97 protein-coding genes and 1 pseudogene (1 of these 98 running past the window's edge) are annotated in these 115,343 nt (G+C 67.5%); 60 read left to right on the forward strand and 38 right to left on the reverse strand.

Annotated features, from left to right (window positions below; all coding sequences use genetic code 11):
- Positions 1-63: 63 nt before the first annotated feature.
- Entirely contained in the window at positions 64-786 is a 723-nt protein-coding gene (locus DPV79_RS23690; protein WP_113046629.1) for an LrgB family protein, read from the reverse strand.
- 13 nt (positions 787-799) lie between these two features.
- Complete coding sequence (locus DPV79_RS23695; protein ID WP_021162231.1) at positions 800-1,276, reverse strand: CidA/LrgA family protein; 477 nt, start codon at positions 1,274-1,276, stop codon at positions 800-802.
- Between the two features lie 140 nt (positions 1,277-1,416).
- On the opposite strand from DPV79_RS23695, the gene DPV79_RS23700 reads away from it, so the two are divergent.
- Complete coding sequence (locus DPV79_RS23700) at positions 1,417-2,343, forward strand: LysR family transcriptional regulator (protein WP_021162230.1); 927 nt, start codon at positions 1,417-1,419, stop codon at positions 2,341-2,343.
- 23 nt (positions 2,344-2,366) lie between these two features.
- On the opposite strand, the pseudogene DPV79_RS23705 reads toward DPV79_RS23700, so the two are convergent.
- The 3 genes and pseudogenes from DPV79_RS23705 to DPV79_RS23715 form a co-directional block, all read right to left on the reverse strand.
- Positions 2,367-2,753, reverse strand: a pseudogene (locus DPV79_RS23705) (type II toxin-antitoxin system VapC family toxin).
- A gap of 27 nt (positions 2,754-2,780) precedes the next feature.
- Entirely contained in the window at positions 2,781-4,343 is a 1,563-nt protein-coding gene (locus tag DPV79_RS23710) for a DHA2 family efflux MFS transporter permease subunit (protein ID WP_021162228.1), read from the reverse strand.
- A gap of 178 nt (positions 4,344-4,521) precedes the next feature.
- Positions 4,522-5,013, reverse strand: a complete 492-nt coding sequence (locus tag DPV79_RS23715) for a MarR family winged helix-turn-helix transcriptional regulator (protein ID WP_113046630.1) — start codon at positions 5,011-5,013, stop codon at positions 4,522-4,524.
- 174 nt (positions 5,014-5,187) lie between these two features.
- On the opposite strand from DPV79_RS23715, the gene DPV79_RS23720 reads away from it, so the two are divergent.
- Both DPV79_RS23720 and DPV79_RS23725 read left to right on the forward strand, forming a co-directional pair.
- On the forward strand, positions 5,188-5,472 hold the full coding sequence (locus tag DPV79_RS23720; RefSeq protein WP_048023998.1) for a hypothetical protein: 285 nt from the start codon (positions 5,188-5,190) through the stop codon (positions 5,470-5,472).
- Positions 5,473-5,757: 285 nt separating this feature from the next.
- Positions 5,758-7,329: an efflux transporter outer membrane subunit gene (locus DPV79_RS23725; RefSeq protein WP_113046631.1), complete on the forward strand. Its 1,572-nt coding sequence runs from the start codon at positions 5,758-5,760 to the stop codon at positions 7,327-7,329.
- Between the two features lie 22 nt (positions 7,330-7,351).
- Here the strand turns inward: DPV79_RS23725 and DPV79_RS23730 are convergent, their stop codons facing one another.
- From DPV79_RS23730 to gspG, 8 genes are read right to left on the reverse strand one after another with little or no spacing between them, the layout of a single operon-like run.
- On the reverse strand, positions 7,352-8,140 hold the full coding sequence (locus DPV79_RS23730) for a type II secretion system protein N (protein ID WP_113046632.1): 789 nt from the start codon (positions 8,138-8,140) through the stop codon (positions 7,352-7,354).
- 31 nt (positions 8,141-8,171) lie between these two features.
- A complete protein-coding gene (gspM, locus tag DPV79_RS23735; protein ID WP_021162223.1) occupies positions 8,172-8,678 on the reverse strand; it encodes a type II secretion system protein GspM in 507 nt (168 codons plus the stop codon).
- Positions 8,675-10,033 carry a type II secretion system protein GspL gene (gene gspL, locus DPV79_RS23740; RefSeq protein WP_059493849.1) on the reverse strand — a complete coding sequence of 453 codons (1,359 nt, stop codon included), beginning with the start codon at positions 10,031-10,033 and terminating at the stop codon, positions 8,675-8,677. The genes gspM and gspL overlap by 4 nt, the downstream gene beginning before the upstream one ends.
- A 26-nt stretch (positions 10,034-10,059) precedes the next feature.
- Positions 10,060-11,205: a type II secretion system minor pseudopilin GspK gene (gene gspK, locus DPV79_RS23745; protein WP_113046681.1), complete on the reverse strand. Its 1,146-nt coding sequence runs from the start codon at positions 11,203-11,205 to the stop codon at positions 10,060-10,062.
- A 2-nt stretch (positions 11,206-11,207) separates the two neighbouring features.
- Entirely contained in the window at positions 11,208-11,897 is a 690-nt protein-coding gene (locus tag DPV79_RS23750; RefSeq protein ID WP_081057200.1) for a PulJ/GspJ family protein, read from the reverse strand.
- Positions 11,875-12,309, reverse strand: a complete 435-nt coding sequence (gspI, locus tag DPV79_RS23755) for a type II secretion system minor pseudopilin GspI (RefSeq protein ID WP_059493991.1) — start codon at positions 12,307-12,309, stop codon at positions 11,875-11,877. The genes DPV79_RS23750 and gspI overlap by 23 nt, the downstream gene beginning before the upstream one ends.
- A 2-nt stretch (positions 12,310-12,311) precedes the next feature.
- Positions 12,312-12,881, reverse strand: coding sequence for a GspH/FimT family pseudopilin (locus tag DPV79_RS23760; RefSeq protein ID WP_060062249.1), 570 nt, complete (start codon positions 12,879-12,881; stop codon positions 12,312-12,314).
- A 39-nt stretch (positions 12,882-12,920) separates the two neighbouring features.
- Positions 12,921-13,373, reverse strand: coding sequence for a type II secretion system major pseudopilin GspG (gspG, locus tag DPV79_RS23765; RefSeq protein WP_011350483.1), 453 nt, complete (start codon positions 13,371-13,373; stop codon positions 12,921-12,923).
- 175 nt (positions 13,374-13,548) lie between these two features.
- Between gspG and DPV79_RS23770 the strand changes: the two genes are divergently transcribed.
- Entirely contained in the window at positions 13,549-13,959 is a 411-nt protein-coding gene (locus tag DPV79_RS23770) for a type II secretion system protein N (protein WP_027788737.1), read from the forward strand.
- 30 nt (positions 13,960-13,989) lie between these two features.
- Here DPV79_RS23770 and gspF read toward each other — a convergent pair whose 3' ends face one another.
- Genes gspF through gspD form a run of 3 tightly spaced genes read right to left on the reverse strand, consistent with a single transcriptional unit; the run spans position 13,990 to position 19,053 of the window.
- Entirely contained in the window at positions 13,990-15,207 is a 1,218-nt protein-coding gene (gene gspF / locus DPV79_RS23775) for a type II secretion system inner membrane protein GspF (RefSeq protein WP_021160406.1), read from the reverse strand.
- A gap of 4 nt (positions 15,208-15,211) precedes the next feature.
- Entirely contained in the window at positions 15,212-16,711 is a 1,500-nt protein-coding gene (gene gspE / locus DPV79_RS23780; protein ID WP_021160407.1) for a type II secretion system ATPase GspE, read from the reverse strand.
- Complete coding sequence (gspD, locus tag DPV79_RS23785; protein WP_113046633.1) at positions 16,708-19,053, reverse strand: type II secretion system secretin GspD; 2,346 nt, start codon at positions 19,051-19,053, stop codon at positions 16,708-16,710. The genes gspE and gspD overlap by 4 nt, the downstream gene beginning before the upstream one ends.
- A 367-nt stretch (positions 19,054-19,420) precedes the next feature.
- On the opposite strand from gspD, the gene DPV79_RS23790 reads away from it, so the two are divergent.
- Complete coding sequence (locus DPV79_RS23790) at positions 19,421-19,870, forward strand: lytic transglycosylase domain-containing protein (RefSeq protein WP_021160409.1); 450 nt, start codon at positions 19,421-19,423, stop codon at positions 19,868-19,870.
- 159 nt (positions 19,871-20,029) lie between these two features.
- On the forward strand, positions 20,030-21,343 hold the full coding sequence (locus DPV79_RS23795) for a GTP-binding protein (RefSeq protein WP_113046634.1): 1,314 nt from the start codon (positions 20,030-20,032) through the stop codon (positions 21,341-21,343).
- A 118-nt stretch (positions 21,344-21,461) separates the two neighbouring features.
- Here the strand turns inward: DPV79_RS23795 and DPV79_RS23800 are convergent, their stop codons facing one another.
- A complete protein-coding gene (locus DPV79_RS23800; RefSeq protein WP_006401505.1) occupies positions 21,462-21,740 on the reverse strand; it encodes an HU family DNA-binding protein in 279 nt (92 codons plus the stop codon).
- A gap of 388 nt (positions 21,741-22,128) precedes the next feature.
- On the opposite strand from DPV79_RS23800, the gene mnmC reads away from it, so the two are divergent.
- From mnmC to DPV79_RS23840, 7 genes are all read left to right on the forward strand, one after another.
- Positions 22,129-24,099: a bifunctional tRNA (5-methylaminomethyl-2-thiouridine)(34)-methyltransferase MnmC2/FAD-dependent 5-carboxymethylaminomethyl-2-thiouridine(34) oxidoreductase MnmC1 gene (mnmC, locus tag DPV79_RS23805; RefSeq protein WP_113046635.1), complete on the forward strand. Its 1,971-nt coding sequence runs from the start codon at positions 22,129-22,131 to the stop codon at positions 24,097-24,099.
- 671 nt (positions 24,100-24,770) lie between these two features.
- Positions 24,771-25,985 (forward strand): cation:proton antiporter, encoded by a 1,215-nt coding sequence (locus tag DPV79_RS23815; RefSeq protein WP_021160412.1) that lies wholly within the window; start codon positions 24,771-24,773, stop codon positions 25,983-25,985.
- A gap of 14 nt (positions 25,986-25,999) precedes the next feature.
- Positions 26,000-27,115 carry a YbdK family carboxylate-amine ligase gene (locus DPV79_RS23820; protein ID WP_021160413.1) on the forward strand — a complete coding sequence of 372 codons (1,116 nt, stop codon included), beginning with the start codon at positions 26,000-26,002 and terminating at the stop codon, positions 27,113-27,115.
- 508 nt (positions 27,116-27,623) lie between these two features.
- Complete coding sequence (locus DPV79_RS23825; RefSeq protein WP_027788730.1) at positions 27,624-28,262, forward strand: MarR family winged helix-turn-helix transcriptional regulator; 639 nt, start codon at positions 27,624-27,626, stop codon at positions 28,260-28,262.
- A 28-nt stretch (positions 28,263-28,290) separates the two neighbouring features.
- Entirely contained in the window at positions 28,291-29,001 is a 711-nt protein-coding gene (locus tag DPV79_RS23830; RefSeq protein ID WP_042975637.1) for a glutamine amidotransferase, read from the forward strand.
- Positions 29,002-29,216: 215 nt separating this feature from the next.
- On the forward strand, positions 29,217-30,329 hold the full coding sequence (locus DPV79_RS23835; protein WP_113046637.1) for an NADH:flavin oxidoreductase/NADH oxidase: 1,113 nt from the start codon (positions 29,217-29,219) through the stop codon (positions 30,327-30,329).
- A 179-nt stretch (positions 30,330-30,508) separates the two neighbouring features.
- Positions 30,509-31,039: an SET domain-containing protein gene (locus DPV79_RS23840; RefSeq protein WP_042975626.1), complete on the forward strand. Its 531-nt coding sequence runs from the start codon at positions 30,509-30,511 to the stop codon at positions 31,037-31,039.
- A 134-nt stretch (positions 31,040-31,173) separates the two neighbouring features.
- On the opposite strand, the gene DPV79_RS23845 is transcribed toward DPV79_RS23840, so the two are convergent.
- Positions 31,174-32,658, reverse strand: coding sequence for a sensor histidine kinase (locus DPV79_RS23845; RefSeq protein WP_042975628.1), 1,485 nt, complete (start codon positions 32,656-32,658; stop codon positions 31,174-31,176).
- A gap of 119 nt (positions 32,659-32,777) precedes the next feature.
- Complete coding sequence (locus tag DPV79_RS23850) at positions 32,778-33,470, reverse strand: response regulator (protein WP_006401494.1); 693 nt, start codon at positions 33,468-33,470, stop codon at positions 32,778-32,780.
- Between the two features lie 122 nt (positions 33,471-33,592).
- Between DPV79_RS23850 and DPV79_RS23855 the strand changes: the two genes are divergently transcribed.
- A complete protein-coding gene (locus tag DPV79_RS23855) occupies positions 33,593-33,823 on the forward strand; it encodes a DUF3717 domain-containing protein (RefSeq protein ID WP_021160419.1) in 231 nt (76 codons plus the stop codon).
- Positions 33,824-33,915: 92 nt separating this feature from the next.
- Here DPV79_RS23855 and DPV79_RS23860 read toward each other — a convergent pair whose 3' ends face one another.
- On the reverse strand, positions 33,916-34,293 hold the full coding sequence (locus DPV79_RS23860; protein WP_255221837.1) for a 4a-hydroxytetrahydrobiopterin dehydratase: 378 nt from the start codon (positions 34,291-34,293) through the stop codon (positions 33,916-33,918).
- 80 nt (positions 34,294-34,373) lie between these two features.
- Positions 34,374-35,267 (reverse strand): phenylalanine 4-monooxygenase, encoded by an 894-nt coding sequence (phhA, locus tag DPV79_RS23865; protein WP_059493994.1) that lies wholly within the window; start codon positions 35,265-35,267, stop codon positions 34,374-34,376.
- A 139-nt stretch (positions 35,268-35,406) separates the two neighbouring features.
- Here phhA and DPV79_RS23870 point away from each other — a divergent pair, with 139 nt between their 5' ends.
- Entirely contained in the window at positions 35,407-35,892 is a 486-nt protein-coding gene (locus DPV79_RS23870) for an Lrp/AsnC family transcriptional regulator (protein ID WP_006408082.1), read from the forward strand.
- Positions 35,893-36,011: 119 nt separating this feature from the next.
- Here DPV79_RS23870 and DPV79_RS23875 read toward each other — a convergent pair whose 3' ends face one another.
- Together DPV79_RS23875 and DPV79_RS23880 are read right to left on the reverse strand one after the other, a co-directional pair.
- Positions 36,012-36,545 (reverse strand): class IV adenylate cyclase, encoded by a 534-nt coding sequence (locus DPV79_RS23875; protein WP_048023987.1) that lies wholly within the window; start codon positions 36,543-36,545, stop codon positions 36,012-36,014.
- A gap of 170 nt (positions 36,546-36,715) precedes the next feature.
- Complete coding sequence (locus DPV79_RS23880) at positions 36,716-37,615, reverse strand: LysR family transcriptional regulator (RefSeq protein ID WP_042975630.1); 900 nt, start codon at positions 37,613-37,615, stop codon at positions 36,716-36,718.
- A 183-nt stretch (positions 37,616-37,798) separates the two neighbouring features.
- Between DPV79_RS23880 and DPV79_RS23885 the strand changes: the two genes are divergently transcribed.
- The 25 genes from DPV79_RS23885 (at position 37,799) to DPV79_RS24010 (ending at position 67,096) form a co-directional block, all read left to right on the forward strand.
- The gene (locus DPV79_RS23885; RefSeq protein ID WP_113046638.1) at positions 37,799-39,484 is read left to right on the forward strand and encodes a GMC family oxidoreductase; all 1,686 of its coding nucleotides are present in this window, start codon (positions 37,799-37,801) and stop codon (positions 39,482-39,484) included.
- Positions 39,485-39,930: 446 nt separating this feature from the next.
- Entirely contained in the window at positions 39,931-40,710 is a 780-nt protein-coding gene (locus DPV79_RS23890; protein ID WP_021160426.1) for an ABC transporter ATP-binding protein, read from the forward strand.
- Complete coding sequence (locus tag DPV79_RS23895; RefSeq protein WP_048023984.1) at positions 40,707-41,462, forward strand: ABC transporter ATP-binding protein; 756 nt, start codon at positions 40,707-40,709, stop codon at positions 41,460-41,462. Before DPV79_RS23890 ends, DPV79_RS23895 begins: the two co-directional genes overlap by 4 nt.
- A gap of 76 nt (positions 41,463-41,538) precedes the next feature.
- Entirely contained in the window at positions 41,539-42,738 is a 1,200-nt protein-coding gene (locus DPV79_RS23900) for an ABC transporter substrate-binding protein (protein ID WP_048023983.1), read from the forward strand.
- 130 nt (positions 42,739-42,868) lie between these two features.
- Entirely contained in the window at positions 42,869-43,753 is an 885-nt protein-coding gene (locus DPV79_RS23905) for a branched-chain amino acid ABC transporter permease (protein ID WP_021160429.1), read from the forward strand.
- Complete coding sequence (locus DPV79_RS23910; RefSeq protein ID WP_165843558.1) at positions 43,753-44,727, forward strand: branched-chain amino acid ABC transporter permease; 975 nt, start codon at positions 43,753-43,755, stop codon at positions 44,725-44,727. Before DPV79_RS23905 ends, DPV79_RS23910 begins: the two co-directional genes overlap by 1 nt.
- Before the next feature lie 1,128 nt (positions 44,728-45,855).
- Positions 45,856-47,013, forward strand: coding sequence for an ABC transporter substrate-binding protein (locus DPV79_RS23915; RefSeq protein ID WP_113046640.1), 1,158 nt, complete (start codon positions 45,856-45,858; stop codon positions 47,011-47,013).
- Positions 47,014-47,213: 200 nt separating this feature from the next.
- Positions 47,214-48,269 carry a branched-chain amino acid ABC transporter permease gene (locus tag DPV79_RS23920; protein ID WP_021160433.1) on the forward strand — a complete coding sequence of 352 codons (1,056 nt, stop codon included), beginning with the start codon at positions 47,214-47,216 and terminating at the stop codon, positions 48,267-48,269.
- 4 nt (positions 48,270-48,273) lie between these two features.
- Positions 48,274-50,058 carry a branched-chain amino acid ABC transporter ATP-binding protein/permease gene (locus DPV79_RS23925; RefSeq protein WP_113046641.1) on the forward strand — a complete coding sequence of 595 codons (1,785 nt, stop codon included), beginning with the start codon at positions 48,274-48,276 and terminating at the stop codon, positions 50,056-50,058.
- Positions 50,058-50,813 carry an ABC transporter ATP-binding protein gene (locus DPV79_RS23930; protein ID WP_059676013.1) on the forward strand — a complete coding sequence of 252 codons (756 nt, stop codon included), beginning with the start codon at positions 50,058-50,060 and terminating at the stop codon, positions 50,811-50,813. Before DPV79_RS23925 ends, DPV79_RS23930 begins: the two co-directional genes overlap by 1 nt.
- A 579-nt stretch (positions 50,814-51,392) precedes the next feature.
- Positions 51,393-53,363 carry a tRNA uridine-5-carboxymethylaminomethyl(34) synthesis enzyme MnmG gene (gene mnmG, locus DPV79_RS23935; RefSeq protein ID WP_059553961.1) on the forward strand — a complete coding sequence of 657 codons (1,971 nt, stop codon included), beginning with the start codon at positions 51,393-51,395 and terminating at the stop codon, positions 53,361-53,363.
- Positions 53,360-54,046: a 16S rRNA (guanine(527)-N(7))-methyltransferase RsmG gene (rsmG, locus tag DPV79_RS23940; RefSeq protein WP_048023976.1), complete on the forward strand. Its 687-nt coding sequence runs from the start codon at positions 53,360-53,362 to the stop codon at positions 54,044-54,046. The genes mnmG and rsmG overlap by 4 nt, the downstream gene beginning before the upstream one ends.
- Before the next feature lie 56 nt (positions 54,047-54,102).
- Positions 54,103-54,882, forward strand: a complete 780-nt coding sequence (locus tag DPV79_RS23945) for a ParA family protein (RefSeq protein ID WP_027788714.1) — start codon at positions 54,103-54,105, stop codon at positions 54,880-54,882.
- Between the two features lie 31 nt (positions 54,883-54,913).
- Positions 54,914-55,807, forward strand: coding sequence for a ParB/RepB/Spo0J family partition protein (locus tag DPV79_RS23950; protein WP_021160439.1), 894 nt, complete (start codon positions 54,914-54,916; stop codon positions 55,805-55,807).
- A 10-nt stretch (positions 55,808-55,817) separates the two neighbouring features.
- Entirely contained in the window at positions 55,818-56,948 is a 1,131-nt protein-coding gene (locus DPV79_RS23955) for an SLC13 family permease (RefSeq protein ID WP_048023974.1), read from the forward strand.
- Between the two features lie 569 nt (positions 56,949-57,517).
- A complete protein-coding gene (locus DPV79_RS23965) occupies positions 57,518-58,042 on the forward strand; it encodes an ATP synthase subunit I (protein WP_021160441.1) in 525 nt (174 codons plus the stop codon).
- 109 nt (positions 58,043-58,151) lie between these two features.
- Positions 58,152-59,003 (forward strand): F0F1 ATP synthase subunit A, encoded by an 852-nt coding sequence (gene atpB, locus DPV79_RS23970; protein WP_012492242.1) that lies wholly within the window; start codon positions 58,152-58,154, stop codon positions 59,001-59,003.
- A 75-nt stretch (positions 59,004-59,078) separates the two neighbouring features.
- On the forward strand, positions 59,079-59,351 hold the full coding sequence (gene atpE, locus DPV79_RS23975) for a F0F1 ATP synthase subunit C (protein ID WP_021160442.1): 273 nt from the start codon (positions 59,079-59,081) through the stop codon (positions 59,349-59,351).
- Positions 59,352-59,480: 129 nt separating this feature from the next.
- On the forward strand, positions 59,481-59,951 hold the full coding sequence (locus DPV79_RS23980) for a F0F1 ATP synthase subunit B (protein ID WP_021160443.1): 471 nt from the start codon (positions 59,481-59,483) through the stop codon (positions 59,949-59,951).
- Between the two features lie 2 nt (positions 59,952-59,953).
- Positions 59,954-60,493, forward strand: coding sequence for a F0F1 ATP synthase subunit delta (locus DPV79_RS23985; RefSeq protein WP_006482713.1), 540 nt, complete (start codon positions 59,954-59,956; stop codon positions 60,491-60,493).
- A 44-nt stretch (positions 60,494-60,537) separates the two neighbouring features.
- The gene (atpA, locus tag DPV79_RS23990; RefSeq protein WP_021160444.1) at positions 60,538-62,079 is read left to right on the forward strand and encodes a F0F1 ATP synthase subunit alpha; all 1,542 of its coding nucleotides are present in this window, start codon (positions 60,538-60,540) and stop codon (positions 62,077-62,079) included.
- Between the two features lie 119 nt (positions 62,080-62,198).
- Positions 62,199-63,074 (forward strand): F0F1 ATP synthase subunit gamma, encoded by an 876-nt coding sequence (gene atpG, locus DPV79_RS23995; protein ID WP_021160445.1) that lies wholly within the window; start codon positions 62,199-62,201, stop codon positions 63,072-63,074.
- 66 nt (positions 63,075-63,140) lie between these two features.
- Positions 63,141-64,535 (forward strand): F0F1 ATP synthase subunit beta, encoded by a 1,395-nt coding sequence (gene atpD, locus DPV79_RS24000; protein ID WP_021160446.1) that lies wholly within the window; start codon positions 63,141-63,143, stop codon positions 64,533-64,535.
- A gap of 153 nt (positions 64,536-64,688) precedes the next feature.
- Positions 64,689-65,114, forward strand: coding sequence for a F0F1 ATP synthase subunit epsilon (locus tag DPV79_RS24005; RefSeq protein ID WP_006477288.1), 426 nt, complete (start codon positions 64,689-64,691; stop codon positions 65,112-65,114).
- Positions 65,115-65,368: 254 nt separating this feature from the next.
- Positions 65,369-67,096: an AMP-binding protein gene (locus DPV79_RS24010; protein WP_113046642.1), complete on the forward strand. Its 1,728-nt coding sequence runs from the start codon at positions 65,369-65,371 to the stop codon at positions 67,094-67,096.
- Positions 67,097-67,839: 743 nt separating this feature from the next.
- On the opposite strand, the gene DPV79_RS24020 is transcribed toward DPV79_RS24010, so the two are convergent.
- Complete coding sequence (locus tag DPV79_RS24020) at positions 67,840-68,640, reverse strand: transporter substrate-binding domain-containing protein (RefSeq protein WP_027788707.1); 801 nt, start codon at positions 68,638-68,640, stop codon at positions 67,840-67,842.
- 149 nt (positions 68,641-68,789) lie between these two features.
- Here DPV79_RS24020 and hemE point away from each other — a divergent pair, with 149 nt between their 5' ends.
- From hemE to DPV79_RS24045, 4 genes are all read left to right on the forward strand, one after another.
- Positions 68,790-69,884 (forward strand): uroporphyrinogen decarboxylase, encoded by a 1,095-nt coding sequence (gene hemE, locus DPV79_RS24025; RefSeq protein WP_279636580.1) that lies wholly within the window; start codon positions 68,790-68,792, stop codon positions 69,882-69,884.
- 454 nt (positions 69,885-70,338) lie between these two features.
- The gene (locus tag DPV79_RS24030) at positions 70,339-72,600 is read left to right on the forward strand and encodes a primosomal protein N' (RefSeq protein ID WP_059493866.1); all 2,262 of its coding nucleotides are present in this window, start codon (positions 70,339-70,341) and stop codon (positions 72,598-72,600) included.
- A gap of 433 nt (positions 72,601-73,033) precedes the next feature.
- On the forward strand, positions 73,034-76,966 hold the full coding sequence (gene putA, locus DPV79_RS24040) for a trifunctional transcriptional regulator/proline dehydrogenase/L-glutamate gamma-semialdehyde dehydrogenase (protein ID WP_113046645.1): 3,933 nt from the start codon (positions 73,034-73,036) through the stop codon (positions 76,964-76,966).
- Between the two features lie 84 nt (positions 76,967-77,050).
- On the forward strand, positions 77,051-78,190 hold the full coding sequence (locus tag DPV79_RS24045; RefSeq protein WP_027788703.1) for a branched-chain amino acid ABC transporter substrate-binding protein: 1,140 nt from the start codon (positions 77,051-77,053) through the stop codon (positions 78,188-78,190).
- 146 nt (positions 78,191-78,336) lie between these two features.
- Here DPV79_RS24045 and DPV79_RS24050 read toward each other — a convergent pair whose 3' ends face one another.
- Together DPV79_RS24050 and DPV79_RS24055 are read right to left on the reverse strand one after the other, a co-directional pair.
- The gene (locus DPV79_RS24050; RefSeq protein WP_021164407.1) at positions 78,337-79,845 is read right to left on the reverse strand and encodes a class I adenylate-forming enzyme family protein; all 1,509 of its coding nucleotides are present in this window, start codon (positions 79,843-79,845) and stop codon (positions 78,337-78,339) included.
- 68 nt (positions 79,846-79,913) lie between these two features.
- Entirely contained in the window at positions 79,914-81,566 is a 1,653-nt protein-coding gene (locus DPV79_RS24055) for an acyl-CoA dehydrogenase family protein (RefSeq protein WP_113046646.1), read from the reverse strand.
- Between the two features lie 121 nt (positions 81,567-81,687).
- Between DPV79_RS24055 and DPV79_RS24060 the strand changes: the two genes are divergently transcribed.
- The 4 genes from DPV79_RS24060 (at position 81,688) to DPV79_RS24075 (ending at position 86,026) form a co-directional block, all read left to right on the forward strand.
- Entirely contained in the window at positions 81,688-82,356 is a 669-nt protein-coding gene (locus tag DPV79_RS24060; RefSeq protein ID WP_113046647.1) for a TetR/AcrR family transcriptional regulator, read from the forward strand.
- 210 nt (positions 82,357-82,566) lie between these two features.
- Positions 82,567-83,721 carry a pyridoxal phosphate-dependent aminotransferase gene (locus tag DPV79_RS24065; protein WP_027788697.1) on the forward strand — a complete coding sequence of 385 codons (1,155 nt, stop codon included), beginning with the start codon at positions 82,567-82,569 and terminating at the stop codon, positions 83,719-83,721.
- Positions 83,722-83,793: 72 nt separating this feature from the next.
- Positions 83,794-84,582 carry an ABC transporter substrate-binding protein gene (locus tag DPV79_RS24070; RefSeq protein ID WP_048026164.1) on the forward strand — a complete coding sequence of 263 codons (789 nt, stop codon included), beginning with the start codon at positions 83,794-83,796 and terminating at the stop codon, positions 84,580-84,582.
- A gap of 13 nt (positions 84,583-84,595) precedes the next feature.
- A complete protein-coding gene (locus DPV79_RS24075) occupies positions 84,596-86,026 on the forward strand; it encodes an FAD-binding oxidoreductase (protein ID WP_113046648.1) in 1,431 nt (476 codons plus the stop codon).
- Between the two features lie 45 nt (positions 86,027-86,071).
- Here the strand turns inward: DPV79_RS24075 and DPV79_RS24080 are convergent, their stop codons facing one another.
- Positions 86,072-86,644: a PadR family transcriptional regulator gene (locus DPV79_RS24080; RefSeq protein ID WP_021164267.1), complete on the reverse strand. Its 573-nt coding sequence runs from the start codon at positions 86,642-86,644 to the stop codon at positions 86,072-86,074.
- Positions 86,645-86,712: 68 nt separating this feature from the next.
- A complete protein-coding gene (gene cadR / locus DPV79_RS24085) occupies positions 86,713-87,144 on the reverse strand; it encodes a Cd(II)/Pb(II)-responsive transcriptional regulator (protein WP_014895515.1) in 432 nt (143 codons plus the stop codon).
- A gap of 92 nt (positions 87,145-87,236) precedes the next feature.
- Here cadR and DPV79_RS24090 point away from each other — a divergent pair, with 92 nt between their 5' ends.
- Positions 87,237-89,822: a heavy metal translocating P-type ATPase gene (locus tag DPV79_RS24090; RefSeq protein WP_113046649.1), complete on the forward strand. Its 2,586-nt coding sequence runs from the start codon at positions 87,237-87,239 to the stop codon at positions 89,820-89,822.
- A 10-nt stretch (positions 89,823-89,832) separates the two neighbouring features.
- Positions 89,833-90,225 (forward strand): zinc ribbon domain-containing protein, encoded by a 393-nt coding sequence (locus tag DPV79_RS24095; RefSeq protein ID WP_113046650.1) that lies wholly within the window; start codon positions 89,833-89,835, stop codon positions 90,223-90,225.
- 159 nt (positions 90,226-90,384) lie between these two features.
- On the opposite strand, the gene DPV79_RS24100 is transcribed toward DPV79_RS24095, so the two are convergent.
- The gene (locus DPV79_RS24100) at positions 90,385-91,263 is read right to left on the reverse strand and encodes an AraC family transcriptional regulator (protein ID WP_059490293.1); all 879 of its coding nucleotides are present in this window, start codon (positions 91,261-91,263) and stop codon (positions 90,385-90,387) included.
- 278 nt (positions 91,264-91,541) lie between these two features.
- Here DPV79_RS24100 and DPV79_RS24105 point away from each other — a divergent pair, with 278 nt between their 5' ends.
- The 4 genes from DPV79_RS24105 to eutC all read left to right on the forward strand — a co-directional run bounded on the left by DPV79_RS24105 (position 91,542) and on the right by eutC (position 96,949).
- On the forward strand, positions 91,542-93,005 hold the full coding sequence (locus DPV79_RS24105; RefSeq protein WP_059493883.1) for a mechanosensitive ion channel: 1,464 nt from the start codon (positions 91,542-91,544) through the stop codon (positions 93,003-93,005).
- Between the two features lie 247 nt (positions 93,006-93,252).
- Entirely contained in the window at positions 93,253-94,665 is a 1,413-nt protein-coding gene (eat, locus tag DPV79_RS24110; RefSeq protein ID WP_113046651.1) for an ethanolamine permease, read from the forward strand.
- 95 nt (positions 94,666-94,760) lie between these two features.
- The gene (locus tag DPV79_RS24115; protein WP_113046652.1) at positions 94,761-96,158 is read left to right on the forward strand and encodes an ethanolamine ammonia-lyase subunit EutB; all 1,398 of its coding nucleotides are present in this window, start codon (positions 94,761-94,763) and stop codon (positions 96,156-96,158) included.
- Positions 96,155-96,949, forward strand: coding sequence for an ethanolamine ammonia-lyase subunit EutC (eutC, locus tag DPV79_RS24120; RefSeq protein ID WP_021164100.1), 795 nt, complete (start codon positions 96,155-96,157; stop codon positions 96,947-96,949). Before DPV79_RS24115 ends, eutC begins: the two co-directional genes overlap by 4 nt.
- Positions 96,950-97,047: 98 nt before the next feature.
- Here eutC and DPV79_RS24125 read toward each other — a convergent pair whose 3' ends face one another.
- Complete coding sequence (locus tag DPV79_RS24125; RefSeq protein WP_021164099.1) at positions 97,048-97,932, reverse strand: LysR family transcriptional regulator; 885 nt, start codon at positions 97,930-97,932, stop codon at positions 97,048-97,050.
- 155 nt (positions 97,933-98,087) lie between these two features.
- Here DPV79_RS24125 and DPV79_RS24130 point away from each other — a divergent pair, with 155 nt between their 5' ends.
- The gene (locus DPV79_RS24130; RefSeq protein WP_113046682.1) at positions 98,088-99,701 is read left to right on the forward strand and encodes an MFS transporter; all 1,614 of its coding nucleotides are present in this window, start codon (positions 98,088-98,090) and stop codon (positions 99,699-99,701) included.
- Between the two features lie 108 nt (positions 99,702-99,809).
- On the opposite strand, the gene DPV79_RS24135 is transcribed toward DPV79_RS24130, so the two are convergent.
- A complete protein-coding gene (locus DPV79_RS24135) occupies positions 99,810-100,238 on the reverse strand; it encodes a pyridoxamine 5'-phosphate oxidase family protein (RefSeq protein WP_244321804.1) in 429 nt (142 codons plus the stop codon).
- 320 nt (positions 100,239-100,558) lie between these two features.
- On the opposite strand from DPV79_RS24135, the gene exaC reads away from it, so the two are divergent.
- The 3 genes from exaC to DPV79_RS24150 all read left to right on the forward strand — a co-directional run bounded on the left by exaC (position 100,559) and on the right by DPV79_RS24150 (position 104,227).
- Positions 100,559-102,085: an acetaldehyde dehydrogenase ExaC gene (gene exaC / locus DPV79_RS24140; RefSeq protein ID WP_113046654.1), complete on the forward strand. Its 1,527-nt coding sequence runs from the start codon at positions 100,559-100,561 to the stop codon at positions 102,083-102,085.
- Positions 102,086-102,444: 359 nt separating this feature from the next.
- Positions 102,445-102,990 (forward strand): hypothetical protein, encoded by a 546-nt coding sequence (locus tag DPV79_RS24145; protein ID WP_059816937.1) that lies wholly within the window; start codon positions 102,445-102,447, stop codon positions 102,988-102,990.
- A gap of 205 nt (positions 102,991-103,195) precedes the next feature.
- The gene (locus DPV79_RS24150; RefSeq protein WP_059678265.1) at positions 103,196-104,227 is read left to right on the forward strand and encodes a helix-turn-helix domain-containing protein; all 1,032 of its coding nucleotides are present in this window, start codon (positions 103,196-103,198) and stop codon (positions 104,225-104,227) included.
- 198 nt (positions 104,228-104,425) lie between these two features.
- Here DPV79_RS24150 and DPV79_RS24160 read toward each other — a convergent pair whose 3' ends face one another.
- The gene (locus DPV79_RS24160) at positions 104,426-105,538 is read right to left on the reverse strand and encodes a glycosyltransferase family protein (RefSeq protein WP_060054164.1); all 1,113 of its coding nucleotides are present in this window, start codon (positions 105,536-105,538) and stop codon (positions 104,426-104,428) included.
- Positions 105,535-107,238, reverse strand: coding sequence for a thiamine pyrophosphate-binding protein (locus DPV79_RS24165; protein ID WP_113046655.1), 1,704 nt, complete (start codon positions 107,236-107,238; stop codon positions 105,535-105,537). Before DPV79_RS24165 ends, DPV79_RS24160 begins: the two co-directional genes overlap by 4 nt.
- 413 nt (positions 107,239-107,651) lie before the next feature.
- On the opposite strand from DPV79_RS24165, the gene vapB reads away from it, so the two are divergent.
- Complete coding sequence (gene vapB, locus DPV79_RS24170; protein ID WP_059528333.1) at positions 107,652-107,888, forward strand: type II toxin-antitoxin system VapB family antitoxin; 237 nt, start codon at positions 107,652-107,654, stop codon at positions 107,886-107,888.
- Positions 107,888-108,289 carry a type II toxin-antitoxin system VapC family toxin gene (locus DPV79_RS24175; protein ID WP_113046656.1) on the forward strand — a complete coding sequence of 134 codons (402 nt, stop codon included), beginning with the start codon at positions 107,888-107,890 and terminating at the stop codon, positions 108,287-108,289. The genes vapB and DPV79_RS24175 overlap by 1 nt, the downstream gene beginning before the upstream one ends.
- Before the next feature lie 86 nt (positions 108,290-108,375).
- Here DPV79_RS24175 and DPV79_RS24180 read toward each other — a convergent pair whose 3' ends face one another.
- The 5 genes from DPV79_RS24180 to gcvT all read right to left on the reverse strand — a co-directional run.
- Positions 108,376-109,764, reverse strand: coding sequence for an L-serine ammonia-lyase (locus tag DPV79_RS24180; protein WP_021164187.1), 1,389 nt, complete (start codon positions 109,762-109,764; stop codon positions 108,376-108,378).
- A 30-nt stretch (positions 109,765-109,794) separates the two neighbouring features.
- Positions 109,795-110,931, reverse strand: coding sequence for an alginate lyase family protein (locus tag DPV79_RS24185; RefSeq protein ID WP_059490381.1), 1,137 nt, complete (start codon positions 110,929-110,931; stop codon positions 109,795-109,797).
- Positions 110,932-111,082: 151 nt separating this feature from the next.
- Entirely contained in the window at positions 111,083-114,010 is a 2,928-nt protein-coding gene (gcvP, locus tag DPV79_RS24190) for an aminomethyl-transferring glycine dehydrogenase (protein ID WP_113046657.1), read from the reverse strand.
- A 63-nt stretch (positions 114,011-114,073) separates the two neighbouring features.
- A complete protein-coding gene (gene gcvH / locus DPV79_RS24195) occupies positions 114,074-114,454 on the reverse strand; it encodes a glycine cleavage system protein GcvH (RefSeq protein WP_060062293.1) in 381 nt (126 codons plus the stop codon).
- A gap of 118 nt (positions 114,455-114,572) precedes the next feature.
- Positions 114,573-115,343, reverse strand: partial view of a glycine cleavage system aminomethyltransferase GcvT gene (gene gcvT / locus DPV79_RS24200; protein WP_048025217.1) — the 3' portion only. Its footprint extends 348 nt past the window's final position; the window shows 771 of its 1,119 coding nt (coding positions 349-1,119); its start codon lies beyond the right edge, outside the window; it ends in the stop codon at positions 114,573-114,575.

Here is a 115,343-nt window from a genome sequence, read left to right on the forward strand (position 1 = left end):
CCGTCAGGCGGGAAAGGCGAGGGGCGGTGGGGAGGGCGAGCCGTGGCGCCCGCCCGGACAACGTCAGATCGGCAACAGCGACAGCAGCGGCGCGATCAGCACCATCGCGACGCCCGCGATCATCATCGTGAGGCTCGACACGACGCCTTCCTCGCTGCCGATCTCGCGCGCCTTCGCGGTGCCCACGCCGTGGGCGGCCGCGCCGAACAGCGCACCGCGCGCGAGCCGCGTGCGCATCGGCACCAGCGCGAGCACGATCTCGCCGAGCAGCATCCCGCAGATGCCGGTCGCGATCACGAACAGGGCGGTGAGGTCCTTCGGCGCATGGATCTTGTCGGAGACGGCGAGCGCGAACGGGGTCGAGACCGAGCGCGTCATCAGCGAGCGCTGCAGCTCGGGCGACAGGTGCAGCAGCTTCGCGAGCAGCAGCGAGCCGCACACGCCCGCGCCGATCCCGACCGCGACGCCGACCGACAGCGACAGCCAGTGGCGGCGGATCAGGTCGCGATAGTCGTAGATCGGCACCGCGAACGCGATCGTCGCCGGGCCGAGCAGCCACATCAGCCAGCGCGTGTCGCGGAAGTAGACCGAATACGGGATGCCGGTCAGCAGCACGAGCAGCACCAGCACGCCCGGCACGAACACGAGCGGCGAGAACAGCAGCGTCTTCCTGTACGCGTAGAGCCGCTTCGACGCGAAATACAGCGCGACCGTCAGCACGAAGCAGCCGACCGAGATCGCGGTATTCACGTGGTCGGCGGACAAGTTCGACAGCAGCGGCAACATGGCAGGCTCCGGCTCAGTGGGCGGACACGGTGGCGAGGCGCGCGCGGCGGCGTTCGGCGAACACGCGCTGCGCGGCGAGCCGGCGCTCGAGCTTCGCGGCGAGGTCGACCGCGACGGCCACCGCGACCATCACGAACGCGGTGCCGGCGAGCATCACCAGCGCGATGCGCCAGCCGTCCTCGCGGAACAACCCGCCGTATTGCACGGCCGCGACGGCGGCCGGCACGAAGAACAGCAGCATGTCGGACAGCAGCCAGTTCGCGCCGTCCTTCACCCACGCAGGTGCGACGCGGCCCGAGAACAGCAGCACGAGGAGTACCGCGAGGCCGATCACGCCGGACGGAATCGGCAGCCCGATCCTGCGCACGGCCCAGTCGACCGCCATCCACAGCACGCCGAGCGCGGCGGCCTGCAGCACGATCCGGCCCGTGTGCGCAATGCTGCCCGAAGCGGCGGGGCGGGCGGCGGCAGTAGCGGTCGGCTTGGTCATGGCAGGCTCCATACAGATATTGCGTTGATGGGAGGAGTATAGGGTTTCCCCTAACCATAAATAAAATGACTTGTCTCTATCCTTATCATTCCAATTCGGAATTCTGATTGTGTTCGTTGCACCAATCTGGGGAGTGATCGATGGAATTGCGCGCACTGCGGTACTTCGTCGAGGTGGTTCGCCAGCAGAGCTTCACGGCGGCCGCCGACAGGCTGTTCGTGACCCAGCCGACCATCAGCAAGATGGTGAAGGCGCTGGAGGACGAGATCGGTTCGCCGCTGCTGCTGCGGGACGGTCGGCAGATGGTGCTGACCGACGCGGGGCGGATCGTGTTCCAGCGCGGCCAGGACGTGCTCGCCGCACAGGCGCAGCTGCAGTCGGAGCTGAACGATCTCGGCACGCTCGGGCGCGGCGAGCTGACGATCGGCATCCCGCCGCTCGGCGGCTCGCTGTTCACGCCGATCATCGCCGCGTACAAGCAGCGCTACCCGAACATCGAGCTGAAGCTGTTCGAGCAGGGCGCGCGGATGATCGAGGCCGCGCTGACGTCGGGTGAACTGGAACTCGGCGGGCTGCTGGAGCCGGTGGATCCCGGCATCTTCGAGCGGCTGCCGATGGTGCGTGCGCCGTTGTGGCTCGTCGCGCCGCGCGAGTCGCGCTGGGAGGATCACGCGGCCGTGCCGCTCGCGGATCTCGCGCGCGAGTCGTTCGTGTTCTACGCGGAAAGCCTCGCACTGCACGACGCGGTGCTGGACGCGTGCCGACAGGCCGGCTTCACGCCGTCGATCGTGAGCCGCAGCGGCCACTGGGATTTCATGGCCGCGCTCGTGCATGCGGGGGTCGGCATCGCGCTACTGCCCGAGCCGTATTGCCGGCGGCTCGACGCGGGCCAGTTCACGTGCCGGCCGATCGTCGAGCCGGAAATCACGTGGGCGATCGCGCTCGGCTGGCTGAAGAAGGGGTATCTGTCGCACGCGGCGCGCGCGTGGCTCGACGTCGCGCGGGCGACGCTGCCCATCGCGCCCGGCGACGATCTGGCGTTCGGCGGGTTGCGGGCGAGGGCGTGACGGCCGGGCGATGCCCGGCGCACTCAGACGTGCCTGATCGGGCCCGGATAGCGGGCGATGGTAGGGTTGTGCGTAAACAGCGTAATGCCTTCCGAGATCGCCTGCGCGACCAGGAGACGGTCAAACGGATCTCGATGGATCGACGGCAGTTGTTCGACTGCAAGTGCGTGTGCGCTCGTGATCGGCAATTCCATCTAGCCGACATCGAGGAGATTGCGACGGAGCACGTTTGGGTCCACCTGGAAATCGTCGCGATCCAGACCACGCTTGTTGACGATCTCCCAGAGGCTCGCGACGCTGAAAAGCGGTGTACAGGCGGGATCCTCGATGAGCGCACCGGCGCGGGCGGGCAGTTCGGCCGCACCGGCTGCCGCCCAAAGAAGCAGGTGTGTATCGAGCAGCAACTTCATGCGTCACCCTCGAACAGCTTGCCGATTTCAATGCCCCATCGCCGGCCCCGCCCCCTTCCTCGGCTTCGTGATCCACACGAGCGCCGCGAGCGCGCCGAACATGAAGGCCGACAACAGGAAGAAGTCGTTGGTCGCCATCATGAAGCCCTGCTGCGTGACGAGCTGGTTGAGCTGCGCGTTGGCCGTCTGGCCGACGATGCCGAGCTGCGACAGCGCGCCCTGGTAGTCGGTCGTGCTCTGCGCATACACGCTCACCGATTCCGACAGCCGCGCGTGGTGGTAGATCGCGTCGTTCTCCCAGAACGTCGAGCTGGCCGCGGTGCCGATCGCGCCCGACAGCGTGCGCAGGAAGTTCGACAGCCCCGACGCGCTCGCGAGCCGCTCGTCGGAGATGCTCGACAGCGTGATCGTCGTCATCGGCACGAAGAAGCACGCGACGCCGATCCCCTGCACGAGACGCGGCAGGATCACATGGTTGAACGGCACGTCGAGCGTAAACGTCGAGTTCCAGATCGACACGCCGGCGAACACGATGAACGCGAAGCTCGCGACCATCCGCAGGTCGAGCCGGTGCATGTTGCGGCCGATCAGCGGCGACAGCACGAGCGCGAGCAGCCCGACCGGCGCGGTCGCGAGGCCGGCCTTGCCCGCCGTGTAGCCCATCACCGTCTGCAGCCACAGCGGGAAGATCACGACCGAGCCGAAGAACGCCATGAAGCCGAACGAGATGATCATCGCGCCGAGCGCGAAGTTGCGGTCCTTGAAGAGCGACAGGTCGACCACCGGTTCCTTCTCGGTCGCCTCCCACACGAGCATGAACGCGAGCGACACGACCGCGATCAGCGCGAGCGCGACGATGAACGTCGAGTTGAACCAGTCGCGGTCCTTGCCGAGGTCGAGCATCATCTGCAGGCACGACACGCCGATCACGAGCAGCGCGAGGCCGATCGCGTCGATCCGCTGCTTCGTCGTCTTCGTCTCGCGGCCGCGCAGCAGGAAATACGCGCAGGTCGCCGAGAAGATGCCGATCGGCAGGTTGATATAGAAGATCCACGGCCACGTGTAGTTGTCGCTGATCCAGCCGCCCAGCAGCGGGCCGAAGATCGGCGCGACGATCACCGTCATCGCCCATAACCCGAGTGCGAGCCCGCGCTTCGCGGGCGGGTAGCTGCGCATCAGGATCGTCTGCGACAGCGGCACCATCGGCCCCGACACGAGGCCCTGCAGCAGCCGGAACGCGATCAGCGTCTCGAAGTTGGTCGCCAGGCCGCACAGCGCCGACGCGATCGTGAACGCGAGCACCGACAGCGTGAACAGCCGCACCTCGCCGACGCGCCGCGCGAGCCAGCCGGTAAGCGGCACCGCGATCGCGGACGCGACCGAGTACGACGAGATCACCCAGGTGCCTTCGCTCGTCGCGACGCCGAGGCTGCCCGAGATGGTCGGCACCGCGACGTTCGCGATCGACGTGTCGAGCACTTCCATGAAGGTGCCGAGCGCCAGCCCGACGGTGAGCAGCGCGAGGGCGCCGCCGGACAGCGGCGCGGGTTCGGCGGCGGGGGAGGCGGCGGATGCCGTGGTGGCGGACATCGAAATCTCCTAGACGCGGCGCGCGCGACGCGCCGGCACAACGCACGGGTGTGCGCCGCAGCGCAGCCCGGCCGGGTGGAACGGATAAAGGGAAAAGGGGAGCGCGTGCCCTGTCATCTTCTGCCCAGACAGATAAATAAGCGAACGCTTAACCTAGACATGGGGGCCTCCGCGCACATCAGCAGTCCGCTTCGTCGTCGGGTTTCGGGCAACCGGCGGTGCCGGGCCCGTTGGCGACGAAGCGTTGCAGCAGGCCGGTGAGCGTCGCAAGCTCGTCGGCCGAGAAACCGTCGAGCTGCGCGTTGAGCGCGGTCGCGATCAGCGACGGCAGCGCACGGGCAGCGTCGGCGCCGCGTTCGGTCAGCGTCAGCTCGATCATCCGGCGGTCCTGCTCGCTGCGCGAGCGGGCAATCAGCCCCTTGCGTTCGAGCCGGTCGAGCATTCGGGTCATCGAGCCGCTGTCGTACGACATCTTGCGGGACAGCTCGAACGGCGTACGCGCATAACCACGTGCCAGCAGCAGGATCACGCCGATCTGCTGCGCGGTGAGGTCGAGCGGCTCGAGCGCGCGATCCATCCGCTCGACGAGCGCCTGCTTCGCCTTCGACAGGTAATAGCCGAGGCTCGTTTCCAGCGTGATGTTCTCGGGATCGTAGAGGCCGCCGGTCATGCGATTGCGCGCGCAGCAATAGTGCGTTTCGGATTTGGACGCGCCCAGTATCTTGAAAATTGATTGCTTAGTCAATATTATTCGAGACTACCAGTTACGACGTGCATGTTGCACTGCCGGAGACTATGTTCTGACCGATTCGCCCGCGCTGCCGGGCACCCGAGGATGTTCGCGATGCTGTTCCTGAAAAATGCCGCCGGCGCACTGCGCCGCAACCTGACCGATACCGCTCACCATGTGTTTTCCGGGCCGCACCGCGGCTGGAAGATCGCGCTGTACGTGACGATGCTGGTGGTGCCGGGCGGCTCGCTCGCGGCGCTCGGGGTGGCATGGTTCGATCATCGCCGGCAGCGCAACGCGAAAGACGGTGCGCGCCGCACGGGCCAGCCGGCCGCGACGGAGCCGTCGACATGGCGGCCCGCCGCCGAACCGCTCCCGCTGCCCGCGCGCTGCCACTGACGGCACGCGCCTTCCGCCTGCCTTCCCGACTGTTTCGTCCGGGTTCCGTCCCGAACCCCGGCCGCGCCCCGCACGGCCGGCACCGCCCGCCCGTCTTCCGGCCAGCGAGCCGTAATGGCCGGTAAACCGGCCGCTCGCGCCGGTAACACATTCCTGTCGCCGCGCACCGTACCCTTTGGGCTGCGCAGCTATCCCGCCGTCAGTTACCATTTGTCCGCCAGCGGCACGACGACCGCATCGCGCGACGCCGCTCGCCGGACGTCACGCCCAGACAGGAAAATCACCATGCCGTACGCCTCCCTCCCGCGCGCCCTTCGCCCGCTGAGCGCCGCCGTCGCCGTCGCGACGGCCGTGCTGCTCGCCGGCTGCGCCGTCGGGCCCGACTATCACCGGCCCGACACGTCGATCCCCGCCGCATACAAGGAAGCGCCGGCCGGCTGGAAGGTCGCGCAACCCGCCGACCGCACCGATCGCGGCCCGTGGTGGACGGTCTACAACGATCCGCAGCTCGACGCGCTGATCGGCAAGCTCAACGCATCGAACCAGACCATCGTGCAATCGGCGGCCGCTTACCGGCAGGCGCGCGCGCTCGTCACCGAGGCGCGTGCCGCGTACTTCCCGACCGTCGGGCTGACCGCGTCGGGCTCGCGCGCCCGCACGCCGCGCACGTCGGTATCGTCGGGTTCGTCGTCGGGTTTCGGCAGCGGCTCGTCCGGTTCGATCAACAACAGCTACAGCGTCGGCCTCGACGCGAGCTGGGAACCCGACCTGTGGGGCAAGGTGAGCCGTACCGTCAGCGCGCAGCGCGCCGGCGAAGCGGCGGCCGCGGCCGATCTCGCGAACGCGCGGCTGTCGCAGCAGGCGCTGCTCGCGCAAACCTATTACCAGCTGCGCACGTCCGATGCGCTGCAGAAGCTGCTCGACGACACCGTGAAGTCGTACCAGCGGTCGCTGACGCTCACGCAGAACCAGTACGCGCAGGGCGTCGCCGCGCGCGCGGACGTGATCCAGGCGCAGACGCAACTGCAAAGCGCGCAGGCGGCGTCGATCGACAATGGCGTCGCACGCGCGCAGTACGAGCATGCGATCGCGACGCTGATCGGCGAACCGGCGTCGACCTTCTCGCTGCCGCCGAATCCGCTCGCGGCCGAGCCGCCCATCACGCCGGTCGACGTGCCGTCCGCGATCCTCGAGCGCCGGCCCGACATCGCGGCGGCCGAGCGCCGTGCGGCGGCTGCGAACGAGCAGATCGGCGTCGCGATCTCGGCGTTCTTCCCGACCCTGACGCTGTCGGCCACCGGCGGTTTCCAGAGCTCGGTGTGGTCGCAGCTGTTCACGCTGCCGGCGCGTTTCTGGACGGTCGGCCCGCAGCTCGCGGCCACGCTGTTCGACGCAGGGCTGCGCGCCGCGCAGACCGACGCCGCGCGTGCAACCTACGACCAGGACGTCGCCGCGTACCGCCTCGCGGTGCTCACCGCATTCCAGGACGTCGAGGACAACCTCGCGTCGCAACGCATCCTCGCGCAGGAAATCGACGTGCAGCGGCAGGCCGTCGACAGCGCCGAGCACGCGCTCGCGATCGTCACGAACCAGTACAAGGCCGGCACGGTCGCGTACCTGAACGTGCTGACCGCGCAGACCACCGCGTTCACCGCGCAGCAGAAGCTCGCGACGATCGCCGGCCAGCGGATGGTGTCGTCGGTCGGGCTCGTGAAGGCGCTCGGCGGCGGGTGGAACGTCGCGGAGATGGCGCGCGAGAACGGCGACATGGCGGCGCCCGCACCCGTGCCGGCGTCCGGTGCGGCCGCGCCGGCGGCCACCGCACCGTCGGTCGCCGCGCCGCTCGCGCAGAAGTAGGAAGGAAAGGGCGACGCGCGCGTCAGCGCTGCGCGTCGCCGAAGATCAGCGAAACCTCGTTGTTCCCGATCGGGTGGCCGAGCAGGTTCAGGAGCCCGGCGAGGTTCGCCTGCTGCTCGGGCGCCGAATGCGCGGTGCCGCGGAACGATCCCTGGCCGGGGCCGAAGTTGCCGTGGCCGTCGAGAAACAGCGGGCCCTGCGTCGTCGACAGGTCGAGATCGGCGCCGGCCCCCTTCGCCTGCAGCACCGCGCGGTACGAACCGAGCGGCTTCACGCGCGAGATGCGCGAACTCATCGAGTCGATCGTCACCGTCAGCTGGCCGAACGCGTTGTTGCCGATCAGGCGCCAGTCGCTCCAGCCGAGCCGCACGTCGCCTTGCAGGTCGAGCGTGTTGAACGGCGTGCCGAGCCCCGCGAGCAGCGACGCCGGCACGGCCATCGTGCCCGCCGACAACACCGCGCCGCGCCACGTCGCATCGAGCGTGACCGCATCCGGCATCGCGTCGGTCTGCCGCATGCGCATCTGCACGCGTCCGGTCAGGAGCGGCCAGAAGCCCGTGGTCCATTCGACCCGGCCCGGCAGCAGCGTCGCCGCGCTCTGGTCGGCCCCCGGCGCGAGCATCAGCGTGCCCGAACCGTGCCACAGCGACCCGTCCGGATCGACAAGATTCACGTGCCCGCCGGTCGCGCGCGCGAACTGCGGCGCGACCCACGCGGCCGGCGCGAGCGCGACGAGCGTCACCGCCGTCGCCAGTCCGCCCGCCAGTACCCACGGCAATGCGGTGGCGAGCCGCTTCATCCCCGGCCTCATCGGCCGACCGCCACTTGCGTCATCCACTGCGTCATTTCTGCGTAGACGGTTGCATCACGGCCGTCAGGTCGACCTGGCCGTCGTCCTTCAGCGCAGTGGCATGCGCCTCGCCGACCTGCACCTTGAACTGCCGGCGCGCATCGTCGAGCCACTGCGTCCACGCCGGGAACGACACGTTCTTCATCTGGATCTGCACGCCGTTGCCGACGATCTGTACCTGCGCACCCTGCATCCCGTGATCGGACAGCGAAGCGGTCAGCGCATCCTTCAGCGCGAGGCCGGTCGGTGCCACGCCTTGCGCGGCGGCCGCCAGCGACTTCGCCTCGTTCGCCTGCGCGGTCATCTGCGCGAGCTCGCGGCGCATCGTCGGCAGCTCGCGCTGGATCCGCGCGCGGCCTTCCTGCGCGGGCGACCACAGCACCGAATACGCGATCGCGACCGCCAGCACGGCGCCGCCCCAGCCGAGCAGCATTTTTTCGCGCGGCGAGCGCTCGCCCCAGAACTGGGCCAGCGTCTGGTTCAGTTGTTCCGTCTTCATGAGCGGCTCCGGATCGTCCATTTGCCCGTGTTGCTGTCGACTTCGCCGGACAGTCCGTTACGCGCGAGGCGCTGCGTGAAATCGGGATCGACCTTGACCTCCGGCTTGAAGCCGACGTCGAGCCGGCGGTCGTGATAGTCGAGCGACGCGATGCCGTTCAGTGGCAGCGCACCCATCGATCGCGACAGCCCGCTCGACAGCGCGAGGAAATCGTTCGGCGACAGCTCGCCGGCCGCCACGCGCAACTGGTCGAGCTGGCGCTGCATCTGGGCGGGCGGATCGAGCACCGTCGTCGTCTTCGGGAATGCGGACAGCAGCGTCTCGGTGATCTGCGCCGACAGCGCATCGCGTTCGCGCGACAGCTTCCACCAGTGCAGGTTCATCCCGATCACCGCCACGCCGAGCGTCGCCGCGGCGAGTGCGAGCGGCACGCGCAGGCGCTTCACCGTCGCGCGATCGAAGCGCCACGGCTGCGATTCGAATTCGAACTGGCACAGGTCGAACTTCTCGGTCAGCGCGCGCCGCGCGAACGCGTCGAACGACAGCGGCGCGGCACCCGGCAGCAGCGGGCCGTCGGCGCGGCCGACCGACGCGAGCCGCGGCTCCGCGCCCGGCTCGCCGAGTTCGTACAGTTCGACGTCGCCGCCGCCCGCGAGCGCGGCCAGCGTGCCGGCCGCGCGCGACGCGGGCGCCGCGAAGCCTTCGCCGAGCGCACCGCGCGCGACTGCGAGTTCGAGGCGCGGCGCACCGGCCGCGGCCGGCAGCGCGCCGGCCTCGACGAGCACCGGTTCGACCGCCGTCGCGAGGCCGAGCACCGCGGCCACCGTCGCCGGGCGGGCCGGCGGCGTGTCGACGGCGTCCGCGGCAACCGCCGCGACATCGACCTCGCCGTCGGCCGGCGCCGCGGGTGCGTGCGGCGCCGGCAGGCAGCGTGTCGCGGGCACCGCGCTCAGGTGCCGGTGGCCGGCCGCCGTGAACGCTTCGCAGATCGTGCGGAACCACGCGCGATCGACGACAGCCAGCACGCGGCGCCCGTCGGGCAGCGCGTCCGGATCGAGCGCGATGTGACACCCGAGCGGATCCTGGATCAGCTGATCCTCGACGATGTTGGGCAGCGCCTGGCGCAGCTTCGGGCCCTTGAGCGGCGGCACGGTCGCGGCCAGCAGCAGCACGTCGCGCGCGGCGACGATCAGCACCGTCGCATTCGCGCGCGGCAGCAGCGCCAGCGCGGCGCGGCCGGCGCGCTGCACGTGGCCGGCCTTGTCGACGAGCGTGAACGGCAGCTCGGGCCACTGCCATTCCTGCAACGGCACGGCAGGCTCGCGCGGCGGCAAAGAAACAATCAACGTGCTCACAAGAGCTCCTCTCCCGAATGGCGTCGTTATAGCTGGTCGCGAATGCGCACGACCCGTGTCGAGTGCGTGGTCGGATCACGATACACGAGCGAGGTGCGATCGACCTCCGCGCGTTCGTGCTGGATCCGGCCATGCACGATGAAATAGCTCGAATTGACGTCGACGAGGCTCGAGTCGAGCGTCACGTTCGGCGGCGCACCGGCGCCGCGCAGCGCGAGCTGCACATCGGCGACGTTGCGGAAAAACACGGTCTCGCGGCGCGACACGAGCGCCTGCGCGGACGACACGCTCATCCCCGGGATCAGTGCCGCGATCACCTCGGCCGGCGCGGTGTTCATGTTCACGGGCGTCGTGGTCGGCAGCACGGTGACGAACGGGCGCAGCCGCGCGACCATCTCGGGCGTCACGCCGTCGACGTCGAGCAGGCTGTCGACACCCGTCATCATCAGCGGCGCGGGCCCGCGGTCGCCGCCCGTCATGCCGGGATCGTCGGTGAAGCCGCCGCCGCCCTGCTGATCGGTCGCCACCGGCGCGGTGACCGGCGGCGCCGTGCCGCCGCCCGGCAGCGTGGGCATCTGGAAACGCGTCGCCGAATGCAGCAGGCCCGCGCGCACCTGCAGCGCGACGCGTTTCGCGAACGCGCCGTCGTAGCCGAGTGTCGTCAGCAGGCGCTGGAACGCCTGGACCTGCGTGACGTTCAACTGCAGCACGCCGGGCGCCGGCGACGCCACGAGGTTGCGCAGGTTGAACTTCGCCTGGGCGTCCTCGATCGAGCCGGAGATATAGGTGTCTTCGCCGCCGGTGTCGTTGGGCGCGCCGATCCGCCCGAGGAAGTCCGACAGTTTCGTCTTCGCGATCGGCACGCCCCAGATGCCGCCGAGGTACGTGATGCCGGGCGCCGTATCGCCTTCGGAGCGCAGGATCATCCGCGTCCAGTCGAGCGCGCCGCGCGCGACCCACTGCGCCTGCGCGATCTCGCGCTGGTTCTCGATGCGGCGGATCTGCACCTGCTGGCGCCACAGCATCCCCGAGACGAGGATCGCCGACAGCGCGACGACGAGCAGCGCGGTGATGATCGCCGCGCCGCGCTGGCGGCCGCGTGCCCGTGCGTGGCTGGCAGCACGCGCGGCAGCACGGGCGGCAGGCAATGAACGGGGAGGGCGCGCGCGCATCGTCATTCCCCGACGAGGAAGATGCGCGTGACCGGCACGCGCAGCGACGTCGCACCGATGCTGACCTGAAGCCCCGTCACCGCGCGCGTCGGCGGCGCGTTGCCGAGCTGCGGCACCTTGAGCGCATCGTTGTTCTGCGCGAGCGCGTCGTCGGCCGTCTGCAGGTTGGTGGTCCAGCCCACGCGCGGCACGTACAGCTTCGCGTCGATCGCGCCGACGCCGCCCATCAGCGCGACCCAGCTCCAGCCTTCGACGCTGCTGTCCTTCAGCATGCCGCGCAGCCGGTTCGCGTCGTCGATCGGCGGCGACGCGTAGCGCACGACCCGCCCGCCGGCGATCCGGTAACGGACCACCTGCAGCCGCGGCGCGACGCCCGGCACGTCGAGTTCGCGGACGATCTGCAGCGTGTTGCCGGCGACGCCGATCGCCGGCTGGCCGGCTTCGTCGTCGGTCGCGGCGAGCCGCGCGTCGATGCGCATCTGGTCGAACATCTGCGCGAATACGCGTTCGTCTTCCATCGCGGCCGCGACCTTGTCGCGACCGCGCATGATCTGGTCGAGCCCGCGCCACGCGAGGATCGCGACCACCGCGAGGATCGCGATCGCGATCATCAGCTCGATCAGCGTGAAGCCGCGGGCGGGGCGGGCGAACGGGCGTCGCATCGGCGCGTCAGAGCGGACGGCTGGTTTCATTCGCGACCACCGTCACCATCTGCGCGAGCACGCCGGCATGCCCGGGCGAGCTCACCGAAATCCGGACGCGCCGGAACACCGGGTTGGGCGTGGTGCTCACGCGCTGCGTGCAGACGAGCTGCACGTTGCCTTGCGAGCAGTCGAAACTCTGCTCGCCAATCTCCGGCCACGCATGCGTGAGCCGCATCTGCGCGAGCGCGTTGTCGGCGCTCCAGCCGGCGAGCAGCCGGCGATGAAGATCGGAGGCGTTGGTCGCCATCGTCCCGACCGCGCGGATCGACGCGGCGAGCGCGACCGCGATGATCGCGAGCGCGACCAGCACCTCGATCATCGTGAAACCGCGCCGCGCATGAAGTCCCGTCGGGGCATGGCGGTGCGATGAAGCAACGGGGGAGGGCAGGCGACGACGCATCGTCATTGCACCTCGTAGCGGCCGTTGCCGGTGCCGACGATCGTCGCGCTGCCGGCGGCCGAATGCAGCGTCACGCGCACCGGCGTGTCGATGCTCTCGGTGCCGAACACGACGCGGCTCGCGCGCGTGTCGGACCCCGGATAGTCGATGTCGGCGCCCGTGACGCCGCCGTCCCAGTCACGCGGGCGCAGCAGGTCGTCGCGCAGCGTGCGCCAGCCGTCGGGCGAGCTCACGTCGAAACGGAAACCGTGTTCGGTCGGCTGCCATGCGATCGGCCGGGCACGCACCTGCGCCTCGTCGCCGGCGGTCTCGAACAGCAGCGCGATGCGCTGCGCTTCCTCGCGCAGGTCGGTACGCGGATTGCGCGTGAGCGACAGCGACGCGAGCGACACGAGCAGGCCCGCGATCACGAGCACGACCAGCATTTCGAGCAGCGTGAAGCCGCGCGTGCGCCGCCGCCGCGCACCGTGCTTCGTCGGCCCGCCGTCGGCACGCGCCGGCACGGACGAAGCCGCGCCGCGACGCACACGGCGGTCGCGACCGCAGCGGGAGGTCGTGCGAATGGCGAGCATGAAGAACGGGAACGAAGCGTCGGGCCGGTCAGTGAGCGCTTATTGCCACGAACCGATGTCGGTATCGTTGCCTTCGCCGCCTTCCTTGCCGTCGGCACCGTAGCTGAACACGTCGATCTCGCCGTGCACGCCCGGGTTCAGGTACTTGTACCCGTTGCCCCACGGATCGTTCGGTAGGCGCTCGAGATAACCGCCGTCTTTCCAGTTGTTCGGGATCGGATCGGTGGACGGCTTCTGGATCAGGGCGTTCAGGCCCTGATCCTGCGTCGGGTAGCGGCCGTTGTCGAGACGGTACAGCTTGAGCGCCTGCATGATCGTGCCGATGTCCTGTTTCGCGGCGATGCGGCGCGCCTCGTCCGGGCGGCTCATGATCTTCGGCACGATCAGCGCCGCCAGGATCCCGAGGATCGCGACCACCACCATGATCTCGATCAGCGTGAAACCGCGCTGACGACGCACGGCCGCGTTGCGGCGAGTGATCCACGTTTGCATGACTGACTACCTCTTTCCAAAAAATGTCGTTGGTTGGGTGACGCGCCCGGTGCACCGGACGATTGCCTGACGGCAACCTTCCGGACCCGCGGGCGCGGAGCACGCATTGTAAGGCGCGCATTGCCGAGGGCTTTCACCCAACGCAAATTTCACATAGATCCGTACAATAGCGCGCATGAACGCGCTCTCGATCCGGATCCTCTCCCTAGCCCTCTTCGCGGGTTTGTGCGCGACGGCCACCTACTGGGTCGTCACGCTGTCAGCCCGTGAAGCGCCGCTGCCCGCCGCCGCCGCGCGGCTGCCGATCCGTACCGAGGACGCCGCGGCGCTCTTCGGCGGTCAGCTCGACAAGAATCCCGTGCAGGACATCCACCTGTTCGGCATCCTCTCGCTCGATCGCGGTGCCGCCGCGATCGTCGGCGTCGGCGGCGAACCGCCGCGCGCCGTGTCGCTCGGCGCGGAGGTCACGCCCGGCGCGAAGCTCGCCGAAGTCCGCCCCCGCTCGATCGTCGTCGACCGCAACGGCGCCCGCGCCGAAATCCAGCTGCCGGCGAACACGCCGTCCCCCGCGATCTACATGCGCTGAACGGTAGCGGCCTGATCGACTGTCGGGCCGTTACTGCACCATGTTGTTCAGCTCGATGATCGGCAGCATCACGGCCAGCACGATCACGAGCACGATCCCGCCCATCGCCAGGATCAGGAGCGGCTCGAGCAGGCTCGTCAGGAACATCGTGCGGCGCTCGAGCTCGCGCGCTTCGCCTTCGGCCGCGCGATCCAGCATCGTCGTCACGTCGCCCGTCGCTTCGCCGGAACGGATCAGGTGCACGAGCACCGGCGGAAACGTCTTCACGTTGTTCAGCGCGCGCGACAGCGCGGAGCCTTCGCGCACGCGCACGATCGCGTCGTCGATGTTCGCGCGCATCGCGCGGTTCGACAGCGTCTCGCCGGCCGCCTGCAACGCGCGCAGGATCGGCACGCCGGCTGCGGTCAGGATGCCGAGCGTGCTCGCGAACCGCACCGTGTTGTAGCCGCGCACGAGCTTGCCCGCGAGCGGCGCGGTCAGCACCCAGCGGTCGAAGCGCAGCCGCGGGCCGTCACGCGACAGCGTCGCCTTCACGAACCACACGACGAGCACGACCGCGATCAGGATCGCCCACCACCAGTGCCGCACGAAATCCGACAGCGCCATCATCACGATCGTCAGCACGGGCAGCTGCTGCTTCGTGCTCGCGAACACGTTGACGACCTGGGGCACGACATAGCTCAGCAGGAACGTGACGATGCCGAATGCGATCAGCGTGACGATCCCCGGATACGTGAACGCCAGCAGGATCTTCTGCTTCAGCGCGTTGCTTTGCTCGATGTAGTCGGCGAGGCGCGACAGCACGATGCCGAGCTTGCCGGTGTGCTCGCCGGCCGCGACGAGCGCGCGATAGATTTCGGGGAAGTCGCGCGGATGCTGGCCCAGCGCATTCGCAAGCGAATGGCCGCCGAGCACTTCCGCGCGGATCGCGGCCATCAGTTCGCGGATGTAGTCGCGCTCGGCCTGCTCGGTCAGCACGCCGAGCGCCTCGTCGAGCGGCAGCCCCGCGATCAGCAGGCTCGCGAGCTGGCGCGTGAGGATCGCCTGTTCGCGCTGCGACAGCTTGCGGCCGAACGCGAGCCGCTGCGACCGCGCCCCGCGCGTCGCGCTGGCGGCCGGCTCGACGACGAGCGGCGTCAGCCCCTGCGTACGCAGCTGGCCGCGCGCGGCACGCGCGCTGTCGGCGTCGATGACGCCCTTCTGCGCGCGTCCCGCCGAATCGATTGCTTCGAAACGGAATGCCGGCATCGCGCTATGCGCCTCCCGTCACGCGCAACACTTCCTCAAGCGACGTCGCGCCGGATGCGAGCCAGCGCTCGGCGTCGTCGCGCAGCGTGCGCATCCCTTCCGCACGACCGGCGGCGAGAATCTCCGCGTCGGCCGCGTTGCGGTGGATCAGCGAGCGGATCGACTCGTCGACCAGCAGCAGTTCGTACACCCCGCGCCGGCCCGCATAACCCGAATGCCCGCACTTGTCGCAGCCGACCGGATGCCACACGGTGCGGCCTTCTTCCTGGCGTTCTTCCTTGCAGACGGGGCAGAGCTGGCGCACGAGCCGCTGCGCGAGCACGCCGAGCAGCGACGACGCGAGCAGGTAGGGTTCGACGCCCATGTCGGTCAGACGCGTGACGGCCGATGCCGCATCGTTCGTGTGCAGCGTCGCGAGCACGAGGTGGCCCGTCAGCGACGCCTGCACCGCGATCTGCGCGGTTTCGAGGTCGCGGATCTCGCCGATCATGATCACGTCCGGATCCTGGCGCAGGATCGAACGCAGCGCCCGGGCGAAGGTCATCCCGATCCGCTCGTTCACCTGCGTCTGGCCGATGCCGCCGAGGTCGTATTCGATCGGGTCCTCGACGGTCATGATGTTGGTCGTCGCGGTTTCGAGCCGCGACATCGACGCATACAGCGTGGTCGTCTTGCCCGAACCGGTCGGGCCCGTGACGAGCACGATGCCGTGCGGGCGCGCGATCAGCTTGTCGAACTGGACGAGCGTGTCGCGGCCCATCCCGAGCGCTTCGAGGTTCAGCCGCTGCGCATCCTTTTCCAGCAGACGCAGCACCGCACGCTCGCCGTGGCCCGTCGGCAGCGTCGACACGCGCACGTCCACCGGCCGGCCGCCGACACGCAGCGTGATGCGGCCGTCCTGCGGCAGGCGCTTCTCCGCGATGTCGAGCTGCGCCATGATCTTGATCCGCGAGATCAGCGCACCGTGCAGCGCCTTCTTCGGCCGCACGACGTCACGCAGCGTGCCGTCGACGCGAAACCGCACGACGGAAGCGTTCTCGAACGGCTCGATGTGGATGTCCGATGCCTGTTCGCGCGCCGCTTGCGTGAGCAGCGCGTTGATCATTCGGATGATCGGCGCATCGTCTTCCGATTCGAGCAGATCCTCGACTTCGGGGATGTCCTGCATCAGCCGCGACAGGTCGACTTCGCCTTCGACCTCGCCGACCACCTGTGCGGCGCTGCCGTCCTGGCGCGCGTACGCGTGGTTGATCGCCTGCGCGAGCTCGTCGGCCGGCACGCGATGCACGGAGATCGAGCCGAAGTTGCGCGCGATCTCCGCGAGCGCGGCATCGCTCGTGCGTTCGCTGATCCACACCTCGAGCGTATCGTCGAGCTGGTGCGCGATCAGCACCTGGCCGCTCTTCGCGAAGCCGTACGGCAGCAGCCGCGCGGCGAGCGGCGACGGCGGCTGGCGGTCGCCCGGCGCGCCGTCGTGGGCGGAAGAGGCGTGCACGTCGCTCACTGCGACGCTCCCGGCGTGGCCGTCAGCGGCTGTTGCGGCACGGCCTGCTGCGGCACGCTCTGCGGCTGCGCGGGCGTCGCTTCCGGCAACGGCTGGGCCGGCACCGGCGCGACCTGGCGCTGCAGCTGCTGGCGACGCATCTTGTCGAGATCGAACAGGTTGCCCGCGGCCGTGCCGCCCTGGCTCGGGCCGATCGGCATCGGCGGGACGACCGGATCGTCCTTGTCGCGCATCACGTTGTTGTCCGACTTGTATGCGCCCGTCACGCCCTGGATGTAGTCGTAGCGATTGGCCGTCACTTCCTGCGCGGTACTGCGATCGGAGATGATCACCGGGCGCAGGAATACCATCAGGTTGGTTTTCTGGCGCAGCTTCGTTTCGGAACGGAACAGCTGGCCGATCCACGGGATGTCGCCGAGCAGCGGCACCTTGCTGTTCGACACCTGGTAGTTGTCCTGCATCAAGCCGCCGAGCACGATGATCTCGCCGTTGTCGGCCAGGATCGTCGACTGGATCGAGCGCTTCGTGAAGGTCGGGCCGGTCTGCGCGCTGGTCGTGCCGGCGACCACCGCCGAATCCTCGGTATAGAGCTGCAGCTTGAGGATCCCGCCGTCGGTGATCTGCGGCTTCACGTGCAGCGTCAGGCCGACGTCGCGACGGTCGTAGGTATTGAACGCGTTGTTCGTGTTGCCGCTCGTCAGGTTCGAATACGAACCCGTCGCGATCGGCACGTTCTGGCCGACGACGATCTTCGCTTCCTCGTTGTCGAGCGTGATCAGGTTCGGTGTCGACAGCACGTTCGCGTCGCTCACGCCCGCGAAATACTGCAGCAGTGCGCCGAGCCCCTGCACGCCGAACATGTTGTGCAGCCAGCCGATGTTGAGCCCCTGGCTCAGCGCCCCGAGATTGTTGACCAGCCCGCCGCCGGTGATGCCGCCGGCGGCGTTGGCCACGCCGCCCGCCGTCAGGTTGACGATGCTGTTGCCCAGACCGCCAGTGGGGTTCAGGTTCGTGCCGCCGAGAAACTGGCCGCTCGCGACCTGCCACTGGATACCGAGGTTGCCGGACGTATTCGAGTTCAGCTCGACGATCAGCGCTTCGATATAGACCTGCGCGCGCCGCGCGTCGAGCTGGTCGATCACCGAGCGCAGGTTCCGGTACACCGGATCCGACGCGGTGATGATCAGCGAGTTGGTCGCCGCGTCGGCCTGGATCATCCCACCCGGCTGATTGTCGTCGCCTTTGTCCTTGTCGCCGCCGAGCAGGCCGGCGCTGCCGAGACCGCCGCCGCTGCCCGACGAACCGCCGTACCCCGACGAGGACGACGAACCGCCGAGGCCGCCCGACGGCAGCGGCGGGGTGCCCGACGTGCCGGTCGAGAAGTTGCCGCTCGACGACGAGCCGCCGTTCTGGTTGAAGCTGTTCGCATCGTTGGACGATGCCGACGAGCCGCTGTCGCTGCCGCTCCCCTTGCCGAGCATGCCGCGCAGCGTCTTCGCCAGCTTCACCGCATCGGCATTGCGCAGCGGCACGACATGCATGTTGCCGGGCACCCCGCTCGGCGCGTCGAGCTGCTGTACGAGCCGCTTCGCGGCCGCGAGGCGCGATGCGCTCGACGCGCGCAGCAGCAGCGAGTTGGTGCGCGGGTCGGCCGTGACCGACACCTTCAGCGTCGCGTCGCTGTTGCCGATCGCGCCCGGGTCGAGCATTTTCTGCAGCTGCGCGGCGAGGTCGATCGCGTTCGCGTTGCGCAGCGGAACGACCTGCACCTGCGCGCCCGCGGCGCTGTCGACGCCGGCGATGATCTGCGCGATGCGCCGCACGTTGTCCGCGTAGTCGGTGACGACGATCGTGTTGTTCGCCGGGTATGCCGTCACCGTGTTGTTCGGCGAGATCAGCGGCCGCAGCACGGGCAGCAGGTTGTTCGCCGATTCGTTGTGCAGCTCGAACACCTGCGTGATCACCTGGTCGCCGCGCGCCTGCGGCGCGTTGCCGACGTAGGTCGGCACGCCCTGCAGCTTCGCGTCGGCCTCGGGCACGACCTTCAGCACGCCGTGATCCTGCACGAGCGCGAAGCCCTGCATCCGCAGCGCCGACTGCAATGTCTTCAGTGCCTGGTCTTCCGGCACCGGCCGTTCGGCCACGAGGTTGAGCTGCCCCTTCACGCGGGGGTCGACGATGATGGTCTTGCCGGTTGCGGCGCCGATCGCCTTGGCGACCTGGTCGATATCCGCATTCACGAAGTTGAGCGTGACCTGAGCGTAGGCGGCCTGCGAAACGATGATGCCGGCGACGATCAGGGTCGTGGCGACACGCCGCATAACGAAGCGATTTCTTGTCATGGATGAATGGGTCGATGCCGGCTCAGGCCACTTCCGGCGGTAGTGCTGGGATCCAAGTCCTAAAGAGGCGACATTAGCAGTTTTTCATGTCCGAAATATCACATTGACCCGAGGACTGTCTCACATACGACATGTATTCTGCGAGCCGTATGCAATATGTAATGTTCGGCGCTATGCTCTGCATCCCGGCCATCGCCCCCGTTTCACGATGAACCGACACGGAAATGCGGTATAACCGGGCTGCCGTATTCCTGTATGTCGCAAGCTGACGGACTGTCGGTATGATACGGGCGGCGCGTTTCTCATCGCACGAATAACAGGCACGGGTTTTCCCGACCTTCGCGCAATTTATTATCGATTCCGCACCATGAACAGACGGTTCGCCTCGATTGCGTTGATCGCCGCCGGCGCGTGTTTCGCCAGCGCGAACGCTCGCGCGGACTGTTTCGACGAGGCGGCAAGATATCAGCAGGTCAATCCGCTGATCCTGCGCGCGATCGCGTGGCAGGAGTCGCGCAACCGGCCCGGCGCGCTGAACAAGAACACGAACGGCTCGGTCGACTACGGCCTGATGCAGATCAATTCGATCCACCTGCCGACGCTGTCGCGCTACGGGATCGGCCGCGACACGCTGATGGAGCCGTGCAAGAACGTCTACATCGCCGCGTGGCATCTCAAGCAGAAGATGAACCGCTACGGCAACACGTGGCAGGCGGTCGGCGCCTATCATTCGGAAACACCGTCGCTGCGCGACAAGTACGCGCGGCAGATCGCCGCCATCCTGACGCAATGGAAGCTGTTGCCGCCCGTGCAGTGACGCAACGGCCCGTCGCGGCCTGACGCCGTACCGGCCGGCCGGCGCGCGTTTGATGCACAATGCGGATCTCACGCCGCAGTTTCGCCCGTCCGCGGGACGATCGCGCCCCGGAAGGGCGCCGCGGCCGCTTTTTCAATTTTTCCGTTGGTGCGTATCGCTATGAATCCGGCTATGAACCAGCCGTTGCCCGTCACCGTGCTGTCCGGTTTCCTCGGCGCCGGCAAGACCACGCTGCTCAACCACGTCCTCGCGAACCGCGCGGGCCTGAAAGTCGCCGTGATCGTCAACGATCTCGCAGCGGTCAACATCGACGCATCGCTCGTGCGCGACGCGCAGGCGCTGTCGCACGTCGAGGAACGCCTCGTCGAGATGTCGAACGGCTGCATCTGCTGCACGCTGCGCGACGACCTGCTCGTCGAGATCCGCAACCTCGCATCCGAAGGCCGCTTCGATGCGATCATGATCGAATCGACCGGTATCGCGGAGCCGATGCCGATCGCCGAAACCTTCACGTTCGTCGACGACGACGGCACGTCGCTGTCCGCGATCGCGCGGCTCGACACGCTCGTCACCGTGGTCGACGCGTACAACTTCCTCCGCGACTACGGCTCGGACGACGCGCTCGCAACCCGCGGCATCGCCGCCTCGGAAGAGGACGACCGCACGCTCGTCGAGCTGCTGATCGAGCAGATCGAATTCTGCGACGTGCTGGTGATCAACAAGGCCGACCTCGTCGGCGCCGACGAACTCGCACGCCTGCAGCACATCCTCGCGCGCCTCAACCCGCGCGCGCACCAGGTCGTGTCGACGTTCGGCAACGTACCGCTCGACGAGGTGCTGAACACGGGCCGTTTCGATTTCGACGAGGCCGCGAATGCGCCGGGCTGGCTCGCGTCGCTCGATCACGATCACACGCATTGCGACGACCCGGAATGCCATGACGAACATCATGCGCACGTGCACGGCGAAGCCGACGAATTCGGCATCGGCAATTTTGTTTACCGCGCGCGCCGGCCGTTTCATCCGGCACGGCTCTGGGCGCTGCTGCACCAGGAGTGGCCGGGCGTGCTGCGCAGCAAGGGCTTCTTCTGGCTCGCGACGCGCAACGACATCGCAGGCTCGCTGTCGCAGGCGGGCGGCGTATGCCGGCATGGCCCGGCGGGTCTGTGGTGGGCTGCGCAGGATCGCGCGGAATGGCCGGACGACGACGAACTGCTCGCGGAAATCCGCGCCGAATGGCACGGCGATCTCGACGATCGCGCGGTGGGCGATCGCCGGCAGGAACTCGTGCTGATCGGCATCGCGCTCGACGCGGATGCATGGCGCGAGAAACTCGATGCGTGCCTGCTGACCGATGCGGAATTCGCGCTCGGCGCGGCGGGATGGCACGCGTTCGACGATCCGTTCCCGGCGTGGGACATCGATTCGCACGACGACGACGATCACGGCGACACGCAGATCGTGCACGTGTAACGCGTTGTAAAAACAACCGTTAAATCTTGCAAGAGGGGCGCGGACTGTGGCGAAAATGCCGCGCGCGCCCAACAAAAAACCCGCCGAAAGGCGGGTTTTTCTTGGAACAGGCGCTGGATTAACGCTTGTTGACGGCGTCCTTGAACGCCTTGCCAGCCGTGAACTTGACCGTCTTGGCTGCCGGGATCTTGATGGTTTCGCCCGTCTTCGGGTTGCGGCCCGTACGTGCTGCGCGCTTGCCCGAACCGAAGCTGCCGAAGCCGATCAGCTGAACCGCATCACCCTTCGACACGGCCTTCTTGATGACTTCGAGCAGCGTGTCCAGCGTTTCGCCGGTTTGAGCCTTGCTGGCGCCGGTTTGGGCGGCGACGGCGTCGATCAGTTCCTGTTTGTTCATTAAGGTTCCTTTATCAGGTTAGGTTGACACGAACAGCGCGAACGCGCCGATTATACGTGCGCGAACCGTGCCGTCGAGAGTCAGACTCCGACGACACAGCGCCGAATCCTGGCCCGCGCGACGCGCCCTCCGGTATGCCGGCGGCCACCCCGCGGTACGGCGTTGCTATGATAGCGCAGCGCAAACCCAATAACGACAAGGGTTTCAAAGATTTTCATCGGTATTTCGCCGAATGAATCACGGACTGCCCATTTTTTGACCAGCGCCAACCGGACAGGATACGCAGCGCGGTCCGCCCGTGCGCCGCCCCGTTGGCTTTTTCCAACGGCCGGACGGACGGCCCCGCGCAATCCCTTGCCAGGCTTGGCTGCCACGTTTTTTGTTTCGCATGACCGACCGACTTGTTCCCGCCACGCTCGCCATCCGCGACGACGGCACGCTCGTGTCGCCCGAGTTCGGCGACATCTATCACAACGTCGCGGGCGCGCTCGCGCAGGCGAACTACGTGTCCGTCGCGGGCAACCGGCTGCCGACGCGCTGGCAAGGCCGCCGCACGTTCACGATCGTCGAGACGGGGTTCGGCACGGGCGCCAACTTCCTCGCGACCTGGGCCGCATGGCGCGAGGATCCCGCACGTTGCGAGCGGCTGCATTTCGTGTCGGTCGAGAAGCACCCGTTCTCGCGCGACGACTTGCGCAAGGCGCTTTCCCATATCGTTGCGAACACAACCATATCGGCCGAAGCCGCGATGCTTGCCGATGCGTGGCCGACGCTCGTGCCGGGTTTGCACCGGCTCGAATTCGACGACGGGCGGGTCGTGCTCACGCTTGCATTCGGCGACGCGCGCGAGATGCTGCCGAAACTCGTCGCACGTGCCGATGCGTTTTATCTGGACGGTTTTGCGCCGGCGAAAAACCCGGACATGTGGTCGGCCGACGTGTTCCGCGCGCTCGGACGCCTCGCTGCCGAAGGCGCGACCTTCTCGACGTATTCGAGTTCGGGCGTCGTGAAACAGGCGCTCACCGACGCGGGTTTCACGTATCGCAAGATCGACGGGTTTGCCGGCAAGTTCGTGATGCTCGTCGGCGAATACGCGCCGCGCTGGCGCGCGCGCCGGCACGAGCCGCCGCTCGCATTGCCCGTTGCGGCACGCCGCGCGATCGTGATCGGCGCGGGCCTGGCGGGCTGCGCGGTCGTCGAACGTCTCGCCGCGCGCGGCTGGGAGGTCACGCTGATCGAACGGCACGACCGGATCGCGAGCGAGGCGTCGGGCAATCCGGCCGGCGTGTTCCATCCGCTGATGACGCGCGACGACAACGTCGCGAGCCGGCTCACGCGCGGCGGCTTCCTGCACGCGATCGCACGCTGGCGCGCACTCGAACGCGCGGGCCATGCATTCGCGCGCAGCACGCACGGGATGATTCATCTCGCCGAATCGGCCGACGACTTCGCGCGGATGCGTGATGCTTTCGATGCGTTCGGCGCACCGTCCGACTACGTATCGCTGCTCGACGCCGATGCCGCGCGCGCCCATCTGAACCTGCCGGTCGCGCACGGCGGCCTGCTGTTTCCGCACGGCGGCGCCGTCTGGCCGGCCGGCCTTTGCGCGGCCCAGTGCGACGCGGCCGGCGAGCGCGTGCGCTTGCTCGCGTCCACCGCCGTGGCCCGACTCGAACGGCGGGGCGATACGTGGCATGCGCTCGACGATGCGGGCGGCACACTGGCCGAAGCGCCCGTCGTCGTGCTCGCGAATGCCGGCGATGCCGCGCGCCTCGCCGGGCTGCAGCATGTCGCGCTGCAACCGGTGCGTGGCCAGCTCACGTTGCTGCCCCCCGGCAGCACGGCACCGCTGCCGTGCCCGGCGATCGGCGACGGTTACGCGGTACCGCTCGACGACGGCACGCTGCTGATCGGCGCGACGTTCGAGCCCGACGACGTCGATCCCGCGATGCGCGCGGCCGGTCACGCGGAAAACCTCGAGCGCGTGCGCCATCTGCTGCCGGGCCTGATTGGCGACGTGCCGGACCCAGGCACGCTGCGCGGCCGCGTTGCGTTCCGCTGGGTCGTCGGCGATCGTCTGCCGCTCATCGGCCCGCTCGCGGACGAAGCAGGAGCCGTCGCCAAGGCACGCGCGCTGAGCGGTGCGCAGGCGCGCGACCTGCCGCGCATGCCCGGACTCTACGGCGCATTCGGTTTCGGTTCGCGCGGCCTCGTATGGGCCGCACTCGGCGCCGAACTGATCGCATCGCAACTCGAAGGTGAGCCGTGGCCGCTCGAACGCGAACTCGCCGATGCCGTCGATCCCGCACGCTTCCTGATCCGCGCATTGCGTGCGCGCCGCGTCAGCCAGGCCGGCTGACCAGCCACCCTGGCCGATCACAGTTTCCCGATTTTTTCGCGCAAGGTTATCCACTCGACGCTGTGGATAACCACGCGGAATCCGCGCGCACTTCGTGTGCAATCACAGTGGACGTAAACTGGGCAACTCGGCACAGCTGTGAAGCGGCCCAAAAGTTGCTCAATCGAAACTTCTGTGCACGAACAGCCTGTGCAACGGGTTATGGGCTCTCCAACACCTTGATCCGTCGACGTAAACCGAAGTTATCCACAGAACTGTGCGCGCCTTGTTAACTTCTACTACGTATATATACAGGTAAACCTTTGAAACCAAAGACCTGAGGTGCCGCACAGCGCCGCGAGTCGAGTCAATGGGTTCCAGACCGAAAAAGCTGTGGCACAATCGGTTTCCTTCGCGTTCATCCGGCCAGGCGCCGGACATGCTTCAATGGAACGGTCGGCACGATTTCGAATCTGAATCTTCGAGACTGCGCAGTCCGTTCACACACCAGGCCGACAATCCAGATCGGCAACCTGAGCGACTTTCCGCCCTGTGGCGGAACAGGCGGATCCCATGTCCCGCCGTCGTCGACACAACAATCACATTCGGGGCGATACCCAGCCGGCGCGCATCCATTTCTGACGCTTGATCCTGTGTCGCTGGCGGTCGCTTCCAAAGGAGAAGTCACCACGATGAAGTCGGCGTTCTCATTCCTGCCCAACTGGCCGCTTACGCCAGATGCCGTGTTCTGGGCCGGGCTCGCGCTGTTCGCGGCCGGCCTGTGCGGCGAGCTGTGCTATCGCGCATGGCGGCTGCCGCGCATCACCGGTTATGCGGTGATCGGTCTTATCGCCGGATCGTTCGGATTCGGCGTAATCGATGCAAGCACCGACGAAACCTCTCGGCTGCTGATCGACGTCGCGCTCGGCCTGTTGCTGTTCGAGCTCGGCAGCCGTCTCGACCTGCGCTGGATCCGGCGCAATCCGTGGCTCGTCGCGTCGAGCCTCGCCGAAGCCACGCTGACGTTCGTGCTGGTGCTGTTCGTGATGCTGGCGCTCGGCGTATCGGGGATGGTCGCGCTCGTGCTGTCGGCGATCGCGATCGCGACATCGCCATCGATGGTGATCCAGCTGAAGACCGAACTGCGCGCGGAAGGGCAGGTGTCGCAACGCCTGATCACGCTCACCGCGCTCAACAGCGTCTATGCGATCGTGCTGACCAAGCTCGTGACGAGCTGGCTCCACCAGGAAGCGTACGGCAACGTTTTCGCGACGATCCTGCAGCCGCTCTACCTGCTCGCCGGTTCGTTCATCGTCGCGTATCTCGTTGCGCGTTCGTGCAATTTCCTGTTCCGCCACATGACGTCGACGATGCGCGACGAGCATTCGTTCGTCGCGCTGTTCGGGCTCGTGATGCTCGCGATCGCGGTGGCCCAGGCACTGAAGCTGTCGACGCTGCTCACGCTGCTGCTCGCCGGCATCATCGTGAAGAACCTCGAGGCCCGCCCGCAGCTGTGGCCCGAGCATTTCGGCACGGCCGGCTGGCTGCTGACGGTGGTCCTGTTCGTGCTCACGCTCACGTCGTTCACGTGGGGCGACATCGCGCTCGGCGGGTTGCTCGCGATCGTGCTGATCGTCACGCGGCTCGTCGCGAAGCTGGCCGGTGTCGTCGCGTTCGCGAAACCGAGCGGCATCGGGATGAAGCAGGGCATCGCGCTCGGCATCGCGCTCACGCCGATGTCCGCGCTGTCGTACCTGCTCGTCGACGACACCTACCAGCTCTATCCGAATTTCGACCCGCACCTGCGCGCGATCGTGATGTGCACGATCGTGATCCTGCAGCTCGTCAGCCCGTTCATCGTCTACCGCTGCCTGTCGGCGGTCGGTGAGCGCAGCGACAGCAACTGATTCCGGAACCTGCCATGGCACTCGAAACCTTCGTCAATTCCGAGCCGTTCACGTTCGGCGTCGAACTGGAGATCCAGGTCGTCAACACGCACAACTACGACCTGACCAAAGCGGCATCCGACCTGATGCGCCTGATCCAGGGCGAGACCTTTCCGGGCAACATCACGCCGGAAATCACCGAGAGCATGATCGAGCTGTCGACCGGCATCTGCCATTCGCACGAGCAGGCGGTGAGCGAGCTGCACGCGATCCGCGACGTGCTCGTGAAGGCGGCCGACCAGCTCAACGTCGGGCTGGCCGGCGGCGGCACGCATGCGTTCCAGCAATGGAGCGACCGGCAGATCTACGATGCACCGCGCTTCCAGTACATCTCCGAACTGTACGGTTACCTGGCCAAACAGTTCACCGTGTTCGGCCAGCACGTGCACATCGGCTGCCCCGATCCCGACAGTGCGCTGTTCCTGCTGCACTCGATGTCGCGCTTCATTCCGCACTTCATCGCGCTGTCCGCGTCGTCGCCGTTCGTGCAGAACGTCGACACCGGCTTCCATTCGGCACGCCTGAATTCGGTGTTCGCGTTCCCGCTGTCGGGCCGCGCGCCGTTCGTGCTGACCTGGGACAGCTTCGAGGAGTACTTCACGAAGATGGTGAACACGGGTGTCGTCAACTCGATGAAGGACTTCTACTGGGACATCCGCCCGAAACCCGGCTACGGGACGATCGAGGTGCGCGTGATGGACACGCCGCTGTCGGTCGACCGCGCGGCGGCGATCGCCTGCTACATCCAGACGCTCGCGCGCTACCTGCTGACCGACCGGCCGCTGAAGCTGTCGGAGGACGACTACCTCGTCTACACGTTCAACCGTTTCGAGGCGTGCCGCTTCGGGCTCGAGGGCACCTGCGTGAATCCTCAGACGGGTGAGCGCCGTACCATTGCCGAAGACATCCTCGACACGCTCGACCGGATCGCGCCGCATGCGGCCGCGCTCGGTTCGCGCGCGGCGCTCGACGAGATCGGCGCACTGGCCCAGGCGCGCGTGAACGACGCCTCGTGGTTGAGAACCGTTTTCAAACAGGAAAAATCGCTCAACGAGACGGTCCGCCAGCAGTGCTTACGTTGGCGCGAGTGAAAAAATGTTTTGCAGATTACGGGGTCGACCGAGTCGCGATTCACTGAATGGCTGGCGGCCTCGATTGACGCCGAAATCGTTGCCGGTTGTCCTGAAAATCTGTGGATAACCCGATATTCCGCTGCAAAGTCAACGATCTGTACACGGGATAACCCGGTGGATCATAGCGGTCGGCCCGATGGCCGATCCGAACAGGAAAATGTCCCGACACCCCGCCGCGCGGGCGTTCGGCATTGCAGGCACAACGAAAAATTTTGGTTATCCAGTGATTTTCCACAGAATGAAGGGGATAACTTAGCTGTGCGATTTTCCGCTCTCGCTTAGAATGTCGGCTTTGCGGACACCGGAACGATGCGTGTCTTACCGGTCGCCGCGAACGCGACCGCCGCGTGTGCCCTCGCGACGGCCGTGCTGACGCACTCGCAAGAGCGTGTCTGTTTTGAGATAGACATTCGATCTCCACACTACGGCCGCTCGGCAAACCGGGCGGCGGCAAAGCGAAAAGACTATGAGCGAAGGCGTTTACGGGAATCAGGCTTCGGGACGTGTGACCCACAGCCTGCTGCGGTTGAGTACGGCCATGCGAAGCCAGGCATGGGATTGGGCGGAAGGCGCTGGCCTCACGCCGACGCAGGGCGAGATTCTCGTGCTGCTGCTGCAACGCAAGGGCCCGATGCGGCTCGGCGAGATCGCGCGCGAGACGCAGCTGACCGCGGCGACCACGAGCGATGCGGTCAGCACGCTCGAGACGAAGGGTCTCGTCGAGAAGCGCCGCGCGCTGGACGACGGCCGTGCACTGGCCGTGCGCCTGTCGGCCCGTGGCCGCACGGCTGCGAAGAAGGCGCTGCAATGGCCTGAATTCCTGACGAAAGCCGTCGGCAAGCTTGGCGCGGACGAGCAGGGCGCACTGTATCGCGCGCTGCTGAAGACGCTGCGCGAACTGCAGGTGGCCGGTGCGACGCCGCCGCAGCGCATGTGCCTGACGTGCGCCCACTTCCAGCCGGGCAAGCTGTCGAAGAAGACCGTGCATCACTGCGCGGCGCTCGACATCTCGATGTCCGACAGTGATCTGCGTCTCGACTGCTCGGTGCAGGAAGAAGCCGACGCGGCAACGCAGAAGAAGACCTGGAAGATTTTCGCCGGCTGACGTCCGTCGATCGACCGGGAGGCCGATGATGAACGCTGAAGTCGTGGCGATCCGCCACGTGCACTTCGAGGATCTCGGGAGCTTCGAGCAGGTGCTCGGCGAACGGGGGCGGCGAGTGCGCTACGTCGACGTCGGGTCATCGCGCTTCGAGGTGCTCGACGTACTCGAACCGTCGCTCCTCGTCGTGCTCGGCGGGCCGCTCAGCGTGTACGACGACGCGCAGTATCCGACGATCGCGCCGCTCGCGGCACTCGTGCGCACGCGCATCGACGCCGGGCTGCCGATCCTCGGCATCTGCCTGGGCGCGCAGTTCATCGCCCGGGCGCTCGGCGCGCGCGTCTACCCGGCCGCTCAGCACGAACTCGGCTGGGCGCCGCTGACGCTCACCGATGCCGGCCGCGCATCGCCGCTGCGCCATCTCGATGGCGCGGCGACGTCGATGCTGCACTGGCATGGCGACACGTTCGACCTGCCGGGCGGTGCGATTCATCTCGCGTCGACACCGGCCTGCCGCCACCAGGCATTTGCGTGGGGCCAGCACGTGCTGGCGCTGCAATGCCATCCGGAAATCCGCACCGACCGCTTCGAACCGTGGCTGATCGCCAACGCTGGCGAAATCGCGGCCACGCCCGGCATCGACGCGCGCCAGTTGCGCGCCGATACCGCGCAGCACGGCCCCGCGCTCGAGGCGGCCGCGCGACGGATGTTCGCGGAGTGGCTCGACGGCGTCGGACTCTGACGCGGCAAGCGGCGCCGCCGTTTGCCGCGAAGCGGTTGCCCGGCCCGCGTCCGTTGCAGGCCGGCGCATCGCCGTATGCGCGCGGTTTGCCGCGACGCCGGCAACCCGCTTCGAGCCGTACCTGACCATCCGCTTACTGCCGCATGCGCCGTCAGCACGCTTGCGGCCTGCGTGCTACGCTCGTTCGCTCTTTCCTTTCCTGGCGAGCGGCCTCCATGACTGCGCTGTTTTCCCCGTTCACGCTGCGCGGCGTGACTCTTCCGAACCGGATCGTGATCTCCCCGATGTGCCAGTATTCGGCCGAGCGCGGTGAAGCGACCGACTGGCACATGATTCACCTCGGCCATCTCGCGCTGTCGGGCGCGGGGCTGCTCTGCATCGAGGCGACCGCGGTGGAACCGGACGGGCGCATCACGCATGGCGACCTCGGCCTCTGGGACGACGTGACCGAAGCCGCGCTGAAGCCCGTGCTGGCCGCGATCCGCAAGCATTCGCCGATCCGCGTCGCGATGCAGTTGTCGCATGCGGGGCGCAAGGCGTCGAGCAACGTGCCGTGGCAGGGCGGTCAGCTCGTGCCGGTCGCCGACGGCGGCTGGTTGCCGCATGCACCGTCGGCGGTGCCGCACAAGGACGGCGAGACGCCGCCCCTCGCCCTCGATGCCGCCGGCCTGAACCGGATCCGTGAAGCGTTCGCGGCCTCGGCGAAGCGTGCCGCACGGCTCGGCATCGACGCGATCGAGGTGCATGCGGCACATGGCTACCTGCTGCACCAGTTCCTGTCGCCGCTCGCGAACCAGCGCACCGACGAATACGGCGGCTCGCTCGAAAACCGGTTGCGCTTTCCGCTCGAGATATTCGAGATCGTGCGCGCGGCGTTTCCGGAGGACCGGCCGGTCGGCGTGCGCGTGTCGGCCACCGACTGGGTCGAAGGCGGCTGGGAGCTCGACGATACGATTGCGTTCGCGCACGAACTGAAGCGCCGCGGCTGCGACTGGATCGACGTGTCGTCCGGCGGCGTGTCGCCGTTGCAGAAAATTCCGCTGTCGCCTGGTTACCAGGTGCCGTTCGCGCAGGCGGTGAAGCGTGCGGTCGGTATGCCGACGGTTGCCGTCGGGCTGATCAACGAGCCCGCGCATGCGAACCGGCTGATCGAGGCCGGCGATGCCGATTTCGTCGCGATGGCGCGTGCGATGCTGTACGACCCGCGCTGGCCGTGGCACGCGGCGGCCGAGCTCGGTGCGCAGGTGACGGCGCCGCCGCAGTACTGGCGTTCGCAGCCGCGCGAGCACAAGGCGTTGTTCGGCGACGTCGCTTTCGGCCAGCGTTGAGCATCGCACGCGCAATATTGCGTGTGATGTTGAACGAAGCAATCGTGAACGTGTAGGATGCGGGTGATTCGCCGCATGCCCCGACGCGGCACCGACCGGTGCCGCGTTTTCGTTTTGCGCGGCGCGAGGCCGCGATCGCGGCCGCCCCCATTCAAGTCGTTTTCACAAGGATTCGGTCGATGAGTTCACGCAGGATCGCGGTGCGCCGCTCGGGAGTACACGGCAAGGGCGTGTTCGCCGTGGCGCCGATCAAGGCCGGCGAGCGCGTAGTGGAATACAAGGGCGAACGAATTTCGTGGAAGGAAGCGCTGCGTCGCCATCCGCACGACCCGAGCGAACCGAACCATACGTTCTACTTCGCACTGGACGAGGGCGGGGTGATCGACGGCAAGATCGACGGCAACAGCGCGCGCTGGATCAACCACTCGTGCGCACCGAACTGCGAAGCCGAGGAAGTCAAAGGCCGCGTGTACATCCACGCGCTGCGCGACATCGGGCCGGAAGAGGAGCTGTTCTACGACTACGGCCTCGTGATCGACGCGAAGCTGACGAAGTCGCTCAAGCGTGAATACGCGTGCCATTGCGGCGCAACGTCGTGCCGCGGCACGCTGCTCGCGACGCCCGACGACGGCGGCAAGAAGAAAAAGAAGAAGGACAAGAAGGACGGCAAGTCCGAGTCCCGTTCGAAGGACAAGAAAAACAGGAAGTGACGCAGGCGGCGGCGCATCGTGCGTTGCCGTTGCCGTTTCAGCGCCCGGCTGCCGCATCATGCGGCTTGCTGCCGGGTTTTCCGCCTTCGTCATCCGGCGCGCGGCCCGGCCAGGGGCTGCCCGCCGCGAATCGCTCAGTGCGTCGACTCGGCGGCCGGGGTTTCGCTGGCCGGCTTGTCCGTGCGTGCAGCCAGCGGCACCCTCACCACGAAGCGCGAGCCGCCTTCCGACGCATCCTCGTACGATACGGTGCCGCCGTGCATCGCGATGATGTCGTGCACGATCGCGAGGCCGAGCCCGGCGCCCGTCTCGACGCCGTTGCCGTTTTGCGCATCGCCGCGGAAGAATCGCTTGAACAGGTCGGCCTGCTGGTTGGCGGGCACGCCGGGGCCGTTGTCCTCGACGACGATCTCGGCGGCCGGCTGGCCGCCCTCGAGCACGCCGCGCGCGACGTTCACCGTGATCCGCGCACCATCCGGCCGCGCGAGCGGCACGTACTTCAGCGCATTGTCGAGCAGGTTCGCGATCACCTCGCGCAACAGCACGGGGTTGCCGCGCACGACCAGCTTCTCGTCGTCACCCGGATCGTCGGTGCGCTGGAAGCCGAGGTCGACATGCGACGCGAGTGCGCGCGGCACCCATTCGGCGCCCGTCTCGAATGCCATCGCCGCGAGGTCGACATCGACGAACCGCGCGGCCTGTTCGCCCGGTTCCGCGCGAGCGAGCGACAGCAACTGGTTCGACAGTCGTACCGCGCGGTCGGCGGCCGCGCGCAGCTCGCGCACCGCGGCGAAGGTCTGGTGCGGGTCGCGTGCAACGGCCGCTTGCTCCGCGTGCAGCTTCACGGCCGTGAGCGGCGTGCGCAACTGGTGCGCGGCATCGGCGATGAACTTGCGCTGCGCGTCGAGCGCGGTTTTCAGGCGGCCGAGCAGGGCGTTCATCGCGCTCGTCAGCGGCCGGATTTCCAGCGGCACCTCGGTTTCGTCGACCGGTTCCAGCGACGTGTGGGTCTGCCGGTTCAGTGAATCGGCCAGATGCGTGAGCGGGCCGAGCTGCTGGTTGACGACGCGCCACACGATGCCCCAGCCCGCGAGCAGCAGCAGCAGCAGCGGCATCATGATCGCGACAAGGAATTCGGCCGCGATCCGGTAGCGGTGCCGCACCGGCTGCGCGACCTCGACGACCATCGGCTTGCCGCCTTCGACGTTGTCGACGCGCACCTGCGCGACCCGTACCGCGCGGTTGTCGTATTCGGCCTCGAACACGTATGCGTGATGCATGCGGCGCACGTTGATGCCCCGCAGCGGCAGCTTCGGATCGCCGGCGAGTTCCTGTTCGCCGTCGCTGATCCGGTAGATCAGCGCTTCGGCGGGATCGGAGAACATCGCCTGCGCGAGCGGCGGCACCGTGAACGGCGCGTCGGGGCCGGCGATCTGGATCTGTTTGGAAATGGCGGTCGCGAGATCGGCGAGCGAGCGGTCGATCACGTGCTGCGTGTATTGCCACGCGAGCCAGTAGGCGATCAGGCCGCTCATCAGTGCGAGCATCGACAACGGGGCGGCGAGGCGCCGAAGCAGCGAGCGGCGCAGGCTGGTGGTCACAGCCGGATCAGGTGACATTTCGACGGGCAAATGGATAAGCGCCGCTCACGGGGAGCGGCGCGGTCGTACGCCGGGCGGCGATGCGGGCAGGGTGGGCGCGCCGGCGGGCGAGGCCGGCCGGTGCGCCGCACCGCCGTTCAGACGCTCGCCGTCTGGCGGATTTCCTGCAGCAGGTAGCCGAAGCCGCGCACCGTGACGATTTCGACGCGGCACTGCTCGAGTTTCTTGCGCACGCGGTGCACGTAGACTTCGATCGCGGTGTCGCCGAGATCGCCGCCGAAGTGCGTGAGGTGATCCTGCAGCTGGGCCTTGCTGACGACGCGGCCGTGACGCAGCAGCAGCATTTCGAGCACCGCGAATTCACGCGGCGACAGTTCGAGCGGCTTGTCATCGTTGAAGATGCGGCGATCGACGCCCGACAGGCGGACGCCGCCGAGCGACACTTCCGGGCGCGGCATGTCGCTGTGCGGGCCGCTGCGGCGCATCACCGCGCGGATGCGCGCTTCGAGCTCGGCCGGCTCGAACGGCTTGAGCATGTAGTCGTCGGCGCCGGAGTTCAGGCCCTGGATCCGGTCGTTCAGCTCGTCGCGTGCGGTCAGCACGATGACGGGCGTGTGGCGGTTGGTCTGGCGGAAGCGCGTGAGCAGCGTCATCCCGTCGATGCCCGGCAGGCCGAGGTCGAGGATCACGAGTTCGTGGCGATTCTGTGCCAGCGCCTGTTCGGCAAAGATGCCGTCATGCACCATGTCGACGGTGAAGCCAGCCTGCTCGAGGCTGCTCTGGATACCGCGTGCGATGGGGCGGTCGTCTTCGATCAGAAGGAGTCGCATGAAGTTCGCTCAAGTACAATGGGTTGGCGGTTCAGGCACGCGGACAGCACGACGCCGTTTCCACAGGGGTGCCGCGACACCTGACATCAAGCATGGCGGCCAGCGAACGATTAAATCCAATCATGTCCGATATTTCGATCAACGACCTAGAAGCCGCGATCAATTTCTGGCGCGCCCGCTCGCCGTCGAGCGGCGACGAACTCAAACTCTGCGAAGAGGCCAGCGCGCTTTCCAAGCCGTATGCGCTGCTGATTGTACAGCGCCAAGGCGCGCTGCAACTGGAAGGTTTGGACCCCAAGGCACGGAATGCGTACGAGACTTACGTGCGCCTTAAGGATGGCTTGGAAAGCTGAAGGCTTTCGCTGACTACATCCTAGAAAACGTTCATCGAAATGAAAAGTTGACGCGCCGCGCATCGAAGGACGCGCGGCGGTAGAGGAAAGTGTCAGGCGGCCGGTTTCGCGTGCGCGCCGGCAAGGTCGATGAAAAGCGCCAGTTCGATGTCGCGTTCGGTCAGGCCGTCGGCGTCGTGGGTCGACAACGTGATGTCGACGCGGTTGTACACGTTGAACCATTCCGGATGGTGGTTCATTTCCTGCGCCTTGATCGCGACGCGCGTCATGAAGCCGAAGGCTTCGTTGAAATCGGCGAAGCGCAGGCTGCGCTGGATCGCGTCGCGGCCCGGTACGGCCGACCAGAGCGGCAGGCCTTCGAGCCGGGTCTTGCGTTCTTCTGATGTGAGCTTGTGGATCATCTTGCACCTCTCGTTCGGTAACGGCGCCCGCGCGCGGCTGCGCCGCGCGACGAAGCCGGCACCGGTCATTGTTTCATAGTTGTGGGACGGCCATCCGGCGACGGGCATCCGGGGCGGCCATCCGGAGACCATCGGCGCCCGCTCGCGGGTCACGCGTCGGCGTCGTCGGGCCAGCCTTCGCCGGTGCCGAGATGCAGCACGCGATCGGTATCGAGCACCGCGCCGGCCGCGAACTCGGGCAGCGCCGCCAGCCGGTCGGCCAGCGCGCGGCCGTCGACGTCGGCGAGCGCGAACAGCTGCGCGAAATCGTCGATCACGAAGTAGGTCTTCTGGAACGTGTCGATCCGGTACTTCGTGCGCATCACGCGCTCGAGGTCGAAGCCGAGCCGGTTCGGCGCCGCGCTTTCGAGGCTGTACAGGCTTTCGCCCTTGCTCGACACGATCCCGGCACCGTAGATCGACAGGCCGTTCGTGCCGCGCGGATCGCGGATCAACCCGAATTCCACCGTATACCAGTAGAGTCGCGCGAGCCGCGCCAGCGCCGCTTCGTCGTCGGCGACCGCGAGCGCGGTGCGGCCGTACGCCTGCATGTAGTCGGCGAACACCGGGTCGATCAGCAGCGGCACGTGGCCGAAGAGATCGTGGAAGCAGTCGGGTTCCTGCAGGTAGTCGAGCTGGTCGGGGCGGCGCATCCACCAGGTGACCGGGAAGCGCCGGTTCGCGAGATGCTCGAAGAACACGCGGTCGGGCACGAGGCCCGGCACGGCGACGATCTCCCAGCCCGTTGCCGGCTTCAGCTGGCGGTTCACGTCGGCGAACGACGGCACGCGATCGGCCGGCAGGTCGATCTTCCCGAGCCCCGCGACGAACGCGTCGCACGCGCGCCCGCGCAGCAGCGCCGACTGGCGTGCATAGAGCTGCTTCCACACCGCGTGGTCGACCTGGCCGTATCGCGCGAGCGGCTGGTCGATGGTGAAATCGGCGCGGGTTTCGAGGCCCGCATCGAACTGCTCCTGCAGTTTCGCGGTGACGACGGTGGACATGATCTGGCTCTGCACGTGGCGGTTGTGAACCATGCAAGTGTAGAGCGGGCTGCACGCGGAATGGGCGCAATATTGGCGTTGATTCGCACGATGATGCGATAATCGCGCATCAAATCAAGGATCAATGCGGAGAATGCTCATGCTGGAACTCGATCACTTCGATCTCGCGCTGCTGGACGTGCTGCAGCGCTTCGGCCGCGCGACGCATCAGCAGCTCGGCGAGGAGGTGCCGCTGTCGCCGTCGCAGATCGGCCGGCGGCTGCAGCGGCTCGAAGCGGCCGGCGTGATCGAAGGCTACCGCGTGATGCTCCGGCCCGAAAAGCTCGGGCTCGGCGTCACCGCGTTCACGAGTCTCAAGCTCAAGCACCACGGCGATTCGATCATCGAGCAGTTCCAGCAGCAGATCGACGTGCTGCCCGAAGTGCTCGAATGCCATGCGGTGGTGGGCGACGCGGACTACCTGCTGCGAATCGTCGCGCCCGACCTGAACGCGCTGTCGCAGTTCGTGATGAAGAAGCTGATGCGCGTGCCGGGCGTCGACAGCGTGCGCTCGAACATCGTGCTGACGACCTTCAAGCGCAACGGCGCGCTGCCGCTCGCGCACCTGGCGCCCGGCGCGGCCTGACACGGCGACAGGACGACAGGACGACAGGACGACAGGACGACAGGACGACAGGACGACAGGGCGGCGGGGCGTCAGGGTCGAAGGCGGCGCGGGTTGCGCCGCCCCGGCGCAGGGCCGGATCAGGCCGCTTCGGGCTGCGTGTCGGCGTTCAGCAGGTCGACGTATGCGACCGCGACGAGATCGTCCGGCGACACGCCGAGCTTCGCGAACACGGCGTGCGCTTCGGCTTCGCCGCCGGCTTCGTCGTCGTCGGGGCCGAGCACGACTTCCAGTTCGATGAAATCGCCGAGGCCGTCGACGCGGTCGAGATGGATGCGCGTGCGGCCCGCCAGGTACACGTGCCGTTCCTTCGTCACGATTCCGCGCGTGGTCAGCGCGGTGGCGAGCAGCGCGTGCATCGCGTCGGGGTTCGTCACCGGACTGCGCGTGTAGTACGACGCCTTCGGGCCGTCGCGGTCGTCGCGCTGGTAGAAGATCAGTTCGGCCGGCGTGCCGTCCTCGAAGCGGCGCAGCTTCAGCCGGCCGCGCGGCACGTCATAGAAGAAATCCTGCTGCCGATAGAAGAGCGGCGCTTCGGTCGCGAGTTTGGCCGCCTGTTCGCGCAGCTGGTCGAATTCGCGGGCGCGGGCTTTGATCTCGATGTTGCGGGCCATGCGGGTCTCCTTCAATCGGGGTCTCGCGGTGTGCGAACGCACAATCTAGCAAAAACGCGGAGACGGTGGCGTGACGGCGGGGGCGGGCTGCGGCGCGATGACGCGTGTCGTGCCCGGCAGCGGGGTGCCCGACGCCCGACGCCCGGCACGCGCACTTTCATCAGCGCCGCTCATATCGCCCATTGCGCTTCGATCAGCCGCAGCGCCGCCGCGATCGCCGGTTCGTCGCGCCGCTCGGCGAGCGTCACGAACGTCAGTTCGGTCGGCACCGTCACGCGTTCGACGATCGTCAGCGCATGCGCGTGCGCTTCGGCCAGCGCGGTCGAGTCGCGCGCGAGCGTCAATCCGATGCCCGATTTGACGAGATCGAGCATCGACTGCTCCTGGTCGACCTCGGCAACCTTGAGCGGCTGCGCTCCGGCGTCGGCGAAGCGCCGCGACAGCAGCCGGTGGTGCGCGGATGCCGGCGGCGTCCAGATCCACGGCAGCGTGGCCAGCGAGCGCCAGTCGTTCACGCGCTGTACGCGCTCCTTCCATCCGGCTGGCGCGAGCACGCGGTACTCGAACTGCGTGAGCGTGACGGTGTGGAACAGTGCGCCGTCGAGCGGATCGTCCTCGCCTGGCCGGCCGATGTAGTAGCCGACGTCGAGCGCCTGCGTGCGCACCTGTTCGATGACCCACCCCGACATCCCGTGCCGCAGCGCGGTTTCGATCTGCGGATGGGTCTCGACGAGCGCGCGCAGGAAGCCGCCGAGCCGCAGGAAGCCCGGATCGAGGATCGTGCCGATCCGCAGCCGGCCGCGCACCTCGTGCCGCAGCGCAGCAGCGGCGCGCTGTACGTCGGCGGCCGCGGCGAGCGCGCGTTCCGCATGCGGCAGCAGGGTCTGGCCGTCGCGCGTGAGCGCGAGCCCGCGCGACGTGCGCGTAAACAGCGTGACGCCGAGCGTTTCCTGCAGATGCTTGATCTGCAGGCTGACGGCCGGCTGCGTCAGGTGCAGCTGCACGGCGGCGCGTGTCAGGTTGCCTTCGCGTGCGACCGTCGCGAACGCACGGAGCAGGGTGAGATCCATCGTCGTGATATGAGCGCGGCTTATAACGCAGTTCAGCATAACTCATTGGATCGCCAGCCGGCGGCGGGAGTACGCTTCATCGGTCGTGTCGCGCGGCCGCCAGCGCGGGCCGCGACGCACTATGCTGAAAATGCGCGCGGCACCGCGCCGCGCGGCGCACAACAACGAAGAAGGGGACACGCCGTGAGTACTCCACGCACGCTCGAAGGCGAATTCGACTACGTGATCGTCGGCGCGGGCACCGCGGGCTGCGTGCTCGCGAATCGCCTGACCGAGGATCCCGACATCCGCGTGCTGCTGCTCGAAGCAGGCGGCAAGGACGACTATCACTGGATCCACATCCCGGTCGGCTACCTGTATTGCATCGGCAACCCGCGCACCGACTGGCTGTACAAGACCCAACCCGAAGCGGCGCTCAACGGCCGGGCACTGTCGTATCCGCGCGGCCGCGTGCTCGGCGGCTGCTCGTCGATCAACGGGATGATCTACATGCGCGGCCAGCGCGAGGATTACGACAGCTGGGCGCAGGAAACCGGCGACGCCGGCTGGTCGTGGGACAGCGTGCTGCCGATCTTCAAGCGCAGCGAGGATCACCATGCGGGCGCGAGCGACGCACACGGCGCGGGCGGTTACTGGCGTGTCGAGAAGCAGCGGCTGCGCTGGGAGATCCTCGAATCGTTCGCGCAGGCCGCGCAGCAGACGGGCATCCCGGCAACCGACGACTTCAACCGCGGCGACAATTCCGGGGTCGGTTATTTCGAGGTGAACCAGAAGCGCGGCGTGCGCTGGAATACGTCGAAGGCGTTCCTGCGGCCCGCGATGGCGCGCCCGAACCTGACCGTGATCACCGGCGCGCACGCGCAGCGCGTGATTTTCGACGGGCGGCGCGCGGTCGGCGTCGAATATCGCGGCGGCGGCACCGATTACGTTGCGCGGGCGCGCGCGGAGGTGCTGCTGACGTCCGGCGCCGTGAATTCGCCGCAGCTGCTCGAACTGTCGGGCATCGGCGACGGCCGGCGGCTGCAGGCGCTCGGCATCGACGTCGTGCAGGATCTGCCGGGCGTCGGCGAAAACCTGCAGGATCACCTGCAATTGCGGATGGCGTTTCGCGTCGAAGGCGTGCGCACGCTCAACACGCTGTCCGCGCACTGGTGGGGCAAGCTGATGATCGGCGCGGAATATGCGTTGCTGCAGCGCGGGCCGATGTCGATGGCGCCGTCGCAGCTCGGCGCATTCGCGAAATCCGATCCCGACGATCCGGCACTCACGCGCCCCGATCTCGAATACCACGTGCAGCCGCTGTCGCTTGAACGTTTCGGCGAGCCGCTGCACAGCTTCAATGCATTTACGGCGTCCGTGTGCCATCTGCGGCCGACGTCGCGCGGCAGCGTGCATGTCGCGAGCGCCGATCCGGGTGTCGCACCCGCAATCGCGCCGAACTATCTGTCGACCGACCACGATCGCCACGTCGCCGCGAACGCGTTGCGCCTCACGCGCCGGATCGCGTCCGCGCCGGCGCTCGCGCGTTATCGGCCCGAGGAAATCCTGCCCGGCACGCAATACCGCAGCGAAGCCGAGCTGATCGAAGCGGCGGGCGCCGTCGGCACGACGATCTTCCACCCGGTCGGCACCTGCCGGATGGGGCGGGCCGACGACGAGCGTGCGGTCGTCGACAGCCGGCTGCGTGTACGCGGGATCGCCGGGCTGCGGATCGTCGATGCGTCGGTGATGCCCTTCATTACATCGGGCAATACCAATTCGCCGACGCTGATGATCGCCGAGCGCGCGAGCGACATGATCCGTGCCGATCGCCGCGCGGCGCGCGAAGCGACGACGGTGCGAACGGAGCCCGCGGCGACGGCCGCGTGACGGAACGCTGACACGCACGACAGCGGGCCGTCATGATGACGCCCGCTGATTCGATATGCGAAACAAGCTGCCGGCGCCGATCGTGTCGATTGCGTCGCTTCACCGGCAAGATCCATGCAAGCCGTGCAGTCGCACGGCTTTCGTGTTGCGTGCCTGCTGCGCCGTGCGAAGAGGCAACGGTCGATGATGCACGTGTCAAAAAACGTGGCGAAAAACCGTGCACGGCCGCGTGCGACATGGCGGCCAGCCCTATAAGTGCAAATCCCGATGATTGCACTGCACCAACGGCGAGACAATGTGGCGCAGTGTGCATACGCGTCGGCGCGGGAGACCACCCTCGAGGCGTAACACGGCGCCCGGGGCAGCCTGCTCATCCGCTGACGTGTTTCGCGGCCGCTTCGCGCGAATCTTCCCGGTGCTTCGCCTGACTTCGTACGGAAGGGAACATGATTCTCGGCGACACGATTCTGGAAACACGCGGACTGACCAAGGAATTCAGGGGTTTCACGGCCGTCAACGGCGTGAACCTGCGTGTGCGTCGCGGTGCGATCCATGCGTTGATCGGACCGAACGGCGCGGGCAAGACGACCTGCTTCAACCTCCTCACCAAATTCCTGACACCGACGGCCGGCCAGATCGTCTTCAACGGGATCGACATCACCGACGAGCGGCCCGCGCAGGTTGCGCGGCGCGGCATCATCCGTTCGTTCCAGATCTCGGCCGTCTTTCCGCACCTGACCGCACTGCAGAACGTGCGCATCGGCCTGCAGCGCGCGCTCGGCACCGAATTCCATTTCTGGCGCAGCGAACGCACGCTCAAGCGGCTCGACGACCGTGCGATGGATCTGCTCACGCAGGTCGGCCTCACCGATTTCGCGCAGGTGCCGACCGTCGAACTCGCATACGGCCGCAAGCGCGCACTGGAGATCGCGACCACGCTCGCGATGGAGCCCGAGCTGATGCTGCTCGACGAGCCCACGCAAGGGATGGGCCACGAGGACGTCGATCGCGTGACCGCACTGATCAAGAAGGTCGCGAGCGGCCGCACGATCCTGATGGTCGAGCACAACATGAACGTGATCGCGGGCATCTCCGACACGATCACCGTCCTGCAACGCGGCGAGGTGCTGGCCGAAGGCTCGTATGCGGAAGTGTCGAAGAATCCGCTCGTCATCGAAGCCTACATGGGCAGCGCCGACGCGGCGCTCGCGGGGGCGCACGCATGAAGCACAGCGAACGGGAGGAACGCGAATTGAGCGGCGTCGAAAGCGGTACGCCCGCGCTGGAGATCACGGGCCTGGAGGCCTGGTACGGGGAATCCCACATATTGCACGGTGTCGACCTGACGGTGCATCGCGGCGAGGTCGTCACGCTGCTCGGCCGCAACGGCGCGGGCCGCACGACGACGCTGCGCGCGATCATGGGCCTCACGGGCCGCCGCAGCGGGTCGATCAAGGTCGCGGGCAACGAGACGATCGGCCTCGCGACACACCGCATCGCGCATTTCGGTGTCGGCTACTGCCCGGAGGAGCGCGGGATCTTCTCGAGCCTGTCGTGCGAGGAGAACCTGATGCTGCCGCCGCCGATCGGGCCGCGCGATCACGCGATGTCGATCGACGAGATCTACGCGATGTTCCCGAACCTCGCATCGCGCCGGCAGAGCCAGGGCACGCGGCTGTCCGGCGGCGAGCAGCAGATGCTCGCGGTCGCGCGGATCCTGCGCACCGGCGCGAACCTGCTGCTGCTCGACGAGATCTCCGAAGGCCTCGCGCCAGTGATCGTGCAGTCGCTGGCGCGAATGATCGTCGCGCTGAAGGCGCGCGGCTACACGATCGTGATGGTCGAACAGAATTTCCGCTTCGCGGCGCCGCTCGCCGACCGGTTCTACGTGATGGAGCACGGCAGCATCGTCGAACATTTCCAGGCGGCCGAACTGGAAAGCAAGATGCCGACCCTGCACGACCTGCTCGGGGTGTGACGCCGCCCCGTCTCTCTCGCCGCTAGCCGTGGCGGCCTCGAACAACCACAACGCATCAGAACAACAGGAGACGTCAATGAAAATGAAGACCCTCGCACACGCCTGTCTCGCGCTCGCGGCCGCCGCGTTCACCACCGGCGCCGCGCAGGCCGCGGATACCGTGAAGATCGGCTTCATCACCGACATGTCGGGGCTTTACGCGGATATCGACGGGCAGGGCGGCCTGGAGGCGATCCGCATGGCGGTCGCCGATTTCGGCGGCAAGGTGCTCGGCAAGCCGATCGAGGTCGTCTATGCCGATCACCAGAACAAGGCCGACATCGCCGCGTCGAAGGCGCGCGAATGGATGGACCGCGGCGGGCTCGACCTGCTGGTCGGCGGCACGAACTCGGCCACCGCGCTGTCGATGAACCAGGTCGCGGGCGAGAAGAAGAAGGTCTACATCAACATCGGCGCGGGCGCCGACACGCTGACGAACGAGCAGTGCACGCCGTACACGGTCCACTACGCATACGACACGATGGCGCTCGCGAAGGGCACCGGTTCGGCGGTGGTGAAGCAGGGCGGCAAGAGCTGGTTCTTCCTGACCGCCGACTACGCATTCGGCAAGGCGCTCGAGAAGAACACGTCGGATGTCGTGAAGGCGAACGGCGGCCAGGTGCTCGGCACGGTGCGTCACCCGCTGTCCGCGTCGGATTTCTCGTCGTTCCTGCTGCAGGCGCAGGCGTCGAAGGCGCAGATCCTCGGCCTCGCGAACGCGGGCGGCGACACGATCAACTCGATCAAGGCCGCGAAGGAGTTCGGCATCACGAAGACGATGAAGCTCGCCGCGCTGCTGATGTTCATCGACGACGTGCACAGCCTCGGCCTCGAGACGACGCAGGGCCTCGTGCTGACCGACAGCTGGTACTGGAACCGCGATGCGGCGTCGCGCCAGTGGGCGCAACGCTACTTCGGCAAGATGAAGAAGATGCCGTCGAGCCTGCAGGCGGCCGACTACTCGTCGGTGACGACCTACCTGAAGGCGGTCCAGGCCGCCGGCACGACCGATTCCGACAAGGTGATGGCCGAGCTGAAGAAGATCAAGATCAACGACTTCTACGCGAAGGGCTACATCCGCACGGACGGCAGCATGATCCACGACATGTACCTGATGGAAGTGAAGAAGCCTGCTGAATCGAAGGAGCCGTGGGATTACTACAAGGTGCTCGCGACGATTCCGGGCGAACAGGCGTTCGGGACCAAGCAGGAATCGCGCTGCGCGTTGTGGAAGTAAGCGGGGCTTGGCGGCGCGCGAGTTGCGCGCCGCACGGTGGCGGCCGCAGCGATGTGCCCCGCTGCGCCGCCCGCGTGCGTATCCCGGGAAGGTTGCGCGCGCAACGAAACTCATACTGACGGCTAAGTCGATGGAAATCTTTGGCATTCCGTTGCCGGCGATGCTGAGCCAGTTGCTGCTCGGGCTCGTCAACGGCTCGTTCTACGCGATCCTGAGCCTCGGGCTCGCGGTGATCTTCGGGCTGCTCAACGTGATCAACTTCGCGCACGGCGCGCTGTTCATGCTGGGCGCGATGCTCGCGTGGATGGGCCTGTCGTACTTCGGGCTGCCGTACTGGGCGATGCTCGTGATCGCGCCGCTGGTCGTCGGTGCGTTCGGGATCCTGATCGAACGCTCGATGCTGCGCTGGCTGTACAAGCTCGATCACCTGTACGGGCTGCTGCTCACGTTCGGGCTCACGCTGGTCGTCGAAGGCGTGTTCCGGTCGATCTACGGCTCGTCCGGCCAGCCGTACGACGTGCCGTCGCAGCTGTCCGGCGCCACCAACCTCGGCTTCATGTTCCTGCCGAACTACCGCGCGTGGGTGGTCGTCGCGTCGCTCGCGGTGTGTCTCGTGACCTGGTTCGTGATCGAGAAGACGCGCCTCGGCGCCTACCTGCGCGCGGGCACCGAGAACCCGAAGCTCGTCGAGGCATTCGGCGTGAACGTGCCGATGATGATCACGCTCACCTACGGCTTCGGCGTCGCGCTCGCGGCGTTCGCGGGCGTGCTGGCCGCGCCGGTGATCCAGGTGTCGCCGCTGATGGGCCAGCCGATGATCATCACCGTGTTCGCGGTGGTCGTGATCGGCGGGATGGGGTCGATCCTCGGCTCGATCGTCACGGGCCTGATGCTCGGCGTGATCGAGGGTTTCACGCGCGTGTTCTACCCCGAAGCGTCGGCCACCGTCGTGTTCGTGATCATGGCGATCGTGCTGCTGTTCCGCCCGGCGGGCCTCTTCGGCAAGGAAAAATGATGCAGAGAAAAGTGCTCTACGGCGTGCTGCTTGCCGCACTGCTCGCCGCGCCGTTCATCGGCGCGTACCCGGTGTTCGTGATGAAGGTGCTCACGTTCGCGCTGTTCGCGGCCGCATTCAACCTGCTGATCGGCTATACGGGGCTGCTGTCGTTCGGCCATGCGATGTTCCTCGCGACCGCCGGTTATGCGACCGGTTATTCGATGCAGACGCTCGGCTCCACGCCGGAACTCGGGGTGCTCGTCGGCACCGTCGCCGCGACGCTGCTCGGGCTCGTCGTCGGGCTGTTCGCGATCCGCCGGCAGGGCATCTACTTCGCGATGATCACGCTCGCGTTCGCGCAGATGGTCTATTTCATCTACCTGCAGGCGCCGTTCACGCACGGCGAAGACGGGTTGCAGGGCGTGCCGCGCGGCCACCTGTTCGGGCTGCTCGACCTGTCGAACGACGTCGCGCTGTACTACGTCGTGGTGGCGGTGGTCGTCGCCGCGTGCGCGTTCATCGTGCGGGTCGTGCATTCGCCGTTCGGCCAGGTGCTCGTCGCGATCAAGGAGAACGAGGCGCGCGCGATCTCGCTCGGCTACGACACCGATCGTTTCAAGCTGCTCGCGTTCATCCTGTCGGCAGGCATCGCGGGGCTGGCCGGCTCGCTGAAGGTGCTCGTGCTCGGCTTCGAGACGCTGTCGGACGCGTACTGGACGATGTCGGGCCTCGTCGTGCTGATGACGCTCGTCGGCGGCATGGGCACGCTGTTCGGGCCGCTGCTCGGCGCCGCGCTGATCGTCGCGCTCGAAGACCGGCTCGGCGACATCGGCGAATGGCTCGCGTCGACGACGGGCGTCGCGTGGTTCCATTCGCTCGGCGAATCGGCGACGATCGTCACGGGGCTGATCTTCATCGTATGCGTGCTCGCCTTCCGGCGCGGCATCGTCGGCGAGATGGTCGCGCGGATCAAGCCGCTCAGGGCCTCCTGAGCGCATGCCGCGCACGTCGCCGCGGGTTGATGCGAAGCACCATCCGGCATGCTCGTGAAGCGCGTCGCAGCGCGCTCGGGGCGGCACCGCGCGGCTGGCTGCTGCCCCATTTTCGTGCGGCGATGCACCATAGGGGTAAATGCTAAGTTGCCGTGGTGCTTAAGCCTCTTTAAGATTCACTTCAGTTCTGATGCACCGCGAAACGAATTTGCAGGTGGAGAACGAGGAGACAATCGAGGCACAAAGTGCCCGGACCCTAAAGCGCTGTTGGACGGAATCCAACAGCGCTTTTTCATTTGGTGCACGAATTTCCATCGACGGTGCAGGCGAATCGCGCTGCGTTCCGCGCGCCCGTGTTCTGCCTCGCGTCACTCGCGCGTCATCCCGTCCCCCGATTTCATCCATTCCTGCCGGTCGATCGCCGCCGGCGCGCAGCCGTGCGCATGCCGTCCGGGCTTACCCGGTTGGCGTGCGCAAAAAGCGTCCGTTACACTCAGCTTTCGCCGACCGTGCGGTCGGGAAAACGGTCGGCAGTTCTCCTACAAGCACAATGCAGAAGAGGGAGTGCGGTTGGATGAGAAGCGCGGGACGAAGGATCGGGGCGGGAGGGGCGGCTGGCGCCGCTTGTTCGGGGGCGGACGTGCACCGGTATGCCCGGGCTTTCACGAGCCGCCCTGCGGCCGGCATGTGCGTTCCGATGCAATCTGCCGGCACGATGGTGTGTCCGGTCGTTGCGTTCGCATCCGATGTGTCGTTCGCATTCGCATGAACGGCCGTTTTTCCGATCCTGCATCGCCCGCGCGTGGAGCCGTATCAGGCCCGGCCGGCCGACCTTCCGGCGATCGTTGCGCCCGCATCGATCACGTTTCGCGCAGCGCCGCTTTTCTCCGTTCCCTTCATCCTGACGACATTGCCGCCGCGCATCGTGGCGGCCGAACGATCGTTTCGGCACGCGCTGCGGCGCGTGCATGTGCGGTATCGGCGGGGCTCGATGGCGGCGCCGGCGTGTCACGGGAAAACGAGTGTAGGCGGGGCAAGGCGAGATAGTTAAATTATTAACTTGTTTGGAGACCGGGAGCCGCCCGAGCGACCCGTGGCTTTTTCGAGCAGCGTTTGGAGACGACATAAATGAAGATGAATCGATGGATGGAAGTTCTGCTTGCCGCGGGCCTCGTGTGCGCGGCCGCCACGGCGTCGGCGCAGGTGAAGATCGGCGTGACGCTGTCGGCCACCGGGCCGGCCGCGTCGCTCGGGATTCCGGAAAAGAACACGATCGCGCTGCTGCCGAAGGAAATCTCGGGCAAGAGCGTGCAGTACATCGTGCTCGACGACGCATCCGACACGAGCCGCGCGGTGCAGAACGTGCGCAAGCTGATCGACGAGGATCACGTCGACGCGATCATCGGTTCGTCCGTCACGCCGAACTCGCTCGCGATGCTCGATCCCGTGTCGCAGGGCAAGACGCCGACGATCTCGCTCGCGGCGAGCGCGCAGATCATCTCGCCGATGGACGCGAAGCGCGCCTGGATGTTCAAGGTGCCGCAGAACGACCAGCTGATGGCCGACGCGATCGCCGGCTACATGGCGAAGCACGGCGTGAAGACGGTCGGCTTCATCGGCTTCGCCGATGCATACGGCGACAGCTGGTACAACACGTTCAACGCGGCGGCCGCGAAGAACGGCCTGAAGGTCGTGTCGAACGAGCGCTTCAACCGTACCGACGCGTCGGTGATGGGGCAGGTGCTGAAGCTGATGGGCTCGAATCCCGACGCGGTGCTGATCGCCGGCTCGGGCACGCCGGCGGCGCTGCCGGCGAAGACGCTGAAGGAGCGCGGCTACAAGGGCAAGGTGTACCAGACGCACGGCGTCGCGAACAACGACTTCCTGCGTGTGTGCGGCAAGGACTGTGAAGGCGAGATCCTGCCGGCCGGCCCGGTGCTCGTGACCGACCAGCTGCCCGATTCGAATCCGGTGAAGAAACCGGCGCTCGGGTACAAGGCCGCATACGAGAAGGCCTACGGCGCGGGCTCGCTGGCGACGTTCGGCGGCCATGCGTGGGATGCGGGGCTGCTGCTGCAGCGTGCGATTCCGGAAGCGCTGAAGAAGGGCCAGCCGGGCACCGAGGCGTTCCGCGAAGCGCTGCGCGCGTCGCTCGAAAGCGTGAAGGACCTGCCCGTGTCGCACGGCGTGATCAACATGACGCCGACCGATCACAACGGCTTCGATACGCGTGCGCGCGTGATGGTGCAGATCGTCGACGGCAAGTGGAAGCTGCAGGCCGAGTAAGCATCACGTGAAACCGGCGTGCGCGGCGCGAACGGCGCCGTGCGTGCCGTCGGCAGGGGGCGGGGCCCGACGGGTCGCGCCCGTGCCGCCTGGAACCGCCGGGGCCCGTCGCCGGGTGCCTGCGCACCGGTCTTGCCGTCCGCGCGCCCCGGCCGTTTCCGTCTTTCGTTTCTCCGCAGCATTCTCGATACACGAAACGTATGGATCTCTCGATTGCAGCGATCCTCGCGCAAGACGGCATCACGACCGGCGCCATATATGCATTGCTGTCGCTGGCGCTCGTGCTGGTGTTTTCCGTCACGCGGGTGATCTTCATTCCCCAGGGCGAATTCGTCGCCTACGGTGCGCTGACGCTTGCCGCGTTGCAGGCGCAGAAATTTCCCGCCACCTGCTGGCTGTTGTTCGTGATGGGCATCGCGTGCTTCCTGCTCGAAGTCGGCGGCCTGATCCGGCATCGCGAACGGCGCCATCAGCTCGGCCGCACACTCGCGACACTCGGCAGCCGCTACATCCTGCTGCCGCTCGCGGTGTTCGCGATCACGCGCAGCTTTGCCGCGCAGCCGCTGCCGATGCTCGCGCAGATCGCGCTGACGCTTGCGATCGTCGTGCCGATGGGGCCGTTCGTCTACCGGCTCGTGTACCAGCCGATCGCCGAAGGCACGACGCTGCTGCTGCTGATCGTGTCGGTCGCCGTCCACTTCGCGATGGTCGGCCTCGGGCTCGTGATGTTCGGCGCGGAGGGTTCGCGCACCAACGGGTTCTCGGATGCGTCGCTCGCGATCGGCAGCATGACCGTGTCGGTGCAGAGCATCCTGGTCGTCGTGACGGCACTCGTGCTGATCGGCGCGCTCTACGTGTACTTCGGCCGCACGATCGCCGGCAAGGCGCTGCGCGCGACGTCGGTGAACCGGCTCGGCGCGCGGCTCGTCGGCATCGGCACGACCGAGGCAGGGCGGCTCGCGTTCACGTTCGCGGCGGGGCTCGGCGTGCTGTCCGGGATCCTCGTCGGCCCGCTGACGACGATCTACTACGACTCGGGCTTCCTGATCGGCCTGAAGGGCTTCGTCGGCGCGATCATCGGCGGCCTCGTCAGTTATCCGCTTGCTGCCGCCGGCTCGCTGCTCGTCGGCGTGCTCGAATCGTATTCGTCGTTCTGGGCGAGCGCGTACAAGGAGGTGATCGTGTTCACGCTGATCATTCCGGTGCTGCTGTGGCGGAGTTTCGCGACGCCGCACGCGGAAGAGGAAGAGGAGTGACACGATGACGACGATGGTACGCAACAAGACCTTCTGGGTGTTTCTCGTGGTGCTGTTCGCGCTGCCGGTGCTGCCTGGTGCGCTGCAGGTGCCCGAATACTGGATCACGCTGCTGAACTACATCGGCCTCTACGCGATCGTCGCGATCGGGCTCGTGCTGCTGACGGGCGTCGGCGGGATGACGAGCTTCGGGCAGGCCGCGTTCGTCGGCATCGGCGCCTATGCGACCGCTTTCCTGACGACGCGATACGGCGTGTCGCCGTGGCTCGCGTTGATCGTCGGCGTCGTACTGACGGCGCTCGTCGCGCTCGTGCTCGGCGCGGTCACGATGCGGCTGTCCGGCCACTTCCTGCCGCTCGGCACGATTGCGTGGGGCCTCGCGCTGTTCTACCTGTTCGGCAACCTCGAACTGCTCGGCAAGTACGACGGCATCAACGGGATTCCGGCGCTGAACCTGTTCGGCATCGAGCTTGGCAGCGGGCGCAGCCTGTATTTCCTGATCTGGGCCGTCGTGCTGGCCGCGATCGTGTCGGTGCAGAACCTGCTGAACAGCCGCCCGGGCCGTGCGATCCGCGCGCTGCGCGGCGGCGGCGTGATGGCCGAGGCGATGGGCGTGAATACCGCGTGGATGCGCGTCGTGATCTTCGTCTATGCGGCCGTGCTGGCGGCCGTATCGGGCTTCCTGTACGCGCACCTGCAGCGCGCGGTGAATCCGACGCCGTTCGGGCTGAACCACGGGATCGAGTTCCTGTTCATGGCCGTGGTCGGCGGCGTGTCGCACGTGTGGGGCGCGGTGCTCGGCGCGGCGATCCTGACCGTGCTGCAGGACTATCTGCAGACGCTGCTGCCGAAGCTGCTCGGCTCGGAAGGCAACTTCGAGATCATCGTGTTCGGCGTGCTGATGGTGCTGCTGCTGCAGTACGCGCGCCAGGGCGTGTGGCCGTTCGCCGCGAGGCTGTTCCCGCGCGGGCCGCGCGCGCATGTGCCCGAGCACGCCGATCCATTGCCGCAGCGCGCGAAGCCGACGGCCGGCGAGCCGCTGCTCGTCGTCGACAACGCGCGCAAGCAGTTCGGCGGGCTCGTGGCCGTCAACGACGTCAGCTTCGACGTGAAAGCGGGGCAGATCATCGGGCTGATCGGCCCGAACGGCGCCGGCAAGTCGACCACGTTCAACCTCGTGACGGGTGTGCTGAAGCCGACCGGCGGCACGATCACGTTCCGTGGCGAGCGTATCGACGGGCTCACATCGCGCCAGATCGTCCGCCGCGGCATCGGCCGGACGTTCCAGCACGTGAAGCTGTTGCCGGCGATGACGGTGCTCGAAAACGTCGCGATCGGTGCGCACCTGCGTGGCCGTACGGGCGTGTGGCGCAGCGTCGCGCGGCTCAATGCCCATGAGGAAGCGCAGCTGCTGGCTGAGGCCGCACGCCAGATCCGCCGCGTCGGGCTTGAAAAGCACATGTACGACGAAGCGGGCAGCCTTGCGCTGGGGCAGCAGCGGATTCTGGAAATCGCGCGGGCGCTGTGCTGCGATCCGACGCTGCTGCTGCTCGACGAGCCGGCCGCCGGGCTGCGTTACCAGGAGAAGCAGCAACTCGCCGATCTGCTGCGGCGGCTGAAGGCGGAAGGCATGAGCGTGTTGCTCGTGGAACACGACATGGATTTCGTGATGAATCTCACCGATCGTTTGGTGGTGATGGAGTTTGGCACGCGGATCGCGGAAGGACTGCCGCAGGACGTGCAGCAGGATCCGGCGGTGCTGGAAGCGTATCTGGGCGGGGTGGAGTGATGACGGACACGACGATGCCGATTCTCGAAGTGCGCGGGCTGGCAGTCCGATACGGGAAGGTGGAGGCGCTGCACGGCGCGGCGATCAAGGTTGGCGCGGGGCAGATCGTCAGCGTGATCGGCCCGAACGGCGCCGGCAAATCGACGCTGCTGAACGCGATCATGGGCGCGCTGCCGGTGACCGGGCATGCATCGGGTGCGGTCGTGTACCGCGGTCATGACGTCGGTGCATTGCCGGTCGAGCAGCGCGTCGCACGCGGGATGTGCCTCGTACCGGAGAAGCGTGAGCTGTTCAGCACGATGACGGTCGAAGACAACCTCGTATTGGGCGCGTATCGGCGCAAGCAGGCCGGTGAAGCGAACTTCCTCGACCAGCTCGATCACGTGTTCACCCTGTTTCCGCGGCTGAAGGAGCGCCGCAAGCAGGCGGCCGGCACGCTCTCCGGCGGCGAGCGGCAGATGCTTGCGGTTGGGCGCGCGCTGATGGGCAAGCCCGATCTGCTGATGCTCGACGAGCCCAGCCTCGGGCTGGCGCCGCTGATCGTGAAGGAGATTTTTCATATCATCAGCGCGTTGCGCGGTACGGGCGTGGCGACGCTGCTGATCGAGCAGAACGCACGTGCTGCCCTGCAGATCTCCGATTACGGGTATGTGCTGGAGACAGGCGAATTTGCGCTGGAAGGGCCGGCGGCCGAACTCGCGCAGAATCCACGCGTGATCGAAACGTACCTCGGGTTGGCGAAGAAAACGGCCTGATCGGTGGCGTGGTAGGCGGGAAACGGGCGGCGTGTTTCACGTGAAACACGCCGTTTTTGTTTTTGGGTGAGATGCGACCTCGACACACGACGGCTAGTAACCGGGGGATAAGTGCTACGGAAACAGTCGGAAGCTCTGTGCAAGCGGATGACGATCCGGATCATCGTTCGCGGGTGGCTGCTGCCTGTTCCACACACTGGGGATGTTGTGCCGGGTCACAGGGGATAAGTGTCGGGCGAGCCGTCCGAAATTCTGTGAGGGAGAGGGTGGGCGCGGTCGCACAGGGTGTTCCGTCCAGGTTGCCGCGCGGGACACAGGTATCGAACAGGTATGTGTTCCACGTGAAATTTCCCGGCAAGCGAATTTTTTTGCACAGGCCCAGCGATGTGCTGCCGGCGGGCCGGAAGCGTTGCCGGAGCGGGCTCTGCGCCACGGATTCCGCGTCTGAGCACAGAAAAATCGCCGAAATGCACAGACCCTACCATTCGGACGGCCTTCGGGTGAAAAGCGAACCCGCTATAATTCGGCCCATACATTTCTCAGATAGGTTCGTGCGCCGTCCTGCGTACGGAATCCACCATGCTTTTTCCCACAGAATTTGACGTCATCGTCGTCGGTGGCGGTCATGCCGGCACGGAAGCCGCGCTGGCGTCCGCCCGCATGGGCGCAAAGACATTACTGCTGACCCACAACATCGAAACGCTTGGGCAGATGAGCTGCAATCCGTCGATCGGCGGCATTGGCAAGGGCCATCTGGTCAAGGAAGTCGATGCGCTGGGCGGCGCAATGGCAGCCGCAACCGACGAGAGCGGTATTCAGTTCCGGATCCTCAATTCGTCGAAAGGGCCGGCCGTGCGCGCGACGCGTGCGCAGGCCGATCGCATCCTGTACAAGGCCGCGATTCGCCATCGGCTCGAGAATCAGCCGAACCTGTGGCTGTTCCAGCAGGCTGTCGACGACCTGATGGTCGAAGGCGACCGTGTGGTGGGCGCCGTCACGCAGATCGGCATCCGCTTCCGTGCGCGTGCGGTCGTGCTGACCGCCGGTACGTTCCTCGACGGCAAGATCCACGTCGGCCTGAACAACTACACAGGCGGCCGTGCGGGCGATCCGGCGGCCGTGTCGCTGTCGTCGCGCCTGAAGGAGCTGAAGCTGCCGCAGGGCCGCCTGAAGACCGGTACGCCGCCGCGTATCGATGGTCGTTCGATCGACTTCTCGCAGCTGGATGAACAGCCGGGCGATCTCGATCCGATCCCCGTTTTCTCGTTCCTGGGCCGTGCAGAGCAGCATCCACAGCAACTGCCGTGCTGGGTCACGCATACGAACGAGCGCACGCACGACATCATTCGTGGTGGCCTCGACCGTTCGCCTATGTATACAGGCGTGATCGAAGGCGTCGGGCCGCGCTATTGCCCGTCGATCGAGGACAAGATTCACCGGTTCGCTTCTAAGGAATCGCACCAGATCTTCCTGGAGCCGGAAGGGCTGACGACCAACGAGTTCTACCCGAACGGGATCTCGACGAGCCTGCCGTTCGACGTCCAGCTCGAGCTCGTGCACTCGATGCGCGGCCTCGAGAACGCGCATATCCTGCGCCCCGGCTACGCGATCGAGTACGACTACTTCGACCCGCGTGCGCTGAAGGCGTCGCTCGAAACGAAGGCGATCAACGGGCTGTTCTTTGCGGGACAGATCAACGGGACGACGGGCTATGAAGAAGCGGCCGCGCAGGGGCTGCTGGCCGGTCTCAACGCCGGCCGCTACGTGCAGGAGAAGGACGCATGGTGCCCGCGCCGCGACCAGGCCTACCTTGGCGTGCTGGTCGACGATCTCGTGACGCGCGGGGTGGCCGAGCCGTACCGGATGTTTACGAGCCGCGCCGAGTATCGCCTCAGCCTGCGTGAAGACAATGCCGACATGCGCTTGACCGAGATCGGCCGCGAACTGGGGCTCGTCGACGACGCGCGCTGGGATGCATTCAGCCGGAAGCGCGACGCTGTTTCACGTGAAACCGAACGCCTGAAGTCGACGTGGGTGACGCCTAAGACGTTGCCGCCGGAAGAGGCGACCGCGCTCCTCGGCAAGGCGATCGACCACGAATACAGCCTCGCTGAACTGCTGCGCCGTCCGGGTATCAGCTACGACGGTGTGTGCGGACTGAAGGGCGGCGAGTGCGGCCCCGCAGAGCCGCTGGCCGACGATCCGGTGCTGCTCGAGCAGATCAAGGAGCAGGTCGAGATCGGCATCAAGTATCAGGGCTACATCGAGCGGCAGGCATCGGAAATCGAACGCAACGATGCGAACGAGAACACGCGTCTGCCCGACGGTATCGATTACCGCGAAGTCCGCGGCCTGTCGTTCGAGGTGAGCCAGAAGCTCAACGAGTTCCGGCCGGAAACGATCGGGCAGGCGTCGCGCATCTCGGGTGTCACGCCGGCGGCAATCTCGCTGCTGATGGTGCACCTGAAGCGTCGCGGCCTGGGCCGTCGGAATGGCACGGCCGAAGCGGCCGCGGAGCAGGGGGACGGCGCCGTCCCGACGCAACAATGACGGCGCGTCGCGCGCCGGCGGTTAATCGGGACGTACTGGAACAGATGCTCGTCGAAGGCACGACGGCGCTCGACCTCACGCTGACGGATGCACAACGCAACCAGCTGCTCGACTACGTCGCGCTGCTCGGCAAGTGGAACGCGGTCTACAACCTGACCGCGATCCGCGACCCGAAGCAGATGCTGATCCAGCACATCCTCGATTCGCTTTCCATCGTTCCGCATCTGCGTGGCCGTGCATCGGCCCGCGTGCTCGACGTCGGCTCGGGCGGCGGGTTGCCCGGTATCGTGCTGGCGATCGTCGAGCCGGATTGGCAGATCACGCTGAACGATATCGTGCAGAAGAAGTCTGCATTCCAGACCCAGATGCGTGCGGAGCTGAAGCTCGCGAACCTGTCGGTGGTCACGGGGCGGGTCGAATCGCTGCAGCCGGGTGTCGAAGTGCCGGAAAAATTCGACATGATCGTCTCCCGCGCTTTCGCGGACCTGTCCGACTTCGTTAAACTTGCTCGTCACCTGGTTGCGCCGGGCGGATCGATCTGGGCAATGAAGGGTGTTCATCCGGACGACGAGATTGCACGGTTGCCGGAAGGCAGCCGCGTGAAGCAGACGATACGGCTGGCGGTGCCGCTGCTCGATGCCGAACGGCATCTGATCGAAGTGGCCGTCGACGAAGCGAATTGAAGGGCCGGCGCGCGATGGCGCGCCGTTTGTTTGAAGGTAAAGGGAACACACCAACGATGGCAAAGATCTTCTGCGTTGCGAACCAGAAGGGGGGCGTCGGCAAGACGACGACATCGGTCAATCTCGCCGCAAGCCTTGCAGCGCAGGAGCAACGAGTCCTGCTGATCGATCTCGACCCTCAGGGTAACGCGACGATGGGCAGCGGGATCGACAAGGCTGCTTGCGAAGCGACCGTGTACGAGGTGCTGGTCGACGGCGTGTCGGTGACCGACGCGCGCATCCGGCCGGACGGCGTCACCTATGACGTGCTGCCCGCGAACCGCGAGCTGTCCGGTGCCGAGATCGAACTGATCAGCATCGACAACCGCGAGCGCCGGCTGAAGGCCGCGCTCGAGCACGTGGCCGACGACTACGATTTCGTGCTGATCGATTGCCCGCCGACGCTGTCGCTGCTGACGCTGAACGGGCTGTGCGCGGCGCATGGCGTCGTGATCCCCATGCAGTGCGAGTACTTTGCACTGGAGGGGTTGTCTGACCTCGTCAACACGATCAAGCAGGTTCACGCGAACATGAACCGCGACCTGAAGATCATCGGCTTGCTGCGTGTGATGTTCGATCCGCGCATCACGCTGCAGCAGCAAGTCTCCGATCAACTGAAAGCGCACTTCGGCGACAAGGTGTTCGACGCGGTGATTCCGCGCAACGTGCGCCTGGCGGAAGCGCCGAGTTACGGGCTGCCGGGCGTCGTGTTCGACCGCAGCTCGCGCGGTGCGCAAGCGTATCTCCAGTTCGGTGCCGAGATGATCGACCGCGTTCGCGCGTTCGAGGTGTCGTGATCCGGACATGAGCGAAGCGAGGAAGAAAGACATGAACGCGGTACCAAAGAAGAAGGGCTTGGGACGTGGCCTCGAAGCGCTGCTCGGCGGCAGTGCCGATATCACCGAAGCGGTGAAGATCGAAGGGGCACCGAACACGCTCGCGCTCGGCAAGCTGCAGGCCGGCAAGTACCAGCCGCGGACGCGGATGGACGAAGGCAGCCTGCAGGAGCTCGCGGCGAGCATTCGCGCACAGGGCGTGATGCAGCCGATCCTGGTACGGCCCATTTCATCAGACAAATACGAGATCATCGCGGGCGAGCGCCGTTTCCGCGCGGCGCGCCTGGCGGGCCTCGATGAAGTGCCGGTGCTCGTGAAGGATGTGTCCGACCAGGCCGCCGCGGCGATGGCGCTGATCGAGAACATCCAGCGCGAGGATCTGAACCCGCTTGAAGAGGCGCACGGTATCCAGCGCCTGCTCGACGAGTTCGGTTTCACGCACGAACAGGCGGCCGAATCGGTCGGCCGTTCGCGCAGTGCGGTGTCGAACCTGCTGCGCCTGCTGAACCTGGCTTCGCCGGTGCAGACGATGCTGCTGGCCGGTGATCTCGACATGGGGCACGCGCGCGCGCTGCTCGCCGTCGATGCAGCCACGCAGATCACGCTCGCCCATCAGGTCGTCAACAAGCGCATGTCGGTGCGGGAGACCGAGAAACTCGTCTCGCACACGACGAAGGAAGCGCCGGCCGTGAAGGCGCGCGCGAAGGACGACGGCGGCCGCGATACGCGCCGTCTCGAGGAGGAGTTGTCCGACCTGCTCGCGTCGACGGTGAAGATCAAGCTCGGCCGCCGCGGGCGAGGGCAGGTCACGATCGACTTCGGCAACCTCGACGCGCTCGAGGGCATTCTCGTGCGGCTGCGCGGCAACGTCGCGACCGAAGAGTAACGCGGTGCCGATGGAGAAGACGGGCGCGCCGACTCCGCGCCGGTGGTTGGGATGGCTTGCGCAGGAGCCGGTGCTGTCGGTTCTCGTACTTGGCCTGATCGTGCTGCAATGGGTGCGTCCGCAACCATTTTCCGTGTTGGCCGGTCGTGTCGACTGGCAGACGGTCGCAACGCTGGCGGGCCTGCTGATGCTGACCAAGGCGCTCGAGTTGTCCGGCTGCCTGATGTGGCTCGCACACCGTATCGTGCATCACGTGCATTCCGAACGCGGGCTCGCGTTGTTGCTCGTGGGGTTCGCCGCGTTGTTGTCGATGTGGCTCACCAACGACGTCGCGCTGTTCGTCGTCGTGCCTTTGATGGTCTCGTTGCGTGCGCTGACGCCATTGCCGTTCCGGCGGCTCGTGATCGTCGTCGCGCTGGCGGTCAACGCGGGGTCCGTCGCGACGCCGCTCGGCAATCCCCAGAATCTTTTCCTGTGGCAATTGAGCGGCGTGTCGTTCGGCCGCTTCGTCGTCACGCTCGGGCCGCTCGCGATCGCGCTGATGGCGCTGCTGCTCGTGCTGACCGCATGCGCGTTTCGCGCAAAGCCGCTCGACTTGTCCGGTGATGCCACTGCGCTGCCCGTGCAACGCATGCACGCGCTGATCGCGGCGGCGCTGTTCGCCGCATTCGTGCTGCTCGCCGATGCGCATCATCCGCTGCCTGGTCTCGTCGGTGTCGCCATCGTGCTGCTCGCCGTCAAACGCGACGCAGTCCTGAAGATCGACTGGCTGCTGCTGCTGATCTTCGTACTGATGTTCGTCGTGCTGCGTACCGCGGCTGCGCTGCCCGTCGTGCACGACACGATTGCGAACGCGCAGCTCGATTCGCCGCTGCGCGTCTACGCGGCCGGCGCGCTGTTGTCACAGGTCATCAGCAATGTGCCGGCCGCGATCCTGTTGTCGGAATTCACGCATGACTGGCGTGCGCTCGCGTTCGGCGTATCGGTCGGCGGCTTCGGCTTCGCGATCGGCTCGCTTGCGAACCTGATCGCGGTGCGTCTCGCGAAGGAGCCGCGCATGTGGCTGCCGTTCCATCTGGTCTCGATTCCGTTCGCACTCGCCAGCGCGGCGGTCGGCGCGTGGCTGCTCGTTCATGGTTGAGTGACGCGGCTGCGCGCGGCACAGCCGTGCGATTCGGGTGGCGGGGCGGGTGCAGGGTATTCGCGCTGGTTGCGGGGCTGTTGATAAGTCCGGCAATTCACAGTCGATTCCCTGTGGTGGCATGACAACTGATTGGATGATCCGACGCGTCGACGTCGGCCCGGATTTCGTGCATCCGGTGCTGCTAGGTGGTCACAGGGTTTTGCCTGTCCGCTGCGTCGTGCCGGGCGCGAGCCCGGGGCCGCGTCACGGCGTGGATTCCGGACGGCGTTCGTGCCGTCCCGCCGGCACCCGCGTCGGGCCTCGTTTCCTTGCCATTTCCTCGTCGCCGGGTTTTTTCGAGCAAGAAATACCGGTGCAAAAAAGCGACCTTACAACTGTCATCGTACGTCGTCGAATCGCGTGTTTTTTCACATGATGAGGCGTCGTTTTACGCAGGTTTTTGTCGCGTCTAAAGCCTTGAATCACTTGCAACTATCGCTTACAATCGCCCGGATTTGTTAGCTAGGCACCCCTGAAAGCTTTCAGAAAGCTTGGGGCCGGGTTCAAGGATTTTGCGGAAGATTGCGATGGCGGGTCAGGCGCCGGACGACAGGCACGATGATCAGCGCACGCAACGCACCGCTTCGGCGGCCGGCGAGCGGCGCGAATCCGACGATGACTGGGACGCCGAGCAGCAAGATAACAACATCGTTCCGCTCACGCGGGCAGAAGCCGAAAAGCTGTTCGGCCCGAACGTGAGCAAGCCCTCGCGCGTGACCCCCTATAAGGTGGTATTCGCGCAAGTGGTTCTGTCCCTGGTTGCAACGCTGGCGTGGTGGCTGTTTTCGAAGTCGCCGGGCGCCGCTGCGCAATCCGCGTTTCTGGGCGGAGCGATCGGCTGGGTGCCCAGTGCGGTATTCGTGGCACGACTGAAGGCAGGTGGTTCGGCCACCGTGATGAGCTGGGTGATGGGCGAAGCCCTGAAGCTCGCTCTGACGATCGGGATGTTCACTGCAGTGGCGTTCGGCTGGGCCGGCGTGCACTGGGTGCCGTTCCTCGTCACATACCTCGTCGTGCTGAAGACGTACTGGATCGCGCTGGCCTGGCGGTAAGGAACAAGCAGCGTGCGGTTTCGACAACGAACCGCACCGGCCCGTTCCCGCAATAGCGTGTTGCGGAACGGGCAAAACGATTTTCGACAATTTGGGTGGCATTAACGATATGGCAGCTAGCGAAGGCACGCGCGGTCCGGATCCGTCCGAGTACATTGCGCACCACTTGCAGAATTTCTCCACCTCGCATCAGACGTCGATTTTCGACATCCACGTCTGGAATCTCGACACGCTGTTCTGGTCGATCGTTTGCGGCATCGTGACGATCGTCTTGCTGCGTCTGGCTGCCCGCAAGGCGACGTCGGGCGTGCCGGGCCGTTTCCAGTGCGCGATCGAGATGCTCGTCGAGATGGTCGAAGACCAATCGAAGGCCATCGTTCACGGCAATCGTACCTTCATCGCTCCGCTCGCGCTCACGGTGTTCGTGTGGGTCGCGCTGATGAACTCCCTCGACTTCCTCCCGGTCGACCTGCCGGGCCGCGTGATCGGCCTGCTCGGTCTGTCGGACGTGATTTCCCACCATCGCATCGTCCCGACGGCCGACCTGAACGGCACGCTCGGCATCGCGCTCGGCGTGTTCGTCCTGATGATCTACTACAGCATCAAGATCAAGGGCGCGGGCGGCTTTGTGCATGAGCTGCTGTCGGCACCGTTCGGCGCCCACCCGCTGCTGTGGATCCCTAACCTCGCGCTCAACATCGTCGAATATCTCGCCAAGACCGTCTCCCTCGGTATGCGGCTGTTCGGCAACATGTACGCGGGTGAGCTGTTGTTCCTGTTGATCGCCCTGCTCGGCAGCATGTGGAGCTTCGGTGGCGACGCAACGTTCCTCGGCTTCGTTGGCCACGTGATCGCGGGCAGCGTCTGGGCAATCTTCCACATCCTGATTGTTCTGTTGCAGGCATTCATTTTCATGATGCTGACGCTGGTGTATCTCGGCCAGGCGCACGACAAGCACTAAGCGCGGCGTGCAAAAAAGAGTTTCCGTTTTAGTTTTTTAAATCTCAGTTCCAAGTCTTTTCACAAAGGAGTGATCATGCAAGCTTACATCGCCAACATCCAGGGTCTGACCGCCATCGGTATCGGCATCATCATCGGCCTGGGTGCAATCGGCGCCTGTATCGGTATCGCGCTGATGGGTGGTAAGTACATCGAAGCCTGCGCACGTCAGCCGGAACTCATCAACCCGCTGCAAACGAAGATGTTCCTGCTGGCTGGTCTGATCGACGCGGCATTCCTGATCGGCGTGGGTGTTGCAATGCTGTTCGCGTTCGCGAACCCGCTCCTGTCGAAGCTCGTCGCAGGCTAAGGTTCCTCGGAAATATGCGTCCGGCGTGAGCCGGCGCAGGGCGGAACGGAGACTTGGGGCGCTGATCGAATGCAACTCGATGAGCGCCTTACCGTTTCATTTTTCCGGAATAGCAGATAAGGAAACACCGTGAATCTCAACGCAACTCTGTTTGCGCAAATGGTCGTGTTCCTGGTCCTCGCGTGGTTCACGATGAAGTTCGTGTGGCCGCCGTTGATCAACGCCCTCGACGAACGTTCGAAGAAGATCGCCGACGGCCTCGCCGCCGCCGAGAAGGGCAAGGCAGAACTCGACGCAGCGCACAAGCGCGTGGACCAGGAACTCGCGCAGGCCCGCAATGACGGCCAGCAGCGCATCGCCGACGCTGAAAAGCGTGCCCAGGCGGTCGCCGAGGAAATCAAGGCCAACGCCCAGGCTGAAGCCGCCCGCATCGTCGCCCAGGCGAAGGCGGAAGCAGAACAGCAAATCGTGAAGGCGCGCGAAGCGCTGCGTGGCGAAGTCGCTACGCTGGCCGTGAAGGGCGCCGAGCAGATCCTGAAGCGCGAAGTCGATCAAACGGCCCACGCCCAACTGCTGAATCAACTGAAAGCCGAGCTCTGATCATGGCCGAACTTGCAACCATCGCCCGCCCTTACGCAGAAGCGCTGTTCCGCGTGGCCGAGGGCGGTGACATCGCCGCCTGGTCCACGCTCGTGCAAGAGCTGGCCCAGGTTGCGCGTCTGCCGGAAGTGCTGTCGGTCGCGTCGAGCCCGAAGGTGACGCGCACGCAAGTAGCCGAGTTGCTGCTTGCTGCTGCGAAGTCGCCGCTCGCGGCCGGCGCCGAAGCGAAGAACTTCGTGCAGATGCTGGTCGACAATCATCGCATCGCGCTGCTGCCGGAAATTGCCGAGCAGTTCGAGGCGCTCAAGAACGAACGTGAAGGTGCAGCCGACGCCGAGATCGTGAGCGCGTTCCCGCTGAACGGCGCGGATCTCGACAGTCTCGTCTCGGGCCTCGAACGCAAGTTCAAGCGCAAGCTGAAACCGACGGTCGAAGTCGATTCGTCGCTGATCGGCGGCGTGCGCGTGACGGTCGGCGACGAAGTGCTCGACACCTCGGTTCGCGCGCGCCTCGCATCGATGCAGGCTGCCTTGACCGCCTGAGCGCCACGCCGGCACGCAACAGAATTGACTATCAGGAGCGAATAATGCAACTCAATCCCTCTGAGATCAGCGAGCTGATCAAGAGCCGGATCCAGGGCCTTGAAGCGAGCGCAGACGTTCGCAACCAGGGCACCGTGATCTCCGTGACCGACGGTATCGTGCGTATCCACGGCCTGTCGGACGTGATGCAGGGCGAAATGCTCGAGTTTCCGGGCAACACGTTCGGCCTCGCGCTGAACCTCGAGCGCGACTCGGTCGGCGCGGTGATTCTCGGCGAATACGAACACATCTCGGAAGGCGACATCGTCAAGACGACGGGCCGCATTCTCGAAGTCCCGGTTGGCCCGGAACTCGTCGGCCGCGTGGTCGATGCGCTCGGCAACCCGATCGACGGCAAGGGCCCGGTCAACGCGAAGCTGACCGACGCGATCGAAAAGATCGCCCCGGGCGTGATCTGGCGTAAGTCGGTGTCGCAGCCGGTGCAGACGGGCATCAAGTCGATCGACGCGATGGTGCCGATCGGCCGTGGCCAGCGTGAGCTGATCATCGGCGACCGTCAGTGCGGCAAGACCGCGGTGGCGCTCGACGCGATCATCAACCAGAAGGGCAAGGACCTGATCTGTATCTACGTCGCGATCGGCCAGAAGGCTTCGTCGATCATGAACGTGGTTCGCAAGCTCGAAGAAACGGGCGCGATGGAATACACGATCGTCGTCGCCGCTTCGGCTTCGGATTCGGCAGCGATGCAGTACCTCGCACCGTACGCCGGCTGCACGATGGGCGAATACTTCCGCGATCGCGGCCAGGACGCGCTGATCATCTATGACGACTTGACCAAGCAGGCTTGGGCATACCGTCAGATCTCGCTGCTGCTGCGCCGCCCGCCGGGCCGTGAAGCGTACCCGGGCGACGTGTTCTATCTCCACTCGCGTCTGCTCGAGCGTGCGGCTCGCGTGTCGGAAGAGTACGTCGAGAAGTTCACGAACGGCGAAGTGAAGGGCAAGAGCGGCTCGCTGACGGCACTGCCGGTCATCGAAACGCAGGCTGGCGACGTGACCGCGTTCGTTCCGACGAACGTGATCTCGATTACCGACGGCCAGATCTTCCTGGAAACCGACCTGTTCAACGCAGGCATCCGCCCGGCAATCAACGCCGGCGTGTCGGTGTCGCGAGTCGGTGGCGCCGCTCAGACGAAGGTCGTGAAGAAGCTGTCGGGCGGTATCCGTACCGACCTCGCGCAGTACCGTGAACTGGCGGCATTCGCGCAGTTCGCATCGGACCTCGACGAAGCGACCCGCAAGCAGCTCGAGCGCGGCCGCCGCGTGACGGAACTGCTGAAGCAGCCGCAGTACCAGCCGCTGCAGGTCTGGGAACTGGCCGTGTCGCTGTACGCCGCGAACAACGGCTACCTCGACGACCTCGACGTCAAGCAAGTGCTGTCGTTCGAGAAGGGCCTGCGCGAAAACCTGAAGACCAGCCACGCTGACCTCATCAAGCGCATCGAAGACACCAAGGATCTCTCGAAGGACGACGAAGGCGCACTGCGCTCGGCGATCGAATCCTTCAAGAAGTCCGGTGCCTATTGATCCGCGAGTGACACACTGAGGCCGCGCGGGTGCTGATGCGCCCGCGCCGCTTCGGTGAGCGATGCATGAGCCCCGAGTAAAGCGCTAAAGCGCTAACTCGGGGCGCAAAGGAGCAAGCTATGGCTGGAATGAAGGAAATTCGCGGGAAGATCAAGAGCGTGCAGAACACGCGCAAGATCACGAAGGCGATGGAGATGGTGGCCGCATCGAAGATGCGTCGCGCGCAGGAACGCATGCGCGCCGCTCGTCCTTATGCGGACAAGGTCCGTGCCATCGCCGCGCACATGAGCCGTGCGAACCCGGAGTACCGTCACCCGTTCATGGTGGCGAACGAAGGTGCGAACACGGCCGGCATCATTCTCGTTACGACGGACAAGGGTCTGTGCGGCGGTTTGAACACCAACGTGCTGCGTGCGACGGTTCAGAAGTTCAAGGAGCTGGAAGAGAAGGGCCAGAAGGTCGAAGCTACCGCGATCGGTAGCAAGGGCCTCGGGTTCCTGAACCGCTTCGGCGCGAAGGTGATGTCGCAGGTCGTGCACCTCGGCGACACCCCGCATCTGGACAAGCTGATCGGCGCCGTGAAGACGCAGCTCGATCTGTACTCGGAAGGCAAGCTGTCGGCGGTTTATATCGCTTACACGCGCTTCGTCAACACGATGAAGCAGGAAGCCGTGATCGAGCAGTTGCTGCCGCTGTCGTCGGAACACTTCGAAGCCGATGACGGTACGCCGGCCACGTCGTGGGACTACATCTACGAGCCGGACGCGCAGGCAGTCGTCGACGAACTGCTCGTGCGTTACGTCGAGGCGCTGGTGTACCAGGCCGTCGCGGAAAACATGGCGTCCGAGCAATCGGCGCGCATGGTCGCGATGAAGGCCGCGTCCGACAACGCGAAGACGGTGATCAGCGAACTGCAGCTCGTGTACAACAAGAGCCGCCAGGCCGCGATCACGAAAGAACTGTCGGAGATCGTCGGCGGCGCAGCCGCTGTTTAAGCGCGCGCCACGGACGACAACTGCGCCTTTGCGCGAGTAAAGAATCAGGTATTTAAAGGAAAAGCGATGAGTACTGCTGCTTTGGTAGAAGGCAAGATCGTACAGTGCATCGGCGCCGTTATCGACGTGGAATTCCCGCGCGACAGCATGCCGAAGATCTACGACGCGCTCATTCTCGATGGCTCGGAACTGACGCTCGAAGTCCAGCAACAGCTGGGTGACGGCGTGGTCCGTACCATTTGTCTGGGTGCATCCGACGGCCTGCGCCGCGGCCTGACCGTGAAGAACACGAGCAAGCCGATTTCGGTGCCGGTCGGCAAGCCGACCCTCGGTCGTATCATGGACGTCCTCGGCCGTCCGATCGACGAAGCCGGCCCGATCGAAAGCGAACATACGCGTTCGATCCACCAGAAGGCTCCGGCGTTCGACGAACTGTCGCCGTCGACCGAACTGCTCGAAACGGGTATCAAGGTCATCGACCTGATCTGCCCGTTCGCAAAGGGCGGCAAGGTTGGCCTGTTCGGTGGTGCAGGCGTGGGCAAGACCGTCAACATGATGGAGCTCATCAACAACATCGCGAAGGAACACGGCGGTTACTCCGTGTTCGCGGGCGTGGGCGAGCGTACCCGTGAAGGGAACGACTTCTACCACGAAATGAAGGACTCGAACGTTCTCGACAAGGTCGCGCTGGTGTACGGCCAGATGAACGAGCCGCCGGGCAACCGTCTGCGCGTCGCGCTGACCGGCCTGACGATGGCCGAGCACTTCCGTGACGAAGGCCTCGACGTGCTGTTCTTCGTCGACAACATCTACCGTTTCACGCTGGCCGGTACCGAAGTGTCGGCACTGCTCGGCCGTATGCCGTCGGCAGTGGGCTATCAGCCGACGCTGGCTGAAGAAATGGGCAAGCTGCAAGAGCGCATCACGTCGACCAAGAAGGGCTCGATTACGTCGGTCCAGGCCGTGTACGTCCCTGCGGACGACTTGACCGACCCGTCGCCGGCTACGACCTTCGGCCACCTGGACGCAACCGTCGTTCTGTCGCGTGACATCGCTTCGCTGGGTATCTACCCGGCGGTCGACCCGCTCGACTCGACGTCGCGCCAGATCGACCCGAACGTGATCGGTGAAGAGCACTACTCGATCACCCGTCGTGTTCAGCAGACGCTGCAGCGCTACAAGGAACTGCGCGACATCATCGCGATTCTGGGCATGGACGAACTGTCGCCGGAAGACAAGCTGTCGGTCGCACGCGCGCGTAAGATCCAGCGTTTCCTGTCGCAGCCGTTCCACGTCGCTGAAGTGTTCACGGGCTCGCCGGGCAAGTACGTGCCGCTGAAGGAAACGATCCGTGGCTTCAAGATGATCGTCGACGGCGAGTGCGACCACCTGCCGGAACAGGCGTTCTACATGGTCGGCACGATCGACGAAGCCTTCGAAAAGGCCAAGAAGATCTCGTAAGGGTCAGGCGTAACGCAGCGGGCGCCGCTACGTCCGTGAGGGATACCTTGATGGTATCCGTTCGCGGACAGGCGCTCACGTAATACGCTCAACCCGCCGTGCATGGGATCGGAGCCGGCGCTGAAGCGCTCGTTCCGATCGACAGGAGTCGATATGGCAACCATCAAAGTAGACGTCGTCAGCGCGGAAGAGCAGATCTTCTCGGGCGAGGCGAAATTCGTCGCGCTGCCGGGCGAAACGGGTGAGCTGGGCATTCTGCCGGGTCACACGCCGCTGATCACGCGGATTCGTCCGGGTGCGGTGCGCATCGAAGTCGAGGGCGGCAACGACGAATTCGTGTTCGTCGCGGGCGGCATTCTCGAAGTGCAGCCGGGTGCCGTGACGGTGCTCGCCGACACCGCGATCCGCGGCAAGGACCTCGACGCGGCGAAAGCCGAGGAAGCACGCAAGCGTGCCGAGGAAACGCTGCAGAACGCGAAGTCGGATCTCGACCTCGCGAAGGCGCAATCCGAGCTCGCGACCGCGATGGCGCAGCTCGAAGCGATCCAGCGTCTGGCGAAGATCCGCAGCCGGCACTGAGCCGCGCCGCGTATCCCGCGAAAGAAAGCAGCCTTCGGGCTGCTTTTTTTTCGCCCGTCGTTTTCATCTGTTTTTACGGGTCGGATCATACCGTCCGGTCGTGCTATTTCACCCGTCCGTCGCGATTCGATGTCAGAGTGTCGTCAGCCGCGCACGGCATCATCCGCTCAGAGGCTATCCGTCGCGACGTCGGCGGAGGAGACACGCGTGAGCCGCATGTCGGGCCGGTCAGACAAAAACAGACGGAGACATTCATGGCAGCAGACCTTGGCGTGGGGGCGCTGATCGCGCCCGAAAACGGATTGTCGTACGTGCGCGGCACGACCGACGTGCCGCTCTCCGAAGCGACGATCGGCCGGTTCCTGCTCGACACGGCCGGCCGCTTTCCCGATCGTCCGGCCGTCGTGTTCCGCGAGCAGCAGGTGCGCTGGACCTGGCGCGAGTTCGCGAACGAGGTCGACGTGCTGGCGGCCGGGCTGGCCTCGCTCGGCATCGTGAAGGGCGATCGCGTCGGCATCTGGTCGCCGAACCGCAGCGAATGGCTGCTCACGCAGTTCGCGACCGCGCGGATCGGCGCGGTGCTCGTCAACATCAATCCGGCCTACCGGCTCGCGGAGCTCGAATACGCGCTGAACAAGGTCGGCTGTAAAGCCGTGATCGCCGCCGAGCGCTTCAAGACGTCCGCGTACGTCGAGATGCTGCAGACCATCGCGCCGGAACTCGCGACCGCGACGCCGGGCGACCTGCATGCGGCGCGCGTGCCGAGCCTGCGCACGGTCGTGTCGATGGGCGACGTCGCGCCGGCCGGCATGTTCCGCTTCGCGGACGTGATGGCCCGCGGCCGCCAGGCCGTCGATCCCGCGCTGCTCGATGCGATCGGCGCGACGCTCTCGGCGACTGATCCGATCAACATCCAGTTCACGAGCGGCACGACGGGCAGCCCGAAGGGCGCGACGCTCACGCATCGCAACGTCCTCAACAACGGGCGCTCGATTGCGACCGCGATGCGGTTCACCGAGCAGGACACGCTGTGCATCCCGGTGCCGCTCTATCACTGCTTCGGGATGGTGCTCGCGGTGCTCGCGTGCGTGTCGAAGGGGGCGGCGATGGTGTTCCCGGGCGAAGCGTTCGACCCGGTCGCGACGCTCGCGGCGGTGGCCGAAGAGCGCTGCACCGCGCTGCACGGCGTGCCGACGATGTTCATCGCGGAGCTCGATCATCCGGCATTCGCGCAATTCGACCTGTCGACGCTGCGCACCGGGATCATGGCCGGCTCGCCGTGCCCGATCGAGACGATGAAGCGCGTCGTGTCGCAGATGCACCTGTCCGAAATCACGATCGCATACGGGATGACGGAGACGAGCCCCGTGTCGTTCCAGAGCTCGACCGATGATCCGCTCGAGAAGCGCACGACGACGGTCGGCCGCATCCAGCCGCATCTCGAAGTGAAGATCGTCGATCCGAGTGGCGATATCGTGCCGGTCGGCGCGACGGGCGAGCTGTGCACCAAGGGCTATTCGGTGATGCTCGGCTACTGGGACGACGACACGAAGACGCGCGAGGTGCTCGTGGACGGCTGGATGCATACGGGCGACCTCGCGACGCTCGACGCGGACGGTTACTGCAACATCGTCGGCCGGTTGAAGGACATGGTGATTCGCGGCGGCGAGAACGTCTATCCGCGCGAGATCGAGGAATTCCTGTTTCGGCATCCGAAGATTCAGAGCGCGCAGGTATTCGGCGTGCCCGATGCGAAGTACGGCGAGGAGCTGTGCGCGTGGATCGTGCTGCGCGCGGATGAGCAGATGACCGAGGACGACGTGCGTGCGTTCTGCAACGGGCAGATCGCGCACTACAAGATCCCGCGCTACATCCGCTTCGTCGACGAGCTGCCGATGACGGTGACGGGCAAGGTGCAGAAGTTCGTGATGCGCGACCGGATGATCGAGGAGCTGAAGCTCGACGTGCAGAAGACCGCTTAGCGCGGCAAGAAGAAGGGAAAATGCGCTGGAAGAACGCGGCGGCCTGCGGGCCGTTGCGTTTTCGATGGACGAAAAAAAGCGGGCTTATTAGCCCGCTAAAAACCACACGCTACGGGGTTAGCGCGAGGAGACCAAAGATGAAACCGAGTCCGGCGGGGGGCCGGAAACGACTCCAACAGGGATGCCCCTCGGAAGGGCTTCGGTACGTGACCGACTGGCTCGCAGCGCTTCGCGTCCGCTCACACTTGGCACACGAGACCGCATCCGTGTTGAAACCGTTGAGGCCATTGTGGGCGAATTAATGACCCCTCGCGGTAACAAAGTGTTTCAGGTTGTAACGCCCGCCAGATAAGGCTTTCCGGGATTTTTTGCTGTTTTTGAGGGCCCGAAAAAGGTCATTTTTACCCATATTTTCCGCAGCGTTTTCAGCGCGTGCGCACGATGCGTTTTTCATGCGTATCAGGCTCGACGAATTGCCGATTTGCACGCGAGAAAATGCGCGGTTCGGCAGATGCCGCGCATGACGATTCATTCGTCAGAAAGATTTTGAAACGTGATTGGCCGGCGCGGAAGTCGACCGTTCGGCCAGTTCGCCGGCATCGGGCCGATTTTGCCGGCGCCGGCGAGCTGCGTCGAAGTGTAACGGCGGCGATTCGGCCGCCGCCGTGCAGCGATTTTCGCGGGCGGCGGCCGCGGGGTCGGTGCCCGCTAAAGTCGCTGCGGGACGCCGCGTGCGAACCCGCTTACTTCAGCCATTTGTCCGAAATCGCCTGGTATTCGCCGGTCGACAGCGCGAGATGCAGCCACTGGTCGACGTACTGCTGGAACGCGACGTCGCCGCGCGGCACCATGTACGCCTTCTCGCCGAACTGGAACGGCTTGTCCGGATGCACCGAGCACAGGCCCGGATTCAGCTTTTGCTGCAGCAGCGTCTCGGACGCATCCGTCACCATCACGTCCGCCTTGCCCGCGAGGATTTGCTTGAAGATCGTTACGTTGTCCGGATAGACCGTGAGGTTCGCGTGCGTGAAATACTGCTTCGCGAAACGCTCGTTGGTGCCGCCCGGGTTCACGATCACGCGCGTTTCCGGCCGGTCGATCTGCGCGACGGTCTGGTATTTGTCGGCGTCCGCGCAGCGGACGATCGGCGTCTTGCCGTCCACGACGTACGGCTGCGTGAAGAACACGCGCTTCTGGCGCTCGAGCGTCGTCGAGACGCCGCCCACCGCGATGTCGCATTTCGCGACAAAGTCGCCGGTCAGGTTCGGCCAGCTCGTCTTCACGTAGTCGGTCTTCACGCCGAGCGATTTCGCGAGCGATTCGGCCATGTCGATGTCGATGCCCTCGAAGCGGCCGTCCGCACGGTAGTACGAATACGGTTTGTAGTCGCCCGTCGTGCAGACGCGCAGCGTGCCGCGCGCGAGCACGTCGTCGAGCCGCGAGCCGGCGCCCGGTGCGGCAGCGGCTGCGCCCGCCGCGGTCTGCGCGTGCGCGGCGGCGCAGCAAAACAACGCGGCGGCGGCGAGCGTGGCGAATGGTTTCATCGGTCTCCTCCTTCGTTTCGTTCGATATGAGCGTCCGATCATAACGGAGCCATCGCGCGCGTCATATGGCCGCCATCGCGCCGGCATGCGCAGCCTTGCGGCGGCTGTCCGGTAAAATGCCGCTTTGCCTTCGCACCGTCGCTCCTACCGTGGCCCATACCCTGCTCAACGACACCTTCCTGCGTGCGCTTCTGCGCGAGCCGACCGACTACACGCCGATCTGGCTGATGCGCCAGGCCGGCCGCTACCTGCCCGAATACAACGCGACGCGCGCACGCGCCGGCAGCTTCCTCGGTCTCGCGAAGAATCCCGAATACGCGACCGAAGTGACGCTGCAGCCGCTCGAGCGCTTTCCGCTCGACGCCGCGATCCTGTTCTCGGACATCCTGACGATTCCGGACGCGATGGGCCTCGGCCTCGACTTCCAGGTCGGCGAAGGGCCGAAGTTCGCGCATCCGGTGCGTACCGAGGCCGACGTCGCGAGGCTCGCGGTGCCGGACATCGAAGAGACGCTCGGCTACGTGACGGGCGCGGTGCGCGAGATTCGCCGCGCGCTCACCGACGGCCAGGGCCGCCAGCGCGTGCCGCTGATCGGCTTTTCGGGCAGCCCGTGGACACTCGCGTGCTACATGGTCGAAGGCGGCGGGTCGGACGATTTCCGCACCGTGAAGTCGATGGCGTATTCGCGCCCCGACCTGATGCACCGGATTCTCGACGTGAACGCGCAGGCCGTGGCTGCTTACCTGAACGCGCAGATCGAAGCGGGCGCGCAGGCCGTGATGATCTTCGATACGTGGGGCGGCGCGCTGGCGGACGGCGCGTACCAGCGCTTCTCGCTGGACTACATCCGCCGCGTGGTGGCGCAGCTCAAGCGCGAGCATGACGGCGAGCGCGTGCCGGTCATCACGTTCACGAAGGGCGGCGGGCTGTGGCTCGAGGAGATCGCGGCGACCGGCGTCGACGCGGTCGGGCTCGACTGGACGGTCAACCTCGGCGCCGCGCGCGAGCGCGTCGCGGGGCGTGTCGCGCTGCAGGGCAACCTCGACCCGACGATCCTGTTTGCACCGCCCGCCGCGGTGCGCGAGCAGGCGCGCGCGGTGCTCGACAGCTACGGCAACCATCCGGGCCATGTATTCAACCTCGGACACGGTATTTCGCAATTCACGTCGCCCGATCACGTCGCCGAACTCGTCGACGAGGTGCATAACCACAGCCGCGCGATCCGTAGCGGAGCCGCCGGCTGAACGCAAGCGCTGTCATGCTGCACTGCGGGGTGACAGCGTTTCGTTATTGGCGCTAAACAGGGCGCAACCCCGCACCGGTTGCCGATTCAGTGCTTGTCAAGACTTGACTTATACACATTTTCCTCGTTGCAGCGCGGTAGAGCCCTGTGTCGGTCAAATTGCCTCGCTATGGTTCGGTAATTTGAATAGCAGCCTTATGGAATAAGGCTCCGCGGGGCACCGCAACAAGCGGCGAAAATCAGCGGAAAGCGCGGCCCCGCGTGCGTTGCGGCCGGTGAGCGGCGAGTTCTCAACAAAGTTATCCACAGGCTGGGCAGGGTATACGGCGATTCCTAATGCGAATCCAAAACTTAGCGCCGAATCTGAAGTTTTACTTTAAGTCCGCCGCCACGATGCGGGCGCGGATGCCGGCCGCCCATCTCGATGCGGTGCGTGCCGCCGCCGGAGCGCCGCGATGAGCGGCACCTACCTGCGCGTCGCGCTCGACCATCCGCTCGCCACTCTGTTCGACTATCGCTGCGACGCGCAACCGGCGCCCGTGCCGGGCACGCTCGTGCAGGTGCCGTTCGGCAAGCGGCAGGCGGTCGGGCTCGTCTGCGAAGTGACGACTCACACCGACGTGCCGCCGTCCCGGCTGCGCGCGGTCGACGCGATCTGCACCGACCTGCCGCCGTTGTCGCCGGACTGGCTCGCACTCGTGTCGTTCGCCGCCGATTACTACCAGCGCGGGCGCGGCGAGGTCGCGCTGCCGGCGCTGCCGCAGGCGCTGCGCGATGCGGGGCGCTGGGGGCGGCTGCTCGCGCCCGAGGTGCGCTACCGGCCGACGGAGGCCGGCCGCGCGGCGCTGCCCGATGCGTTGCCCGCACGCGGGGCCGCGCTGCGGCGCCTCGCGCAGGCGCTGGTCGACACCGGCTCGCTCGCGCTGCCCGATGCACGCGCGCTGCACCCGAAGGCGGCCGCGACGCTCGACGACTGGGCGGCGCGCGGCTGGGTCGACGTCGAGGAGATCGGCTGGGCCGATGCGCCTGTGCCCAAAGCTGTGGATAACCTGTTGGCAGCCGGTGGACGAACTGTGCCGCCGGCGCTCACGGACCAGCAGGCCGAGGCGCTCGACGCGATCCGCGCCGCGCAGGGCTTTGCGCCGTTCCTGCTGCACGGCGTGACGGGCAGCGGCAAGACCGAGGTCTATCTGCACGCGCTCGCGTCGCTGCTCGACGCCCGGCCGGACGCGCAGGCGCTCGTGCTCGTCCCCGAAATCAACCTGACGCCGCAGTTCGAGGCCGCGTTTCGCGCGCGCTTCGCGGGTGCGCTCGCCGACGACGCGATCGTCACGCTGCACAGCGGGCTCGCCGAGGGCGAGCGGGCGCGCAACTGGCTCGCCGCGCATACGGGGCGAGCGCGGATCGTGCTCGGCACACGCCTCGCGGTGCTCGCGTCGATGCCGGCGCTCGCGCTGATCGTCGTCGACGAGGAGCACGAGCCCGCGTACAAGCAGCAGGAAGGGCTGCGCTATTCGGCACGCGATCTCGCCGTGTGGCGCGCGAAGCAGCTCGGCGTCACGGTCGTGCTCGGCTCGGCCACGCCGTCGCTCGAAAGCTGGTGGCAGGCGGAGCAGGGCCGCTACACGCGGCTCACGCTGTCGCGCCGCGCGGTGGCCGACGCGACGCTGCCGACCGTGCGGCTGATCGACCTCGAAGAGGAGCGGCGGCGCGGCCGCGCGTCGATGGGCGGGCTGTCGGGGCCGCTCGTCGCGGCGCTGAAGGCGCGGCTCGAACGCGGCGAGCAGAGTCTCGTGTTCCTGAACCGGCGCGGTTACGCGCCGCAGCTCGCGTGCGACGCATGCGGCTGGGTCGCGGGCTGCCCGCGCTGCAGCGCGTACGTCGTGCTGCACAAGCCCGAGCATGCGCTGCGCTGCCATCACTGCGGCTGGGAAGCCCGCATTCCGCGATCGTGCCCCGAGTGCGGGAACGTCGACATCGCGCCGCTCGGGCGCGGCACGCAACGCATCGAGGAGGCGCTCGCCGAGGCCGTGCCGGGCGCGCGCGTGCTGCGGATCGACGCGGACAGCACGCGCCGCAAGGGCAGTGCGCAGGCGCTTTTCTCCGATGTGCATGCGGGCGAGGTCGACATCCTCGTCGGCACGCAGATGATCGCGAAGGGGCACGACTTCCAGCGTGTGTCGCTCGTCGGCGTGCTCAATGCCGACACGGCGCTGTTCTCGCATGACTTCCGCGCGAGCGAACGGCTGTTCGCGCAACTGATGCAGGTGAGCGGCCGCGCGGGGCGCGCCGGGCTGCCGGGCGAGGTGCTCGTGCAGACGCGCTACCCGCGTCACGCGCTGTATCACGCGCTCGGGCGGCAGGACTACGTCGGCTTCGCGAATTCGACGCTCGGCGAGCGCCGCGACGCGCACCTGCCGCCGTTCGTCTACCAGGCGCTGCTGCGCGCCGAGGGGCGCACGCTCGACGCGGCGCTCGCATTCCTGCTGCAAGCCGCGGCCGCATTGCCGGGGTTGCCGGGCGCCGATCGCGTGACCGTGTACGACGCGGTGCCGATGACGATCGTCAAGGTCGCGAACGTCCACCGCGCGCAATTGCTGCTCGAAAGCGCGTCGCGGGCGGCGCTCCAGCATGCGCTGCGCGCGTGGCAGCCGGAGCTGCGCGCGCTGAAGGGCGTGCTGCGGTGGAGCGTCGAGGTCGATCCGCTGGATATCTGAGCGGCGCGCCATGCGGCCGTCGTGCGGCGTGCCGAGTGCCGAGTGCCGAGTGCCGAGTGCCGAGTGCCGAGCACCGCACACCACGTGCCGCTGCGTCGACGCCCGTGCCGTCGGGCAGCCCCGAACCGCCTCTTGCCGCACGGCCACCCCCGGGCGCCCCATCCACCGCCACCCCAGTGCAACCCGTTTTCGTCCGCCGCCACGCGCGGGGAAGGTTGCGCATACATGTCAAATCGGCCTGCTCAGGGAAAACACCGATCCCCCGACCACGGGCAACTCCTAGGTTGCAACCGCATAAGTGGCTGATTATATTGACTAACCCAAGGGTGCAACCCGTCTCGCAATTTGGTTGCACCTTTTTATTGCGTGCCGTAGGATTTCGCGCATCCTCTCACACCACATTGCCGGGCTCGCACCGGCGCACGAACCCACCATGGCAAGCACGACTCTCGGCGTCAAGGTCGACGACCTTCTCCGCTCGCGCCTCAAGGACGCAGCCGCGCGTCTCGAGCGCACTCCCCACTGGCTGATCAAGCAGGCGATCTTCGCGTATCTCGAGCGGATCGAGCACGGCCAGTTGCCGCCCGAGCTGTCGGGCCACAGCGGCGTCACGGAGCTCGCCGACGGCCAGGCTGCGGATGGCGACGACGACAACTCGCCGCATCCGTTCCTCGAATTCGCGCAGAACGTGCAGCCGCAATCGGTGCTGCGCGCGGCGATCACGGCCGCGTACCGCCGCCCCGAGCCGGAATGCGTGCCGTTCCTGCTCGGCCAGGCGCGCCTGCCCGCGAACCTGCAGGCGGACGTGCAGGCGCTCGCGACGAAGCTCGTCGAGGCGCTGCGCGAGAAGAGCTCGGGCGGCGGCGTCGAAGGGCTGATCCACGAATTCTCGCTGTCGAGCCAGGAAGGCGTCGCGCTGATGTGCCTCGCCGAGGCGCTGCTGCGCATTCCCGATCGCGCGACGCGCGATGCGCTGATCCGCGACAAGATCAGCAAGGGCGACTGGCGCTCGCACGTCGGCCACGCGCCGTCGCTGTTCGTGAACGCGGCGACCTGGGGGCTGATGATCACCGGCAAGCTCGTGACGACCAACAGCGAAGCGGGGCTGTCGTCGGCGCTCACGCGCCTGATCGGCCGCGGCGGCGAGCCGCTGATCCGCAAGGGCGTCGACATGGCGATGCGCCTGATGGGCGAGCAGTTCGTCACCGGCGAGACGATTTCCGAAGCGCTCGCGAACAGCCGCAAGTACGAAGCGCGCGGCTTCCGCTACTCGTACGACATGCTCGGCGAAGCGGCGACGACCGAAGAGGACGCGCAGCGCTACTACGCGTCGTACGAACAGGCGATCCACGCGATCGGCAAGGCGGCCGGCGGCCGCGGCATCTACGAAGGCCCGGGCATCTCGATCAAGCTGTCGGCGCTGCACGCGCGGTACTCGCGCTCGCAGCAGGACCGCACGATGAGCGAGCTGCTGCCGCGCGTGCGCGCGCTGGCGCTGCTCGCGCGCCGCTACGACATCGGCCTGAACATCGACGCGGAGGAAGCCGACCGTCTCGAGCTGTCGCTCGACCTGCTCGAGGCGCTGTGCTTCGATCCGGATCTCGCGGGCTGGAACGGCATCGGCTTCGTGGTGCAGGGCTACCAGAAGCGCTGCCCGTTCGTGATCGACTACCTGATCGATCTCGCGCGCCGCAGCCGTCACCGCCTGATGATCCGTCTGGTCAAGGGCGCGTACTGGGACACCGAGATCAAGCGTGCGCAGGTCGACGGCCTCGAAGGTTATCCGGTCTATACGCGCAAGATCTACACGGACGTGTCGTACCTCGCGTGCGCGAAGAAGCTGCTCGCCGCACCCGACGCCGTCTATCCGCAGTTCGCGACGCACAACGCGTACACGCTCGCCGCGATCTACCAGCTCGCGGGCCAGAACTACTACCCGGGCCAGTACGAATTCCAGTGCCTGCACGGGATGGGCGAGCCGCTGTACGAGGAGGTCACCGGCCGCGACAAGCTGAACCGCCCGTGCCGCGTGTACGCGCCGGTCGGCACGCATGAGACGCTGCTCGCGTACCTGGTGCGCCGCCTGCTCGAGAACGGCGCGAACACGTCATTCGTGAACCGCATCGCGGATAAATCGGTGTCGGTGAAGGAACTGGTCGCCGATCCGGTCGACGAAGCGTCGAAGGTCGTGCCGCTCGGCGCGCCGCACGCGAAGATCCCGCTGCCGCGCAACCTGTACGGCGACGAGCGTCCCAACTCGATGGGCCTCGACCTGTCGAACGAACACCGCCTCGCGTCGCTGTCGTCCGCGCTGCTCGCGAGCGCGCACTTCCCGTGGCGCGCGGCGCCGATGCTCGCCGACGACACGCTCGCCGACGCGCCGGCCCGCGACGTGCGCAACCCGGCCGACCAGCGCGACACCGTCGGCACCGTCAGCGAAGCGACGGCCGAACACGTGAGCGCGGCACTCGCGCATGCGGTGGCCGCCGCGCCGATCTGGCAGGCGACGCCGGTCGACGCACGCGCCGATTGCCTGGTGCGCGCGGCCGACCTGCTCGAAGCGCAGATGCACACGCTGATGGGCCTGATCGTGCGCGAAGCCGGCAAGTCGCTGCCGAACGCGATCGCCGAGATCCGCGAAGCGGTCGACTTCCTGCGCTACTACGCCGCGCAGATCCGCGACGAATTCTCGAACGACACGCACCGCCCGCTCGGTCCCGTGGTCTGCATCAGCCCGTGGAACTTCCCGCTCGCGATCTTCATGGGCCAGGTGGCCGCCGCGCTCGCGGCCGGCAACACGGTGCTCGCGAAGCCGGCCGAACAGACGCCGCTGATCGCCGCCCAGGCCGTGCGCCTGCTGCGCGAGGCCGGCGTGCCGGCCGGCGCGGTGCAGCTGCTGCCGGGCGACGGCGAGACCGTCGGTGCGGCGCTGGTCGCCGATCCGCGCACGCGTGCGGTGATGTTCACCGGTTCGACCGAAGTCGCGCGCCTGATCAACAAGACGCTGTCGGCGCGCCTCGACCCGGACGGCAAGCCGATCCCGCTGATCGCGGAAACGGGCGGCCAGAACGCGATGATCGTCGACTCGTCGGCGCTCGCGGAGCAGGTTGTCGCGGACGTGATGCAGTCGTCGTTCGACTCGGCCGGTCAACGGTGTTCGGCGCTGCGCGTTCTGTGTCTGCAGGACGATGTCGCGGACCGCACGCTGACGATGCTGAAGGGCGCGATGCACGAGCTGGCGCTCGGCAACCCCGACCGGCTGTCGACGGACGTCGGCCCGGTGATCGACGGTGAAGCGAAGCAGACGATCGACACGCACGTCGCGGCGATGAAGGAGAAGGGCCACGCGGTCACGCAGCTGCCGGCGCCGGAAGCCTGCGCGCACGGCACGTTCGTGCCCCCGACGCTGATCGAGATCGGCAGCATCGACGAGCTGAAGCGCGAAGTGTTCGGCCCCGTGCTGCACGTGGTGCGCTACCGCCGCAGCCAGCTCGACAAGCTGCTGGAGCAGATCCGCGCGACCGGCTACGGCCTGACGCTCGGCATCCACACGCGGATCGACGAGACGATCGCGCACGTGATCTCGAATGCGCACGTCGGCAACATCTACGTGAACCGCAACGTGATCGGCGCAGTGGTCGGCGTGCAGCCGTTCGGCGGCGAAGGGCTGTCGGGCACGGGCCCGAAGGCCGGCGGCGCGCTGTACCTGCAGCGCCTGCTCGCGACGCGTCCGTCGGGCCTGCCGCGTTCGCTCGCGCAGACGCTGATCGCGGACGGCGCGGTCGAAGGCGATGCGCGCGGCAACCCGGCGGCAGCGCTCACGACGCTGCGCGACTGGCTGATCGAGCAGCGCGAGCCGGCACTGGCCGCGCGTTGCGACGGTTACCTGGCGCAGGTGCCGGCCGGTGCGACTGCCGTGCTGACCGGCCCGACGGGCGAGCGAAACACGTATACACTCGGCCCGCGCGGCACGGTGCTGTGTGTCGCGGCGACGCCGGGCGGCGCGCGCGCGCAGTTCGCGGCGGTGCTGGCGACCGGCAACCGCGCGCTGTTCGCGGGCGCGGCCGGCGAGGCGCTGGTCGCCGCGCTGCCGGCGTCGCTGAAGGCGCATGCGACCGTGCGCAAGCAGGCCGATACGCCGTTCGACGCGGTGCTGTTCGAAGGCGACAGCGACGAACTGCAGACGCTCGTGAAGGACGTCGCGCAGCGGCCGGGCCCGATCGTGTCGGTGCAGGGCGTGTCGGTGGGCGCGTTCGAGAACGGCGATGCGGAAGATTACGCGCTGGAACGGCTGCTGACGGAGCGCTCGGTGAGCGTGAACACGGCCGCGGCGGGCGGCAATGCGAATTTGATGACGATCGGCTGATCATCCTTGCCGTTCGGATCAAACAAAGGAAGCGGCCAGGCGATCCCGAAGCCGCTCCATTTACCCTGGTACCAAGGAGATGCTATGCAACACACGATGAAAAAGGTGGCAGGCGCGACGTTCGTCGCGGTCATGTCGCTGGCGGGGACGGCCCATGCGGATGACGTGAAGATCGGTTACGCAGGGCCGATGACGGGCGCGCAGGCGCACTACGGCAAGGATATGCAGAACGGGATCGTGCTCGCGATCGAGGATTTCAACGCGACGAGCCCGAAGATCGGCGGCAAGCCGGTGAAGTTCGCACTCGACACGCAGGACGACCAGGCTGACCCGCGCACCGGCACGACGGTCGCGCAGAAGCTCGTCGACGACGGCATCAAGGGCATGCTCGGCCACTTCAACTCGGGCACGACGATTCCGGCCTCGCGCATCTACGCGAACGCGGGCATTCCGCAGATCGCGATGGCGACCGCACCGGAATACACGCAGCAGGGTTACAAGACGACCTTCCGCATGATGACGTCCGACACGCAGCAGGGCTCGGTGGCCGGCACGTTCGCGTCGAAGGATCTCGGCATGAAGAAGATCGCGATCGTCGACGACCGCACGGCCTACGGCCAGGGTCTCGCCGACCAGTTCGAGAAGGCCGCGAAGGCCGGCGGTGCGACGATCGTCGACCGTGAATTCACGAACGACAAGGCGGTGGACTTCAAGGCGATCCTGACCAAGCTGAAGGCGGCGAAGCCGGATCTCGTCTACTACGGCGGCGCGGATTCGCAGGCTGCACCGATGGTCAAGCAGATGAAGACGCTCGGCATCACCGCCCCGCTGATGAGCGGCGAAATGGTGAAGACGCCGACGTTCCTGAAGATCGCGGGCAACGCGGCCGACGGCACGATCGCTTCGCTGGCAGGCCTGCCGCTCGAAGAAATGCCGGGCGGCAAGACGTACGCCGACAAGTACAAGAAGCGCTTCGGCGAAGACGTGCAGACCTACTCGCCGTATGCGTACGACGGCGCGATGGCGCTGTTCAACGCGATGAAGAAGGCCGATTCGACCGATCCGGCGAAGTACCTGCCGGTGCTCGCGAAGACCGACATGGCCGGCGTGACGTCGACGCACGTCGCGTATGACGCGAAGGGCGACCTGAAGAACGGCGGCATCACGATGTACAAGGTCGAGAAGGGCGAGTGGAAGCCGCTGAAGAGCATCGGCGGCAAGTAAGCAGCCTGATGTGACGCGCGGGCGGCGTTGCAATGCGTCGTCCCGCGCCTCATGCGAAAAAGCCACCTGGCCGTCGGGCCGGGTGGCTTTTTCTTTTTTCCGCGGAGGGCAAGCGGCTACAAGCGAATTTAAGCGGCTATATGCGCCTATTCGCGACGCACACGCAGCAGGAACTTCTGCAGCTTGCCCGTAGGCGTGCGCGGCAGCGCCTGCACGAACGTGAACTCACGCGGAATCTTGTACGCGGCGAGCCGCTCGCCGCAGAACGCGCGCAGCGCGTCCGCGTCGGGCACCGTGCCCGCGCGCGGCACGACGTGCGCGACGACCGTCTCGCCCCAGTCGGGATGCGGGACACCGACGACGGCCGCCTCGGCGATGTCCGGATGCGCGCCGAGCACGTCCTCCACTTCCTTCGAATAAACGTTCTCGCCGCCCGTCACGATCATGTCCTTCAGCCGGTCGACGATGAACAGGTAGCCATCCTGATCGATTCGCGCGATGTCGCCGGTGCGATACCAGCCGTGCGGCGCGAACGCGGCGCGGGTCGCGGCCGCATCGTCGAGATAGCCGAGCATCATGCTGTCGGTCTTCAGCCAGATCTCGCCGGTCTCGCCCGGCTGCGCGTCGATGCCGTCCATCCGCACGACGCGCAGGTCGACGCCCGGGCCGCCGTGGCGGCCGATCGAACCGGCCTTCGCGATCTGCTCGTCCGGATACAGCGTCGTGCCGGCCGGGCCCGCTTCCGTCATGCCGTACACCTGGAAGAACGCGTCGCTGCGATACGCGCGCGCGAGCCGTTCGGCCTGCGCGGCGCCGATCGGGCCGCCGCCGTACAGCCATGCGCGCACGCTCGACAGGTCGAACGCCGCGAAACCGTCGATCGTGTCGAGCGGCAGCAGGTACGATACCGGCGCGCCGAAATACAGCGTCACGCGCTCGCGCTCGACGGTTTGCAGGAACCGCAGCGGATGGTATTCGCGCAGCAGCACGACGGTGCCGCCCGCATACAGCGTGCCGCCGAACCAGTTGTTGAGCGGCGACGAATGCCAGATCGGCATCGCCATCAGCGTGCGCTCGTTGCGGCCGATGCCGGTCGCGAGGGCCGCCTGCATCGCGGCGAGCGTCACGGTGCGGTGGCTGTGCACGCAGCCTTTCGGGTGGCCGGTCGTGCCGGACGTATAGAGGATCTGCGCGATGTCGCCGTCGGCCGGCTCGATGCCCGCGAGGCCGTCCATCGTCGCGCACAGCGTGTCGAAGCACGGCACGCCGTCGAGCTCGCCTTCGGTCACGAGCCGTCGCGCGGGATGCACGATGCGCTCGACCACCGGCGCGAGCGTCACGTCGAACAGCAGCGCCTTGCTGCGGCTGTGTTCGAGCACGTAGTCGACTTCCGGCGCCTGCAGCTTGTGGTTGATCGGCACGAACGTCGCGCCGAGCCGCCACGCGCCGAACATCAGGTCGACGAAGGCCGGCGTGTTGAAGCACATCGCGGCGACACGGTCGCCGGCCGCGACGCCGAGCGCGCTCAGCACGGCCGCCGCGCGGTGCGAGCGCTCGCGCGCGGCGGCATAGGTGATCGTCGCGGATTCGCTGACGAGGAACGGTTTGTCGGGCGTCGCGCGGGCGGCGCGGTCGAGGGCGGCGACGAGGTTCATCGGGGCTCCGGGCGGGCGAACGAAGGCGAGCGGGGGCGAACGGGGGAACCGGGCCGGACGAACGGGCGTCAGGCCGGGTACGCGCGCTGCAGCAGCGCGGCGACGTCGATCGCGTGCGGGTCGAAGCCGCCCGCGACGCGGCCCCAGTCGGGCGCGGCAAGCCGTGTCGCGACGAACGCGTCGGCGACGGCCGCCGGCGCGTCGCGGCGCAGCAGGCACGCCTGCGCGACGAGCGCGAGGCGCTGCGCGAACACGCGGCCCGACGCCTCGAGCGTGTCGGCCGGTGCGTCGAGCATCGCGCGCAGCGCGTCGAGCGCCGCGCGGATGCGCGGTTCGCCCGCGCCGAGATCGGCGAGTTCGGTGAACAGCGCGGCAGCCGCGTCGGGTTCACGCGACACCGCGCGCAGCACGTCGAGGCACATCACGTTGCCCGAGCCTTCCCAGATCGAGTTGACGGGCGCCTCGCGGAACAGCCGCGCGATCGGGCCGTCGTCGACATAGCCGTTGCCGCCGAACACTTCCATCACCTCCCCGGTCAGCTCGACCGCGCGCTTGCACACCCAGAATTTCGCGGCGGGCGTGACGATGCGCTTCCAGGCGCGTTCGCGCGGCGAGTCGTCGCGCTCGAACGCGTCGGCCAGGCGCATCGCCAGCACGAGCGCGGCTTCGCTTTCGAGCGCGAGATCGGCCAGCACGGTGCGCATCAGCGGCTGTTCGGCGAGCGCGCGGCCGAATGCATGGCGCTGGCGCGTGTACGCGATCGCCTGCACGACGCCCTGGCGCAGCATCGCCGCACTGCCGAGCACGCAGTTCAGCCGCGTGTAGGTGGCCATCTCGATGATGGTCGGAATGCCGCGGCCTTCGTCGCCGAGCATGATGCCCCACGCGTCGTTCAGCTCGATCTCGCTGCTCGAGTTGCTGCGGTTGCCGACCTTGTCCTTCAGCCGCTGGATCTCGACCGCGTTCTTCGTGCCGTCCGGCCGCCAGCGCGGCACGTAGAAGCACGACGGACCGCCGCCTTCGGTCTGCGCGACGACGAGGTGCGCGTCGCACATCGGCGCGGAGAAGAACCACTTGTGGCCGCGCAGCCGGTATTCGCCGCCGCGCCCGCCCGCGCCGACGGCGGTCGCGAGCGTCGTGTTCGCGCGCACGTCGGAGCCGCCCTGTTTCTCGGTCATGCCCATGCCGAACCAGATCGAGCGCTTGTCGGCGACCGGCACGTCGCGCGGATCGTAGTCGTCGCTGTAGAGCTTGTCGCGCAGCAGCGCCCACAGCGCGGGCTCCTTCTGCAGCACGGGGATCGCGGCCTGCGTCATCGTCGCCGGGCACAGCGTGCCGGCCTCGATCTGGCCATGCAGGTAGAAGCCGGCCGCGGTCGCGGCCCAGCGGCCGCGGCGCGACTCGCGGAACGCGAGCGACACGAAGCCTTCCTGGCGGTACCGGCCGAGCAGCGCGTGCCACGCCGGGTGAAAGTCGACGCGGTCGATGCGCCGGCCGCGCCGGTCGAACGTGTTCAGTTCCGGCGTGTGACGGTTCGCTTCGTCGGCAAGCCGCGCGGTGTCGGCGCTGCCGAGCCACGCGCCGTATGCGTCGAGCCGCGGCACGGCCCAGTCGGCGCCCGCGCGGGTGAGCGCGTCGCGCAGCGCGATGTCCGTCGTGAAGAGGTTATAGTCGACCAGTTCGTCGAACTGGTTCGTGACGGCGTGAGTCGATTCGGTCATCGAGGTTGTCTCCGGTCTCATGCTTCGCGGGCGGCCGGCGTCATGCCGCACGGATGACGCTTCGGCGCCGGTTCCGGCCCCCGGTAAAACGCATGCCCTGCTGATTTCCAGAGTAGCAAATATGCCGCCGCGACATGTTCAGGTTCCGGCGCCGCCCGGCCAGCCGGCGGCGCAACCCGCGCCCGCGTTGCGCCGCCGGCCGCGCCAGTCGCGCGCGCAGGCGAGTTCCGACGCGCTGCAGCAGGCGTTCGTTCAGCTTTTGCTCGAACGCGGCTACGCGAAAGCGACGATCCGCGAGATCGCGGCCGTCGCGGGCGTCAGCATCGGCACCTTCTACGAGTATTTCGGCGACAAGCAGAGCCTCGCGGCGCTCTGCATCCATCGACACGTGCTGGCGCTGGCCGACCGGCTGCGCGACGCGGTGGCGCGGCTGCGCGGTGCGCCGCGGGCCGAACTCGCCGCCGCGCTGGTCGACCTGCAGGTCGACGCGATCGGCGCCGACGCGGCGCTGTGGGGCGCGCTCTTCGCGCTGGAGCGGCAGGTGTCGCCGCTCGCCGCCTACCGCCGGCATTACGACGCGTACGTCGCGCTGTGGCGCGACGCGCTCTCGCACGCGGCCGATCCGCCGCCGGCCGCGCGGCTCGACGGGATCGCGCGGATGGCGCACACGCTCTGCTACGGCGGGCTCTCGCAGGCGCTGCTGACGCTCGGGCCCGCGTTCGACATCGCCGCGCTGCGCGATGAACTGCGGGCCGTGCTGCTCGCCTATCTGGCGGCGGCCGGCCGGTAGCATCCCTTCAGGGAAATGCCTGATTCGCATGTCGGCCGGGCAGGCGAGCCTTGCCGCCGTGTACTTCTCTCCATGGGCCATGAGAAAAATGCATGGCCGCCATGACGAACTTTCGTTTGTCCGCCGATATTGGCTCGGGCTAAATCATGCGGCAGATGCAGGCCGCGCGCGTCGCGCGGGGCCGCCCGAAGGACATCAGAAGGAGGAGTCATGCGAAGCGCCACCGCGCCCCGTTCGAAACTGCCCGACGTCGGGACGACGATCTTCACGGTGATCGGCCAGCTGGCCGCCCGGCACGATGCGTTGAACCTGTCGCAGGGGGCGCCGAATTTCGCGCCCGATCCGGCGCTCGTCGAAGGCGTCGCGCGCGCGATGCGCGACGGGCACAACCAGTACGCACCGATGGCCGGCGTGATGGCGCTGCGCGAGCGGCTCGCGGAAAAGACCGAGGCGCTGTACGGCGCGCGCTACGACCCGGCCACCGAGATCACGGTGATCGCGAGTGCGAGCGAGGGGCTGTACGCGGCGATCAGCGCGCTCGTGCATCCGGGCGACGAGGTGATCTACTTCGAGCCGTCGTTCGACAGCTATGCGCCGATCGTGCGGCTGCAGGGCGCGACGCCTGTCGCGATCAAGCTGTCGCCGGAGCACTTCCGCGTGAACTGGGATGAAGTGGCGGCCGCGATCACGCCGCGCACGCGGATGATCATCGTCAACACGCCGCACAACCCGACCGCGACCGTGTTCTCGGCCGACGATCTCGAGCGGCTCGCGCAGCTCACGCGCGACACGGGCATCGTCGTGCTGTCCGACGAAGTCTACGAGCACGTCGTGTTCGACGGCGCGCAGCACCAGAGCGTCGCGCGCCACCGCGAGCTGGCCGAGCGCAGCGTGATCGTGTCGTCGTTCGGCAAGTCGTTCCACGTGACCGGCTGGCGGGTCGGCCATTGCCTCGCGCCGGCCGAACTGATGGACGAGATCCGCAAGGTGCACCAGTTCATGGTGTTCTCGGCCGATACGCCGATGCAGATCGCGTTCGCGGAGATCCTCGCGCGGCCGGACAGTTATCTCGGCCTGTCGGCGTTCTACGAGGCCAAGCGCGACCTGCTCGCGCGCGAGCTGGCCGATTCGCGTTTCGAGTTGCTGCCGAGCGAGGGCTCGTTCTTCATGCTCGCGCGTTTCCGGCACTTCTCGGACGAAAGCGACAGCGATTTCGTGCTGCGCCTGATCCGCGACGCGCGCGTCGCGACGATTCCGCTGTCGGCGTTCTACACCGACGGCACCGACGCCGGCGTGATCCGGCTCAGCTTTTCGAAGGACGACGCGACGCTGGTCGAAGGCGCGCGGCGGCTGCGTTCGCTGTAACCCCCCGTACGGCATCCGGCCACGGGCATCCGGCGACGGGTACGTCGCATCGACCAGACACAGGAGATCACGATGAAGCACACGGCCACCCTGAAACTCGCGTTCGCACTCGCGTGCGCCATCGGTTCCGGCGCGGCGCTCGCCGATGCGCAGACGCTGCGCTTCGGCCTCGAGGCGCAATACCCGCCGTTCGAATCGAAAGCGCCGAACGGCGACCTGCAGGGCTTCGACATCGACGTCGGCAACGCCGTCTGCCAGACGGCGAAACTGTCGTGCAAATGGGTCGAGACGTCGTTCGACGGCCTGATTCCCGCGCTGAAGGGCCGCAAGTTCGACGCGATCAACTCGGCGATGAATGCGACCGAGCAGCGGCGCCAGGCGATCGACTTCACGACGATCATCTATCGCGTGCCGACCCAGCTGATCGCGCGCACCGGCAGCGGCCTGCTGCCGACGCCGGAATCGCTGAAGGGCAAGCGGGTCGGCGTGCTGCAGGCGTCGATCCAGGAAACCTTCGCGAAGGCGCACTGGGAGCCGGCCGGCGTCGCGGTCGTCGCGTACCAGGACCAGAACCAGGCGTATGCGGATCTGGTCGCGGGCCGTCTCGACGCGACGCTCGTGCTCGCACCGTCCGGCCAGCGCGGCTTCCTGTCGCGTCCGGACGGCAACGGTTTTTCGTTCGTCGGCCAGCCCGTGCACGACGACCGGATCCTCGGCAGCGGCATCGCCTTCGGGCTGCGCAAGGGCGACAGCGCGCTGAAGGCGAAACTCGATGCGGCGATCGACAAGCTGAAGGCGGACGGCACGGTGAAGTCGCTCGGCCTGAAGTATTTCGGCGATATCGACATTTCGGCGAAGTAAGCGGGGCTGCGCGATGCAGAACCGGAACACGACCGCCGCGGGCGGCGAACCGGCGGGCACCCCGCTGTCGGGTGACGCGCTCGAAGCCGTGCTCGTCGCCGAACTGGGCGATGCGCTCGTCACGCGCGCGGCCGACATCGATCCGCGTCATTTCACCGCCTACAACGAGCCGGCCGGCGCGCGGCCGCGCGCGCTGGTGCGTCCGCGCAGTGTCGACGACGTGTCGCGCACGCTCGCGCTGTGCGCGCGGCTCGGCCAGGCGGTCGTGCCGCAGGGGGGCCTGACGGGGCTCGCGCGCGGCGCGGTCGCGCTCGGCGGCGAGGTCGTGCTGTCGATGGAACGCTTCACGGGCGTCGACGCGCTCGACGCGGCGGCCGGCACGATGACCGTGCGCGCCGGGACGCCGCTGCAGACGGTGCAGGAAGCCGCGGAAGCGGCGGGTTTCACGTTCGGTGTCGATCTCGGCGCACGCGGCTCGTGCCAGATCGGTGGGATGCTCGCGACCAACGCGGGCGGCACGCGCGCGATCCGCTACGGGATGATGCGCGAGCAGGTGCTCGGGCTCGAGGCCGTGCTCGCGGACGGCACGGTCGTGTCGTCGATGAACCGGATGCTGAAGAACAACGCGGGCTACGACCTGAAGCAGCTGTTCATCGGCAGTGAGGGGACGCTCGGCGTCGTCACGCGTGCGGTGCTGCGGCTGCATCCGTTGCTCGCCGCGCCGGCCACGGCGCTCTGCCGCGTGCGCGACTACGACGCGGTCATCGCGCTGTGGAATCGCGTGCGCACGCTGCCGGAGGTCGTCAGTTTCGAGGCGATGTGGCCGGCGTTCTACGACTACGTTGCGCGCCGCACGCCGGGCGTCTCGGCGCCGTTTGTCGGCGACGACGGCTTCGCGGTGCTGATCGAATGCGCGACGAGCGCACCGGGCGGCGATGCGCACCAGGCGCTGGAAACCGGCCTCGCGGCCGGGATCGAGGCCGGGCTCGTGGAGGATGCGGTGCTCGCGACGTCGGAGCGGCAGGCGCGGGACTTATGGACGCTGCGCGAAGGCCTCGCGATCGACGCGCTGCCGCATCTGGTCAACTTCGACGTGAGTTTGCCGACCGGCGAACTCGGCGTGTTCGCCGAACGCTGCGAAGCGGCGCTGCGCATGCAATGGCCGGATGCCGTGTGCCTGTTCTTCGGGCATGTCGGCGACGGCAACGTGCATATCGGCGTGTCGCTGGCCGGGATAAGCGATGCGGACGCCGATGCGCTCGATCACTGCGTGTACGCGGTGGTGCGGGACATGGGCGGTTCGGTGTCGGCCGAGCACGGGATCGGCGTGCTCAAGCGGCCCTATCTCGCGCACACGCGCAGCGACGCGGAAATCGGGCTGATGCGACGCCTGAAGGCCGCGCTCGATCCGGGCGGCATCCTGAATCCCGGCAAGGTGCTTTGACGGCGGCATTGCCTGCCGCCGCCGGGCGCCCGTCTGCGTGATTCGTCAGCCGTCCACCCAGCGCAGCGCGCCGATCTTCAGGTGTTCGACGACGCTGCGCGCCCATCCGAGCTCGGCATTGAGCAGCACGAGCGCATGTTCGTTCTGCAGCAGGAACAGGCGCGGCACCTGGTCGGCCTGCGCGGCGTTGCGCAGCGTTTCGAGGCGCTCGCGCTCGGCGTCGAGCCGGGCGATCCGAAGCTCGAGCTGGTGGCGGGCATCTTCGGCGTCGAGCAGCGGCAGGAATGCGAGGCCGGCGCCGAACGCCGGGAATTCGCGCGCGGGCTCCGCGAGCAGCGCATGCAGCCATGCCTGCCCGGCCGTGTGCCCGGCCTCGGTCAGCGCATACAGCGTGCGCTCGGGAAACGCGCCATCGCGCTCGGTGTCGTGAACGGCGATCAGCCCGTCGCGCAGCAGCCGGTCGATCGTCTGGTAGAGGCTCGTGCGCTGCCGGACGTTGACGACTTCGTCGTACCCGCGGGCCTTCAGTTGCTGCAGCATCCCGTACGGATGCATCGGCGTTTCGGTGAGCGTCGCGAGGACGGCCAGCGCGAGCGGGGACGGGCGACTAGCGGACATGAATAGTTATCACATATCTAGTAAGAATATAACTATTCTCGACGAAACTATCATATTTCACAAGGGTTTCAGCCGAGGTGCGAGCGTTTCGCGGCCGGTGCGACGGTTTCCATCGTCGCGAGACCGTGCACGATGCCGCAATCCTCGACCGAATGCTCGCCGACGCATTGCCGGCGCAATTCGGTGAGCTGGTCGCGCAGATGCGTGAGTTCCGCGAGGCGCGCATCGACGTGGCCGATGTGTTCGTCGAGCAGCGCATTGATCGAATCGCAGGGATCGGCCGGCGTGTCGGTGAGCTGCAGCAGCGCGCGGATTTCGTCGTGGGCCATGTCGAGTGCGCGGCAGTTGCGGATGAAGCGCAGCCGTTCGACATGCACGTCGGTGTAGTTGCGGTAGTTCGAGTCGGTGCGCTCCGCATCCGGCATCAGCCCCTCTTTTTCGTAGAAACGGATCGTCTCGGGTGTGCAGCGGGCCGCCTTGGCCAGTTCGCCGATCTTCATTGTCTTTCTCCCGTGCAAGGGTTGACCTTGTAGTGGCTTCAGGGTGTTAACTCTACTCCGTCAAGCCATTGAAAGCCATTGAGGAGGTTGTCATGACCGATGCCCAGCGTACCCACGACCCACGACACCGTCATGCCGGCGGCGCCGATGCGTGCTGCGCCGATTCGCGCGACACGCAGACGGCGACCGTCGTCGACGCGGTGCCTGCGGCCGGCGAGCGCGCGCACGGCCACGACCATGATCACGGCGATCACGGCGACGCGCATCGGCACGGCGCGGCGTGCACGCATGACCACGGCGCGCACGACCATTCGGGTCATGGCCACGATCATGCGGAAGGCAACGGCCATGTACACGGCGACGCGTGCTCTCACGACCACGGCAAGCACGACCATGCCGGTCACGACCACGACCACGACCACGACCACGACCACGACCACGACCACGACCACGACCACGACCACGCGGCCGGCGACTGCTGCGCGCCTGCCGCGCTGACGCTCGCGCCGCTGCCGGTCGCGCAGGCGACCGCGTCGGGCCACGTGCGCTCCGCGTTCCGGATCATGCAGATGGACTGCCCGACCGAGGAAACGCTGATCCGCAAGAAGCTCGGCGGGATGCAGCAGGTCTCGGCGCTCGAATTCAACCTGATGCAGCGGATGCTGAGCGTCGAGCACGTGCCCGGCGCGCAGCCGGCGATCGAAAGCGCGATCCGCTCGCTCGGCATGACGCCGGAAGCCGCGTCGGCCGACGCACCGGCCGCGCCCGCCGCGCCGCCGCCCGCGAAGCCGTGGTGGCCGCTGGCGCTGGCCGGCGTCGCCGCGATCGCATCCGAGGGCGCGACGTGGGCCGGGCTGCCGGTGTGGCTCGCGGCGGCGCTCGCGCTCGCCGCGGTACTCGCGTGCGGGCTCACCACGTACAAGAAGGGCTGGATCGCGATCCGCAACGGCAACCTGAACATCAACGCGCTGATGAGCATCGCGGTGACGGGGGCGATGGCGATCGGCCAGTGGCCCGAAGCCGCGATGGTGATGGTGCTGTTCACGATTGCCGAGCTGATCGAGGCGAAGTCGCTCGACCGCGCGCGCAATGCGATCCAGGGCCTGATGCAGCTCGCGCCGGACACCGCGACCGTGCAGAACGCCGACGGCTCGTGGCGCACGATCGAGGCCGCGCAGGTGGCGCTCGGCGCGGTCGTGCGCGTGAAGCCGGGCGAGCGGATCGGGCTGGACGGCGAGGTCGTCGCCGGCCGCTCGACGGTGAACCAGGCGCCGATCACCGGCGAGAGCCTGCCCGTCGAAAAGGCGGCCGGCGACGCCGTGTACGCGGGCACGATCAACGAATCGGGTTCGTTCGAATACCGCGTGACGGCGGTGGCGGCCAACTCGACGCTCGCGCGGATCATCCACGCGGTCGAGGAGGCGCAGGGCGCGAAGGCGCCGACGCAGCGCTTCGTCGACCAGTTCGCGCGTATCTACACGCCGATCGTGTTCGCGGTCGCGCTGCTGGTGGCGGTGGTGCCGCCGCTCGTGATGGGTGGTGCGTGGCACGACTGGATCTACCGTGCGCTGGTGCTGCTCGTGATCGCTTGCCCGTGCGCGCTGGTGATCTCGACGCCGGTGACGATCGTGTCGGGGCTCGCGGCCGCGGCGCGACGCGGGATTCTCGTGAAGGGCGGCGTCTATCTGGAAGAAGGGCGCAAGCTCGCCTGGCTCGCGCTCGACAAGACCGGCACGATCACGCACGGCAAGCCGGTGCAGACCGACTTCGACCTGCATGCGACCGATGCCGATGCGGTGCGGGTGCGGCACCTCGGTGCGAGCCTCGCGGCCCGCTCCGATCACCCGGTGTCGCAGGCGATCGCCGCCGCGGCCCGTGACGCCGGCGCGACGGCCTTCGCCGATGTGCAGGACTTCGAAGCGATCGTCGGGCGCGGAGTGCGCGGCACGATCGACGGCACGCGCTACTGGCTCGGCAACCACCGGCTCGTCGAGGAGCTCGAGCGCTGCTCGACGGCGCTCGAAGCGAAGCTCGATGCGCTCGAGCGGCAGGGCAAGAGCGTCGTGGTGCTGGTCGACGAAGCGCGCGTGCTCGGCATCTTCGCGGTGGCCGACACGATCAAGGACACGAGCCGTGAAGCGATCGCCGATCTGCACGCGCTCGGCATCCGCACCGCGATGCTGACGGGCGACAACCCGCATACCGCGCAGGCGATCGCGAAGCAGGCCGGCATCGACGACGCGCGCGGCAACCAGTTGCCGGAAGACAAGCTCGCGGCGGTCGAGGAGCTGTCGGCCGGCGGCGCGGGCGCGGTCGGGATGGTCGGCGACGGGATCAACGACGCACCGGCGCTCGCACGTGCCGACATCGGCTTCGCGATGGGGGCGATGGGCACCGATACGGCGATCGAGACGGCCGACGTCGCGCTGATGGACGACGACCTGCGCAAGATTCCCGCGTTCGTGCGGCTGTCGCGCGCGACGCATCGCGTCCTGGTGCAGAACATCGGCTTCGCGCTCGGCGTGAAGGTCGTGTTCCTCGGCCTCACGGTCGCGGGGCTCGGCACGATGTGGATGGCGGTCTTTGCCGACGCGGGCGCCAGCCTGATCGTCGTGGCCAACGGCTTGCGGCTGCTGTCGTCCTCCGGGGCGTTCGGCGGTACGCAGGCCACGCGTTGAGGAGCGGGCGATGAGCTTTCTGAAGCGAATCCTGGGCGGCCACGGCGGTGGCCACGGCAGCGGCCACGGCAGCGGCCACGGCAATGGCGGCCACGGCGGCGGAGGCGGGCATCACGGCGGGCAGCGCCGGGACGCACACGGCGGCCACGATGCGCGCGGCCGCGATCGCCACGGCTGGGGCTGGCAGGCGCCGGCCGACACCAGTGGCGGGCGAGGCGGCCAGGGCGGCAACGTGCCGCTGAGCCAGCTCGCGTGCGCCGGCTGCGGCGCGCTCAATGGGGCCGATGCGCGCTTCTGCGCGCAGTGTGGCGCGGCGCAACGCGGCAAGGCCTGCAGCCGCTGCCATGCGGCGCTGGCGGCCGACGCGCGGTTCTGTCCCGGCTGCGGGACGCAGGCGGCTTGAAGAGGTCCGCGCGCTCGTGCCGGCTGCGCAAAAGCACCGGCCGGCGCGCTTCGTTCGACGGCCGGCGCACCAGCCTGCCCGATATCGTCCCGGGCCAGCTCGCGCCGGCAATATCGTCGCGGTCCGTCCAGATACACGGCTCCACGACGTACCTTTTGCTCAGCGTAGCGGCAGATGAATTTCGGTACGCAGGTCGGCCGGCGCCGCATCCATCGGCGTGTTGAGGTACAGCTCGAACGGCGGCGCGTCGGCGGCTTCGCGGCCCGAATGACGCAGCCAGTCGCCGTAGAGCCACTGGTAGGCCGTCTTCAGGTCCGCGTACGGCCCCGTGTGCAGCAGCACCGCGTATTCGCCGCCCGCGACCGTCGCGCGTTCGACCGGCGGCACGGGCTCGACGTCCGGCGCGCCGTCGGCCGGCATGAAACACGCCTTCGCGCGCAGCTGCGCTTCGGGCGTCGTGTCCGGATCGTCGTAGAAAATGCCGATCATCTTCGCGCCCGGGCCGATCAGCCCGTGCTGCCCGACCCAGGCGCCGATCCGCCCGAACGCGTCGCCGACCTTCATGTACGCGCCCGTGTGCGCCACCGCGTAGCCACGCAGTTCCGGCAGCCGCCGGATTTCGACTTCATGCTTGAACATGTCTTCCTCTCCTCTCTGTAGTGGATAGATGGGCCGGTGGCTGCCCGTGCGCCGGTGCTGCGCGGGCGGCACACCGTATGCGTCGCGAAACGCCCGCGCGAACGCGTGCGTCGAACCGTAGCCCGCGCGCCGCGCGATCTCGTCGATCGGACGCGCCGTGCACACGAGATCCTCGGATGCGCGCACGATCCGCATCCGCCGCACCGTCAGCACGATCGATTCGCCGTACAGCGCGCGATAGACGCGCTGCCAGTGATACGGCGACAGGCACGCGACTTCGGCGAGCCGGTTCAGGTCGAGCGGGCCGTCGAGGTGCGCGCGGATGTATTCGTGGACGCGCGCCACGCTTGCCGCGTAGCGGGCCCAGGCAGGCTGGTCGGGTTTCGTTTCGACGGTCATCGGCGTATCCGGGCAGGAACCGACGCCACGGTAGCACGGTGCGAATTGATAAATCTTGCGGAAATACGCAGGCGCGCCGACCCGTCAGGCCCTTTTTCATTTTGACGAAATGGGGTCTTGCCCCTCTGCGATCTATGACTAAAGTTAAAGACGGTGAAATCGGGTGATCGCGTCATTTTTCTCGGGTAAGTTGCTCCGTCGGGGCAGCACGCTTTTCGAAGTACGCAGGTAGTTCGTCGATGTCCAATCGCAACACCACGTTTTCGGGAGAAGAAGAAATGGATGCTTCCAGCTTCATCACGTCGCTGCAGACCACGCTAGGGGGGTATCTGCCGAAGATTGCCGGCGCGATCGGCATCCTGGTGATCGGCTGGCTGATCGCCGTCGCGGTGCGGGCCGGCGCGATGCGTCTGCTCGGCGCGCTGAAGGTCGACCAGCGGATCAGCGAAAGCACCGGCCAGGGCGCATGCGTCGAGCGCATCATCGCCGGCGGCCTGTTCTGGCTCGTGCTGCTGGTCACCGCGGTGGGCATCTTCAACGTGCTCAACCTGTATGCGGTCTCCAACCCGTTCTCGCTGCTCGTCACCCACATCGTCAACTACCTGCCGAACCTGATCGGCGGCGCGGCGCTGACGCTGATCGCGTGGCTCATCGCGTCGCTGCTGCGCAGCCTCGCGAACCGCGCGCTGAAGGCGAGCAAGATCGACGACAAATTGTCCGAAGGCGCCGGCTTGCAGCCGATGAGCGGTTATCTCGGCGACGTGCTGTTCTGGCTCGTGATCCTGATGTTCCTGCCGGCGATCCTCGCGTCGTTCGCGCTGTCGGGGCTGCTGACGCCCGTGCAGGGGATGGTCGACAAGCTGCTCGCGATCGTGCCGAACCTGTTCGCGGCCGCGGTGATCGGCATCGTCGGCTGGATCGTCGCGCGCGTGCTGCGCGGCCTCGTGACGAACCTGCTCGTCGCCGCCGGTGCCGACCGCCTCACGCAGCGTCTCGACAGCCCGACGCCCGTGCGCGTGTCGAGCCTGATCGGCACGGTCGTCTACGTGTTCGTGTTCGTGCCGACGCTGATCTCCGCGCTCGACGCGCTGAAGATCGACGCGATCTCGGTGCCGGCCACCAACATGCTGAACCAGTTCCTCGGCGCGGTGCCGGACATCGTCGCGGCGATCGTGATCGTGCTGGTGACGTTCTACTTCGCGCGCTTCGTCGCGTCGCTCGCGCAGAAGCTGCTGGAAGCCGCGGGCGCCGACGGGCTCCCGGCCGTGCTCGGCGTCGAACGCGTGTTCTCGGGGATGCTGCAGCCGTCGGTGCTGGTGGCGCGGCTGATCGTGTTCTTCGCGATGCTGTTCGCGTCGGTCGAAGCGGCGAACAGGCTCGGCTTCTCGCAGGTGCGCGACGTCGTCACGTTGTTCATCGAATTCGGCGGCCACGTGCTGATGGGCGGCGTGATCCTCGTGATCGGCGTGTGGCTCGCCAGCCTCGCGCGCCGCGTCATCGAGCAGGCCGACCGCGAGCACAGCGTGCTGTTCGCGCGCATCGCGCAATTCGCGATCCTCGGCCTCGTGTTCGCGATGGGGCTGCGCGCGATGGGCATCGCGAACGAGATCGTGCAGCTCGCGTTCGGCCTCGTGCTGGGTGCGATCGCGGTGGCGGTGGCGCTGTCGTTCGGCCTCGGCGGCCGCGAAGCGGCCGGCAAGCTGCTCGACCGCTGGTTCAACCAGCGCGGCGGCGGGCAATAAGTCTTTCGCGTCGATCGTCCGTCCGGCCGCTGCGTGCGGCCGGCGGCGGCGGTCGCAGCGGGGCGGGCCCGGCATCGGTGCCTTTCGCGCAGCGGGAGGCCACACAAGCCCGGAACAGGCGTTTCCGTCAGCGAAATGTCAGCCGCGATCTTTGCCGAATTTCGATAACACGTCGTTTAATGACTCTCTAGCATCGATTCTCAGTCGCGCAGGCCGCCAGGCCCGGCGCATTTGAGGAGAGAGTCCGATGAAAGCAGAGTCGAATGGCCGGCCCGCCGCCGGCGCCAAGTCGTCCGGCCAGCCCGCGCTGCAGCAGACGCTCGGGACCTGGCAACTGTGGGGCATCGCGGTCGGCCTCGTGATCTCCGGCGAATACTTCGGCTGGAGTTACGGCTGGGCGAGCGCCGGCACGCTGGGTTTCGTCGTCACCGCGCTGTTCGTCGCGGCGATGTACACGACCTTCATTTTCAGTTTCACCGAGCTGACGACGTCGATCCCGCACGCGGGCGGCCCGTTCGCGTATGCGCGCCGCGCGTTCGGCCCGACCGGCGGTTATCTCGCCGGCGCGGCGACGCTCGTCGAATTCGTGTTCGCGCCGCCCGCGATCGCGCTCGCGATCGGTGCGTACCTGCACGTGCAGTTTCCGGGCCTCGAGCCCAAGCATGCGGCGATGGGCGCGTATCTCGTGTTCATGGCGCTGAACATCGTCGGCGTGCAGATCGCGGCGACCTTCGAGCTCGTCGTCACGCTGCTCGCGATCTTCGAGCTGCTGGTGTTCATGGGCGTCGTGTCGCCGGGCTTCGCGTGGAGCAACTTCATGAAGGGCGGCTGGTCGGGCGCCGATCATTTCAGCATGGGCGCGTTCCACGGGATGTTCGCGGCGATCCCGTTCGCGATCTGGTTCTTCCTCGCGATCGAAGGCGTCGCGATGGCCGCCGAAGAGGCGAAGAACCCGAAGCGCTCGATTCCGATCGCGTACGTCGCGGGGATCCTGACCCTCGTGGCACTCGCAATCGGCGTGATGGTGTTCGCCGGCGGCGCGGGCGACTGGACCAAGCTCGCGAACATCAACGACCCGCTGCCGCAGGCGATGAAGTACATCGTCGGCGCGAACAGCGGCTGGATGCACATGCTCGTGTGGCTCGGGCTGTTCGGCCTCGTCGCGTCGTTCCACGGGATCATCCTCGGTTATTCGCGCCAGATCTTCGCGCTGGCCCGCGAAGGTTACCTGCCGGAGTGGCTCGGCAAGGTACATCCGCGCTTCAAGACCCCGCACCGCGCGATTCTCGCGGGCGGCGTGGTCGGCATCGCGGCGATCTACAGCGACGAGCTGATCCAGTTCGGCGGGCAGACGCTGACCGCGAATATCGTGACGATGTCGGTATTCGGCGCGATCGTGATGTATATCGTGAGCATGGCGTCGCTGTTCAAGCTGCGCCACACGCAGCCGAACATGGCGCGGCCGTTCCGCGCGCCGCTGTACCCGATCTTCCCGGCCTTCGCGATCCTGGCGGCGCTCGTCTGCCTCGCTACGATGGTGTATTTCAACGGGCTGGTCGCGCAGGTGTTCGTCGGCTTCCTCGCGGTCGGCTACGCGTACTTCCTCGCGACGCGTTCGCAGCGCGAGAGCGCGCCGGGCGACGCGCTGGTGGAGGAGTGAGCAGGTGAAGGTGAACGGCCGTTCCTGACGGCATCCGGCGCGCCCCGTCGAACGGGCGCGCCGTCGGCTTTTGGCAAGGCAAGGAGACTCGCACGATGTCCTATACGGAGACGATCGGCCCGCGCACGTACCGTTTCGCGGACCTGAAGACGCTGCTCGCGAAGGCGAGCCCGCTGCGTTCCGGCGACCAGCTCGCCGGTGTCGCGGCGGCGAGCGAGGAGGAGCGCGTGGCCGCGAAGATCGCGCTCGCGGGTGTGCCGCTGAAGGCGTTCCTGAACGAGGCGGTGATCCCGTATGAAGACGACGAGGTCACGCGCCTGATCGTCGACGATCACGATGCGGCGGCGTTCGCGGAAATCTCGCATCTCACCGTCGGCGATTTCCGCAACTGGCTGCTGTCGCCCGCCGCCGACGGCGCGGCGCTCGAACGGATCGCGCCGGGCCTCACGCCCGAGATGGTCGCCGCCGTGTCGAAGCTGATGCGCAACCAGGACCTGATCGCCGCGGCGAGAAAGCGCCGCGTCGTCACGCACTTTCGCAACACGGTCGGGCTGCCGGGCCGGATGTCGGTGCGGCTGCAGCCGAACCACCCGACCGACGACGTGAAGGGGATCGCCGCGTCGATGCTCGACGGGCTGATGTATGGCTGCGGCGACGCGATGATCGGCATCAACCCGGCCACCGACAGCCTCGCGGCGATCGTGAAGCTGCTCGCGATGATCGACGCGTTCCGCGAGCGCTACGGCGTGCCGACGCAGTCGTGCGTGCTCACGCACGTGACCAACACGATCGCGGCGGTCGAGAAGGGCGCGCCGGTCGATCTGGTGTTCCAGTCGATCGCGGGCACCGAGAAGGCGAACGCGAGCTTCGGCATCTCGCTCGCGCTGCTCGGCGAGGCGCGCGAGGCCGCGCTGTCGCTCAAGCGCGGCACCGTCGGCAACAATCTCATGTACTTCGAGACGGGCCAGGGCAGCGCGTTGTCGGCGAACGCGCATTTCGGCGTCGACCAGCAGACCTGCGAGGTGCGCGCGTATGCGGTGGCGCGCAAGTTCGAGCCGTTCCTCGTGAACACGGTGGTCGGCTTCATCGGGCCCGAATACCTGTACGACGGCAAGCAGATCATCCGCGCGGGGCTCGAGGATCACTTCTGCGGGAAGCTGCTCGGCGTGCCGATGGGCTGCGACATCTGCTACACGAACCACGCGGAAGCCGACCAGGACGACATGGACACGCTGCTGACGCTGCTGGGCGCGGCCGGCATCAACTTCATCATGGGGATTCCGGGCGCGGACGACGTGATGCTGAACTACCAGAGCACGTCGTTCCACGACCAGCTCTACGTGCGCGAGGTGCTCGGCCTGCGCCGCGCGCCGGAATTCGAGGAGTGGCTGGAGACGATGGAGATCGCCGACGCGCACGGTGCATTGCGCGCCGCGAGCTCACGCGTGCCGCTGCTCGCGGGCGCGAACGACTGGATGGGGATTTCGGCATGAGCGACGCCGTCGAAAAGAATCCGTGGGGCCAGCTGAAGTCGTTCACGAACGCGCGAATCGCGCTCGGCCGTGCGGGCAACAGCCTGCCGACCGCGCCGCTGCTGGCCTTCAACCTGTCGCACGCGCAGGCGCGCGACGCGGTGCACCAGCCGCTCGACTCGGACGCGCTGCGGCGCGAGATCGAGGCGGCCGGCCTGCTGCCGACGCTCGGCGTGCAGAGCGCCGCGCCGGACCGCGACCATTATCTGCGCCGGCCCGATCTCGGCCGCAAGCTGTCGGACGACAGCCGCGGGCTGCTCGCCGGTTACGGCGCGGCGCTCGACGACGCGCCCGATGTCGTGTTCGTGGTCGGCGACGGGCTCTCGGCGTTCGCGGCCGCGAAGCAGGCGCTGCCGCTGCTGCAGGCGGTGCGGCCGCGGCTCGACGCGGACGGCTGGCGGATCGGCCCGGTGGTGGTCGCGACGCAGGCGCGCGTCGCCCTCGGCGACGAGATCGGCGAGCTGCTACGCGCGAAGGTCGTGGCGATGCTGATCGGCGAACGGCCGGGGCTCAGCTCGCCGGACAGCCTCGGCGTGTACCTGACGTGGGCGCCGAAGGTCGGCTGCCACGACGCGCTGCGCAACTGCATCTCGAACGTGCGGCCCGAAGGGCTGCCGTACGCGGCGGCCGCGCACAAGCTGCATTACCTGATGACGCACGCGCGCAGGCTCCAGCTGACGGGCGTCGGGCTGAAGGACGACAGCGATGCGCTGTTGCCGCAGGCGGAAGCGGAGCGGATCGGGGCGGACTGAAAACGGTCGCACGCGGGCCGCTCCCGCATCGCGGTGTGCGTGCCGTTCGAGCGGCATGAGCGGCATGAGGGGCGGCTGTCGAGGCGCCTGCTACCCGGCTACCTGAACAGCCGCTCGCACAGAAAATCGACGAACACGCGCAGTTTCGGCGACAACTGCCGGCTCGACGGCCACACGATCGAGAACTGCCCCGGCGCGATCCGGTAGTCGTCGAGCACGGTGACGAGCGTGCCGTGTTCGAGCGCGTCGCGCGCGAGGAAGTCGGGCATGTAGCCGATGCCGAGCCCCGCGAGCACGGTGCCGCGCAGGGCTTCCATGTTGTTGCAGGTCAGTGCGGTGCGCAGCTTCGCCGGCGTGCCGTCGGCGGCCGCGAGCGCCCAGTCCTGCAGCTTGCCGGTGGTCGGGAAGCAGTAGCGCACGCATTCGTGCGCTTCGAGATCGCGCGGCGTGCGCGGCGTGCCGGCCCGCGCGAGATACGCGGGCGTCGCGCACAGCACGAACGCAAACGGGCCGAGCCGCCGTGACATCAGGCTCGAATCGGACAGCGGGCCGCTGCGGATCGCCGCATCGAAGCCGCCTTCGACGACATCCACCATCCGGTCGTTGAAATCGAGATCGAGCTCGACGTCCGGGTAGCGCTGCCGGAACTCGGGCAGCACCGGCAGCAGGAACCGGTAGCCGATCACCGGCAGGCTCACGCGCAGCCTGCCGCGCGGGCGCTGCGCCGACGCGGTCACGGTCGCTTCCGCGTCGCGGAAATCCTCGAGGATCCGCTGGCAACGTTCGTAGAAATGCCGCCCCTCTTCGGTGAGGGTGACGCGGCGGGTCGTGCGGTTGAACAGGCGCACGCCCAGCGACTGTTCGAGTTTCGCGATCGTCTTGCCGACCGCCGACGCCGAGATGCCGAGCGCGCGGCCGGCCGCGACGAAGCTCAGCGCTTCGGCGGTGCGGACGAACGCGACGATGCCGGACAGGTTTTCCATCGAATCGAAGCACGCACGACGACGCGCGCTGTGAAGTGAATTGCGGAATTCTAGTCCGGTATATGCGGAACTTCGCGTGGTTTTTCTTCGATTGAATCGGATTTATCGTCTGTCGCTCTGACGGCGCATCCGCGCCGGCCTTTTGAGGAGCGATGATGGATCAGCCTTTTTCAGCCGCATCGACGCAGTCGGCACGCCGGCGCGCGTGGGTGCTGGCCGCCGTCTGCATGGCCGCCGTCGCGCTGCCGTTGTCGTTTTCGGGCGGCGCGGTCGCGACGCCCGCGATCGGCCGCGACCTGCACGGCGGCACGGTCGCGATGAACTGGATCACCAACGCGTTCATGCTCGCGTTCGGCAGCTGCCTGATGGCGGCGGGCGCGCTGGCCGACCAGTTCGGCCGCAAGCGCCTGTTCGCGATCGGCGTCGGCGGCTTCACGCTGATGTCGGTCGCGCTCGCGTTCGCGCCGTCGATGCTCGCGGTCGACCTGCTGCGCGCCGCGCAGGGGCTCGCGGCGGCCGCGGCGCTCGCGGGCGGCACGGCCGCGCTCGCGCAGGAGTTCGACGGCGCGGCGCGCACGCGCGCATTCAGCCTGCTCGGCACGACCTTCGGCATCGGGCTCGCGTTCGGGCCCGTGCTGGCCGGCGCGCTGATCGGGCACGGCGGCTGGCGCACGATCTTCGTGACGAGCGCGGTGGCCGGCGGGCTGTCGCTCGGCTTCGGGCTGCCGCGCATGCACGAGTCGCGCGACCCGCACGCGACAGGGCTCGACTGGCCCGGTACGGCCGCGTTCACAGCCGCGCTGACGCTGTTCACGTTCGGCGTGATCGAAGCCCCCGCACGCGGATGGTCGAACGCGCTCGTGATCGCGCTGCTGGCCGGCGCGGCGCTCGGCGCCTGCGCGTTCGTCGCGATCGAGACGCGGGTCGCGCGGCCGATGCTCGACCTGTCGCTGTTCCGGATCGCGCGTTTCGTCGGCGTGCAGGTGCTGCCGGTGTCGACCTGCTGCTGCTACATCGTGCTGCTCGTCGTGCTGCCGCTGCGCTTCATCGGTATCGACGGCTTCAGCGAGATCGACGCCGGCTGGCTGATGCTCGCGATTTCCGCGCCGATGCTGGTCGTGCCGCTGGTCGCGGCGACGCTCACGCGCTGGCTGACGGCCGGCGTGATCTCGGGGCTCGGGCTGCTGATCGCGGCGGCCGGGCTCGTGTGGCTGGACGTCGCGCTGCGCGGCGGCGCGGGGCCGGCGGCGATCGCGCCGATGCTCGCGATCGGCGTCGGGGCCGGCATGCCGTGGGGGCTGATGGACGGGCTGTCGGTGAGCGTCGTGCCGAAGGAGCGCGCGGGGATGGCGACGGGCATCTTCAGCACGACGCGCGTGGCCGGCGAAGGGATCGCGCTCGCGATCGTCGGCGCGGTACTGGCCGCACTCGCGCAGACGGGGCTGCGACAGGCGGCGGGCGCAGCCGGCACGCCCGACGCGACGCTGCGTGCGGCCGCGCGGCTCGCGACCGGCGATCTCGCGGGCGCGGCGGCTGCGTTGCCGGGTGTCGGCCATGCGGTGCTGCTCGCGAGTTACGCGCATGCATTCGACCGGTTGCTGATCGGGCTGGCGGTCGTCACCGTGCTGTGTGCGGTGGTGGTGTTCGTGTTTCTCGGCGGGCGGCGGGTGGCTGTCGAAGCGGGCGACGGCACCGAAGGGCACGCCCATGCCGACGCGCCGGTGCGCAGCCGGATCGATGCGGCCTGCACGGAAACGCACGGGCGTTGAGCGGCGTATCGCCATGCACGGGCGTTTCGGCCACGACAGCCGGAGCGCCGCGTCGTTTCATCGTCGTTTGCGTCGCGAGTCGACGATTCGTTCAGCGCATCGCGTGAATCACGCCAGCACCAGCGGCGGCAGCGCCGCATCGGCGCGCGCCTGCGCCCGTTCCACGTCAACCACCACATAGCGCCGCGCGTCCGGCCACAGGTGAGCGCGGCCTGGCGCATCCTCGTCGATCGTCGCGCGGCCCTGCACGAGCCAGGTCGTCTGCCGCACGAAATCGACGAACAGCAGCGCGACGGCCGGATTCACGAGCAGGTTGCCGATCGTGTTGAACAGGTTGTTGCCCGCGAAGTCGGGCAGCACGAGCGTGCGGCGGTCGGGGATGTCGACGAGCGGCTCGAACGAGCCGTCGGCGCGCGGCTGGCGGCCGCGGTACGAGCAGTCGCTGTTGCCGCCTTCGTCGGCGGTCGCGACGATCAGGAACGCCTGCTCGCGGATGAACGCGATGGCGTCGTCGGTCAGGGGGCCGCGGTCGTCCATGGTGTCGGTCGGCGCACTCGCCGTTGCGTGGGAATGCGCGATGCGCACGCAAGCGACATGCCACGCGTCGCGGCCGGCGTGCGCCTGCACGCGCGCCCGCGCACTGTGGAAATTTCGCACACCGGCCCGGCTGCTGCGCAATCGCGCTGTTCAGAATGGGTACACCCGCCGTGCTGCATGGGTGAACACGGCACGGTGCGCACGCGGGCCGGCCGTGGTCGCCGTGCTTCCGTCCCGTTTGGCACGCATGTTGCGTAAACGGATGCAGCGCGATCCAACCGGCGCTGTACGCACACAAGCACGATGAACAGGAGACATGTATGAACCCGTTTGACCTGAAGCAACTGGGCCTCGACGTCGAATACCCGTACCGTCAGCAATACGACAACTACATCGGCGGCAAGTGGGTTCCGCCGGTGAAAGGCGAGTATTTCGAGAACGTGTCGCCGATCAACGGCCAGCCGTTCTGCCGCATTCCGCGCTCGGGCGCCGACGACATCGAGCTGGCGCTCGACGCCGCGCATGCCGCGCGCCGCAAGTGGGGCAAGACGTCCGTGGCCGAGCGCGCGAACCTGCTGCTCGCCGCCGCCGACCGGATGGAAAAGAACCTGAAGCTGCTGGCCGTGGCCGAGACGATCGACAACGGCAAGCCGCTGCGCGAGACGATGGCGGCCGACCTGCCGCTCGCGATCGACCACTTCCGCTACTTCGCGGGCTGTATCCGCGCGCAGGAAGGCGGCATCTCCGAGATCGACGACAACACCGTCGCGTACCACTTCCACGAGCCGCTCGGTGTCGTCGGCCAGATCATCCCGTGGAACTTCCCGCTGCTGATGGCCGCATGGAAGCTCGCGCCGGCGCTCGCGGCCGGCTGCTGCGTCGTGATTAAGCCGGCCGAGCAGACGCCCGCGTCCGTGCTCGTGCTGATGGAACTGATCGGCGACCTGTTCCCGGCCGGCACGATCAACATCGTGAACGGCTTCGGCAAGGAAGCGGGCGAAGCGCTCGCGACCAGCAAGCGGATCGCGAAGATCGCGTTCACGGGCTCGACGCCGGTCGGCAAGCACATCCTGCGCGCGGCGGCCGACAGCCTGATCCCGTCGACGGTCGAACTGGGCGGCAAGAGCCCGAACATCTTCTTCGCCGACGTGCTCGACCAGGACGACGCGTTCCTCGACAAGGCGCTCGAAGGGCTCGCGATGTTCGCGCTGAACCAGGGCGAGGTGTGCACGTGCCCGTCGCGGATCCTGATCCAGGAATCGATCTACGAGAAGTTCATCGAGAAGGCGATCGCGCGCGTCGAGCGCATCAAGGCCGGCCACCCGCTCGACCTGCAGACGATGATCGGCGCGCAGGCGTCGCAGCAGCAGCTCGACAAGATCCTGTCGTACATCGACATCGGCCGCGGCGAAGGCGCGCAATGCCTGACGGGCGGCGAACGCACGGCGCCGGCTGCCGGCCTCGACACGGGCTACTACGTGAAGCCGACGATGCTGCTCGGCAACAACAAGATGCGCGTGTTCCAGGAAGAGATCTTCGGGCCGGTCGCGTCGGTGATGACGTTCAAGGACGAGCAGGAAGCGATCGAACTCGCGAACGACACGTTCTACGGGCTCGGCGCGGGTGTGTGGACGCGCAACGGCACGCGGGCGTACCGGATGGGCCGCGAGGTCGAGGCCGGCCGCGTGTGGACCAACTGCTACCACCTGTACCCCGCGCACGCGGCGTTCGGCGGCTACAAGCAGTCGGGGATCGGCCGCGAGACGCACAAGATGGCGCTGTCGAACTATCAGCAGACGAAGTGCCTGCTGGTCAGCTACCAGGCCGAGGCGCTCGGGTTCTTCTGACCGGGGCGTCGACGCAGTGGCGGAGCGCCGGGATCGGCCGGCCGGCAGGGCAGCGCCGGCCGGGACGATCGCCGGGGTTCGTTGGCGGGGCGCGTGGCGCGCGGGCTGCGTTCAACGTTCGATGGTCGGGTGACGTTTGCCCGTCCGTCGGGCGTTGCGCACGCGGGTGCGATGCGGCGGCTATCGGCTATCGGCGGGTGGCCGTCGTCCCATCCGGTCACCCGGCACTTCGCCATTTTCGACTTCGACATCCGACCCCCGGTGTCGGCCGAGCATCGTCGCGGCCGGCGCCGGAAACGATACCGGCCGTCGTGTCGTCGCTGCGGCACGGCGCGCCGATGCGTGTAACGAAAACCAGCATGGCTGAACTGCCCCGATCCTTTCCGCGTCACCCCGTGTTCCATGCGGGCGAACTCGACGCGCAGCACCGCTTCGGCGTGGCCGACGAAGCCGAGCGGATGAGCGACGTGGTGACGACACGCGTGAGCATCGGCGTGCGGCAGTTCGTCGAATCTCAGCCGTTCATGTTCATCGCCACTGCGGGCGGCTCGCGCACATCCGTGACCTGCGACATCGTGCCGGGCATGCGCGACGCGAACGGCGATCTGCTGCCGGTCGTCCGCGTGATCGACACGAAGACGCTGCGGTTCGCGTTGCCTGCCGCCCCCGGCGACGGTGGCCGGATCGATGCGGCGGCATGCGACGGCTGCGGCGTCGGGTTGCTGTTCGTCGACTTCGTGCGCGGCATCCGCTACCGGATCAACGGTCGCGCGACGCTGCGCGCCGATTTGCCCGAAGCGGACGCGGCGCCCTGGCCGGCCGGAAGCGCGATCGTCGAGCTGGCGGTCGCGCAGGCGTATGGCAATTGCGGCACGCGGGTCGTGCGGCTGAAGCCGGCCGGGTAGCCGGGATTCGGCGGCCGGCGGCGGTCGAGATGCGCGGTCGTCGCGCGGATCGCACCGGCGGCGTGCGCGGCACGCCGCCTTCGGGTGCGCCCGGATGGCGCGCAACGGCCGGACAACGTGGAATGACGGGCCGTTCGCCGAACCGCGCGGTTCGGCACGGGACTTGCGTGACAGACGCGGTTCCGGGCAGGTGAGGGAGGACACGATGGACCAACACGTGGCGTGTAGCGAAGAACCGACGGCCGAAGACACGCGGCGCAACGCGCAGGGCGACGACGCGCTGGCCGGGCAGGCGGTCGTCAGCGTCGCGCATGACGCCGACGAGCAGGCGCGCAACCTGATCGGCTGGCGGCAGACCTACGACCAGCTCGCGGCCGGCCGTTTCGTCGGCACGCTGACCGAGCTGCCGCTCGACACGATGAAACTGTTTCGGGAATCGACGAGCCACCTGCTGCGCCAGGCGTGCGAGGTGCGCGGCGATGCGTACTGGTTCGGCATCCCGCTCGAGAGCGACGGCACCGCGCGCGTCGATGCGTGCCGCATCGGGCCCGGCGCGCTCGCGTTCCGGCCCGGCAACGTCGAATTCGAACTGGTGACGCCCGCGCAGTTCTCGATCTACGGCATCGTCGTGCGCGGCGACGTGCTGCGCCGTTATGCGGAGGAGGTCGAGCACCGTGCGCTCGACGAGCGGCTGTTCACGCAGCGCGTGATGCAGGTCGGCGATGCGCGGCTCGCGCGCCTGTGCGCGCTGCTCGGCCGCCGGCTCGACGGGGCGGTGGCGATGGCCGGCCCGCTGGCCGATGCGCAGCGCGACGACCTGCAGGCCGAGGTGCTGGCCGCGCTGTTCGACGTGTGCGCGCAACCGGCCGACGACGACGCCGGCCGCGCGCCGTCGATGCGCCGCTGGATCGTCGAACAGGCACGCGACTACGTGCTCGCGCACCGCACGCGCCCGGTCGGCGTGCCCGAACTGTGCGAGCAGTTGCACGTGAGCCGGCGCACGCTGCAGTACTGCTTCCAGGACGTGCTCGGCATGGCGCCCGCCACCTACCTGCGCACGCTGCGGCTGAACGGCGCGCGGCGCGACCTGTGCGGCCGCGCGGCCGGTTCGGTGCAGGACGTTGCGGAGGCGTGGGGCTTCTGGCATCTCAGCCAGTTCGCGACCGATTACCGGCGACTGTTCGGCAAGCGGCCGTCGGAGACGCTGCGCGATCGCGCGGTGATGGTGGCGGGGTGAGCGCGGGGCGGTAGTCGGGGTGAGCCTGGCTCGGGCTCACGCTCGGACTCGGACTCAGGCTCAGGCTCAGGCTCAGGCTCAGGCTCAGGCTCAGGCTCAGGCTCAGGCTCAGGCTCAGGCTCAGGCTCAGGCTCAGGCTCAGGCTCAGGCTCAGGCGGTGCGGGCACGCTATCGCGCTTTCGGCCACGCAGCGGATGCTCATGTCCGGTTTTCCTGATCAGCGGTCGCCGCGGCTTTGCGCGGCGCGGGCCAGGCCAGCGCGTCCCAGTCGATCGCCCGGTAAGCGGCCTCGACCGCCGCGAGATCGGCCGGCCGCTCGCTGCGATGCAGCCCGTGCAATTCGGCCGGCACGTCGAGCGCGACCGGCACGCAATGCGGATAGTCGCGTACGCGCAGCGCCGGCTCGATCGTTGTAAAGCACGCGAGCGTCGGCACGTCGAAACCGTCGGCAAGGTGCAGCGCGGCCGTGTCGGGCGCGAACAGCAGGCTGGCGCCCTTGACCCATGCGATGAACCGGGCCGTATCGCCTGCCGCATCGGCGCTCACGTCGACATACGCGGGATGCGCGACCGGCCCGAACCCCGCCACCGGCAAGCCGTAGCGCCGGGCCAGCTGTTCGACGAACGTTGCCCGGAGGGCAGGCGGCACGCTGCGCAACGCGGTGCTCGCGTTCGGACAGAACAGCACGTACGGGCGCTGCCATTGCGCAGGCAACGCGGGCAACGGCAGCCGCGCGAGCCAGCGGTTGCGCCTGGCCGATGCCGGCACCGAGGCAGGTTCCACGCCGAGCGCGTCGAGGAAGAAATCGATCATCGGCAACCGCGCGAACGCGGGCCAGTACAGGTGATTGCCGACGTCGATGCACGGCGCGTCCGCCGGCAGCGCGTCGGCGGGGTACGGCAGCGCGCGCGACGGCGCGACGATGTCGGCCGCGAGCGCGTACAGCGCATCGACGTAGCGCGGCGCGCGGGCGGGCCGGTACAGCGTGAAGCCCAGGCCCGGATGCGCTGCGCGCAGCGCGGCGAGGGCGGTGAGCCCGATCACCGAATCGCCGAGCGTGACCCCCATCCCGTTGATCACATGCACCTGCCGTGCGCGGCCATAGTCGAGCCGAAACGGCCGGTGCGCCGCGTGCAGCAGGCCGCGCGCGGGCGCGGCCGCCACGTGGCCGGCGGCACGCGCGTCGCCGTGCTCGAGGTCGTAAGGCGCGACGAGCGTGCCGTCCGGTGCGAGCAGCGTGCCGGGGAGCGCCAGCGCGTCGTCGTGCGACAGCGCGGCGGCAGGGGGCGCGGCGTGCGTGCTCACCGTCATCCGCCGCGCGCGCGGCGGCCCTGTTCGCGGATCTGTTCGAGGGTCGCGGCCGGCGTGCTGGCGTCCTGCGGGATGCGGATCTCGATCAGCGCAGGCAGCCCGCAGGTCAGCGCGCGTTCGAGCGCGGGCGCGAAATCGGCGGTGCGCTCGACGGTCTCGCCATGCGCGCCGAATGCGCGCGCATACGCGGCGAAATCGGGATTCGTGAGCCCCGTGCCGTGCACGCGGCCCGGGTAGTTGCGCTCCTGATGCATGCGGATCGTGCCGAAATGGCCGTTGTTGACGACGATTGCCACGATGTTCAGCCCGTACTGCATCGCGGTCGCGAGCTCGTTGCCGGCCATCATGAAGCAGCCGTCTCCCGCGAGCGCGACGACGGCGCGCGACGGGTACAACGACTTCGCGGCGAGCGCGGCCGGCAGCCCGTAGCCCATCGCGCCGCTCGTCGGCGCGAGCTGCGAGCGGAAGTGCCGGTACGCGAAGTGGCGATGCAGCCAGATCGCATAATTGCCGGCGCCGTTGGTGAGGATCGCGTCGTGCGGCAGGCGCTCGCGCAACTGCACCATCACGTCGCCGAGCTGGACGTCGCCGGGCATCGGCAGCGGCGCATGCCATTCGCGATACGCGCGATGCGCGTCGGCGGCGCTGCCGGCCCACGCGGGATGCTCGGGCGGCTCGAGCGCGGCGAGCGGCGCGGCGATCTCGGGCATCCCGGACACGATCGGCAGGTCGGCCGCATACACGCGGCCGAGCTCGTCCGCGCCCTGGTGCACGTGAACCAGCGTCTGGCGTGTCTTCGGGATGTCGAGCAGCGTGTAGCCGCCGGTCGTCGCTTCGCCGAGGCGCGGCCCGATCACGAGCAGCAGGTCGGCGTCGCGGATGCGCTTCGCGAGCGCGGGGTTGACCCCGAGCCCGACGTCGCCCGCATAGTTCGGGTGCGCGTTGTCGATCGTGTCCTGGTAGCGGAACGCGCAGGCCACCGGCAACTGCCAGCGCTCGACGAAGGTGCGAAGGTTCGCGCACGCGTCGGGCGTCCAGCCGCTGCCGCCGACGATCGCGAACGGACGTTCGGCGCGCGCGAGCCGCTCGCGCAGCTCGTCGAGCTGTGCGGCCGACGGCGCGGCCGCGACGCGTTTCGCGGCCGGCACGACGGGCTGCGGCGCGCAGGCTTCGGACAGCACGTCCTCCGGCAGCGCGAGCACGACCGGGCCGGGTCGGCCGGCGGTCGCGACGTGGAACGCGTGGCTCAGGTACTCGGGAATGCGGCGCGGATCGTCGATCTGCGCGACCCATTTCGCCATCTGGCCGAACATCCGCCGGTAGTCGATTTCCTGGAAGGCTTCGCGGTCGAGGTGCTCGCGCGCGCACTGGCCGACGAACAGGATCATCGGCGTCGAATCCTGGAATGCGGTGTGCACGCCGATCGACGCATGGGTCGCGCCGGGCCCGCGCGTGACGAACGCGATGCCGGGGCGGCCGGTCAGCTTGCCGACCGCCTCGGCCATGTTCGCGGCGGCCGCCTCGTGGCGGCAGACGACCGTCTGGATGCGTGCGGTGTCGTCCGCCAGCGCATCGAGTACGGCGAGGAAACTCTCGCCGGGCACGCAGAACACGCGTTCGACGTGATTGGCGAGCAACGCATCGACGAGCAGTCGCGCGCCGGTGGTGGCGGGCTGCTCGAGATCCTTGGAATGCGACATGGGCTGCCGTCTCCCTGGGTAGCGGGACGTACAGCTTACGCCTGTCGGCGGGGCGCCGGTACGCCGGCCGGTGAAAAGTGTCGGAACCCGGAGCGGGTCGGGCGGCGCGTCTTGCATGCTCGCCGGGTTCGGCTGGCCGAAAGGACGACTGGTGCGTGATTGCCGGACGCTGGACAGTGGAGGCTGCCAGCATCGAGCCGGACAGGACGATCCGCCGCCACGGTCAGGCGGGTGGCGAATTGCGCCGAACCACGTGTCTTTTCGCCGCAATTGACCGGCCGCCGGCAGTGGATATCTCCGGCATATCGCAAGCCGCCCGCATGATCACTTCGGAGTTGTGTACACACATGGATTTACATTGCCTCGGAAACACCCTAAAGTACATCCATCGTACACACGCATGGGAGATCGACATGCATACCACGAGGGTGTTCCGGAACGGCAACTCGCAGGCCGTACGGATTCCGGCGGACCTTGCCTACGAGCGCAGCGATATCGAGCTCGAAATCGAACGGATCGGCGACGAAATCCGTATTCGGCCCATGCGGCGGCCGTTGACCGGCGTGCTCGAGAAGTTCGCGAAATTCGGGCCGGATTTCATGGCCGAAGGGCGTGGCGACCACGAGCAGGCCGACCGCGAGGGCTTGTGATGGCGCGCTACATGCTCGACACCAACATGTGCATCTACCTGATGAAGAATCAGCCGGAACAGGTCGCGAGACGATTTGCACAGTGCTACACGGGGGACGTCGTGATGTCGGCGATTACCTATGCCGAGCTCGAGTACGGCGTGACCGCGTGTGCAAGTCCGGCCCGGGAGCGCAGCAATCTGGCCGCGCTGATCGAGGATATCCCGGTTGCGCCGTTCGACGCGCCGGCCGCGCAAGCGTACGGCCCTGTCCGCGACGCGGCCCGCGACCGGAAGAAGGATCATCTCGACAAACTGATCGCGGCGCATGCGGTGTCGCTCGACGTCGTGCTCGTGACCAACAACGAGCGGGATTTCGCGAGCTACCCGGGCGTGCGGCTGGAGAACTGGCTGAGCGACTAGCGTGCCCGGCGGGCGTGACGCAACGCTCGCCATGTCCGGCGGTCATGCAGGGTATCGATTCGCCCCGCATGACCGCCGTTGCCGCATCAGCACTCGACGATATTCACCGCGAGCCCGCCGCGCGACGTTTCCTTGTACTTCGTCTTCATGTCGGCACCGGTCTCGCGCATCGTCTTGATCACCGAGTCGAGCGACACGTAGTGCGAGCCGTCGCCGCGCAACGCCATGCGCGCCGCGTTGACCGCCTTCACCGACGCCATCGCGTTGCGCTCGATGCAGGGAATCTGCACCATCCCGCCGACCGGGTCGCAGGTGAGGCCGAGGTTGTGCTCCATCCCGATCTCGGCCGCGTTCTCGACCTGTTGCGGCGTGCCGCCGAGCACGGCCGCGAGCGCGCCCGCCGCCATCGAGCACGCGACGCCCACTTCACCCTGGCAGCCAACTTCCGCGCCGGAGATCGACGCATTCAGCTTGTAAAGAATGCCGATCGCGGCGGCGGTGAGCAGGAAGTCGATCACGCCCTGCTCGTTCGCGCCCGGCGTGAAGCGCGTGTAGTAGTGCAGCACGGCGGGGATGATGCCGGCCGCGCCGTTGGTCGGCGCGGTGACGACGCGCCCGCCGGCCGCGTTTTCCTCGTTGACCGCGATCGCGTACAGGTTGATCCAGTCGATCATCGACAGCGGATCCTGCAGCGCGCGCTCCGGGCTGCCCGTCAGCGTGCGGTACAGCTGCGGCGCGCGGCGCTTGACCTGGAACGGGCCGGGCAGGTTGCCGTCGGCATCCGGGTTGCCGATTCCGCAGCCGCGCGACACGCACGACTGCATCACCGCCCAGATCTTCAGCAGGCCATCGCGCGTCTCTTCCTCGGTGTGCCACGCGCGCTCGTTTTCCCACATCAGCTGCGCGATCGACTTGCCGGTCGACTCGGTCAGCGCGAGCAGCTCGGCGCCGGTGCGGAACGGGTGCGTCATCTGCTCGGCCGCGCTCAGCACCTTTGTGTTCGGCGCGCCGGCCGTCACGACGAAGCCGCCGCCGACCGACAGGTAGGTGCGCTCGACCAGCACCGCGCCGTTCGCGTCGCTCGCGCGCAGCTTCATCCCGTTCGGATGCTCGGGCAGCGCCTGGCGGTAGAACGCGATGTTCTCCTTCAGCACGAACGGCACCGGGTGCGTGCCGAGCAGCGCGAGCTTCTTCGACTTGCGGACGTCTTCCAGCCGTGCGTCGATCGTGTCGGGATCGACGGTGTCGGGCGCGTCGCCGAGCAGGCCGAGCATCACGCCGCGGTCGGTGCCGTGGCCCTTGCCGGTGGCGCCGAGCGAGCCGTACAGCTCGACCTTCACGTGGGCGGTCGCGTCGAGCATCCCGTCGCGCTCGAGGCCCTGGACGAACATCAGCGCCGCGCGCATCGGCCCGACCGTATGCGAACTGGATGGACCGATACCGATCTTGAAGAGGTCAAAGACGCTGACTGCCATTTCGATTCCTGCCTTGCTTTAAGAGTAGTGCTAGCGCGCCTGCAATGGCAGGCACGCGGCGAGCCATGCGGGCGGCGTTGGGGAAAGTTGCTGCGCGACGCGGGCATAACGCCCGTCGAGCCGCGCGGCCAGATGAAAGAGTTCGGTGGCGTTTTTCGGGTCCCACTGCCCCGTGTAGCCCGGCAGGCCGGCTTCGCGGCGCTTCGCGTCGAACGGCACCGGCGAATTCACGAATTCCTCGTGCGTTTTCTCGCCGAGCGCGTAAGGCACGAGCCAGTCGAGCGCGGCCGCGAGCGTCGCACCGTTCGTGCCGCGCTCGCGCAGCCAGTTGCGGTTGAAGCGGCGCGCGGCGAGCGCGGCGGTCACCAGCGGCTGCAGGTCGTAGACCGCGTAGTGCAGCGCATCGCGCTCCTCGAAGTCCCACGTCTTGCCGTCCGGGCCGATGTTGTCGGCCAGATGCTCGACGAACAGCCGCTGCGCGGCGTTCATCATCCTGCGGTCGCCGAGCGTGAACGCGGACAGCGCGATCAGCTTGATCCGGTGGCTCTGCCAGTTGTTGCGCCAGGTGCCGGTGAGCGGGCGCTTCTGCGCGTCGATCTGCGCGACATAACCGGCGCCGAGCTTCGCGATGAACGCAGCGGTCGCGTTGCGGGTCTTCACCGGCAGCGCGCTTGCCGTCATGTCGTACGCGACGATCAGGCTGTCGAAACGCGTCTCGTCGATCGGGTTGAAGCTCGGCTGGTAGGTGCCGACCCACGCGGACAGGAAGCGGTCGACGAGCTGCAGGTAGCGCGGCGCGTTCGTCACGCGCCACGCGAGCGCGGCATCGCGCATCAGGTCGAGATCCTTCAGCGCGGCGGCGCTCTGGTCGTAGATGCCTTCGTGCGGCAGCGTGCCCTCGGTGTGCACGCGCGCCATCGCCTTCGGCTGCTCGCCGATGCGTGCGTCGACGCTGCGGATCAGCGCCTGGACGCCCGGCTCGGCCTGCGTCGTCTCGCTCGCCTGCAGGGCCGGCGCCGCGCAGAAATTCATCGCCGCGCGCGCGCTGCCGCACGCGCCGAGGCCGGCAGCGGCCAACGACAGCGACGCGACGAACATCGGCACGACACGGCGCGCGCGCGGCCGCCCTTGCAGTGCACCATGGCCCGGAAACATCGGACGCACCATGCGGAACTCCTTCATTGGCTGGATCGCGTGTGATGTTAGCTGGATTGGCGCACGAACGTGCACGGGTTCGAGCGGCGAACAAAAAAACCGCACGCAACCCCGGGTTGCGTGCGGTGCGGGCACCATCGGACGGCTCCTGGCCTCGTGTGCGTTATGCGTATTCCGACATCGGCACGCACGAGCAGAACAGGTTGCGGTCGCCGTAGACGTTGTCCGCGCGGCCGACCGGCGGCCAGTACTTGTTCGTGCCGAGCGACGCGACCGGGTACGCGGCCTGCTCGCGCGAGTACGCGTGCGGCCATTCGTTCGCGGTGACGACGGCCGCCGTGTGCGGGGCGTGACGCAGCGGGTTGTCCTCGCGGTCGGCGCGGCCTTCCTCGACCGCACGGATTTCCTCGCGGATCGCGATCATCGCGGCGATGAAGCGGTCGAGTTCCTCCTGCGATTCCGATTCGGTCGGCTCGACCATCAGCGTGCCCGGCACCGGGAAGCTCATCGTCGGCGCGTGGAAGCCGTAATCCATCAGGCGCTTCGCGACGTCGTCGACGGTGATGCCGCTCGATTCCTTGATCGGGCGCAGGTCGAGAATGCACTCGTGCGCCACCAGCCCGCCCGGGCCCGAATACAGCACCGGGTAGTGCGGCGCGAGGCGCTTCGCGATGTAGTTCGCGTTGAGGATCGCGGTTTCCGTCGCGGCGGTCAGGTTCTTCGCGCCCATCATCGCGATGTACATCCACGAGATCGGCAGGATCGACGCCGAGCCGTACGGCGCGGCCGACACCGCGCCGATGCCGTTTTCGTCGCGCGAGTAGCCGGTCGAACGCTGGTTCGGCAGGAACTTCGCGAGGTGCGCACCGACCGCGACCGGGCCGACGCCCGGGCCGCCGCCGCCGTGCGGGATGCAGAAGGTCTTGTGCAGGTTCAGGTGCGACACGTCGCCGCCGAACTGGCCCGGCGCGGTCAGGCCGACCATCGCGTTCATGTTCGCGCCGTCGACGTACACCTGGCCGCCGTGCGCATGCACGATCTCGCAGATCTCGCGGACGTTCTGCTCGAACACGCCGTGCGTCGACGGATACGTGATCATGATCGCCGCGAGGTTCTTCTCGTGCTCGTCGGCCTTGGCCTTGAGATCGGCGATGTCGACGTTGCCCTGCGCGTCGCAGGCGACGACCACGACCTTCATGCCGGCCATGTGCGCGGAGGCCGGGTTCGTGCCGTGCGCGGATGCCGGGATCAGGCACACGTCGCGGTGCGCTTCGCCGCGCGATGCGTGGTAAGCGTGGATGATCAGCAGGCCCGCGTACTCGCCCTGCGAGCCGGCGTTCGGCTGCAGCGACACGGCCGCGTAGCCGGTGGCCGCGACGAGCATCTGCTCGAGCTGGTCGATCATCTCGCGGTAGCCGACGGTCTGCTCGGCCGGCGCGAACGGGTGGATGCCGCCGAATTCGGGCCACGTGACCGGCAGCATTTCCGACGTCGCGTTCAGCTTCATCGTGCACGAGCCGAGCGGGATCATCGAGCGGTCGAGCGCGAGATCCTTGTCCGACAGGCTGCGCAGGTAGCGCAGCATTTCGGTTTCGGAATGGTGGCGGTTGAACACGGGGTGCGTCAGGTACGCGCTCGTGCGCTCGAGGCCGGCCGGCAGCGCGGCGACGCCGGCAAGGCCCGCATCGAGGGCATCGACGGCCGGGGCGGTGCCGCCCGCGGCCTGCGCGAACACGTCGAGGAGATCGGCGAGGTCGTCGCGCGTCGTCGTTTCGTCGACCGATACGCCGACTTGCGTGTCGCTCACGCGGCGCAGGTTGATGCGCCTGGCCTTCGCGAGTTCATGGACCTGCGCGGTGCGCGCGCCGGTATCGATCGTCAGCGTGTCGAAGAACGTGTCGTTGACGGTCGCGAAGCCGAGCTGCTTCACGCCGGCGGCGAAGAGGGCCGCGATGCGGTTCACGCGCAGCGCGATCGTCTTCAGGCCGTGCGGGCCGTGGTAGACCGCGTACATGCTGGCCATGATCGCGAGCAGCGCCTGCGCGGTACACACGTTCGACGTCGCCTTCTCGCGGCGGATGTGCTGTTCGCGCGTCTGCAGCGCGAGGCGCAGCGCGGGTTTGCCCTGCGCGTCGACCGTCACGCCGACGAGGCGGCCCGGCATCTGGCGCTTGAATTCGTCACGCACCGCCAGATACGCGGCGTGCGGACCGCCGAAGCCCATCGGCACGCCGAAGCGCTGCGTGTTGCCGATCGCGACGTCCGCGCCCCAGTCGCCGGGCGGCGTCAGCACGGTCAGCGCGAGCAGGTCGGCCGCGACGACCACGTGGCCGCCGGCCGCGTGGATCGCTTCGGTGAGCGCGCGGTAGTCGCGCACGTCGCCGTTCACGCCCGGGTATTGCAGCAGCACGCCGAATGCATTCGCTTGCGCCGCGTCGGCGGCCGGGCCGGTCTTGACCTCGATGCCGACCGGCAGCGCGCGCGTGCGGATCACTTCGAGCGTTTGCGGCAGCACGTCGTCGGCGACGTAGAACACGTTCGATGCCGGCTTGCCGGTGCGCTGCAGCAGCGTCATCGCTTCGGCGGCGGCGGTGGCTTCATCGAGCAGCGACGCGTTCGAGATCGCGAGGCCCGTCAGGTCGGCGACCATCTGCTGGAAGTTCAGGAGCGCCTCGAGGCGGCCCTGGGAAATTTCGGGCTGGTACGGCGTGTAGGCCGTGTACCACGCCGGGTTTTCGAGCACGTTGCGCAGGATCACGGCCGGCGTGTGCGTGTCGTGGTAACCCTGACCGATATACGAGCGGAACACCTGGTTCTTGTCCGCGAGAACCCGCAGCGCGGCGAGGGCTTCGGCCTCGCTCTTCGGCTGCGCGAACGGGCCGAGCGGCAGCGTTTCGGCGCGGCGGATCGAGGCCGGGATCACGGCGTCGATCAGGGCGGCGCGCGACGCGAAGCCGAGCGTGTCGAGCATGGCCTGCTGGCTGGCGGCGTCGGGGCCGATGTGGCGTTCGGCGAACGCGTCGTGCGTTTCGAGCGCGGCGAGCGAGAGGGGCGTGCGGTTCATCAGGCGGTCCGGGTGTTCGAGCTTCATGGCGTGACTCTGGTCCCGCGCGGGCCGGCCGGCGGCCGGCGTCGCGCGGTTCGGGTAAGGGAATTAGTCGATCAGCTTGCTGTAGGCGGCGGCGTCGAGCAGGCCGTCGGTCGATGCGCCGGCGGCGAGCTTGATCTTGAACAGCCACGTGTCGTACGCGTCGCTGTTCACCTCTTCCGGCGTGTCGACGGCGTCCGCGTTGATCGCGACCACCTCGCCCGACACCGGCGAATAGATGTCCGACGCGGCTTTCACCGATTCGACGACGCCGATCGCGTCGCCCGCCTTCACCTGCTTGCCGACGGCCGGCAGTTCGAGGAAAACGATGTCGCCGAGCGTGTTCTGCGCGTGATCGGTGATGCCGACCGTCAGCGTGCCGTCGGCTTCAGTGCGGATCCACTCGTGTTCGTCGGTGTACTTCAGATCGGCCGGGACGTTGCTCATCGGATGCTCCTGATAAAAGGGTTTGTTCGTTTTGCTGGCGCGCCCGCCGGGGCGCGCCGGGTGTGGTGTTGCGCCGGGCGCCATCTCCCGGCTTTCCGGGAGGCGGGCCGCCCGGCCGTTACGCAGCGAGGACCTTGCCGTTGCGCACGAACGGCAGTTTTACCACGCGCGCGGGAAGATTCTTGTCTCGAATTTGCACCTGGACCAGGTCGCCGATCTGGACGGCCGCCGGCACGCGCGCGAACGCGATCGATTCCTGCATCGACGGCGAGAACGTGCCGCTCGTGATCTCACCTTCGCCGTGCGGCGTGACGACCTTCTGGTGCGCGCGCAGCACGCCGCCCGCCTTGCCGTTTTCCTTCTGCAGGATCAGGCCGACGAACGCGGCGCGGGTGCCGTTTGCTTCAAGGGCGGCGCGGCCGACGAAGTCGCGCGGCGCGCCGAGGTCGACCGTCCACGCGAGGCCCGCGTCGAGCGGGGAGACGGTGTCGTCCATGTCCTGGCCGTACAGGTTCATGCCGGCCTCGAGGCGCAGCGTGTCGCGCGCGCCGAGCCCGCACGGGCGCACGCCGTTCTGCTGCAGCGCGTTCCAAAGCGCTTCGACGTGCACGGCCGGGACGATCACTTCGAAGCCGTCTTCGCCGGTATAGCCGGTGCGTGCGACGGTGAGATCGCCGAACGGCGTGCCGGCAACCTGCGCGGCGTTGAACGGCTTCAGCTCGCTCGTCGCGGCACGCGCGGCGGGCACGGTCGCCCAGGCCTTTTCGCGGGCGTTCGGGCCCTGTACGGCGATGATCGCGAAATCGCGGCGCGGCGCGATCGTGACACCGTAGCCGCCTTGCTCGTTCAGCTGGTTGAACCACGCGATGTCTTTCTCGGCCGTGCCGGC

Source organism: Burkholderia reimsis (assembly GCF_003294055.1).
GTDB lineage: Bacteria > Pseudomonadota > Gammaproteobacteria > Burkholderiales > Burkholderiaceae > Burkholderia > Burkholderia cepacia.

Excerpts from the sequence above, each read along its gene's own strand:
- DPV79_RS24135 (WP_244321804.1), bottom strand. The coding sequence starts at position 100,238 with ATGGACGACCGCGGCCCCCTGACCGACGACGCCATCGCGTTCATCCGC.
- DPV79_RS23850 (WP_006401494.1), bottom strand. The coding sequence starts at position 33,470 with ATGCGACTCCTTCTGATCGAAGACGACCGCCCCATCGCACGCGGTATC.
- DPV79_RS24005 (WP_006477288.1), top strand. The coding sequence starts at position 64,689 with ATGGCAACCATCAAAGTAGACGTCGTCAGCGCGGAAGAGCAGATCTTC.
- DPV79_RS23770 (WP_027788737.1), top strand. The coding sequence starts at position 13,549 with ATGAACGCGCTCTCGATCCGGATCCTCTCCCTAGCCCTCTTCGCGGGT.
- DPV79_RS23855 (WP_021160419.1), top strand. The coding sequence starts at position 33,593 with ATGTCCGATATTTCGATCAACGACCTAGAAGCCGCGATCAATTTCTGG.
- DPV79_RS23860 (WP_255221837.1), bottom strand. The coding sequence starts at position 34,293 with ATGACCGGTGCCGGCTTCGTCGCGCGGCGCAGCCGCGCGCGGGCGCCG.
- DPV79_RS23920 (WP_021160433.1), top strand. The coding sequence starts at position 47,214 with ATGGATCTCTCGATTGCAGCGATCCTCGCGCAAGACGGCATCACGACC.
- DPV79_RS23845 (WP_042975628.1), bottom strand. The coding sequence starts at position 32,658 with ATGTCACCTGATCCGGCTGTGACCACCAGCCTGCGCCGCTCGCTGCTT.
- DPV79_RS23715 (WP_113046630.1), bottom strand. The coding sequence starts at position 5,013 with ATGACCGGCGGCCTCTACGATCCCGAGAACATCACGCTGGAAACGAGC.
- DPV79_RS23760 (WP_060062249.1), bottom strand. The coding sequence starts at position 12,881 with ATGCTCGCCATTCGCACGACCTCCCGCTGCGGTCGCGACCGCCGTGTG.
- DPV79_RS23820 (WP_021160413.1), top strand. The coding sequence starts at position 26,000 with ATGGCACTCGAAACCTTCGTCAATTCCGAGCCGTTCACGTTCGGCGTC.
- DPV79_RS23900 (WP_048023983.1), top strand. The coding sequence starts at position 41,539 with ATGAAAATGAAGACCCTCGCACACGCCTGTCTCGCGCTCGCGGCCGCC.
- gspF (WP_021160406.1), bottom strand. The coding sequence starts at position 15,207 with ATGCCGGCATTCCGTTTCGAAGCAATCGATTCGGCGGGACGCGCGCAG.
- phhA (WP_059493994.1), bottom strand. The coding sequence starts at position 35,267 with ATGTCCACCGTCGTCACCGCGAAACTGCAGGAGCAGTTCGATGCGGGC.
- DPV79_RS24150 (WP_059678265.1), top strand. The coding sequence starts at position 103,196 with ATGGACCAACACGTGGCGTGTAGCGAAGAACCGACGGCCGAAGACACG.
- DPV79_RS24065 (WP_027788697.1), top strand. The coding sequence starts at position 82,567 with ATGCGAAGCGCCACCGCGCCCCGTTCGAAACTGCCCGACGTCGGGACG.
- DPV79_RS23695 (WP_021162231.1), bottom strand. The coding sequence starts at position 1,276 with ATGACCAAGCCGACCGCTACTGCCGCCGCCCGCCCCGCCGCTTCGGGC.
- gspD (WP_113046633.1), bottom strand. The coding sequence starts at position 19,053 with ATGACAAGAAATCGCTTCGTTATGCGGCGTGTCGCCACGACCCTGATC.
- gspG (WP_011350483.1), bottom strand. The coding sequence starts at position 13,373 with ATGCAAACGTGGATCACTCGCCGCAACGCGGCCGTGCGTCGTCAGCGC.
- DPV79_RS24160 (WP_060054164.1), bottom strand. The coding sequence starts at position 105,538 with ATGACGGTGAGCACGCACGCCGCGCCCCCTGCCGCCGCGCTGTCGCAC.
- DPV79_RS23880 (WP_042975630.1), bottom strand. The coding sequence starts at position 37,615 with ATGGATCTCACCCTGCTCCGTGCGTTCGCGACGGTCGCACGCGAAGGC.
- DPV79_RS24020 (WP_027788707.1), bottom strand. The coding sequence starts at position 68,640 with ATGAAACCATTCGCCACGCTCGCCGCCGCCGCGTTGTTTTGCTGCGCC.
- gspK (WP_113046681.1), bottom strand. The coding sequence starts at position 11,205 with ATGCGCGCGCGCCCTCCCCGTTCATTGCCTGCCGCCCGTGCTGCCGCG.
- DPV79_RS24030 (WP_059493866.1), top strand. The coding sequence starts at position 70,339 with ATGAGCGGCACCTACCTGCGCGTCGCGCTCGACCATCCGCTCGCCACT.
- DPV79_RS24175 (WP_113046656.1), top strand. The coding sequence starts at position 107,888 with ATGGCGCGCTACATGCTCGACACCAACATGTGCATCTACCTGATGAAG.
- DPV79_RS23925 (WP_113046641.1), top strand. The coding sequence starts at position 48,274 with ATGACGACGATGGTACGCAACAAGACCTTCTGGGTGTTTCTCGTGGTG.
- DPV79_RS24180 (WP_021164187.1), bottom strand. The coding sequence starts at position 109,764 with ATGGCAGTCAGCGTCTTTGACCTCTTCAAGATCGGTATCGGTCCATCC.
- DPV79_RS23835 (WP_113046637.1), top strand. The coding sequence starts at position 29,217 with ATGACTGCGCTGTTTTCCCCGTTCACGCTGCGCGGCGTGACTCTTCCG.
- DPV79_RS23725 (WP_113046631.1), top strand. The coding sequence starts at position 5,758 with ATGCCGTACGCCTCCCTCCCGCGCGCCCTTCGCCCGCTGAGCGCCGCC.
- gspM (WP_021162223.1), bottom strand. The coding sequence starts at position 8,678 with ATGAAGACGGAACAACTGAACCAGACGCTGGCCCAGTTCTGGGGCGAG.
- gcvH (WP_060062293.1), bottom strand. The coding sequence starts at position 114,454 with ATGAGCAACGTCCCGGCCGATCTGAAGTACACCGACGAACACGAGTGG.
- DPV79_RS24185 (WP_059490381.1), bottom strand. The coding sequence starts at position 110,931 with ATGGTGCGTCCGATGTTTCCGGGCCATGGTGCACTGCAAGGGCGGCCG.
- DPV79_RS24145 (WP_059816937.1), top strand. The coding sequence starts at position 102,445 with ATGGCTGAACTGCCCCGATCCTTTCCGCGTCACCCCGTGTTCCATGCG.
- DPV79_RS23915 (WP_113046640.1), top strand. The coding sequence starts at position 45,856 with ATGAAGATGAATCGATGGATGGAAGTTCTGCTTGCCGCGGGCCTCGTG.
- mnmG (WP_059553961.1), top strand. The coding sequence starts at position 51,393 with ATGCTTTTTCCCACAGAATTTGACGTCATCGTCGTCGGTGGCGGTCAT.
- DPV79_RS23930 (WP_059676013.1), top strand. The coding sequence starts at position 50,058 with ATGACGGACACGACGATGCCGATTCTCGAAGTGCGCGGGCTGGCAGTC.
- DPV79_RS24100 (WP_059490293.1), bottom strand. The coding sequence starts at position 91,263 with ATGACCGTCGAAACGAAACCCGACCAGCCTGCCTGGGCCCGCTACGCG.
- DPV79_RS24045 (WP_027788703.1), top strand. The coding sequence starts at position 77,051 with ATGCAACACACGATGAAAAAGGTGGCAGGCGCGACGTTCGTCGCGGTC.
- DPV79_RS24165 (WP_113046655.1), bottom strand. The coding sequence starts at position 107,238 with ATGTCGCATTCCAAGGATCTCGAGCAGCCCGCCACCACCGGCGCGCGA.
- eat (WP_113046651.1), top strand. The coding sequence starts at position 93,253 with ATGAAAGCAGAGTCGAATGGCCGGCCCGCCGCCGGCGCCAAGTCGTCC.
- DPV79_RS24115 (WP_113046652.1), top strand. The coding sequence starts at position 94,761 with ATGTCCTATACGGAGACGATCGGCCCGCGCACGTACCGTTTCGCGGAC.
- DPV79_RS23800 (WP_006401505.1), bottom strand. The coding sequence starts at position 21,740 with ATGAACAAACAGGAACTGATCGACGCCGTCGCCGCCCAAACCGGCGCC.
- putA (WP_113046645.1), top strand. The coding sequence starts at position 73,034 with ATGGCAAGCACGACTCTCGGCGTCAAGGTCGACGACCTTCTCCGCTCG.
- DPV79_RS23710 (WP_021162228.1), bottom strand. The coding sequence starts at position 4,343 with ATGTCCGCCACCACGGCATCCGCCGCCTCCCCCGCCGCCGAACCCGCG.
- atpE (WP_021160442.1), top strand. The coding sequence starts at position 59,079 with ATGCAAGCTTACATCGCCAACATCCAGGGTCTGACCGCCATCGGTATC.
- DPV79_RS24080 (WP_021164267.1), bottom strand. The coding sequence starts at position 86,644 with ATGTCCGCTAGTCGCCCGTCCCCGCTCGCGCTGGCCGTCCTCGCGACG.
- DPV79_RS24090 (WP_113046649.1), top strand. The coding sequence starts at position 87,237 with ATGACCGATGCCCAGCGTACCCACGACCCACGACACCGTCATGCCGGC.
- DPV79_RS23750 (WP_081057200.1), bottom strand. The coding sequence starts at position 11,897 with ATGAAACCAGCCGTCCGCTCTGACGCGCCGATGCGACGCCCGTTCGCC.
- DPV79_RS23895 (WP_048023984.1), top strand. The coding sequence starts at position 40,707 with ATGAAGCACAGCGAACGGGAGGAACGCGAATTGAGCGGCGTCGAAAGC.
- atpB (WP_012492242.1), top strand. The coding sequence starts at position 58,152 with ATGGCAGCTAGCGAAGGCACGCGCGGTCCGGATCCGTCCGAGTACATT.
- DPV79_RS23720 (WP_048023998.1), top strand. The coding sequence starts at position 5,188 with ATGCTGTTCCTGAAAAATGCCGCCGGCGCACTGCGCCGCAACCTGACC.
- atpD (WP_021160446.1), top strand. The coding sequence starts at position 63,141 with ATGAGTACTGCTGCTTTGGTAGAAGGCAAGATCGTACAGTGCATCGGC.
- DPV79_RS24105 (WP_059493883.1), top strand. The coding sequence starts at position 91,542 with ATGGATGCTTCCAGCTTCATCACGTCGCTGCAGACCACGCTAGGGGGG.
- eutC (WP_021164100.1), top strand. The coding sequence starts at position 96,155 with ATGAGCGACGCCGTCGAAAAGAATCCGTGGGGCCAGCTGAAGTCGTTC.
- exaC (WP_113046654.1), top strand. The coding sequence starts at position 100,559 with ATGAACCCGTTTGACCTGAAGCAACTGGGCCTCGACGTCGAATACCCG.
- DPV79_RS23950 (WP_021160439.1), top strand. The coding sequence starts at position 54,914 with ATGAACGCGGTACCAAAGAAGAAGGGCTTGGGACGTGGCCTCGAAGCG.
- DPV79_RS24060 (WP_113046647.1), top strand. The coding sequence starts at position 81,688 with ATGCCGCCGCGACATGTTCAGGTTCCGGCGCCGCCCGGCCAGCCGGCG.
- DPV79_RS24010 (WP_113046642.1), top strand. The coding sequence starts at position 65,369 with ATGGCAGCAGACCTTGGCGTGGGGGCGCTGATCGCGCCCGAAAACGGA.
- DPV79_RS23815 (WP_021160412.1), top strand. The coding sequence starts at position 24,771 with ATGAAGTCGGCGTTCTCATTCCTGCCCAACTGGCCGCTTACGCCAGAT.
- DPV79_RS23905 (WP_021160429.1), top strand. The coding sequence starts at position 42,869 with ATGGAAATCTTTGGCATTCCGTTGCCGGCGATGCTGAGCCAGTTGCTG.
- vapB (WP_059528333.1), top strand. The coding sequence starts at position 107,652 with ATGCATACCACGAGGGTGTTCCGGAACGGCAACTCGCAGGCCGTACGG.
- DPV79_RS23795 (WP_113046634.1), top strand. The coding sequence starts at position 20,030 with ATGAATCCGGCTATGAACCAGCCGTTGCCCGTCACCGTGCTGTCCGGT.
- DPV79_RS23955 (WP_048023974.1), top strand. The coding sequence starts at position 55,818 with ATGGAGAAGACGGGCGCGCCGACTCCGCGCCGGTGGTTGGGATGGCTT.
- cadR (WP_014895515.1), bottom strand. The coding sequence starts at position 87,144 with ATGAAGATCGGCGAACTGGCCAAGGCGGCCCGCTGCACACCCGAGACG.
- DPV79_RS23690 (WP_113046629.1), bottom strand. The coding sequence starts at position 786 with ATGTTGCCGCTGCTGTCGAACTTGTCCGCCGACCACGTGAATACCGCG.
- DPV79_RS24095 (WP_113046650.1), top strand. The coding sequence starts at position 89,833 with ATGAGCTTTCTGAAGCGAATCCTGGGCGGCCACGGCGGTGGCCACGGC.
- DPV79_RS23890 (WP_021160426.1), top strand. The coding sequence starts at position 39,931 with ATGATTCTCGGCGACACGATTCTGGAAACACGCGGACTGACCAAGGAA.
- gspI (WP_059493991.1), bottom strand. The coding sequence starts at position 12,309 with ATGCGTCGTCGCCTGCCCTCCCCCGTTGCTTCATCGCACCGCCATGCC.
- DPV79_RS24055 (WP_113046646.1), bottom strand. The coding sequence starts at position 81,566 with ATGACCGAATCGACTCACGCCGTCACGAACCAGTTCGACGAACTGGTC.
- DPV79_RS23700 (WP_021162230.1), top strand. The coding sequence starts at position 1,417 with ATGGAATTGCGCGCACTGCGGTACTTCGTCGAGGTGGTTCGCCAGCAG.
- DPV79_RS24130 (WP_113046682.1), top strand. The coding sequence starts at position 98,088 with ATGGATCAGCCTTTTTCAGCCGCATCGACGCAGTCGGCACGCCGGCGC.
- DPV79_RS23730 (WP_113046632.1), bottom strand. The coding sequence starts at position 8,140 with ATGAGGCCGGGGATGAAGCGGCTCGCCACCGCATTGCCGTGGGTACTG.
- DPV79_RS23910 (WP_165843558.1), top strand. The coding sequence starts at position 43,753 with ATGCAGAGAAAAGTGCTCTACGGCGTGCTGCTTGCCGCACTGCTCGCC.
- DPV79_RS23870 (WP_006408082.1), top strand. The coding sequence starts at position 35,407 with ATGCTGGAACTCGATCACTTCGATCTCGCGCTGCTGGACGTGCTGCAG.
- atpG (WP_021160445.1), top strand. The coding sequence starts at position 62,199 with ATGGCTGGAATGAAGGAAATTCGCGGGAAGATCAAGAGCGTGCAGAAC.
- DPV79_RS23875 (WP_048023987.1), bottom strand. The coding sequence starts at position 36,545 with ATGGCCCGCAACATCGAGATCAAAGCCCGCGCCCGCGAATTCGACCAG.
- DPV79_RS23825 (WP_027788730.1), top strand. The coding sequence starts at position 27,624 with ATGAGCGAAGGCGTTTACGGGAATCAGGCTTCGGGACGTGTGACCCAC.
- DPV79_RS24070 (WP_048026164.1), top strand. The coding sequence starts at position 83,794 with ATGAAGCACACGGCCACCCTGAAACTCGCGTTCGCACTCGCGTGCGCC.
- DPV79_RS24075 (WP_113046648.1), top strand. The coding sequence starts at position 84,596 with ATGCAGAACCGGAACACGACCGCCGCGGGCGGCGAACCGGCGGGCACC.
- DPV79_RS23830 (WP_042975637.1), top strand. The coding sequence starts at position 28,291 with ATGAACGCTGAAGTCGTGGCGATCCGCCACGTGCACTTCGAGGATCTC.
- mnmC (WP_113046635.1), top strand. The coding sequence starts at position 22,129 with ATGACCGACCGACTTGTTCCCGCCACGCTCGCCATCCGCGACGACGGC.
- atpA (WP_021160444.1), top strand. The coding sequence starts at position 60,538 with ATGCAACTCAATCCCTCTGAGATCAGCGAGCTGATCAAGAGCCGGATC.
- DPV79_RS23965 (WP_021160441.1), top strand. The coding sequence starts at position 57,518 with ATGGCGGGTCAGGCGCCGGACGACAGGCACGATGATCAGCGCACGCAA.
- DPV79_RS23840 (WP_042975626.1), top strand. The coding sequence starts at position 30,509 with ATGAGTTCACGCAGGATCGCGGTGCGCCGCTCGGGAGTACACGGCAAG.
- DPV79_RS24050 (WP_021164407.1), bottom strand. The coding sequence starts at position 79,845 with ATGAACCTCGTCGCCGCCCTCGACCGCGCCGCCCGCGCGACGCCCGAC.
- gcvP (WP_113046657.1), bottom strand. The coding sequence starts at position 114,010 with ATGAAGCTCGAACACCCGGACCGCCTGATGAACCGCACGCCCCTCTCG.
- rsmG (WP_048023976.1), top strand. The coding sequence starts at position 53,360 with ATGACGGCGCGTCGCGCGCCGGCGGTTAATCGGGACGTACTGGAACAG.
- DPV79_RS24125 (WP_021164099.1), bottom strand. The coding sequence starts at position 97,932 with ATGGAAAACCTGTCCGGCATCGTCGCGTTCGTCCGCACCGCCGAAGCG.
- DPV79_RS23790 (WP_021160409.1), top strand. The coding sequence starts at position 19,421 with ATGAACAGACGGTTCGCCTCGATTGCGTTGATCGCCGCCGGCGCGTGT.
- DPV79_RS23945 (WP_027788714.1), top strand. The coding sequence starts at position 54,103 with ATGGCAAAGATCTTCTGCGTTGCGAACCAGAAGGGGGGCGTCGGCAAG.
- DPV79_RS23985 (WP_006482713.1), top strand. The coding sequence starts at position 59,954 with ATGGCCGAACTTGCAACCATCGCCCGCCCTTACGCAGAAGCGCTGTTC.